This is a genomic window from Sulfuricurvum sp., from assembly GCF_031427015.1.
GTDB lineage: Bacteria > Campylobacterota > Campylobacteria > Campylobacterales > Sulfurimonadaceae > Sulfuricurvum.
The window spans coordinates 1-115,343 of the sequence record NZ_JASJOW010000002.1 but is presented as its reverse complement, the minus strand read 5'-3'; the positions used below and the strand labels follow the sequence as shown (position 1 = coordinate 115,343).

Sequence of the window (115,343 nt, the reverse complement as noted above, 5' to 3'; positions counted from 1 at the left end):
GAGCTCCGTCGCATTGTGGGCTAAAAAAGCAACACTGTTAGCATTGGTTGATTGGATATTGACATGAACGTTATTACCGCGCTGTACGAGGGTTACTTCGACTTCACCGAGTTTTTCAGGATTTAGCTTCATCGTAAGACGTGTAAAAGGGGGTTTATACTCTTGTACCGCTTCTTTAAGGTCACTTGCAAAAAGGCGCATACTTTGCTGCGCTTCTTTCGATTTTACTTCCAAAGAATCGGCTTTAAGCGGATGGGCGGTTTTAGCCCCTTCCCCTTCAACTTTTAAAGAGCTACCGCTCTCCCCTTGTGTCTCTTTATTCTCATTTGTCCCCTGCAATAAAGCGATCAACGTATCTGTTTTTGTCGTTTGTTGTGCAGATGCTGCCGTTTTTACTTCACCCTCCTGAGTAGATGCAGAGGTTTCCGTAACCGCTTCTGAGCTTTCGCGTTTGTCAAGCGTTTGCAGTAATGTTTTCAAAGGCTCTGTTTCAGCTTTTTCAGAAATAACATTTTCTACCGATTCCGATGCACTTGTTTTTGTACTTTTTTGCTCTTTATTTTTTATTTCATTAATAAGCTGTGCCAACGTCTCCATGGAGATATCTTCTTGTGATGCACTCGGAAGCGCGGCAAGAGCTTTTGTCTCCAATAGAGGTTTTGAGAGGAGCTCACTCGGAAACGGTACTTTCTCTTCCGAATCATTTACCAAAGTTGAAAGGCTAATCGATTGGGGTTCTAATCCCATTTTCTTAGCCAGTTCTACAAGCCCTCCCAATGTTTTCGGAAGGGATGCGGAGTCTAGCTTGTACTCAGGTTTTTTAGAGGTAATCTCATTTTTTAGATAATCTTTTGCCCGATTCATAAGGGTACGAACTTGATCTTCAGAAAGACTCCCGAGTAGCTCTTTAGAGACCAGCGCCGATTCTTTCTCTTCACTCCCCGTTAAAAGCGACTGGAGTTCCTTGAAAGAAGAAGATTTTATCTCTAAATTTTTTGTCGAGCTGTTTTTAGGATCGATGATCGCTTTGAAATCGTTGGATTTGACGATTTTACTCTCATCCGTTTTAGATTGCCCGAATGAACCCAAAAGTTTAGAAAACAGGTCACTCGATTTTGTGGAAGAATTTTTTGAATTCCCCCCTAATAGATCGGCCAGCGATGTCTTCGCCTGAGATTCGTTACTTTGAATGATCATGAGTGATCCTTATTTGGGCACATACCGCACCCTTTTGTTAAAGTAGTAAAGCAAAGCAAAAAATATTCCACTTAAGAAAAGTAACCAAACGGTAACTTGCAATAATGTGCTTAACATTTCCTTAACCTTATATGCGATATAATCCGCGAAAATCTTTGCCCTATCAAAGGACAGCAATGCAAAAAATTCGTAACATCGCCGTAATCGCGCACGTTGACCACGGTAAAACGACTTTAGTTGACGGGTTGCTTAAGCAATCTGGAACATATGGAAGCCACGAACAAGTGAATGAAAGAGCAATGGACTCTAACGCCCTTGAAAAAGAGCGCGGAATTACTATTCTCTCTAAAAACACCGCGGTTCGCTACGGCGATCATAAAATTAACATTATCGACACTCCGGGCCATGCCGACTTCGGCGGTGAGGTTGAGCGTGTATTGAAAATGGTTGACGGGGCTTTGATCCTTGTTGATGCGTATGAGGGTGTTATGCCTCAGACGAAATTCGTTGTTAAGAAAATGCTTGCGCTTGGAATCAAGCCAATCGTTGTTATTAACAAAATCGATAAACCATCCGCTGATCCTGAGCGTGTAGTAGATGAAGTATTCGACCTTTTCGTAGCGATGGATGCGACGGAAGATCAACTTGATTTCCCGATCGTTTATGCTGCAGCACGTGACGGTATCGCGAAAATGGACATGTCTGAGCCTGATGGTGATTTCAAATGTTTATTTGACACGATTTTGGAAAAAGTACCTGAGCCTACCGGTGATGCAGAAAATGCAACCCAATTGCAAGTTTTCACCCTCGACTATGATAACTACGTTGGAAAAATCGGTATCGCCCGTATTTTTAACGGACGTATTTCAAAAGGGGATAACATCCTCCTTGCAAAAGCTGACGGTGAAATGGTCAAAGGGAAAATCTCTAAATTGATCGGATTCCTTGGACTTAACCGTATGGAAATCCAAACTGCGGAAGCAGGTGATATCGTTGCCGTTGCCGGTATTGAAACCGTAGACGTTGGTGATACCATTTGTGATCCTGCTAACCCGATGCCGCTTGATCCGATGCACATCGAAGAGCCTACGTTGACCGTTGTTTTCTCGGTTAATGACTCTCCGCTTGCAGGACAAGAGGGGAAACACGTTACGTCAAACAAAATCCGTGAGCGTCTTGATGCTGAGATGAACACGAACGTTGCTATGCGTTACGAAACAATCGGTGAAGGTAAATTCCAGGTTTCAGGACGTGGTGAGCTTCAAATTACGATTTTGGCTGAAAATATGCGTCGTGAAGGTTTCGAGTTCGGTATCGGACGTCCTGAAGTTATCGTACGTGAAATCGAAGGGGTCAAATGTGAGCCGTTCGAGCATCTCGTCGTTGACCTTCCTGCGGACTTCGCAGGTACGATCATCGAGCGTCTTGGTCGCCGTAAAGCAGAAATGACGGCGATGGTACCGATGGGTGAGGGCTTTACTCGCGTAGAGTTCGAAATTCCTGCGCGCGGTTTGATCGGTTTCCGTGGTCAGTTCTTGACTGATACCAAAGGTGAAGGGGTTATGAACCACTCATTCTTGGAATTCCGTCCTTATACCGGTTCTGTTGAGAGCCGCCAATACGGAGCGTTGATCTCTATGGAAGACGGAGTTGCATTAGCATACTCATTGTTCAACCTACAAGATCGCGGTGTATTGTTTGTCAATCCACAAACAAAAGTGTACAAAGGGATGATTATCGGTGAACATAGCCGTACTAACGACCTTGATGTTAATCCGATTAAAGGAAAAGCACAATCAAACGTCCGTTCATCAGGTGCCGATGAAGCGATCAAGCTTGTTCCACCGCGTGACATGAACCTTGAACGTGCATTAGAGTGGATCGAAGACGATGAGCTTCTCGAAGTAACTCCTCTCTCAATCCGCATGCGTAAACGTTGGTTGGATCCGACCGATCGTAAACGTTACGCGAAAAAGTAAGTTTTACTTTTTCGCCATCTCCTTGCCGGCGATCATACCGCTGGCCCACGCAAAGTTAAAATTATAACCGCCACGACGACCTACGATATCAAGTACTTCACCCGCAAAATAAAGACCCTCTACGATTTTTGATTCCATTGTTTTATTATTAACCTGAGCCGTACTTACGCCGCCGCCGCTCACTTCGGCGTGTTTGAAACCGTGGGTATCGATCACTTCAAATTTCCATTCACCGATCAAATGGGCTAGTTTTTTGCTCTCTTTAGGGGTGAGAGAAGATACCGTTGTGTTTTGTGTGATAGCAGCATCTTCGAGGAGATAGGTGACGATTTTTGCAGGGAGTAAACCGCAAAGTGCAGTATGAATATCATGCTTAGGAACGGAAGCAAATACCTTTTCGATGATACTCGCCAACTCTCCTCTATCATAGCGAGGGAGGAGATTAAGGGAAATGCTAACGCGTTGTTTGTGTAGCAGAGCATGAGACGTTCTCTGGCTGATGTCGAGAATTGCTAACCCCGAAATCCCGTATGCAGCAAACAGGATGTCTCCTGTTACCTTTGTGTTACTTTTACCATCAATGATGAGGGTCACTTCGGCAACCGTTTTAACCCCTGCCATTTTGTGGTGATTTTTGGAGTTTAGATGGAGCTGAACGAGACTTGGGTAGGTGGGGAGTATCTCGTGTCCGAAAGAGCGGGCAAAGGCGTATCCATCCGCCGTTGCGCCAAGCTGCGGAGCCGCTTCACTCCCTGTAGCGATTAAAACATTGTTATAACGCTGTTTGTCCTGATCGGTTTGGACGTTGAAATGGGAGTCGTTTTTGGTAATCGCAGTCACTTTGGAATCGGTGATGATTTTAACTCCTGCTTCGTTCACGGCACTTTTAAGGGCAATCAGTACCGATTTTGCTTCATTCGAGAGGGGATAACATCTGCCGTCGTCTTTAATGTCTAATAAGAGTCCGATGGAGTGGCAGAATTTTTCAAAATAGGCAAACGAGAGTTGTTTGAGTGCGTAGGTAACGAACGGTGTATCCATTCCTGCGTAATCATCCGCAGATGCCGCAGTATTAATAATATTGCACCGTCCGTTACCGGAGGCCAATATCTTTTTCCCCACACTGGAGTTATGCTCATAAATGGTGACATTAGCACCACTACGCGCTGCTGCGAGTGCCGCCATTAATCCGCTTGCACCGCCACCGATAATTGCTATTTTTTTCATTGAAGGTATTGTACTATAAAAGAAGAATGAGACAGAGGAAGAGGGGAAGACTCCCCTCTAGAATTTATTTTAGCATGTCCGATCGTGGGAAGGTAAAGGTTGATTGACGGGTGACCGCCACTTTATCTTTTGCATCTACGGCATACGCATTGATGGTAATCGGGATAACGGTATCTTTACGATCATCATTCACTAGCATTTCATCAGTATAGAGAACAACGACTTTTTTCTTAACAACGCCCGGTTTTACTTTGAACGGTTTTTCAGGCTGGTCAATTTTGATTTTACCTTCCATTCCCGCAGGAGCAACAATGTCAAAATAATACTCATGATCTTCGTTAAGGGTATTTTGTAACAAGAACGTATAAGCATTATCAACTTGAATTTTACCCTCATCATTCGTATGGATAGAATAAAGGCGATTCTCTTTGTTGATGTTCAAAAGCATATACTCTTTTTTACTTCCCATCATGCCAAGAATTACACTAACAATGACCAAAATAGCGATATAGCCCAAAATTTTCGGACGGAAATAGTGCGTTTTACCTTTCATGTAAAGAGTCTCTTTCTCACTAGACCACTCCACAAGACTCGGTTTACCGAGTTTACCCATCACTTCCGTACAGGCGTCAACACACTCTAAACAGTTAATACACTCGAGTTGAAGCCCTTTACGGATGTCGATATGGGTTGGACATACCGTCACACAGCTTTCACAGGTGGTACACTCTGCATTGGTATTTACTGCTAGAAGATCATTTTGTTTGGTAAACATTTTCTCTTTATGCTCATTGTAAATGTCTCCGCCGCGATTTGGGTTATAAACCGCCATAACGGTATCATCATCGTACAAAACGGATTGGATACGGGAGTACGGGCAAACGTAGACACAAAAATTCTCTTGTAAGAAAATAACGTCGTACACCAAAAAGGCGACTATCCCTAAAATTGATCCGATTAATACAGGATGCTCCGCAGGATTTTGAATATACGCCAAGAAATCTTCCGGCGGTACAAAATACCACATCAAATCGGCAGCGGCTACAAATGCCAACCCCGTCCAAAGCAAAATAGCAACGAGACGTTTGACTTTGTTTTCAAATTTCGAGTAATCGGGTTCTTGTTGCTTATTTTTGATACGCTTGCGAAGCCCTAAAAGCTTTGTCTCGATCAAATCACGGTAGACAACACGGAAAATGGTTTGTGGACACATCCATCCGCAAAATACGCGTCCCCCAAGTACTGTAATACCGAAAATTCCGATAAATAAAATCATAAGTAAGAACGGCATCAAATAAAGCTCTTGCATATCAAATTGGATAAACATCAAATGAAGTTTCAATTTATCAAAGCTCAATAAGAAAAGATGATTTCCCTCTATCGTAATCCATGGCACCGCCAATGCAAAAAAGGTTACTAATCCATAAAACCAATACCGTTTAATACGCCAAGGTGTCCACCCCGACAAATACTCTTTCCCTTTTGGGGAAACTGTTTCTTCACTCATTTCTACGACCTCCATCATATACTTGATTCATCGATTGGGCATCGAATTGTCCCAATCACCGTTGCTTCCGCATCCGCATCGCTTCCGATACCGATAACACCGCTTACTACCTCTTTGAGCTCACGCGATTCGATATAATCTTTCAACGAGCTACGGCTCACTCCCAAAACGCGAGCGATCTCACTGACACTTTTTCTTTTCTTCAATAACTCAATTATTTGTTCCAAATGTATATCGAATTTTGACGACGATTTGGATCCGCGCGGACGCCCTATCCCTTTTTTTGCATCGTCTTGAAGCACCTGTCGGAGCTGATCGATAAGACCTAGGACGACCATTGTATCACTTTTACGGTCGATTATTACACCCGGCTTGACAAAATGGATTGTATTGTTATTTTTAAGAAGACAGCTAAACATTTGGACAACATCTTCGATGCAGTTGCTCAATGTCCATGTGTCATAAATGATCAACGTGTCACTCTCCAAAGAACGAAAGAATCGTACCACTTCATGACGCTCACTAAGCCGTTTATTTTGAGACGTTTGATCCACCATCTCTTCATGGATCGTAATCTCTTTTTGATCGGCATAGCCGTTAATCAATTTAAGCTGTTCATAGACACCGTCAAAATCTTTATCAGGACGGATATAACTTACTGTCATTGTATGCTTAAATCCTTTACTATATTTAGTTTCATCGTCATTCTAACAAATAATGACGACTAAAGTCAATAGAAATGATTATTTTTACGTCATACATCCTTATTTAATAAGGATAACTTCACATTGTAAATCAATATTGAATTCTCTTTTGACGCGCACTTGAGCCTCATTGATAAGCGTTAACGCATCCTCATACGTTCCGCCTCCCATATTGACGAGAAAATTAGCATGGACTTCACTGAATGCCATTGCCCCTATCCGATGACCCCTCAAGCCTACCGCTTCAATAAGACGACCGGCATAATCACCCTGAGGATTTTTAAAACAGCTTCCCGCACTCGGCTCATGCGGCTGATTGGAACGCATTTGATTAAACATCTCGTATCGCTCTGTCGAATACCCTTTTTCAGCTTCAAAAAGCGCTTCGAAAACCACTTCATTAATAGATGTTTTTCGATACCCGTACTCTATATCCTCTTTTAATATCCAACCGCTCATCGTTCGGATGGCAATAAGATGGTTGAAAATCTCATACTCTTTGAGTCCCGCATTCATTTTCAACATGCCGCCAAGGGTTCCGGGAAGTTTGGAAAGATACTCGAAATGGGCGATATCGTTCTTTTTACAAAACGATACGACGCGCCCCCCTGGAGTTGCTGCACCGATATGGAGGCCATCTTCTTCGAGGCGGATAAAATCATACTCTTTGGAAAGGATCATAAGTGGCGGCGGTGTAGGGGATATGAGGACGTTATTGGCAGCACCGAGGATTGTGCGTTCCTCGGGGATAACATCATTCTCGATCAAAGCGACTTCCACGACAGGACCGATACGGATGGAACTGAATTTTGAAAAATCGATTCTTTTTGTATTCATTGCATAAAGGTCGGAATCATATTAAACATACGGATCGTGAAGTCCTGCATCTCATTCATCATCCACGGCATGGTGAGGATAATAACAACGACGATCCCGATGATTTTCGGGATAAAGCTGAGTGTCATCTCATTGATTTGGGTCGTGGCTTGAAAAATACTCACCGCAAGCCCGAGAAACATCCCGACTAATAATGCGGGCAATGACAATATCAGTGCAATTTTAAAAGTTTCAATACCCAATCCGATCAGTTCAGACTGCATCATATTACGAGTACCTCAATTCAGTGTATTCGAGAGGAATCATGAACTCTCTCGGATCAATTTTAGCATCAAAGAACCCGTGCTTATGCCCAAGGTCAAACAAAAGTTCAATCGCTTTGTATTGCGTTTCATTTAATGTAATCGACTCATCATTGGCGTAAAGTTCCAAATATTTTTCTAAAGTCTCTCCGTCAATACGGACAAGATTACGCTCCATCAACATTTTAGAGAGGTTTTCCTTATGATCTCGTGCAATCTGTACCGCTTTTGTCAAAATATTTTCATACTCAATCGCCGAAGTGAGCGGTAAAGATCGTCGAATCGCCATTCCTCCGAGCGGTAAAGGGAGATTTCCTCCGCTGAGTTCGCACCAAATATCCCACATTTCACGCTCAACTTCCAGAGAATCGTCGTACCCTAAAATAGATTCATGGATCAAAACACCCGCATCAACCACTCCGTCTAAAACGGCTTGTTCAATCTCTAAAAAGTTCATGTAAACAATTTTGGCATCGGGATAAGCAATTCGAAAGAGGAGTGCATTCGTCGTATATTTCCCGCTGAGAGCCACTTTAAACCGTTTTTTCAGAAGGGTCTCTTTTTTACGTATAAGTTTGGGGCCGTACCCTTGACCGAAACTCACCGCCGTACGCAATAGAGCATAATCAGCTCTAATATGGGGATAAAGTCCGAAACTAATCGCACTGATATCATACGTCCCTTTCAATGCTTCGGTGTTAAGCGTTTCAATATCGAGTGCAATATTTTCAAATTGAACATTCTCTTTTCCGACCCATCCGAACTTAATGGCATAATACATAAAGATATCATCAGCATCGGGGGAGTGGGCTATCACCATTTTTTTCACATTAATTTCCTGCTCTGGGTCACAAATCAATTAAATTTTAACCAAATAACGCTAAAATATCTCTATTCCAGAATGCGAATTATTAATATTTCAATTTGTCATATTTTTAAAATATATTTCAATTTGTCATATTATGACGCAATTTTAAAACACTTATAGTCTCAGGAGAGCACCGCATGATGGATCCAAATAAACTCAAATCGCTTGAACTTGCGATGAAACAAATCGATAAAACGTTTGGGAAAGGGACGCTTATGCGTCTCGGAGACAAAGAGATCGAACCGATCAACGCTATCAGTACCGGCTCTATCGGACTGGATTTAGCCCTCGGTATCGGAGGGGTACCCGAAGGGCGTGTTATCGAAATTTACGGGCCTGAGAGCTCAGGGAAAACCACCCTTAGCTTACAGATTACTGCCGAATGTCAAAAAAACGGTGGAATTTGTGCGTTTATCGATGCGGAACACGCTCTTGATATCGGATACGCAAAAAATCTCGGTGTAGATGTCGAGAATCTTCTCGTATCTCAACCCGATTACGGTGAGCAGGCTCTCGATATTGTAGAAACCATCGTTCGCAGCGGCGCGGTTGATTTGATCGTTATCGACTCGGTTGCGGCGTTGACTCCTAAAGTGGAGATCGAAGGGGAGATGAACGATCAGCAAGTGGGCGTTCAGGCGCGTTTAATGTCAAAAGCACTTCGTAAGCTCACCGGTATCATGCACAAAATGAACTGTACGATTATCTTTATCAACCAAATCCGTATGAAAATCGGAACGATGGGATACGGTTCACCGGAAACGACAACGGGGGGAAATGCGTTAAAATTCTACGCATCCGTCCGTATCGATGTCCGAAAAATCGCTACTCTCAAACAAGGGGAGAGCCAAATCGGTAATCGTGTGAAGGCTAAAGTTATTAAAAATAAAGTAGCACCGCCGTTTCGTCAAGCAGAATTTGATATCATGTTCGGAGAGGGTATCTCCAAAGAGGGTGAACTCGTCGATTACGGCGTTAAACTTGATATCATCGATAAAAGCGGTGCATGGTTTAGTTTCGAAGATACAAAGCTCGGACAAGGGCGTGAAAACGTTAAGCAAAAGTTTAAAGACGAGCCGGAATTAGCTCGCAAAGTAGAAGAAAAAATTAAAGCGGCGATGGGTGTCAACGGCATCATCGCAATGGATGAATCTGATATAGGTGAGGTAGATGAATGATTTTTATTGATGAAGTAAGTGCAATCGAAGTGATGGACTCTCGCGGGAATCCAACGGTAAAAGCAACCGTGCAGTTGAGTGACGGAACGCGAGAAAGTGCTATCGTTCCAAGCGGGGCGAGTACCGGTAAACGTGAAGCGTTAGAACTTCGTGACAATGATAGCCGTTATATGGGAAAAGGTGTCCTCAAAGCGGTGGAAAACGTCAACACTCAAATCGCCGATGCCGTTATGGGTCTGAGCCCGTTTAACCAAGCGATGGTGGATGCGGTAATGAAAGAGATAGACGGTACCGAAAATTACGGGAACCTCGGTGCGAATGCTGTTTTAGGTGTCTCTATGGCAGTAGCGCGTGCTGCGGCGAAAAGCTTAGGTATTCCTCTCTATCGTTATTTGGGAGGTGCGAATGCGATGGTACTTCCCGTGCCGATGCTCAACATCATCAACGGCGGAAGTCATGCCGATAACAGCGTTGATTTTCAAGAATATATGATTATGCCGATCGGATTCACAGACTTCAGTGAAGGGCTTCGTGCATCGGCTGAAGTGTATCACAACCTCAAAAAAATCCTCAAAGATCGCGGTGCAAATACCGCACTCGGTGATGAGGGGGGATTTGCACCCGATTTGAGCTCTAATGAAGAACCTATCCAAGTTATTATGGAGGCTATTGCCAAAGCAGGCTATAAAGCAGGTGAGCAAATCGCTATCGCTTTGGATGTTGCGGCATCTGAACTTGTTACAGAGGGGGGGTATCGTCTCGATTCTGAAAATCGTACCGTTACTTCCGCACAATTGGTTGACTATTATGCTGATCTTTGCTCTAAATATCCGATCGTATCGATTGAAGACGGTTTGAGCGAAGATGATTGGGCGGGATGGAAAATTCTCACTGAGCGATTGGGTGAAAAAATCCAATTGGTTGGAGATGATTTGTTCGTAACCAATGCTAATATCTTGGCAGAGGGGATTTCAAAAGGGATCGCCAATGCTATTTTGATCAAACCGAACCAAATCGGGTCTGTCTCTGAAACGATGCTAACCGTGCGCCTTGCTCAACGCAACGGCTATAAATGTGTTATGAGCCATCGTTCAGGAGAGAGCGAAGATGCCTTTATAGCCGATTTTGCGGTTGCTCTCAACTGCGGTGAAATCAAAACCGGTTCAACCGCACGCGGCGAACGTACGGCTAAATACAACCGTTTGCTCGAAATTGAAACGGAAGTAATGTACGGCGAATATCTCGGGAGTTCGCTCTTTAACTGATGTATCAAGACGATCAACACCTATTTGTCCACGAGGAAATAGAGAGCCTGAGCGAGCGTTATTTTGGCTTGCCGACCCCTAAATTTCTTCTTGCGGCCGGTGTTGTTTTAGCGGTAGGTATTTATATGGGTTTTATCTTTTTTGGGGATAATTCTCTCAGTGTCCTCCTTGATCTCGAAGAGCATCAAAATTACCTAAGCGAAGATATTGAACGTCTTAAAGCTGAAAATGCCGCTTTGCAAAAACAGTACTTCGAGCTAAAAGAGCTTGATGCTGATTCACAATAGTGATTGGGGATTTATGAAATACTCTCTTTACCTCTCTTTGTTACTCCTCTCGCCTCTCATGGCTCGAGAAAACCCTTTTTTCGCCGTTGAAGAATCCAAAAAGCAAAAAGTAACCTCTAATCTTTCCGATCCAAGACCAAAAATGGGCACCGTAACCTATACTTTTCCCGATCAAGCACGTGTTTTAAAAGAGGTTACGTTTACGATTCAAAACCTTGATGGCAGTATCGAAGAGAAAAAAGTACAAATTGATCAAGCTATTGATTGGCACCGTCCTATTTCACTCTCACAAACCAAAGGGGGCAGTGCAACCAACACTACTGCGACAAAAAATTCATCAACGGCTAATTTCGGATTTATACAGTTTTATTCTAAAGGACAAAACCTGAGCATTAAAACGCCAGATACCCTTGTACGCCATTTTGTTTTGAGTGATCCTAACCGTATTGTCCTCGACTTTAAACGAGATGCCACTTTCAAGTCAAGTAAAATCTCCCTCAATGCCGCACCTTATCTTGATGTTTCGCTAGGAAATCACGAAAAATTTGCGCGTGCCACAATAACACTTGATGGCCACTATAGCTATTCATTACAAAAAAGTGATGGACTGATTAGTATTACGTGTAAATAACGTTAGGTGAAGTGAAGATTCTCTCCAAGAGGAGAGAAAGAGGATTATTTTACGGCAGCCAATGCAGCTTCGTAATTCGGCTCTTCTGTGATTTCAGGAACGATCTCTTTGTACGTTACGATACCTTCTTCGTTTACTGCAAAAATTGCACGACAGGTTACACCCGCAAGTACTGAACCGCCAAGCAATACACCGTATGCATTTGCAAACTCTTTGTTACGGAAATCTGAACATACCGTCAAGTTGTCAATACCTTCTGCTTGGCAAAAACGCCCTGCTGCGAACGGAAGATCAAGTGATACGATAGTAGTGATAACGTCTTTAAGGCCTGCAGCTTTTGCATTGAAATTACGTGTTTCCGTTGCACATACACCTGTATCGAGTGAAGGGACAACAATAATAAGTTGTTTTTTACCTTGTGCGCCACCTACGGTTACATCTCCGAGTCCCGCTGAGTTTACAACCGTGATTGAAGGTGCTTTATCACCTACGTTTACAGTGTTTCCTAAAAGCTCTACATCAGTACCTTTGAATTTAGTCGTTGCCATTAAAAGCTCCTATTATTTGTGTTGGTACGGAAATTGTACTTAAATCGGATAATTTAACTCTGAATTATAGAAGAGATGTTTGGTTTTAAGCTATTTTAAAGTTTGCAGCGGGGATTGACACTAATATTTTTATAATGACTACCCTGTCCCAACTGATACGCTTCAATCGCTACGCGCCCTATCATAGCGGCATTGTCCGAGCAATATTCAAGCGGTGATAGCAACAGCTCCCCCTTGTGCGGACGAAGAAGTTCTAACATCCTCTCTCGTAGATAGAGATTTGCGCTGGCTCCGCCGACGATTGCTAAACGGGCAGGAGGATGTGATTTAAAATATTTTTTGAGTTTTTGGATCAGATGCTCGGTTGCCGTTTTCTGAAATGCACTAGCGATATCGGGATAGGCGGATGGTTCGTTGGCTTCTACGGCAAGCCGTACTTGGTTTTTAAGCCCTGAGTAACTAAAAGCGATGAGCGGAGATTGCCATAGAGGCACCGTGAAGGTAAATCGAGATGCATCAGCACTCTGGGCCAGTTTCTCGATTAAGGGACCACCCGGGTACCCTAACGCCATCATTTTCGCTACTTTATCGAAGCTCTCTCCATAACTATCATCCATCGTCGTCGCAACCGTTTCCATCTCAGTATATGATTTTACTTCAATCAGCTGTGTATGACCACCTGAAACGAGCAATACGGTAAGGGGAAAGATTGCCTCTTTTTCTATAAAGAGAGAATAGATATGCCCTTTTAAATGGTTGATCGGAAGGATAGGGATTCCAAGTGAAATGCTCAGCGCTTTAGCCATCGTAACCCCTTCGATCAGCGTTACCCCTAGCCCCGGTTCATTGGTGACGGCAATCGCTTTCAGTTGAGAAAACCAAGGCTCACATTCACTCAAAATACGCGGCAATGCCTCCGCGTGAAGACGGCTGGCAAGTTCAGGAACCACGCCGCCGTATTGTGAGTGTTCTAACTCTTGGGAAATTTTCTTATGATAGATAAGTTTTTTCGATTCAATCTCAGTGATTGCGATTGAGCTGTCATCACACGAGCTTTCGATACTAAGGATCATTGTAGCACCCACTCTTTGACCCACGGCCATTCGCCGAATCCCGAAGCAGTGTTGATGTGACCTGCATCCTCAATTACTTTCATCTCTATTCCCAGGGCTTTTTGAAGCGCTGAAGCTTCTTCTGTGCTCATATAAGGATCATTGGTAGAGGTGACCAATAATACCTCTTCGGCGAAAAGGTTTTTGGGGGCTTCGAGAGGGAAAAAAGTTTTGAGGGTTTCAATATCACAGCTCAAATGAGGGGGAGCGACGAGTAAAAGCCGCTTAACCACCGATATTTTCCCCTCATTGCAGAGATGAAACCATGCAATATTCGCCAATGAGTGACAAATAACGACATCGGGCTGAAAATCGCTTAGGATTAATTTGATTTGTTTCATCCATCGATTTTTACTCGGAAAATGGGGATTATCTAACAGCGGGAACGCAACCGTACCGTATTTCTTGGCGATTTCTCCTGCTAACCACGCCTGCCAATGAGGATCATCGCTTCCTCCCCAACCGTGCAGTATCAATACTTTTAGCACGATAAACCTCGAATATAACGGCGCACCTCATCATCCAGAGCAAAAATAGCGTCGATGGATTCCGGTATGCCGCTAAAATGCTCATATGCGCGCAAGATCATGGTGGAGATATCAATAAAGCGGATATCTCCGGCGACAAAACGTTCAATCGCCGCTTCATTCGCGGCATTAACGATAACCCCGCGCTCAGGATGAGAGAGAAGATCCTCTTTAATTTGCCAAATCGGGTAACGCTCTTTCTCGATCTCTCTAAATTCGAGGCCACCGATACGGGTCAAATCGATTCGATCCACAATAGGGGTATCCACTTTCCCCATAAGGGCATAGGCGATGGGGAGTCGCATATCGGCATAGGCAAAATGGGCGGTCGTTGATCCGTCTTTGTAATCAATAAGGGCATGAATCAACGATTTCGTCTCGATGAGGGCGTCGTATTCCCCCTCCCCGAAAAGCCAACGGGCTTCGAGAAGCTCAAAAAGTTTGTTCACCATCGAAGCACTGTCAATAGTGATTTTCTGCCCCATAGACCAGTTTGGGTGTTTGAGTGCATCCTCAAGGGTTGCGGTGGAGAGTTTTTCCAGCGGCCAATCGCGAAAGGCCCCACCGCTGGCGGTAATGACCATACGACTGAGTGGGCGCGGTGTTTGATTAAGATACCACAAGCCAAAATGTTCCGAATCAATAGGGATAATAGCGGAAGTATCGACAAAAGCACCCCCGACTACCAATGACTCTTTATTGGCAAGGGCTAGTTTTTTACCGCATTCAAGTGCTTTGAGCGTAGGCTTAAATCCAGCAAATCCCACCAATGCGTTGACAACATGCTGCGAAGAGGAGTGTTCAATCGCTTCTAGGATCGCCACTTCGCCGCTTTGGACATTTTGGTGATGAACCGAAAGACAATCGGCTTTATCCATCACGACAACACGCTTAGGATTATGACGTTTGATTTGTTCGTTTAATAGAGTGATGTTGCGTCCCGCAACGAGAGTATCGACGCTCAGATTAAATTGTTCAGCGATGTTGAGGGCATTGACCCCGATGGAGCCCGTAGAGCCCAGTAGGATCAAACAAGTCCCCGAAGAAGAACAAGCATGATAACGGAAGCAAAAAGATAACCGTCAATTCGGTCTAATACCCCGCCGTGACCCGGAAGAATAGAGCCGCTGTCTTTGACTCCGGCTTGACGTTTGAGGTAACTCTCAAACAAATCGCCGAATACCGCACCGACCGCCGCCGCCATCGAAATAATAACCGCTTGGGTAATATCCACAATGGTGATACCGATAAAAAATCCGGCACCCGTCGCTACGGCGATACCGCCATAAACACCTTCTCGGGTTTTACTCGGGCTAGAGACGCTAAAAGGGGTTTTGCCGATACTGCGACCTACCACATAGGCTCCCACATCCGCGGAAGCGACGACAACGAGCAACCATAGCATTGCACCCATACCGTACTCTTGATACATGCTGAGCATAAAAAGCATCCCCGCCGTCGGATAGATAAACGGAAGGAAATTTTTAGGGGGGATATTTTGAGTATACGCTACTGCGGCGGCAAAAATAAGTCCCGCAATCACAAACAAATCTTCACCGTAAGGATAAAGTGCCGCCGCAAGCCATAAAATAGCCGCATAAGCATACAAAGAGCTGTTGTTAATCCCGAACAAACGGGTCGCTTCATGAAAAGCAAGAAGGTAAATAACCCCCATTACCGCCCACATAAGCCAAAAGTTGTTGATAAGTCCGACAATAAGGACACCGATAACAAGAAAGACTGCGGTAACAATGCGCTCTTGAATTGAATTTTTTGCAGTTTGCATAGTATGATTAACCAATGGTTTTAAAATTACGCGATTATACCATTTATTTTATTATAAGACAGATGCAACTTAGCGCGCACAGTAAGGGAGTGACTAAACTTTAACATCCAAAATATGGAGCGGCTTTAGCGGGATTTCGTCCTCCTCTTTTTTCTCTTCATGCGAAGGACGTCTCTCTTCCTGTTCCGCTTGCTCTTTGGTATGTTCCCGATCCGGATCAACACCGTGATTTTCCTCCGGCGGGCGTACCTCTTCGATCTCTTGTTTCTCTTCTTGCGCTGCGGTAGCCGCAGCAAGTGCCTGCAATTCAAATCGGTTTAGAATGGCATTTTTCTCACTTGCAACCGTTGCCATTTGTTGATTAACATAGATAGCATTACCGATAGGACCCAGTGCCATAGCTTCACCCTTTTTGGATATTCAGCGTCTTATAATTGGTGTAGAGGACATTTGCACCCTCCTGCACCTTGACTTCTCTGCGTGGAGTATAATCGACCAAATAGCGCCCTTTTTCAAATACCGAAAAATCCACACACAATTTTGCCGCCGCTTCGAGAAGTTTTTCAGGGAGCTGTTGCTTGTCGGTCGAGATAATGACGTGTGCGGAAGGGCGATCTTTAAGATGCATCCAGATATCGCGTGCTTTAGCATTACGGAGGAGTTCAATATTCCCTTTTTCACTTTTGCCGAGGGAGACTTTTATCCCCTCAATCCAAAATTCGGCAATGGAATCACCGTTTTTTTGTTTGTTGCCCTGTGCTTTTGCTGGGAACAAAAGGGCAATTTCTTCGGGAGTTGAAGCCTCGGACACGGTCTGAATAAACAGCTCAAGGTGACGGATTTTAGCCTCAAGATTGCTACGCTCTTGATGGAGTCCGTGTGCCTTTTGTTTCGCTTTTTTGGAACGTTTAAAAAAACTCTCCGCACATCCTGCCGCCGTTGTACACCCCTCAGGAAGTTCCAAAAGAACACTCTCTCCGTCAAAATTAGACAACTCTACCGTTTTGTCGTACGGTTTTATACGATCCAAATTAGCCAGTATCAAATGTCCCGAATTTTGTGCCTTTTTCGCCTCTTGGATCAATTCTGATTCTTCCTCAAGGGCATCAAAATGTTTTTTTAGTTGGGCTAAACGTTTATGCAAAAGGGCTTTTTTCTCGTTTTTAAGTCGCTCAAGCTTCTCATTGCTGCGGCGGAAAAACTCCTCTCTTAAATAATCATAGACACTCTCTAGCGGATACTCTTGAGGCTCGTACGGAGGCTTAGGAAGCTCTCCGAGTTTTTGTCCTACCCGAACGCTTCGAGTGGAAATATCTTCATCAATATGACGCAATGCTTCTAAAACGATCCCCTCTTTGTCCAAAAGGATGACATTGGTGTGTTTTCCCGTAAATTCGAATTGTATAACGGTGGTTTCAGATTTATACGAACCGCTCGTACTTACGCTAATGCGGATAATTTTATCGTTATTATAAAGGGTAATAGAGTGAATAGTAGAACGGTTCAATCTCTTGGCAAGTAAAACATCAAACGGGGCTTGATACATTTTACCGCGGGTTGGAATTTCACCGACCGTAATAGCCGAATTTCCCCGAGCCATTTCGAAATTCCAGCTATTCTCACGGTTAAAAACCAATTTAATAGCAGTATCGTTAATTCGATAGGCCGCGCTAATATGGGTTAACGGCTGCATATACTCAACGATCTGTTTTAGATAAGAAAATCTCATAATTTTACCTTGGCTTTAGAAAAAGAGAACTACAATGACACAATACCCTAAACAGGATCCAAATCAATGAGTTTATTCAATACTATTAAAGCAAAATTTATCGTCAATTTGATCGCCGCCGTAGGTGCTATCTTAATTAGTGTGATTGTAGCATACTTCATTGCCACCGGTTCGATCAAAACGATTATGATCAGCGACCTCAATACGGTTGCCGACGCGTTAGAGAAAAACGTTAACTATATCTCCAAAATAGAGCCTAAAGCATATGAAGAAGAAGGGTTTAAAAGTGAGATAAAAGAGATTAAAATCGGTAAAAGCGGTTACGTCTATTTTATCAATGCCGAAGGGGTAATGACGATTCACCCGAAACCTGCGGATGAGGGAAAAAATAAATCGGGTCATGATTACATCGATCATATCCGTTCAGACAAAGCGGGGGGCATTTATGAATATACTTCAGCAACAACGGGGCAAGAGAAAATTGCCGCATACCGCTACATTCCCGCATGGGACATGTGGGTTATCCCCGGGATCAACAAAGCCGATTATTTCGATGAGCTCCAAGCCAGCTTTTTTAAATGGTTTTTACTTCTGGGCTCTATCCTAACCGGTATGCTTATCGCGATTAACTATTTCTCAGGTACCAGTATCCTTCATCCGATCGAAGAACTTGATAATGTCTCTTCCGATCTTGCACACGGAAACGGCGATTTGACGAAACGTCTTCCGATCCTCAACAAAGATGATGAGATCGGAATGGCCAGTAATTATCTCAATCAATTTATCGCCAAAATTCAAAATACCATTAACGATACCAAACAAATCACCTCTTCGGCGGTCCATTCTACTTCCGCACTTAACAGTGCCGCAGCAAATCTCTCAACCCAGTCTGAAAAAACAAACTCTATTGCTCAAAACACCAATATGACTGCCGCAGAAATCGGTGTAACGTTGGAACAAAGTGTCAATATGGCCAAAATGACACTCGAAAACAGCCGTTCTACTGAAACTGAATTAGGTTATGTTCGTGACATTGCTACCGCCATTACCAATGAAGTTCATAAAACCACTCAAATGAGTAATGAGTTAGGCGAGCGATTTGCACAACTCTCAAGTGATGCGGCAAGTGTCAGCGGAGTGCTTAGTATTATTTCCGATATCGCCGATCAAACCAATCTACTCGCCCTTAATGCCGCAATCGAAGCGGCACGTGCCGGAGAACACGGTCGCGGATTTGCCGTTGTTGCGGATGAGGTGCGAAAACTCGCCGAGCGTACCCAAAAAAGTTTGACAGAAATTAATTCAACAATCTCTATCGTCATCCAATCCATCTCCGATTCTTCCGATATGATGAACTCCAACAGTGAAAACATCGAACGGCTTGCCGAGCGTAGCGAAGAGATCGATGTTAAAATCGATTCTGCTTCGAGTGCCTTGCGCGCCAATGTCGATGCCAGCCATCAAAGTGTTCAGCAAGCTGAAAACATGGCACAAAAAATTCACGATATCATCCAAAAAGTTTCTGAAATGTCGAGCCTTTCTCAAAGCAATCAAGAAGAGATCAAACAAATTTCTAATATTGCCGCAGAACTTTACAATGCCGCAACAAACTTAAATACCCAATTGGGACAATTTAAGTCCTAAACAAAATCTAGCTATAATTCTCAAAACTTTTGGGGAGGATAGCGATGCGTTCACCACGCGGATTCGGTAAAACATACTTTTCTCTTGTCGCTATCCAAGCGTATGCCTCACAAGTGCGCCTCCTTCAAAATATCACCCGCATAGAGTTAGTTGCTCCCGTTTGTCCTATCTATATCTATTCAGCTGTTTCTCCCCCTAAGAGTGTCCTACTCTCATCCATTATTACGATTATTAATCAAGGACACACATGGTCAAACACACTTTATCACTCGTCGCATCCGCGACACTCGTTGCCTCATTAGAGGCTAACACACTTACCCTGAATCCCATCATCGTAAGTGCAACGAAAACAGAACAATCTCTCCAAAATACGACTGCAAATATCGAAATAATCACCGCCAAAGAGATCGAAGACAAACACTACACCACCGTTGCCGAAGCCCTTAATTCACTCTCAGGAGTCAGTGTCACCTCTAATGGGGGATTCGGAAAATCAACTTCCGTTTTTCTACGAGGATTTGATTCAAAAAGAGCTTTGGTTCTCATAGACGGGATACGGTATAACGATGTTTCCAACTCTCAAGACGGAGCATCGTTTGAGCACCTAATGCTAAGCGATGTAGAACAGATCGAAGTAATTAAAGGGGCACAAAGCGGTGTTTGGGGGAGTGAGGCAAGTGCCGGTGTTATCAATATTATCACTAAAAAAGCCCAAACGGGGACAGCCCTAACTGCTTCTTTGGGATATGGAAGTTTTGATACCCGAAAATACGGGGCTTCGCTCGCACACAAAAGCGATTCTTATGATTTCCGACTCGGAGTCAACCGAATTAATACGGACGGATTTACCTCGTATGCCAGACGCTACGCCGATATCAACGATTATGAAGATGACGGATATAAAAATACGACGATCAACCTCAACGGGGGATATCGTTTCGACGATTATAACTCTCTGCGTATCTCCCACACCGATATTAATCTTTACACCGAGTACGACAGTACGACTAAAGATTCAGAGGCAAGTTATGACAAGAAAGAGAGACTCTCTCAAATCTCTTTTGAGAATAAAAACAATATTGCCCTCACCAAATTCTATACAAACCGTTCAACGTTTGAGCGAGACTATTCAACGGGTTCAGAGTTTGACGGTAAAGTAAATGAATACGGGGTAAGTACAGAGCTCCCTTATTCTGAAGATGACTTTCTCCTCATAGGGGGAGATTATAAATCGTTTAAACATCTTAATCAGCTCAATAAAAAATATACGGCAAAAGGTCTGTTTCTTACCAATCACAACCGTTTTTGGCAAAACCTGATACTAACAGAATCGATTCGAACCGATAACTACGATGCTTTTAATGATAAAACTACCGGAAAAATCGGAGTGAGATACAATTTCGGCTCCGATACCTATCTATCGTCCAATTATGGCACCGCGTATAATGTTCCTACCCTCTATCAACTCTATGATGCTACCTATGGCAACGGTACCCTAAAACCTGAAGATACGAAAAGTTATGATGTGACCTTCGGCTATCACGGGGTTATGTTAACCTATTTCTCCAGCCGTGTAAAAGAGATGATCGATTATGATTTTACTACCTCAAAATACAATAATATCGACGGTACTTCAACGTTTAAAGGGTTTGAAATCGGTTATAAAAATGAAGTTTTTGAGGGGGCACTTGTATCATTCGGGTATACCCGTCTCAGCGCTAAAAATAAAAACGGAGAAGATTTGCGTCGTCGTGCAAAAGAGAACCTGAAATTCGGAATCGACTATTACGGGATATCAAAACTCCATTTAGGATTAAACGGTGAATATGTCGGAAGCCGCTACGACAGTGACAATCAACTCGGGGCGCAAACGGGAAGATACACGGTTACGAATGCGGTTGCCAATTATGACCTTACTAAAAATATCAAAATATACGGTAAAATCGATAATATTACCGACAAATATTATCAAAGCGTCACCAATTACGCATCAAGCCCACGAGCGTACTATGCAGGGCTGGAGGTCACCTACTAATGAAATACTTTATTTTAATACTGATTTTCGGGTGGGTAACACTTTGGGCCGATCCTATCGAAGTAACAATTATTTACGCCAATAATACGCCCGATAAAGTTGTCATGACGGAGTATACCGAGGGGACAACCGCCCTCGAATTGCTCAAAAAAGTGAGCCGTGTCGAAACGGCTGAAAAAGGGAAGTTTATTTTTGTAAGATCGGTAGACGGCGTCAAATCCGTCGTCGGGAAGTTCGGTTGGTTTTATCTTATCAACGGAGAATCGGTGCATAAAATGGCGCAAAACTATGTGCTCAAAGATGCCAAAACGATGACATGGGTCTATAAGGTGGAAGCGTGTTATTAAAACTGCTGTTAGTAACGCTGTTAGCACTTCAGCTCAATGCGTATGAGCGAATCGTAGCCCTCAGCCCGGCTATCAATGAGATCATTTTTGCCCTCGACGCGGGAGAGAGAATTGTCGGCAATACCGACTACTGCCGCTATCCGATAGAATCGAATACGATTACTAAAGTGGGGGGATATTTTTCCCCCTCACTGGAGAAAATTTTGGCACTGCAACCCGATATCGTCATTATGCAGGAGAACAATCTAGCCACGGCCGATAAGCTCCAAAAACTCGGGATCAAAACAATGGTGGTTAAAATCGACACCATCGATTCGATCAAAAAAGCGATCAACAATCTGGGTACTCTATTGGGTAAAAAAGAGAAAAGTGCCTTGATCGTGAAAAAGATAGAGTATTCGCTCACAGGACTAAAGGGGATCGTAAAAAACAAAAAGATTCTCATTCCGATCGGATACCATACCGATTTTTCCAAAGAGATCCATGTCGCGGGGCAGAATCTCTATTTTGACGACATCATCGAAGCGAGCGGCAATACCAATGCCCTGCAACGTTCTCAAAAAGGGCAACCGGTTCTCAATCTGGAAAAGATACTTAAGCTCAATCCCGACATCGTGATTATCCTCGCCCCGCTGATGAGGGAGAAACAGTTTACGAAAGAGGCTTTAATCGCACCGTGGATGAAGCTTCCCATCAATGCGGCTGCAACAAAATCGATCTTTGTTGAAGAGGGAGCGTATGCAGGGGTTCCGAGTGAGAGAATCACCTACTTTATCAATGATTTTAGAGGATTTTTAATTGAAACTGCACGTTGATACCGTTACCACCTCCTATTTGAAAAACATCTCGTTTGAGATGGAGAATGAGAACGTCGTCATTTTAGGTTCCAACGGTGCGGGTAAAACAACCCTCTCCAAAATTATCGTCGGGCTGGAGGAAAACACTAATGTCTATTATGAGGGAGAGAAGATCTCTTCGCTGGGGGCAAAACGGCGTTGTGAAATAGTCAACTTTGTCCCCTCGAAACTCGAAGTATTTGACGACTACCTCGATGTGGAAGAGTTCTTACAACTGAGTTTGCTCAACGGAAGTACCCTATGTGAGATGGACACTATTTTGAAACAGTTGGAAATCGAGCATCTCAAAAGCAGCCCCTGTAAATGTATCAGTAGCGGAGAGAGCCAGCTGGTGCTGTTTGCTTCAGGACTTCTGCACAATGCCGAGCTAACCATTTTCGACGAACCGACCGCCAATCTCGACAGCGATAAAAAGATTAAAGTTTACGAGGCATTAAAAAAGTACGCGGGATGGAAAATCGTCATAACACATGATTTGAATATCGCCTATAAACTCGGTTACCGCGTTATCTATTTGGAACACGGAAAACTTATCTTTGATGGATCTAGCGATGCATTTTTCACTGCGGCGAATCTGGAACGGTTATTCGGAAACTCGATCAAACGCTTAGAAGACTATTTTATGGTGAATTATCGATGAAACTCCTAATCTTTCTCATCTCCTTGATCGTTTTGAGTATTGCTCCGTTTATCGGTGAGACCCCGCTAGAGATCGGTAAACTTTTCGATCCTAACGCGATGGAGTATCTCCTCTTTTGGGATCTGAGAGTGCCGCGCGTGCTGGTAGCCTTTTTCAGCGGAGCGATTTTAGCGCTGGGGGGAATGGTGTTTCAAGCGGTGTTTCGTAACTCCCTCACCACCCCCTTTACCCTCGGAGTCTCCAGCGGAGCGACTCTGGCTACCGCTATCGGGATTGTCTTTCTCCCCGCCTCCCTTGCGGCGCTCTCGTATCTATTTAGCTTTGCGGGGGCATTCTCAACGATTCTTCTGCTATTTCTTTTTGCCCGAACCCTGAGTGCGACACAAACCAATTCTCTCCTCCTCATCGGTATCGCATTGTCGTTTTTCTACTCCGCCGCGCTAATGGTGGTCTATTATCTCAGCGATTTGGAGCAAAGCTACTCGATCATCCGCTTTACGATGGGGAGTCTCAACATTGTCGGATTTAAAAGTCTCTATCCCGTTATCGGTGCCGCATTACTCCTCCTCGTCGTGGTCGTTAACTACAAAAAAGAGCTCAGAGCGATCCTCACCTCGCATGAAAACGCTTTTCTCAAAGGGATTGAGATCAAAAAAATCAATCTGATCCTTTTGCTTTTCGTCTCCCTGAGTGTGGGGGTGTGCGTCAGCGTCGTCGGTCCTATCGGATTTATCGGGCTGGTAATTCCTCACATTATCCGACTCGTCTACAAACAAAGCAGTGAAAAACTCATTCTTAGCGTCTTCTACTACGGCGGAATATTTTTGGTATTATGCGATCTCATTGGACGTAATCTTGGAGCCGTTTCGGAAGTACCGATCGGGGTAGTCACTTCGTTTATCGGGGGACCGTTTTTTATCTACATCATTCTACGACGAAAGAGACATCATGGTTAATCTCTGCATTAGCGCCATCTCCTCCAATCAAGGGAAAACGATTCTCACCTCGGCACTGCTCTATTATTTCAAAGATTCCGTCCGCCCTTTCAAAGCGGGACCCGATTTTATCGATCCGCAGTTTCATACAAAAATCTGTGCAACCCAGAGTATCAACCTCGACCCCTTTATGATGAGCTCTGCGCAGGTGAAATGGCTCTACAACCGCTACAGCGACAAAGCGGTCTCCATCATCGAGGGGGTGATGGGGTTTTATGACGGGATGGATAAACGTAGCAGTGCCTATGATATCTCCAAACTCCTCAACGTCCCGACAATCCTCCTCCTCGATGGGAGCGGAAGCTACATCACCGTATCCGCCGTTTTAAAAGGGCTAAAAACCTATAAAAAAGGAAATACGATACGTGGGGTCGTCCTCAACCGTATCGGCTCTCAAAGCCACTATGCGCTGATCAAAGAGCGGATCGAAAAAGATTTCGACGATGTGAGCGTGTTGGGGTGGATACCCGATCGACTTACTGCACTGAGGGATACCCATCTGGGGCTTGATCTGGATGAGATGGATAAACTCGAAGCGATCTCAAAAGCGGTGCTGGAACATATCGATATCGAATCGCTCAAAGCCCTAGGGAAGTGCGAACCCAAGGAGAACACCTCGTATCCGTTTAGAGTGCTCCCAAAAAGCGATAAAAAAATCGCTATCGTGAGCGATGAGAATTTCTCCTTTTTGTACCATGACAACCTCCGATTTTTGCAAGAGGTGTTCGCCGACGTCGTTATCGTCCGCCCTTCGCAGGACGACGTGATCCCCGAGGATTACGACAGCGTTTATATTTGCGGCGGATATGTCGAGACGGACAGGGCATACGGCTCCATCCAAAAAGCCCAAAAGTTTAAAGCCTCCCTGATTCGTCATGCCCAAACGAAAAAAATCTACGCCGAGTGTGCGGGACTTCTCTATCTCGGAAAAGCTGTCGATGAGAAAGCAATGAGCGGAATTTTGGAGGTCTCGTTTAGCCTCGAAAAACGGTTTCAGCGGTTGGGGTACTATACCAACGAAACGGGGGTAAAAGGGCATGCATTCCACTATACGAAACCGCTCAATGATTCGTTAGGCTTTGATATCCTCACCAAAGGAGACGGCGGAAGCGTCGGAAGCTGGCAGAGCGCCAACACCAAAGTATTCGGCACCTATCTGCACACCCTCTTTCGAAGCCATCCTACTCTCGTGAAAAAGAGGCTGATGTGAGGGCGTTTGATCTCCATGCACAGACGCTGTTGCAATCGATCTTCTCATCACGCCGTGACGTAAGAGGTAACCGTTTTATCGATGAACCGATAGAAGAGGAGGTGCTGAGAAAAATTCTGGAAGCGGCGATCTCCGCCCCTTCGGTCGGTTTTTCGCAGCCGTGGAAGTTTATCATCGTCCAAGATGCCGCAAAGCGGGAAGAGATTTATAACGAGTTTGTCTCTGAAAACGCCAAAGCGTCCAAAAAGTTTAAAGACAATTCCCTCTATCCGACCCTCAAACTCGAAGGGATCAAAGAATCCCCCCTCAATATCGCCGTTTTGTACCAAAAACCGACCAAAGCCGTTTTGGGACAAACCACCCAGAAAAAGATGGGAGAGTACAGCGTCGTGTGCGCTATCCAAAATCTCTGGCTAATGGCACGCGCCCATAATATCGGAGTGGGATGGGTGAGTATTTTACGTCCCAAAAAGGTGAAAAAGATTTTGGGAATCGGTGATGAATACAAACTGATCGGCTATTTGACGATGGGGTATGTGAGTGAGTTTTTGGACGAACCCGAACTGCTAAAACTGGGATGGGAAGAGAAAAAAATGGTGGATGAGGTAGTCGAATGGGTGTGAAAACGGTGATTACCCTAGAAGATTTACCGCAATCATTAGAGATCACCTCTCTCGAGGCGAGCAAGGACGGGGTGATGGACAGCGTCTATTTTTTGGACGATGATCGGGTGCTGAAAATATTTGAAAACGCAAACGAGGATATCGTAACCGAGGAGTTAAAGCTTCTCGAACACTGCACAACACTCCCCATCGCTAGACCTGAGGGGGGAGTGTTGCGTATCCGTAACAAACCCGCACTCATTTATCATCGATGCCACGGAAAAAGTCTCAAGAGTGCCAAAATCGATCAAATACGACAGATCGGAGTGTTTTTGAGAGCGTTTCATACCCTCACCGCAACTTTGAAGAGTAGCAATGAGAGACTCTTTGAAAAATCACGGTTGGAGAAGATGATTGAAGAGGCTAAGAGCGAAATTTTCGAGACACTGTTCAAAAAAATCGATCTCACCTTACGTGATGATGGGATCATTCACGGCGATCTTTTTATGGATAACGCCCTCTTTAACGAGGGGAGTCTCTCGTGCGTCATCGATTTTACCCAAGCGTGTAACGGCGATTTTCTCTTCGATCTTGCCGTCGTCGATCTCTCGTGGTGCGACAATGACGAAAAAACAAAAGCTCTACTCAAGAGCTACGGTGCAACGCTTAGTACAGAGGAATTTCAAGCTTACCGTGAGTATGCGACCCTCTTTTACTGCGTCAACCGCTTTTTAAACGGCGGAAACTATCAAGAACTATTGGAGAGGCTACTATGATACATCCTATTACCGGAAAGCGAGATTTCATCGAGAGTTTGCGAGGGAAGCGGGCTAGCTTTCTCCTTTGCATGAGCAACACTAAAACGGCAAACATAGAGGGGATTACCCAAGCGGGGATTCCGGGGCTCCTCCATCTCACCCCGACCCTCGATGCGGAGTTTATAACCATCGGAGAGGTACGGAGTTTGGGCTCTATCGCCGAAACCCCAAAAGGGGTTCCTACACCCGCCCTTATCACCCGAGCCGTCCATCTTCTCCACCCTTTTTGCGAGATTGAGCTGATAGAGTTGGGGCTTGAGATTGCTCCTCAATTAGAACACTTCACAATGCATACGTTTGGAATCACCCCCAGTAACTCTATTAGCGAGGGTGCCTCCATTCCTGCGACGGAGGTGTTTGAAAAAGGGGTTCAATTTGCCCAAGAACTCCTCTGCAAAGGGGAGTATATCATTTTGGGCGAATCGGTTCCCGCAGGAACCACCACAGCGCTCGCAACCGCGTTGGCATTAGGGTACGATGCGAGTGAGAAATTTAGCAGCAGCTTTAAAAACACCCCTAACAACATCCGACAAAGCGTTATAGATCAAGCCCTTGCTCATATTAATGAGGGTGATGACCTTTTCGATATTCTCTCTCATGTGGGGGACAATATGCTGATCTTTAATGCCGGATTGATTCTCGGGCTTCAAAACCGCGACATCAAAGTAGTCCTTGCAGGGGGGACGCAGATGGCATGTGTTTTACTCATTATCAACCGTATCTTGCAGATGATGGAAGGGGAACTCGACAGCTCCAAAATTGCTCTATGTACCACCAAATGGGTGGCTGAAGACACTAACAGCGATATCAAAGCTCTCTTGGAAATGAATGATTTTCAGGTGAATGCGTATTACGCCGATTTCGACTTTTCCTTGACCTCTCACCCCGCCCTCAAACTCTATGACGAAGGGGAAGCAAAAGAGGGGGTCGGCGCAGGAGGTGCGTTGATGTATGCCCTCATTAACGGTATTACAAAAGAAAAAATTACTAAAAAAGTGGAGAGTTTGTTAAAATGAAAATACTTTATTTCGGGGGACAAAAATCGGGGAAAAGCAGCTTGGCCGAAGCAAAAGCCCTCTCGATAGCAACCCAAAAACCTTATTATCTAGCGACCTATGATACCTCTTTCGGTGATGATGAAATGACCAAGAGGATTGATAAACACCGTTTTAGCCGTGGTGAAGATTTCATTACTCTCGAAGAGAGCCATCATTTAGCGGGTGTAATGGAACCAAACCACACCTACCTCATCGATTGCGTCTCCATGTGGATACTCAACCGACTAGAAGAGGAGGAAGAGGTGTTAATCGCGGAGATCGAAGCGCTAAAAGAGATCGATGCTAACATCGTGTTTGTCCTCAACGACGTCGGGACGGGAGTAATACCCAGAGATACGCTCAGCCGTCGTTTTGTCGATTACAGCGGAGTGATCGGTCAAGAGTTGGCAAGCATCTGCGATGAAGTCTATAACGTCAAACTAGGGATGGGAATTCGTCTCAAATGAGTACATACGCACATGGAGGAGATGTCAATGCGTTTGCGGCACACTGCGGATGCACACATGAAGAGGTGATTGATCTCTCCTCTAACATCAACTTCATCACCCCTATCGTCGATTTTAGCGGCGTGAGCCTCAACGCCTATCCGAGCTATGAAACACTAACGGAGACGTTAGCTGAGCATTACGGTGTTACGTCGGAGGAGTTAGCGCTTTTCAACGGAGGCTCTTCGGCGATTTTTGCATTGCTCCGATTTTTTGATAACTCCACCTGCACGATCTACTCCCCCGCCTATCTGGAGTACAAAAAAGCGGCGACTCTCTACGGGAAAAATATTGCCCTTATCGACCGTTTTGAGGCGATGGATGCGGAGGTCGAGGAGAACTCTCTCGTCATCTTCGTCAACCCCTCCACCCCTGACGGACACTACTACGCCACCCAGACGCTGATGGAGAAATGGAGTGCCAAAAACTGCACGATCCTTATCGACGAATCGTTTTTGGAGTTTTGCGGGGGCGAATCGGCAACCCGCTACCTCCAAACCTACGACAAACTCTATGTTTTAAAATCGCAGACCAAATTTTACGGATGCGCGGGGGTGAGGGTCGGAATCGTCCTCTCCTCGCGTGAGAATATCGCCGCACTTAAAACGAAAGAGCCGCTATGGAAAATCTCGGCACTCGATAGCCATTTTCTCATCACGGCTTTGGCTGATGAGCCGTTTCGAATGAATTCACATACGTTGAATGCACAAGCGAAAACCTATCTGAAAAGCCTCCTTGACAACTCGCCCCTTTTTGAAAAAGTATTTGAGAGCGATGCGAATTTTTTCCTCGTCCGTCTCGCGTCGATGAATGCGCGGGAGTTTCAGGAGAAGCTTATTCCATCCCGCATTATGGTGCGGGACTGCTCGAACTTTGATTTTTTGGATGAGCGGACTGTGCGGATCGCGGTGAAAAGTGTTTCGGAATTGAATCGGTTTGAAATTACGATTGACGAGATACTCTTAGGGGAAGAAAATGTACAATAACTTTTTCCTGTTCGTGGTGAGCTTGTCGAACCATGAATATTTTACCCTTCGACAGGCTCAGGGCGAACGGAGACACAAAAAGCAACCGATATAATAATATAAATGTTTTATGGGTTTAGTCAAGATAAAAATAGTAATTGTAAAAGGTGTTTGCATGATTAATGTCGAAGATATAATTAATAAAATTAAACTTTCTAAACAAAGTCAAGTATCAATATTGGTAGCTTGTTTTATTGTAATAGGAATAGCCCAATCTAAATATCTAATTGATTTATTACAAATTGCAGATCTATTAAAAACTTATCTACCATATATTTCCATTTTAACAATCATATTGATAAGCTTTATATTGGGAATACCAGTTTATGATATTTCAAAAAATTATTACATAGGTTACTGCAACAAAAAAAATATTGAATCGTACCTAAAACAATTGACAGAAGACGAAAAAAATATTTTAAGAGTGTACATTAATGAGACAAAAAGAAGTCATCCTTTTCATATGTCAGATGGAATTGTTGCAGGGCTAATAAACAAAAATATTCTTTATCGTGCAACTTTCACTGGTATTCCTGGAAGCCATAATTTTCCATATAATATACAAGATATAGCGTATAATATTTTAAGATCACACCCTGAATATATAGCAAATGAATAATCAAAGCCTTGACTTATCATTTCTACATAGATCGAAACACTAACCATGTATTTTGACATCGCCCTCATCGCCTACATCACCGACCGCATCTTCGGTGAGTTCACATTTATCCGCCATCCCGTTGTCCTCATGGGGGATTTCATCACCGCTTTTGAAAAGCGGTTTTATCGTGACACCATCGTGCGCGGCTTTTGGCTCGTGTTTTGGTTGTTAGCGGCGGTGTTAGCACTCGTCACTCCGATCTCGCTGATCGGTAATCCGTGGATTTTAGGAATCATCGCTTCGACGGGGATTGCGGGGAAGATGCTCTATACCAGCGTGAGCAACGTACTGAATGACCCGCAATCGATCCGCTACCTCGTCAGCCGCGACACCGAAAACCTCAGCGAAAGCGATATCAACAAAGCCGCAATCGAGACCTACGCCGAAAATCTGAGCGACGGGGTAATCGCTCCGCTGTTTTATCTGTTAGTTTTCGGTTTGGTCGGGCTGTTTCTCTATAAGGCGATCAATACCCTCGATTCGATGGTGGGGTATCGGAACGATAAATATGAAAAATTCGGCAAGGCAAGCGCACGGCTGGACGATGTACTCAATTACATCCCCTCCCGCATTACGGCGGTGCTGATAGTGACCCTTTTCGGCAAACTCGGAAAGCTCAGACAGACATGGCGTTACGGTGCGTTGCACGAAAGCCCCAACGCGGGATACCCGATAGCGGCGATGGCATTCTCCCTCGATCTCTCCCTCGGAGGGGTGACATCGTATTTTGGCAAGATGAAAGAGAAACCCTATTTCGGCAAGGGGAGGCGGGAGATCAGTGACGGCGATGTCCGCCGCGCATTGGCTCTTCAGTGGAAACTCGATACCCTTGTGATTATCGTATTAGCGGCGGGAGTTATAGTATGAGATCGATCTCAATTTTTGGCACGTCATCGGATGCGGGGAAATCGACCCTCACGTTTGTGATCGGGCGATTATTGCAAGAGCGGGGGATTAACGTCGGGGTGTTCAAAGCCCAAAACGTCTCCAACAACTCCCGCGTCTGCGACGACGGGAGCGAAATCGCCATCGCCCAGTATTTTCAAGCGGAAGTGCTGGGACTTCCGACGAGCTACCACCTCAATCCGATCCTCCTTAAATCGGGGCACGGAAATAGCGCCTCACTCATCGTCAAAGGGCAAGTGGTAACCGACAAAGAGGTGCGCGACTACTACCGTGAGCTCGATACTCTGAAACCCGCCGTCGATGAGTGTTTCGAATACCTGAACGAGAGGTATGAGTGTCTCGTCTGCGAAGGGGCGGGGAGTCCCGTGGAGCTGAACCTGATGGACAAAGACCTCTCCAATATCTACATCGCCGAAAAATACAATACGAAGATCATCCTCGTCGCCGACATCGAAAAGGGGGGGGTATTTGCCTCGATCTGGGGGGTTTATAACCTTCTTCCCGAAGCGTTACGTGCCAACGTCATCGGGGTGATCGTCAACAAATTTCGCGGAGACAGAAGCCTATTTGATGAGGGGGTGAATATCATCGAAGAGCGTTTCGGCATCCCCGTCCTCGGCGTCCTCCCCTACCTTAGCCTCAACCTTGGATTCGAAGATAGCCAAAGCCTCAAAAACTTCGTCCAGAACAAACCTCATCCTGCGAAAAAAATCGGGATTATCAACTACCCCACGATGAGCAACTACAACGATTTCGAACCCCTCATCGCCGATGAAACCATTTTTGTCGAGTTTATCACCTCTAACATCGCGTTAGAGAGTTTCGATCTGATCATCCTCCCCGGTAGCAAAAGGGTGATCGAGGATTTGCGATGGTTGAAAAAAACGGGGCTATTCGATGCACTCAAAGAGCGACACAAAGAGATACTGGGGATTTGCGGCGGGTATCAGATGATGTTTGAATCCATCCTCGATGAAGAGTGTGTCGAAACCTCAGAACCGAGTCGCGAAGATGCTCTGGGATTTATCGACGATGTCATCGTATTCCAAAAAGAAAAAGTGCTCAAAAAGGGTGAGTATTCGATCTTCGGGAAAACGGTGCAAGGGTTTGAGATCCATCACGGCGTGAGTGGAAAATTTCCCCTCTCCTATGAAAAAAATCATATCAAAGGGACGTTTGTCCACGGACTTTTTGAGGATGAGGCATTTGAAGCGTATAAAAAAACGACCATCGATAGCTTCATTGCGACAATGAGAGAGGAGATCGATATGGAGAGGATTTTGAAATATGTCGTATAAAAAATGGTTCGACGCCCACGCCCAAAAGCATCAAGCGATCATGAACCGCCTCACCCACCTCAGCGATGAGGAGGTGATCGAATACTTTCGGTTTGAAAACATGGTTCAACACGAGAGCGATTTTTGCCCTCTCTATGCCGAAAATAAAAAGTGCCACGATACGCAAGAGCTCAACTGCTACCTCTGCGCCTGTCCAAATTTTCGCTTTAACGAGGGGGGATTCGCGCGTGAGGGGGAACGAACCCTCTTTAGTACCTGCTCTATCGAAAGTCCCGACGGAGATCGCTATGTCAGTGAAAAGGCGATCCACCAAAACTGCGCAGGGTGTATCGTCCCCCACCGTGAGAGCTATATCCGCAAAGTGTTCGACCGTAACTGGCGCACCATCATGAAAGAGGTACCGTGTGAATAAAATATATTTGGGGATCAAATTTGCCCTGAGCTATTTTACAATCCTCCCTATCCGCTTCGATGCCAAGGATGATCTCTCCCATCCGCGCGTCCTCAAAACGATGCTCTTAAGCCTCCCCTCTGTCGGGGTATTGCTCTCTGGGCTCTCTATCGCTCTGTTTATGGGACTGGAATCACTGGGGTGGTTGGGGGCGCTGATCGCCGCCGTGGCGTATATGGTGCTGTATGGATTTATCCACACCGAAGCGGTGATCGATGTTGCCGATGCGCTATATGCCGCCCACAGCGGAAAAGACCCCTATGCTATTATTAAAGATCCCACCGTCGGGGCGATGGGGGTGTTGTATGGAGTGAGTTTTACCCTCCTCAAAATCGCGGCACTCTCAACACTGCTGATGCACCATCTGTTTCTCCCTTTTGTTGCCATTGCTCTCATCAGCCGATTGGGACTTTTGGTGCTTATCCGCACCTATGATTTTCGTTCATCCTTTGTTTCCCAGCTTCGGGTAAATCTTCGACTTTTTCCGCTAATACTCATGATCGCTATATGTGGAGTACTAGGGTTTTATCTCCTTTCATGGCTCTTTTTAGCTCTCTTTATCGTGGGAATATTCACCGCTCTACTCCTCTCATCCCTCGCGAAAAAATCGCTAGGATTTATCAACGGTGACGTTCTGGGGATGTCGCTGGAAGGCTCCGAACTGATTCTAATCATCACGGTATTACTAACATGCCGCTAACACTGTTACGCCATGCGGCTCCCGCTGTTGAGTATCACGGACGCACTATCGGTCACACCGATATCAGTATTGACCTTACTCTGTTTAACGCGATTACACTCCCCCTGCCGTATGATGCCATCTACTCTTCCGACCTGCGCCGATGCACTCAAACACTCGAACATCTGGGGTATACCGATATCATTACCGACCCTCGGTTGCGAGAAGTAGCTTTTAAAAAGCAATTTGAGGGAAAAAGGTTTGATGAAATCGAGCAAATGGAAGCGTATCACCCCTCTTTTTTGGAATCGCAGGAGAGTTGGCACACTTTTCTATGCGAAGAGAGTCGTGAGCATTTTCGCCGACGGATCGAAACATTTTTAGGAGAACTCCCCCTCCATAAAAATATTTTAGTCTGTTCTCACGGAGGGACGATTCGGGAGATTCTATCTCTCTTAAAAAGTGAACCTAAAAGTCTGGGTTACCTAGAGTATACGATTGTTACGGTAAAATAGAGTCCATCATAATAAGGGGGGCACATGCGGTTTGCGGTAGGGATAGTATTCATCGTCGCAACGCTTTTAAGTGCACCTCTTCCGATCTCTTTCAGCGGCAATGAAAAAATCTCGTCCGATCAACTCTACGGCGTATTAGGGCTACGAAAACCCTACGGAATCGAAGTGTGGGAAGATCAACCCGCCATCGAACCCATCGCGATCTCCCAAAGTGTTTCGGCTCTCACCAGCTTTTATCGTTCCAAAGGTTTTTACCATGCCCGTGTCACCTCCGAAGCAACCGAAGAGGCGGTTGTTTTTAAAATCCAAGAAAACAATCCGATCCGTATCGGAGATATTAAAATCAACAGCTTGCTAGATATCGAGCCGGTTATTTCACTCAAAATGGACGCACTTTTTGATCAGGAAGCCTTTTCCGAATCCAAATCGGCGATTAAGAAACGTTACGGGGATGCGGGTTATTGCAATGCCCAGTTCAACACCAAAGCATGGGTCGATATCGAAACCGACCGTGCCTATCTCCTCTTTGAGGCTACTCCGGGAGAGCCGTGTACCTTTGGAGCGATCAGTGCCGAATCCACCCCGAATATCAACGGTCAATTGACGGCATCGATGCTCAAATTTAACGAAGGAGATCCCTACAGCGTCGAATCGATCCGTTTAAGTTATGAGGCTCTTTACGCCCAAGAGGGGATTACGCGTGTTGTTATTAACGACAATGAACGCAACGGCAGTGTGGTTCCGATCAGCCTCAGTATCGAAGAGGCGGAGCGTCCGATCCGATTTAGCGCCGGTTTGGGGTACAGCAGCGATCAAGGTTTCGCGGCACAAACAGGACTCAAGCACCGCAATTTTTTCGGTGATCTCAAAACCCTCTCTCTTGATGCCCGCTATTCTGAGATTAAACAAGAGGCCTCGGGAAACATTGCCCTCCCTCTGCGCAATCGCGGAACATTAGGGGGAGAGATCGGCTACAGTAACGAAATATATGATGGGTATAAAACCGAAAGTATTTACGAGAAATTAACCGCAAAATACCAAGATACCCCCGCTTCTGCGATGGTCGGTATATTATTCGATGAGGTCAATACCTATGAATCAAAAGATCCTGCCACTTTTCCCAACTCCAAACTCTTCATCACTTCACCGCTGGGAGAGATCAACTTTGATACCCGTGACAAACCGCTGGAACCGACCAGAGGGTATTGGCTTAATGCTAAATTGAGCGGATCACTTCAATCGGTTGTTGTTTCAGACGCCACCTATTTTAAAAGCCTCCTCTCCGGAGCGTACATCACCAGTATCGACGAACATGTCTTCGGGGCGAAACTCAAATGGGGAACCCTCCGATTATACAACGGAGAACTCCCCTCTTCGTACCATTTCTATGCAGGGGGGATGAACTCCAACCGTGCCTATACCTATCGTGATTTGGGGCCTAAAAACAGCAGCGGTGACCCTATCGGTTTTTCCTCTCTCACAGAGGGATCGCTAGAATACCGTTTTCCGATCTATCAAGAATTTCGGGGGGTCTTATTCACCGATCTCACTTTCGCTTCGCAAGAGACGTTTCCCGATTATGCAAATGACGGCTATTTAGGGGTAGGGATGGGGCTTCGTTATGTCACTCCCGTCGGTCCGGTCGCCCTTGACGTAGGATTTGATCCCGAAGATATGGGGCAATACGCCATCCATTTTCGGATAGGAGAGCTGTTTTGAAACGATGGCTTTCTCTCCCGTGGCGCAAATGGTTTAAACACCTCTTCGTAACCGCCCATTTTCTCCTCTACAGCGCCGTCCTCATCTTCTCGGCAATACTCTACATCGCCTTTCGTCCCGATGGTTTACACATCGTCAATGCCTACTTTTTAAAACCGCTCGGGATTCACTATTCCCATGCGGAAGGGTCATTACTCGAAGGATTTACCCTCCATAACCTCCGCACTGAGAATACGGAAACAAAAACGTTCATCCTCAAATACAACCTTGTTAAAATGTTGGAGGGGGAGCATACGATCGATTCGGTAAAAATCGACGGTTTACGCCTCCATCTGGATGATTTTCTAAGCGAAGAGGACTCCATCTGGCCGTTTCCCACTTTCAAACTTCGTGAAGTTACGATCACAAACCTTCAGCTTATCAGTTCTTATCCGATTGAACTCGATATCTATGGAAAAAACGGAACCTACGATGGAGATGACCTGAGCTTCACTTCGTTGAACGCAACCCTAAAATCCCGTTATGCCAGCGGTTCCATTCACGGAACCCTGCACAATAATGCCCTGACGGGGATAAGCGATATCTATCCCAACGCTGCCGAACTTGCCCCTTACAGCGGACGTTTCACAACCCTTCCGCGAGTAGTACGGGTAAAAATAAATGAGCTTTCCGATGAAAAAGCACTCTTGCATACCGTTATCACCGAGTTGGACTCCAAACAAGACCCTGCCCTCCACGCCAAAGGGATTAGCCTCGATTTTCGCTATTCCTATGAAAACGGTTATTTCGATATCAATGCCCTCTATCAGCTGATACGCGGGAACGATTCCATGCAGAGTAAACATCATCTTCGTTATGATCTCAGCGGCAAAACAACCACCGAATTTGACGGCTTTATAAACGCATCACAGCCGCTGCCTGCCAACCGACTGCACGGGAAATTCACCGATGATGCCGATGGAATTATCGGTACCCTCACGCTCGATGGAACTATACTCAACCTCTCAAGCCGTGATTACGACCATTTTAGCTGGAAACTCCAAAGCAACCACCAAAATTTGGCCTTCGTTAAAACGCTCCCTAAGACGCTCCGTTCCTCGCCGCTCCGTTTCAACGGAGAAGGGGACTATCTCCTTAGCACGGATACCCTCAACGGAAAAGTTAATGCCGCACATAGCCATGCCCTCTTTAACGGATCGTTTTCTACCCGAAACGGACACCACTCACTGGATGGAAATCTTACCCTCCCGAGCGATGCGGCGATGTGGAAAAACTGGGCACATAAACCGCCGGAGCATCTTAACCTCTCATTGGATGATGAGCATAATGCCACGCATCTTCATCTTTCAGGAGATTCACTCTCCCTTTCCGCTCTTATTTCGGGTACTAAAGTTACCGCATCAGGCAACTATCTCGGTGCCTTTTTTGACATAACCGGTTCCCTCGGAACAACCCAAAACAGTTTCGATATCGAAACCCTGATCCCCTCCGCATTTGCCACCCTCTCGAAAGTACATCCGATGGAGTTGCACGCGGGGGAATACTACGATGGCGAAATTCGTGCCAAAACCCATATCACTCTGGACAGTACTCTGAGGGTTAAAAGTGATATCAAAATTCCGTGGTACGCCGCCGTTCTCGATTCAAAACGGGCATATGGGGGAACGGACGGCGCTATGAGCATGGAGTATCGTGATGGGAACATTACCGTAGCGAACTACCGTTTTGAAATCGCCGATCATATCATTACAACCGATAAAACCTCTTACCTCCATCTAAGCTCTGAGGGAGAGCTTATCATCGATGAGTGGTGGATATTTGACACTCTCCACCTCAGCGGAATTATTGCCCCCGATCTTCGTACTTCGCTGAGGCTGCGTTCGGATCGTTTTAGTTATAAAGGGCCCGAAGGGGATGCCCATGCCTCTGCCGATATTACTTTCGAGCGTGATGCCGAGGCAAACCAATACCTTAGAGGTGTGTTAAATATTCTTGACGCGACGATCACCTACCTGCCGCTTCAAGAGTTCAAAGTCATGGACGATGACATTATCATCATCCAAGACGTTCGTCCGCCAAGCAACGCAAAACTCTCCGTGAACCTCCGCATTACCGCCAGTGAACCGATCCGTTTTAAAACCAAAGAGCTTAGCCTACAGCTTATTCCCGATATCACGCTCTGGAAAGAGCCTACCGAGGCGATGGAGATTTTGGGGATGGTCACTATCCCCTCAGGCAGTGCGACAACGGCAGGAAAAGCGTTTACGATCAAGCCCTCAGAGATCTATTTCGGCGGCGATGTCCCCATCAACCCTTATCTCAATCTCACCATCGGACATGAAGTCGACTATAAAAAGATTCTCATCTACGTCACCCATACGCTCGATTCCCCGATTTTCCTCTTTAGTTCCGATCCGGTCATGAGCCAAAACGACATCATGAGCTATATCCTCTTCGGCTCTCCTGCAAACACCACCTCGGGAGGAGACAGTTCTACCTCAACCGTACGTGCCGATGCTACCAATTTTATGCTGGGTGCGGGGCTAAAAGGGCTGATTAGCGGAGCAACCAAACTTCAAATCGATACTATGAACATTCTCACCACCGCAGAGGGGGGGATGGGGTTTGAGGTGGGGGCTCGGTTGAACAAAGATTTGAGAGTTCTGTATAAAAACGATACCGTCTCTAGCGTCCTTATCCAATACTCACTCAACCGATGGCTGAGATTGGATGCCGATATTCATGAGTTGGGTCAGGGGATTAATGCCATCTATATCAAAGACTTTCGCGATTTTCTCCCCCATAACCTGCCGAAAAAGAGATAAATCTTGATTTTGGTCAAGAAATATCCCCTTTGAACTTTTTATACTGTCACATTTAAAAAACCAAAGGAACTGCCATGATTTTAGAATTTATGCGAGACGATCATCGTGCATGCGACCATTTTTATACGGATGCTGAAAATGCGTTAGCGGCAAAAAAAACAGAAGAAGCGAAAGAACTTTTCGATATCTTTTATCAAGCTACCAATCACCATTTTGATATGGAAGAGCGTGAGCTCTTTATTACGTTTGAAAAACGGACGGGGATGATGGGAGGGCCGACGCAAATGATGCGTTATGAGCATCAACAGCTCCGAAGTCTCCTCGAATCGATGCGTTTAGCTTTGAGTGAAAATCGTACCGACGATTTTTTCGGTATCGGCGAATCGATGATGATCATGCTCCAGCAACACAACATGAAAGAGGAACAAATGCTCTATCCGATGATCGATAGAGCGTTAGGTGATGACGCTGAGTTGATGATTCAGACCCTGAAGGATATGGTAAAATGATTCTCCTCGATACTCGGGAATTTGATCACCCTCTGCCGCTTGAGATGGCGGTTGAGCGCTTCAAAAACCTCTCAGAGGATGAGGTAATCCATATGATTCACCGACGTGAACCGCTCCCGCTGTTTGAAATCATTTCCAAAAACGGCGGTCGGTACCTGAGTATTAGGGAAGATGAAAATCTCTGGCATATTTACATCACGCGAAGTCAAAACGTGAAACTGGAGCACCCTTATGTTTAACGGACTCTCTTTGGATCAAGCGCCTCCTCTATCGGTGGTTATCCGTTTTTTTATCACGGTACCCGTATTCGGAATACTCCTCTCGTTAATAATTTTTTTTAATCCCCATGAAGTTTTAATCCCTACCCATCCGATCTCTCTTGCATCGATTCATCTGATGTTTTTAGGGGTTATCACGATGAGTATGTTCGGTGCGCTGTTTCAGATGCAAAGCGTTTTGGGAGGACGTCCTATCCCCTCGGCACTCGGAAATGCGTTTTTAATCCATCTGTTTTTAGTTATCGGTATCTTGTCCCTTTGCGGAGCGTTTATCTTTTCCACTCCTGAGCTGTTTATCATCGCTTCAATCTTTTTAGGTGCTTCGATTCTCTATTGTGCCAATCTCATTCTCCCTTTGCTTTTCGGCGGTATTAGCCATGATACTCTGAGGGGAATGCGTCTAGCCCTTATTGCTCTTGCACTCACGGCTGTTTTAGGTATTGTTATGGCAAGCGAATACGCGAACAGCGCATTCAGTTCTGTACATGAGGCCGTTCGTACCTCACACTATTCGTTTGGATTGATAGGGTGGATTGCCGCATTAATCATCGCCGTAGCTTTTCAAGTTATTGAGATGTTTTACGTTACCACCCCTTACAGCCTATGGTGCAAACGCAATGCTTTCCGAATTATCGCGGCTTCCTTGCTGCTTAAAGTGCTTTGGATTTTTACGCACCTCCCTTATAGTTGGATCTTCGACCTGATTATGGGGGCGTTATTGTTCGGATTTATTTTCACCACCTTAAAACGGCTAAATCAGCGCAAACGGCGTGTTAGTGACGTGAGTATTTGGTTTTGGCAATCAGGGATGGCATTGTTGTCTTTGGCAATTCTTACCTACGGCGCGTTTATAGGCAGCGGTTATGACGCGTTGCAAAGTGTCGCACTCATTGCATTCGCCCTCTTTGCCTTGGCCGTCATTCTAGGGATGATGGGAAAAATCGTCCCCTTTTTAGTCTGGTTTCATCTGAGTTCCGCAGGGTATATGGATACTCCGATTATGTCCAATATTATTCCCGCGACGCGTGCAAAAGGGGTATTTGCCCTTTTTGCTATTACTTCCGTCACAATGATTGGAGGGGTATTTTGTCTCGAATCGCTTCTTGTCGGTGCGATTGTAGGGGGGGGAATGTTTGGATTATTGTTACTTAATCTCATCCATGCGCTTCGCCTTTATCGCGATACCCTTATACACGGCAAACGCTTCGAACAATCGACTTTTTAAGCCATCAACTCGACCATTTGATCAATCGATTCTTGATAGCCGGAGATACTCATCGCCTCTTGAGAGAGAAAGGATTCCATTTTCTCTTTTTTCGCGATCGCTTCATCCAACTCTTTATCACTTCCTCGTACATACGCGCCGATACGAATCAACATCTCATTCTCTTTGAGCAGCGTATAAAGGCGGCGGAACCGTCTCACTGCCGTAAGATGCTCAGGGGTAATAATGTCATTCATCACCCGTGATGCAGAGTTTAGGATATGGATCGGAGGATAAATCCCGAAATCGGTCAATTCGCGGGAGAGGACGATATGCCCATCGAGAATCGAGCGGGACTGATCGGCAATCGGATCGCTCAAATCATCCCCTTCGACCAAAACGGTAAAAAAAGCGGTAATCGAACCGTTCCCCTCCTCTTTCCCCGCACGCTCCATCAGCTGAGGCAACAGGGTTAGCGACGAAGGGGGATACCCTTTTGAAGTCGGCGGCTCTCCAAGTGCAAGTCCGATCTCCCTCTGTGCCATTGCGAAACGGGTCACCGAGTCCATCATAAAAAGGACGTCGTGCCCTTGAGCTTTAAAATACTCCGCCACACTCATCGCACTGAATGCCCCGTATTTACGCATCAGGGGAGAATCATCACTGGTAGCGACGACAAGGACGGTATTTTCGAGATTTCCGCCGAGCGATTTTTCGATAAATTCGGGAACCTCACGTCCCCGTTCACCGATTAGAGCGACCACCTTAATCGGGGCATCCGCTCCGCGGACAATCATCCCCATCAACGTCGATTTTCCGACACCGCTTCCTGCGAATATTCCGAGTTTTTGCCCTTTTCCGCAGGTGAGTAATCCGTCAATCGTTTTGACTCCGACACTGAAAGGCTCATCAATCATCCCCCGCTTCATCGCGGCAATCGGTGCTTTTATGATCGATTCGAGATGGGTACCGCTAATAGGGCCTTTTCCGTCAATGGGATTCATAAATGGATCGACTACCCGTCCAAGCAATGCCTCACCCACTTCAATCATCATTCCGCTTTGATTCGGATAGACTTTATCTCCGGCACGAAACCCTTCCACAAAACGAAAGGGGGTGATAAAAAAGCGGTTCCGCTCTACTTCGCTCACCATCCCCAGCGCCTCCGCGCCGTTTACCTCGGAAACCATCAGTACGGTATCGCCGATACTGACATGCAACCCTTCGGCCATAATCACGGTAGGGCTAATTTTACTCACCGTACCGAATACGGTAGTGAGCTTTTCAACCCCCAAACGACTGCGTAATGCTTTAAGCGGCATGATTTAGTAACGATTCCCGGTTGAAGAGTTAATCAGGCTAAAAAATTCCATCCGCGTCTTTTCATCACGTTTGAATAGCCCTCGCAATGCGCTTGACGTGGTTGTCGAGCTGATTTTCTCTACACCGCGCATCTCCATACACATGTGACGCGCTTGGATAACGACCGCGACCCCTTTTGGGCTGATCGCTTCCATCAATGCGTCGGCAATCTGTTCGGTGAGCTGTTCTTGAATCTGCATTCGACGGGAAAAAACATCGACGACACGGGGGATTTTAGAGAGCCCCACCACTTTACCATCAGGAATATAGGCGACATGCGCTCGACCGATAATCGGGAGAAGATGATGCTCGCACGTGGAATAAAACTCGATATCTTTGATCAGTACCATCTCATCGTTAGAGCTTTGAAACATGGCCGAATTCAAAATGGATTGAGGGTCTTCTTTGTACCCGCCGAAAATGAACTCATACGCCTTTAAAACACGCTCAGGAGTTTTAAGCAATCCTTCCCGTTCCACATCTTCACCGACGTGGGAAATCATCGTTTTGACCGCTTTTATAAATTGTTCGCTGTTATCCAATTCCATACTCACTCATCCGTATTAAATATTGCTATTACTCTATCACGTCTTTGCTTTTATTTTAATTCAGCGTAGCATTAACCCTTTTTGGATATTATTGCCACCATTTAGTCTACTAAGACATGTCACAAAAGGGATTTTAATGCAAATAACCACGAAAAAAATCGACTCAGCTAATGCCAAAATCAACGCAGCCATCACCCGTGCTACGATCGATACCAACGTCGAAAAAATCGCTAATCAGCTCTCTAAAGAGGCAAAAATTGCCGGTTTCCGTAAAGGGAAAGTACCTCTTAGCGCCGTAAAAAAACAATACGGAGACCGTTTGGTTCAAGATGCTGAAGCACAAGCATTGCGTGATCTTTTAAGTGCCGGTCTTAAAGAGATGGCAATCGCGGCAGACACCCTAATCGGTGAACCTCAAATCGTTAAATTTGAGAAAAACGATAACGGTATCGATGTTGAAGTGGTTATCGCAACCCGTCCTGCAATCGAGCTTGGCGATTACGCGGCAATGGTTCCGGATGTTGCTAAACCCGCAATCGATGACGCGGCTATCACCGCACGTATCGAAGAACTCGCCTCAGCACAAGCCCCTTTGGTGAATGTTGAAGAAGATCGCGCGTTAGTAAGCGGCGATACGGCGCTTCTTGATTTCGAAGGATTTGTAGACGGCGAACCGTTCGAGGGGGGAAAAGCGGAAGGTTTTTCACTTCGTTTGGGAAGCGGTCAATTTATCCCGGGATTTGAAGATCAAGTAATCGGGATGAAAAAAGGGGATGAAAAAACCATCGCGGTAACGTTCCCTGAAAACTACGGCGGAGCAAAACTTGCCGGAAAACCTGCCGAATTTAAAGTAAAAATCCACGCGATCCAAGAAAAAGCACCGGTTAGCATCGATGAAGAACTGGCTAAAAAAATGCTTCCGGGCTACGAAGATGCCAGCGTCGATATGCTCAAAGAAAAAGTAAAAGAGCAACTGGAAAGTGAGGCGATGAGCGTTCTCTACAACGATGAACTCAAACCGAATCTCATGGAAACGTTTGTAACTTCTTTCACTATCGATCTTCCTGACTTTATCGTAGAGCAAGAGATGGATATGGCGCTCAACAAAAAAGCCCGCGATTTGAGCGAAGCACAACTCGAAGAGCTCCGTAATGATGCGGAACAAGTAAAAGCAATGCGTGAAACCTTCCGTGAAGATGCTTGCCGCGCCGTAAAAGCAACCTTTATTGTGGATGCATTGGCAAAAGCGGAAAACATCATCGTCAACGAACAAGAGTTGATGCAAACCATCTACTACGAAGCGATGCAAATGGGTCAAGATCCTGCAGCCGTCTACAAACATTACCAAGAATCAGGTTACTTGCCTGCGATTCAAATGGCAATGATTGAAGATCGCGTGTTGAGTAAATTACTTAACGATAAAATCAAGTAATCACGATGAGCTATATCCCTTACGTTATTGAAAAAACGGGACGCGGTGAGAGATCGTATGATATCTATTCACGTCTTCTAAAAGATCGTATCATTATGCTCAGCGGCGAAGTCAACGATCCCGTTGCCTCTTCTATCGTAGCGCAGCTTTTGTTTTTGGAAGCGGAAGATCCGGCTAAAGATATCTATTTCTATATCAACTCTCCCGGCGGTGTTATCACCTCCGGGATGGCAATTTACGATACGATGAACTATATCCGCCCCGATGTCTGCACTATCTGTATCGGTCAAGCGGCATCTATGGGTGCATTCTTGCTCAGTTCAGGGGCAAAAGGGAAACGCTATGCCCTCCCGCATGCTCGAATCATGATCCATCAACCCCTCGGCGGAGCACAAGGACAGGCTACCGACATCGAGATTCAAGCAAAAGAAATTTTGCGTATGAAAGCCGAGCTCAATGAAATTTTGGCTAAAAACTGCGGCCAAAGTGTCAAAAAGCTCGAAAAAGATACCGATCGTGATAACTTTATGTCAGCCGCCGAAGCGGTAACTTATGGTATCATTGACGAAGTATTGGTTCAAAAAGAAAAAGAAGAGAAGTAAGAGGTAACCCATGGCAGCTCTCAGTGATCTCAAACGTGCTCAACGACAATCTTCCCAAAAAAGTAATGAAGAGGCTATGTTCAACCCTGCCGCTTCACTAAATGATCCCACCAGTGATCTTGAGATTTTTGCCAAAGAGGTTCTTAGCGCCCTTATTTCAGACAATCTTCCCCCTACCCCCAACAATTTTGCCCTCTATTTTGATCGTATTCTCGAAGATAAAAGCGAGAGTCTTCGCCGTCAAATCGGCTCTATCTTGGAGCTTGAAGAGGACAATCACGATGAGACCAGCATTGAGCTTGAAAAAACCCTCAAACAAGGGTTCTCATCCGTAAAAAGTATCTTACAAGTAAGTGCCACACTCTATAAAAATATCTCTTTAATGGAGAAAATTTTGGAGAAACGGAAGGAGGAGATGAAAAACATCCCTTCTATGAACGGAGCTAACGATCTCATCACCTCCCTCGAAACAGACATCGGAAAATTAGGCTCAATTTTGAATAAACAGGTCACGCACATGAAAGTGATCTATGATGAGACGGCGACCATTGTCAAACAAGTTGAAAATGAAACGATCTTCGACAACCAATTCGGTGTCTACAACAAACGTTTCCTTATCACCAAACTTGAGCAAGAACGCCATCTCATCGATGAGTTTAAACACAAAAGCTCTCTTATCACCGTTCGCCTCTCTAAATCAACCGGTGAAAAAATCCAAAGCGAAAAAGCACAGCATCTTATGGCACGTACCGTCGCAAGATTGTTGCTTAAAACCTCAAGACGGAGTGATATCGTCGCCCATTACGGAGAGGGTGTTTTTGCTATGGTATTAAAACATACCGATATTGAGAGTGCAAAACGGGCATCGGAACGGCTCTTTGATCTTGTCTCCTCCAGTAACTTTTTCCTTGCCGAACAAGAGATTCAATTGCGAATCGCCATCGGCGTTGTTGAATTAAACTCAACGCTCAGTGTAGAAAAAACCCTCGTATGCACCCTCAGCGCAATGGATGCTGCCGATAATAATCCTAAGCTTCGATACATGGTTTGCAACGGAAACGACGAATAATATCCCTATGATTCTCCCAGTTATTACCTATCCGAATAAACAGCTCAAGATACGTTCAAAAGAGGTCGTCAATTTCGACGAGCTACTCCACCGTTTTTTAGACGATATGTACGAGACGATGATCACCTCCAACGGTATAGGTCTCGCCGCAATTCAAGTCGCCAATCCTATCCGCGCCCTAATACTCTGTATACCGGATGATGAGGGAAACCAAACCCAAGAGAATCTTTTAGAAATCATGAATCCCGTTATACATGCTCCGCAAGGGAATGTACTCTATCAGGAGGGGTGTCTAAGCGTACCCGGATTTTACGAAGATGTAGAGCGCTATGAAAAGCTTACCCTCCATTATCAAAACCGTCACGGTGAAGCCTGCATGCTTGAGGCTGATGAACTCTTAGCGATTGCGATTCAACATGAAATCGACCATCTTGAAGGTAAACTTTTTATCGAAAAACTTACCTATAACCGTCGTAAAAAATTCGAAAAAGAGTACAAAAAAGCACTCAAAGAGAAAAAGTAATCTTCTTTTTAATATTGCAGTTTGCAATATTAACCCCTTGTTAAAATCATTTTGATACTATAACTGTTAAATAATATTTTGGATATTCCTATGAAACAGTTACTCTGTGCTACCTTTGAAGGGATCGATGCCGCATCGGTCGAAGTGCAATTCACCGCGACCAAAGGGCTACCCGCCTTTACCATCGTCGGAATGGCCAATACCGCCATCACCGAATCCAAAGAGCGTGTTAAATCAGCCCTCTTAAGTAACGGCTTTACGTTTCCTCCCAAACGGCTTACCGTTAACCTTGCTCCGAGTGATTTGCGCAAAGAGGGGAGCCATTTTGATCTGCCCATTGCCGCCCTGATCGCACTGGGGAATTATGAGGGAGATATAGGCGATTGGTATGTATTCGGAGAGCTAGGGTTGGATGGAAGCGTCACCGAAAATATTCTCCTCTACCCGATTATCCTCTCACTTGCCAATCAAGGGGCTATTTCTCGTGCCATAGTACCTAATGTAAGCCTCTCCAAGCTCTCTAAAATCCCTAATATCACTTTTTACGGCGTAGACTCTCTCTCCGAAGCACTTGAGCTCTTACGCGCTCAAAAACTGCCTGAGGAGAAAGCACATCTCAGTACGTTTGATTTCAATCATATCATTCATAACGAAAAAAGCTACTATTACCATGAACACTATCCCCTCGATTTTATCGATATAAAAGGGCAAGAGCACGCCAAACGCTCCGCATTGATTGCCGCTGCCGGAATGCATAATTTATTGCTTGAGGGTTCTCCGGGATCGGGGAAATCGATGATAGCCAAACGCTTAGTTCACATTATGCCGCCGCTTTATAATGATGAGATGCTCGAGTGTGCCAAACTCGAAATTTTAGAGGGAAAAGAGCCGTCATTTGCACCGCTTCGCCCTTTTCGCTCCCCGCACCACTCCAGCACGGGGGCGAGTATCTTCGGTGGCGGAACTCATAAAGCACAAATCGGGGAAGTTGGATTGGCGCACGGAGGGATACTTTTTTTCGATGAGCTCCCCCACTTTTCAAAAACGGTACTCGAAGCACTCAGAGAACCGTTAGAAGATCGTCATATCCGGATCTCGAGGGTGAATACCAAAGTCACCTATAATGCCAATTTTCTTTTTGTAGCGGCAATGAACCCCTGCCCTTGCGGGAATTTATTCAGCACTACCATAGCGTGCCGATGCAGTGATTTGGAGATAAATCGTTACAAATCACGCCTCTCTGATCCGTTTTTGGATCGAATCGATCTCTATGTCCAAATGCATGCCGTCAGTGCGGAAGATAAACCGAGTATCAGTTCCCGTCAGCTTCATGCAAAAGTGAGAGAAGCCTTTTTACGCCAAAAGATGCGGGGACAAGAACGGTTAAACGGAGCATTAAGCGATGCCGAAATCGCACATTATTGCCCCTTGACCCCTGAAACACAGCACGTTATCGATCAGGCGATAGGGAGATTCGGATTATCGTTTCGGGCAGTGAGTCGTGTCCTCAAAGTGGCTCGAACGATTGCCGATATCGAAGGAGAAAGCGATATAGGCAAAGCCCATCTGCTAGAAGCGCTGAGTTATCGGAAACGCTAATGTACTCAACTAAATATCTGTTTTAAAAATTAAATCAATCCGAAAATGCTGCTCATTGCTTTGGATAGTGTAATTAAACCCTAATTCGTTACTTAGCCGTCTTAACATCTTCTCTCCAATCTTTGAACTGAACAAGTATTTTTCAGCGCCAATCGTATTGATGATCATTACTGTTCGGCCTATCGGATCGCAACCAATTTCTACAGTAGTATTTTCTTGTGCATACGTAATAGCATTTTCGAGCAGAGCACTTAAAACTTTAAGCAAAAGTTTTTTAGGAGCTATAACTGAAAAAGAGTCCTTCGGCAATTGAAGTGTTAATTGTTTGCGTTGAATCAATATTTCCATTTTAGTTTTTAGCATCTGAAATGTGTTAACAATATCAACCCTTCTCGCTTCTTCGAAATCCGAACTCTCTAAAAAAAGTACATTTTTAAGTTCACTGGTCAGCCGCTCGATATCATGACCTAAATCATCCACAAATTTATCTTTACTATAGTCATTATTGCTTTGATACACATCGAGTCTAGACTGCATCAGGGCTAAAGGAGTTTTTAGCTCATGGGCTGCTTCTTTAAACAATTCTGTTTCTTTCAGCCGATACCCTTCTATTCGTCGTACCAATGTTGCAAATGCTACAGAGACTTCTTTGATCTCAGATGAAGCATCATTAATAGTTAAATCAAATGGATTTTCTCGTTTCCATTCACGAGTTTTGAGTGCTAACAATACCAAAGGTTTCATATAAAAATCTAGTATAAAAATCACAATAATTAAAATGCTCACCAACGAAATAATATAACGCAAGAGTAACTTTTCACCATATTTACGGGTAGACTTGTCAATTTTAAGATGATCACTAGTGGCATTGAGATAATACCCGTTAGAGAGTTTTACAGAAGCTGCAATCTGTTTTGCATGAGTCCTATACGGATTAACAGAAACAATAAAGTTCAATCCACTTACTTCTGAGTCAGATAGAATCATCTCATTATGGGGAATTGTATAAAGGAAACTCATATTACTAGAAGGAAACAAAGGTGAAGTGATATATTCATCAATGCTTTCAATGAGAAGATGTTGAAGTATTTTTTCGGCATCTTCTGTTTTTTCCGTGTGAATTGTTTTGATAGCGATAACCCAATTGACACTGAATGCAATTGCAATCCCTATCGAAAAAATAAGGGTGATTTTAAATTTTAGTGAATGGCTCCATTTAAAATTCAATGAGATATCCTCGTGTTTTGATCGTTTTTATTATTGAAGGATGAAGTTTTTTACGGAGTCGTGCAACCAGTTCATCGATTGCGTTAGGGGTAATATTTTGGGGATTGTCATAAAGTGCATCCATAATTTCATCACGTGAAGCAACGGAACCTCTATTCAGCAAATAAAATAAAAGGGCGTGTTCATTTTTGGAAAGGATGACTTCTATCTCCTCTTTATAGATGGTTTCTTTCGTCGTATTAACAGTAAACCCGTGCAGTTGAAGTAACTTAGGTGCAAAGCGGCGTACAAGAGCAATAAGACGGGCACGTAATTCTTTGATATCGAACGGTTTTTCGAGATAATCGTCAGCACCATATTCGAGTCCTTGCACTTTTTCATCGATACTTCCCAATGCACTAAGAACTAAAATACCCATGTGAGGATTTTTATTTTTACCGTAGTGTATTAGCTCCCGTACCCGATCTTTTCCATGAAATGTTCGATCCACCAAAAACACTTGATAGTGATACGCATCGAGATGGCTTTTGGCCTCTTCTACGTTTGAGACCGTATCAATTATCCACTCATTATTGCTCAATGAAAGCTTTAACAGTTCAAGCAATTCCGGTTCATCATCCGCGATTAACAGTCGCACTTACAGCTCGCTGACCCCATAGGTATACATTCGAATCGTTTTACCCATAAGTTGGTTTTTTATTGACTCCGCCAGTACTATCACTTGTTCTCGCTCTAAAAAGAGCCTAAACATGCCAAACTCTGCTCTAGCACTCACTTGTTCCTGTGCACTGACCAAAAATGCTCCTGCACCATAGCGTTTACAGGGAAAATAATAAAAATCATTATACCCCTCTGCCAACAAAAAATCGACTAAGATGTCTTTATTACTTATTTCAAAATAGATATCCATGCCATCCAAATTCATTTTTGCCCCCGAGTATAGATCATTTTAAAGGCCGGTGGCAAAATAAGAAGCGTTAAAATAGTGGATGTCACCAATCCTCCTAATACAACAATCGCCAGTGGCTTTTGGATTTCACTCCCAATGCCTGAGGCAAATAACAATGGCAAAAGACCTAAAGCGGCAATAAATGCCGTCATAAGGACTGGTCGAAGCCGTCTACGCGCCCCTTCAGAAACTGCATCATCAATCGAATAACCATTTCCTAAAAGTGTATTGAAGTAGCTGACCATCACAACTCCGTTAAGTACGGCAATTCCAAAAAGAGCGATAAATCCGACGGATGCCGGAACAGAAAGATACTCTCCACTAAAATACAATGAGATAATACCTCCCGTTACTGCAAACGGAATATTAAGCAAAATAAGTACAGTGGCACTTACAGAGCGGAAGGTAAAGAAAAGAATTAGAAAAATGACCCCTATACTGATCGGAATAACGGTCATTAACTTAGCGGCTGCACGCTGCTGATTCTCAAATTGTCCGCCGTATACAATACTATACCCTTGAGGAAGTTTGATATTGACATTGATTTTTTGTTTGGCTTCTTCTACGAAACCAACCAAATCACGCCCTTCAACATTGGCACGTATCGTACTGTATCTTTGTCCGTTTTCACGATCTACTTTCAAAGCGCCTTCACTCGTTTCAATTTGCGCAACACTCGAGATAGGAACCGAAAAACCGTCACTTAGCGGAATTTCTAGAGATTTAAAAAGTTCCATATCCTGTGAAACTTCACTGTCAAATCGCATTAATACCGGAATTCTTGTATTGTCGACTGAAAGCTCATCAATAGTGACTCCTTCCAAGGCTGTTTTCAAAAAGAGTTCAAGCTCAGCGGTATCGACACCTGTTCTGGCCGATTCCGTTCGATTCGGCTTTACACTAAGATAATTTACCCCTTCATTCAGTGTCGTAAACACTTCAGATGAGCCTTTGATTTCACCAAGAGTATCCGCAATATTTTGACTGAGTTCGTTCAGCTTATCAATATCACTTCCATAAATCTTGACAGCTAAATCACCTCGAGAGCCCGTTAACATCTCGGATATCCTCATTTCAATCGGTTGCGTAAAACTGAAACTAATACCAGGGAAATTTTTAAGTGATTCTTTAATTTTGCTTTTTATTTCTTCTTTATTTTTAGCTTCCCACTCTTCTTGGGGTTTTAAAGTAATAAACGTATCCGTTTGATTTAATCCCATAGGGTCAAGCCCGAGTTCATCTGAACCGGTTCTTGCAACAATTGTTTGAATCTCTTGGACATGTTCTAATATAGTACGTTGTATTGCAAGATTAAGTTCTTTGGATTTTTCAAGTGAAATGGAAGGAGGGGTTTCAATTCCTAAAATAATATCACCTTCATCCAAAGTCGGCATAAAGCTTTTCCCCACAAAGGCAAATAATGTAAAACTCAGAATTAAAAACACAATAGCACCAGTAAAAAGTACTTTTGTGCGTGTCATTGCAAAATTCAACATTGGTGCATAAAGACGAGTAAAAAAACTCCCAATGAAAGTCTCTTTATGCGGGGTACTTTTTAAAATTATAGAGCATACAACCGGAATGAGTGTTAAAGAGAGGAAAAGTGAACCGAAAAGTGCAAAAACAATGGTCATTGCAACCGGTGCAAATAATTTTCCCTCCAGCCCTTCTAGTGTCAATAACGGCAAAAACACAACCGCAATAATCAAGATACCGCTAAAAACTGCGGTACTTACTTCTTTGGTAGCACGATAAACCTGATGTAGTTTTGGAAGTGACGTATCATTCTCACTCAGTTTTGCAAAGGAATTTTCAACGACAACGACAGCTGAATCGACCAACATCCCAATGGCTATAGCCAACCCTCCCAAACTCATGAGATTTGCACTTAACCCAAAATATTTCATTAGTAAAAAAGCAATTGCAATGGAAAAAGGCAAAATTACACTCACGGCAATCGCTGCACGTACATCACCTAAAAATACCATCAAAAGAATAATCACTAAGACGATAGCTTCAATCAAGGCTTTAGAGACAGTCCCTACAGCCTTCTCGATCAAATTACTACGGTCATAAAAAGGGACAATAGTTACACCTGAGGGAAGCATTGGTTTTAGTTGCTCAAGTCTTTCTTTAATTTGTGTAATAGTTTCTTGAGCATTTGCCCCTTTAAGCGTTAGAATAAGCCCCTCCGTTGCTTCACCCACACCATCTTTCGTCACAAATCCCAGCCGTGTTCGCGAATCATCTCTGACTTCACAAAAATCACCTACACGAATCGGTCCGTTATGGGAATGAATCGTGATATTGGCAATTTCACTCGCATCTTTAACACCACTTTGAACTTTAACTAAATAGCTCTCTTCGTTTGCATCGACCCGTCCCGCACCGTCGTTCTTAAGATTTTTTTCCAATGTCTCTTGAAGCACGCTCAGCGGTATCCCCAAATTTTGCATTGCCGTATAATCGGGCTGAACTACGATGGCACGTGATTCACCACCAAGCGCATTTACATCAGCAACACCCTTTGCTCCTCGTAATACTGGACGAATAACAAAATCAAGAAGTTCACGTTTCTCTTTTTGACTCAAACTCCCTTCAATGGTAAACATAAAAGCTTCGCCTAAAGGCGTAGTAATAGGTGCCATACCACCATTAACCCCTTTAGGGAGTGTAGGCAAAAGTGATGCAAGTTTTTCAGAGACCTGTGCACGTGCACGGTAAATATCGGTACCATCATTAAAGTCAATTGTGATATCTGCAATGGCATATTTTGAAGTACTTTTAAGAAGCTTTTGATTTTCAAGTCCTAATAACTCGGCTTCAAGTAGCTTAACAACACGATTTTCAACCTCTTCAGGTGTCATCCCCGGCGCTTTTAAAATGATTTTGACCTGAGTCGATGAAATATCAGGAAACGCATCAATCGGTATTTTATAAAAAGAGTAAACCCCATACCCGAATAACGCAAAAGAGAGGAGAATAACAATGAGTCGTTGTTTGAGTGAAAATTCAATAATAGAATTAAGCATTATTCAAATCCCAGTCCGCTTAATGCGCCTTTGAGAGTAATGATTCCATCGCTTGCAACTTCTGATGTTACGCTAAAGCCCTCCGGTTTGACAGCTATGTGTTCTTTGTAAATTTTCTGAACCTGAATTACTTGAGCCTTAAAACCGCCTGCTGTTTTGACAAAACAGATATCATTTTTCTTATATTTTGTAACAGAAGATCGGGGCAATAACATCCATTTGTCTGTTTGGGTTGAAGCGATATAAAATTCTCCCGATGTTCCCGCCCGATAAGTATTGTTTGAATGTAAAACGGCTATTGCGATAGCTGAATTGTTCATCACGTCAACAGCAGAGGATATTGCCATGATTTTCCCCGCTTGTGAGCCTGTTTTATCGGTTACCAATGCTCCTTTATGAATACTTCCTATCATTTTAGGTGGAATTTTAATGTATGCACTAAGTGCATTTCCACTGACTGTCTTTAGATAAGGAACAAAAGGTTCAATCTTTTCTCCGGCTTTGAGCGGAGCGTGCGCCAAAATTCCATTTTGACGCGAGCGTATTGTAAACATCATTCCATTTTTTGGACGAATATCTGCACCTGAAAAGATAAAGCGGTTCTCGATTTCAGCTACTTTATATTTTAAGCTCATTACTTCTAGAGTACTCTTTTGTGATTCTCGCAATGATATTACTCCGTCTTTGTAAAGAGCATGATCTTTTTGTGCATATTCTTGAGCTAATTTTAGACGATTCCTAAGGTCGTTGAGTTCGTAACTGCTCGCAAGTAGCTCAGAAGAAGCTATCGTACAAATTACCTCCCCTTTTTTGACACTATCACCCGTTTGTTTCATTAGTTCAGACACAGTGGCTTCAGAACTTAAACTATAATTTTTTGCTCCCTTGTCACTATAATCAAACGTTCCAATAAAAGGTCCCATCGCTTCAGACTGTATCATTCGTACTGGTTCAACCACAACACCCATTTTTTTCATTTGTGCTTCGCTAATCGTAATTTGCGCCATTACTGCTGTTGCTGCCATAAGCAGTAGTAAACTTCGCTTCATTACCAAATTCTCCCTATTTTTTCTTCGATTTCAGCCATCTCTTGAATGTAGCTTTGTTTCAACTCAAGGGTGTGCAAACGTGCATCATAATACGCATTTTTGGTGGCTAAGTATTCAAACTGCCCCATTACTCCCCCTTCATACCCTTTTTGTGCCATTGCAAAGAGAGTCTCATACTGTTTTTCATTTTCACGTAACACTTTGATTCTCTCTTCACGCTCGCCTAAGTGCTCTACTAATCCAGCGACACTAAGTTGAAGCTTTTGTTTACTTACTTCCCGCAAATGGACTAAAGCACTGCGTTCACTCATTAAAGCAGCAATTTTGTTCTCATTTTTGCTACCAAATGCCAAGGGAATCGTGAGACGAAAATCAACACTGTTTTGTGTTGGTTCTTGCGTTACTCCAACCCCGATAGATACTGATTCTACGGTTGAATGTCTTAGCGTTGCGATTGCTCCATCCAACGCTTCAAGGCGGTTATCCAGTGATTTCAACAACGGAGTTTCCCTGAGACGATCATCTAAAGCGCTCGATTGTATAAATGTGAACTCCATATCATCGATGATTATTTCATCCTTCATCATTGCCGCTTCTCTCAAACGGTATTGAGCGTGTTCAGCTTCCATGAGAGCTGCCGCTACTTCTTGAAGTGTAGTACGATATTCGCTTTCCAGACGTAACAATTCCATCTGTGACAATCGTCCGGCTTTGAATTTTTTCTCCCCAGTTAGGTAAGCTTTATGGGAAAAATCGCGTTTTTGGATAAGGATCGAACCGCGTTCTTGTTCCAATTCGTACAAAAGCCAATTACGCTTCAAACTAATTTGTATTTGTCCCTTTTGGGTGGCTATTTCATGCTCTATCCCTTTTTTTAACAGTTCAAATTCATGTTCCTGTGCCGAACGAACTAATGGATTTTTGAGCGAATAATCCACCATAACTCCATATTCTCTACCGCTATCAGCACTATCATCGGCACGAATTTTTCGCGCCGATGTTTCGATATTTATAGGTTCAGACGCCATGGCGGAAGCTTTTTCAAAACCTATAGCATTAATGCGTCCATTGGACTGAATCATTTCCTCTGAAACAGAGTAAGCATGTTCTGAAAGGTCGTTAAAACTGATTCCATATCCCAAAAATGGTATCACAATGAAACTGTATCCCCATCCATATTTCATTGAAGCGGTTCCGTTTTCAAAATTGAACCGTTAGTAGGATCAACAGAAAGACGTAACGATTTTGCACTCGTGTCCGTAGCATATACTTGATACACTAATTCCGAAGCAACATCACGAAGTTTGATAGTACTAATGACATAGCCTTGTGAAGAGAGCTTATTTTTAATTTGCATCTCGTCCATAGGGGCAAGTGAGCGTAAATATTGACGTTCTTGGAGTTTTTGCACAGGATGATTTTTATGATTACCAAAAGTGTATTTAAGATGTTCTTGCGTCGGTACGTTGACAGAGGAATCTATTGATGTACCATAGAGTGAAAGAGAGACGAGTGCTAGTGAGATAAGCGGAAGTGCTTTCATGATGTGACCCCATAATTTAAATATTATGTTGACATCTTATGCATCCTACATGAGAAAATCATGAGAATGAAATACCTCTCAAGCAGAGAGGTTGAAGTCCGATTCTCTTAAAACGCTAATCAGAACGTTGCCACTACCCATGTAGTAATAAAATATCCGCCGATGAGGAGCCAAGCGAACATTGCACCCGCCGTATAAAGCGGAGCCATACCCAACCCTTTGAATTTCGCGAAACGCGTCCCCATCCCTAGAGCCGTCATCGCCATCGTGAGTAAAAAAGTATCGATGAGATTGATATTCTCAACTGCCGAAGCAATCAAAACAGCAATGCTCTCACCCGCATGGTGTGCACCGTACTGTTGCAATAGCGAGTTCACCCCGGCCATACCGATAAAATAAACGGCAAACCACGGGATAACCAATTTCACCCCGCCTCCGGTAGTCCCATGTTTGTTTGCCAAATAAGATAAATACATCCCTAAAACGATCAACATCGGCGCAATCATAATAACGCGGGTCATTTTAACGATAACCGCGGCATCGGCCGCCTCTTTACCGTAGGCTCCACCGACGGCAACCACTTGCGCAACCTCATGAATCGTTCCGCCGACAAAAATACCGAAAGTTTTATCATCCATTCCGACGAATACTCCCGCACTGTAAAGAGCAGGGTATAAAAACATGGCGATCGTTCCGAATAAAACAACCATAGATACGGCGATCGCCGCTTTATGCTCTTCAGATTTTAGTACCGGTTCGGTTGCCAAAACCGCTGCCGCACCGCACACCGCTGCACCGGAGGCGGTAAGCATTGAGGTGTCGCGATCCATTTTAAATATTTTTTGCCCCAAATAAGTACCGAGGATAAACGTCGTAAAGAGCATGATCAAAGAGACCATAAATCCCTCCATTCCCACTTCGGCAATCTGTTGGAAAGTAATACGAAAACCGTAAAAGACGATGGCGAATCGGAGAATTTTCTTACCCGAGAAAGTAATCCCGCTCTCCCATACCGAAGGAAATTTATTATGAAGCGTATTGGCATAAAAAATCCCCAGAACGATCCCCACGACAAGCGGTGAAATGCCTAGATTTTTAATAAAAGATAGATCGGCAATCATGGTTGCGGCTGCGGCGAATATAGCAACAAAAAGGATACCGTTTAAAGTTCCCGCGCGCTTTTGAGGTGAAAATGGCATATAAACGCCCCCTATATTTTGAAAAATGAAAGTGTAATTATAGGCTGTTTTAATCAATAGAGTTCTTGCTAGAGCAAATTAATAGTAAATTACTCAAGAAACAAAACCCTTTTACCTATCAGAAATTTCCTCTTTGAACGACAAAAAGATACTATTTTTATAAACGCAATAGACTCTTTCGACACATTTTGTACTATTTTAGAACAATTATTATGTCAATAAACAAACAATTTTCTGTATTAATTTTAAACTACTCGTTATAATATAAATATTTCAATTTCACATTTGAATCCATCTATCACTAGGAGTGTATACATGTTAAACTCTCTATCCATTAAGAACAAATTACTCTATAGCTCTTTATTTGTTGCCGCTGTCATGTCCGCCATATTAGTAACCTCCTATTTTGTCACCAACGGTATCAAAATAAAAGGGGGAAAATACGACGCAATAATCCTCTCAAAAGATTTAATAGCCGATATATTACCCCCTCCCGAATATATTATTGAGGCAAAGCTTGTGACCCATTTGATGATAGAGGCCACGCCTGCCGAACTCCCTGCACTCAAAGAGAAGCTAAAAGTATTACAGAAAGACTATGATGCACGGCAAGAGTATTGGCTAAAGAGCCCTTTGGAAAAAAAGGCAAAAGAGTTGTTGCTACGAAGCTCCAAAGAGCCTGCCGAACAATTTTTTAGTGTAACCAACGGCGAGTTTTTGGCAGCGATTGATGCGGGTGACAAGCAAAAAGCAACCGAAATATCGATACAGAAATTAAAGCCGCTGTATGAGGCACATAGAAAAGCTATTGACGACCTTGTTGTAATTGCCAATGATTACGTTGTAGTAGATGAGAAAGAAGCCAACACAATGTTGCAAAACGGAACGGTTACTATGACGCTCGTCGGAATGGGCGGCTTGTCCATCACCATTATTCTTTTACTTTTAGTCTCAAAAGGGATCGTAGGAAAACTAAAACGCATTGAAAATTCCGTAAAAGATCTCGAAAGCGGCGACGGTGACCTTACCAAACGCCTTAATATTGACGGGCAAGACGAAATTAAATGTGTAGGGGATTTGATTGATAAATTTACGGACAAAACAAGAGAAATAATTTCTAAAGCTCAATCTCTTGCCATAGATGGAGCATCCACCTCTGAAGAACTCCTCACAACAAGCCATGCAATAGGAGTTAGGGTTGAAGAAACCTCTCAAGCCGTCATTCAAACTTCAAGTGATATCACTCCCATAAAACAAACGGCGCAAGAGAGTGCAAATGAGCTCGAACATGCTAGCATCGAAATTCAGCAAGCGGCAGACACCCTAAGCTCAGCACAAATATCCATTACGAAGACACTGGGCAAAGTCCAACAAAACTCACAAGCGGAATTGGAATTTACAGCCAAGCTTCTAAGACTTAATGCGGAGGCATCCCAAGTACAAAATATTTTAGGGACAATCAACGATATCGCCAATCAAACCAATCTTCTTGCTCTGAATGCTGCTATTGAAGCGGCACGGGCAGGTGAGCACGGCAGAGGCTTCGCGGTCGTTGCCGATGAAGTGAGAAAACTTGCGGAAAGAACACAAACCAGTCTTACCGAGACAAATGCCACTATTAATATCATTACCCAATCGATCAATGAATTGTGTGATGAAATGCAAAAAAATACCGAATCGGAACAAGAGGTACTTAACGAAGCCCCTATTACCGAAAAAGCTATTAAGGACGTAGGATTAGCCATCGCCCGTAGTGTAAGTACGTCTAAAACTGTTGCGGAAAAGGCTCTCTTTATCTCGTCTCAAATCGGCGAAGTGGCACACAAAATACAGCGGGTTGAGGAGGTCTCCCTCTTAAATTCTAAAAGTGTAGAGGAAATTGTGGAGGCAATCATTCATTTAAACAGTATCAATGCAAATATTTTAGGTGAAATGAGAACCTTTAAAGTGTAGTCCGCTAAGGGACTACAATCTCAAGCCGTGTCGAAATCGCTTCATTTTTTATATCTTTATCCGCTTCGACCCCTTTAATCATCACCCGTTTATCGTATCCCGGAGTTTTAAGCAGATACTTTTGCACCATCTCCGCACGCTGCTGTGCCAATGTTGCTAACTCTTGCGGCTCAAGCGGTTGAAGAGGGATCAGTTTATCGATCAGGGCGGTAGAATAATGGCGGACGAATGCCGCTTCTTCCGAATATTTCTCTTCGAGCGGTACTTTGATCGCTTTAAGCTCTTTTCGCGATAAAGACTCATCTGCCATCTCTTCCAAAAGCTCTACACTCATAGCCTGCGGCGAATCGATTTTTAAATTTTTATTCCGTTTCAGTGCAGCTTGAACGAGCTTAGCCCCTTTGAGCGCATAAGTATCTCTCGCGTCATCCCATCCGCCGTAGATATTCAATGCAAGCTTCGGACGCTTTATTAACATTTTTGTTATCAAATCTAACTTTTCAATCTGAGGCGGTAAAAGGGTTGAAGAACCTCCCTCAAAATCGACGGATGAGAGCTCATCGCTTTCAATCCCCATCATCGAACCAAGGAGACGAAACGGGGAGGTAACCGCTTTGCTAAAGAGGTTCCCGATCACCTGCCACACCACTTTTCCGTATTTGAAATCCGGTTTATTTACATCTCCCACTATCGGAAGATCAATGTCAATCACCCCATCGCTGTCTTCAAGCAGTGCGATGACAAAATTCAGCGGCCACGGCGATCCCCCCTCTTTTTCAGCACCCAGCTCGATTTGTTTAATCACCACTTGATTCGCTCCGTTGAGCTGACCTTGATCGATCTTATACCCCAGATTCAAAAAGAGTTTCCCGCCCTCAATCTTATATCCCAAGAATTGGAGAGAATAAGGGGTATAGTGTTTTAGCTCAAGATTCTCAAATGCCACCTTCATGTCGGTGAATTTTTTAGGATCTTTCGTATTGAGTGATCCGTCAATCTTTGCCAATCCGTACTGATCGACACCTCCGCGCAACTTCACGAATGTTTTTACATCTTTTGTCGTTGAAATACCTAATACCGAACCTTCCAAATCATGAATGTAGCTCTTAAACGGTAACGGAAGAGATAAATCGCTAAAGGTGGCACTGCTACCGCGCAAGAGGAGTTTAACAATCTCCAGTCCAAAAGGGTTGCCGCTTGATTTCGTCGTATTGGAATCACCTTTTTGGCTTTTACTTAACGTCGAATAATTCAAAACTTTTTTGGCATCAATAAGGGCATTCGTGTACAGCCCGTCAATCGCCAATTGGTTGATTTTGAGCCGATTATCGGGATAGGCATACACAAAAGGGGTCACCCCGATCTTATCCCATCCAAGCAATACGGAATTGTCCCGCGTATCGTTGACAACCCAATCGCTAAGAGCCACTCTCCCTTTTAATGCCGTTCTTGAGGGTTTATAATCATATTCGGCCGACAATGAGAGATTACCGCGACGCAATGATGCATACGTACTCGGTTCGATGTACGGATCGACAAGCGAAATATCCAACCCTTGAATCGTTAACATCCCTTTGCTGCTCAGCGGAGCGCGAACAATATCGCTCATAAGCTCGATACGGCTTCCGGTGTTGAGTCGTGAAGAGAAAATGAGATGATTTTTAACCGACGGATTACTCTCTAAACCTTTAAGATTGAGATTTAACTGATCAAGATTGATTGCTACCTTTCGTTTAGGAACCTCATCGTTAAAGGCTACGGCACCGTTACTCACGTCCAGTTCTTGGAAAGAGTATCCCCACGGTGTTTCAGAAGTATTCTCCGCTTTTTTCGCAGAAGCGTAAGCATATCGAGAGAGGTCGATCGAACCGTCATTTAATCGCTTGAGCGCTATCCTCGGTTGAAGCAATGAGAGTTTTTGTACTTGTGCGAATTTTCCTGCACGGTCAATCTCAACTCCCTCAACGCTGATCCCCTCCAATCCTGTAACAAAACCGTTATCACGTTGACGTGCCACATGGAAATTACCGGTTTGCAAGGTGAGGGTTAGCGGCAATTGCTCATCACTCGAAACACTTCCCGTATGAAGACGGAGATTACTAAGACTTGCCCGATACGGCTCATGGGGGGCATTATCCCTCCACTCAATACCGACATTCTCCACCCCTACACTTCCTAGTGTAAAAGTCCAAGGCTCTTTCGTCTCATTTTCATCTTCCGGAAATGCTTTTTGGATCTCTTCAATATAGGTGATCCAATCAATTTTTCCCTCTTTAGAGCGCTCTGCCGCAAGGGTGACTCCATTTACGCTGAGCGATTTTGCATTAAAAACTTTTCGCATAGGCTGAACGTTGCCCTCTTTAAGACGAAGGGTATTTAACGTCAATAAATTACGCTCTTCCCCTTTGGGGATAATTCGTAATCTATCCATCTCAAAATGGAGATTCGAAAGTTCCGTCGCATTCACGTCATTGCTGTTAAAACGATACTTAAACCCGAATGCCGCGGAACCGTCCGCCACTTCAATCGGAAATTTATCTTTGAAATAACGCCACGGAGTGTACAGTTTACCCGAATCAAATGCGATACCACCCTCCATAATAAGCGGAGAAAGCGCACCTATCTTTGCGTTGAGATCGATAAAACCTCCCTCATTGATCGTTGCGTAAAGACGCATTTTCCCTTTGGACGTAGAGAGGTCTCGCAAATCAATGTTGTCAAAGTTAAATCCGACGGGACCTAAATTCAACGTATACACTTTCCCCTCGGAATAATCGCTGTACCCCATTTTCCCGTTTTTAAGGGCAAAACGGTTAATAATGAGATTGAGCGGTTCGGAAGATTTCTCCTCGGGGCTTTCGCTTCCGAGTTCAGTGAGCCATTTAAAGTTAAAATTTCCCTCTGTATCCCGTTTTATCGTAAGATTCGGCTCACTTAACGTGATCTCTGAAATTACCAATCCTCCCCGCCACATGTACGCAAGCGGATCGATATTGATTGAAAAACGGTGCAATGCGACAAAATCAGCGTTTTGCGGTGTTTTAAACGATGCATTTTTAAGGATTAGCTGAAATGTGAAGGGGTTAAAAGAGGCTTTCTCTACTAAAAACTGCCCCCCCTTCGTAGCCTCGAAAACTTTTCCGGGGAGAATATTTTGAATGAGATACGGGACACCGAAAAAGCCTGCTATGGCGTATAGGACGACAGCTGCCGCCAATGATTTGAGGATTATACTTCTCTTCATGTTATTCCCCTGTCAAAAACTCTTTTCATTTTATCATACTTAAATCTAGTTTTCGACATAATCATCTACTTTATCTGCACACAGGGATAGCCGAAATGAAGCGTAAACAAATTTACAATCCAACCTCCAATGAACATGTAAACGACCGTCAGATTTTCGGCGGTAATCCTACCGGTATTTTTGAACTCAATAACATTAAATATCAATGGGCCTATAACCTCTGGGAGATGATGCTTAACAACACATGGTTTCCCAAAGAGGTCGATATGACCCGTGACGCGGTTGACTATAAATACCTCACCGAGATGGAAAAAACGGCGTACGACAAAGCACTCTCCCAGCTCATTTTCATGGACTCGCTCCAAACCAATAACCTCATGGATAACGTCAACCCTTACGTCACTGCCCCTGAGGTGAATCTCATTTTGGTACGCCAAAGTTTCGAAGAGGCGCTCCACTCCCAAAGCTACGCCGTTATGGTTGACTCGATCAGTCAAAACTCTGAAGAGATTTACGATCTCTGGCGTCGCGACATGATGCTCAAAACCAAAAATGACTCGATTGCGGCACGCTATAACGATCTCGCCAACGATCCGAGCGAAAGCGCTTTCGTCAAAGCGTGTTTTGCTAACCAAATTTTGGAGGGAATCTATTTTTACAGCGGATTTACCTACATCTACACCCTTGCCCGTTCAGGGAAAATGCTCGGTTCCGCACAAATGATTCGCTTTATTCAGCGTGATGAAGTGACCCACCTCGTGTTGTTCCAAAATATCATCAACACCCTCCGCCGCGAGCGAAGCGACCTCTTTACCGAAGAGTTGCTCGAAGAGGTGTACGATATGTTCCGCAAAGCGGTTGAACTCGAAGTAGCATGGGGTCAGTACATCACCCAAGGGCAAATTTTGGGACTTACCAACGAAATTGTGGAACAATACATCCAACATCTCGCCGACAACCGCCTTAGCGCCGTCGGTATGAAACCGCTCTATAACGTCTCAAACCCGATCAAGTGGGTCGATGATTTCAGCAAATTCAACGACCAAAAAACTAACTTCTTTGAAGGAACCGTCACCAACTATTCCAAAGGAAGCCTCAGCTTTGACGACTTCTAAAAATCGCCCCCTTGTCTCGCTGTGCTTTGAGACCGATTCTGATTTTACGAAAAATCTTGATCGTCTTATAGCCCTTATCGATCAAGCGCCCGAGGATGCCATCATCGTCGCCCCTGAAGTTGCTTTAAGCGGCTTTGCCTATGATCGATTTGAAGAAGCGGCGGCATTTACCCCTATCGCTCTTGAAAAACTCCTTGGATCTGTTAACAATCGTCTCTTGATCTTCACCGCGATTACGGAAAAAAACGGGCATATCTATAACATCGCGTACGCGCTTCATGAGGGTTCTATTCTTCACACCCAAGCCAAAACAAAACTTTTTACCCTCGGCTCGGAACACGAGCACTTTAATGCGGGAGAAGAGGGGGAGATCAAATCTTTTAACTTCGAGGGGATTAAAATCGGCATTTTAATCTGTTTTGAACTTCGTTTTAAACACCTCTGGCAGGTGCTAGAAGGGTGTGACATCATCGCCGTTCCGGCACAATGGGGAAAACTTCGTGCCGATCACTTCCAAACGCTTACGTCCGCATTAGCGATTATGAATCAGTGCTACGTTATCGCCTCTGACGCCGATAATACCGATACCACGGCTCTAAGCGGTATTATTACCCCTTTCGGCGGCGAAATACGCAACAGCGGAATCGATACCTTAACCTCCCACTATGAAAAGCGCACGGTAGAGTCTATGCGCCGATACCTCAACGTAGGAATAGAATGAACATCGATAAAATCACCATTATTAAAACCACTCGGATGGCGGATGAAATTGCCAAAAAATTTCCCCTTCGCCCACTCGTTAAAAATGCGATCATCCATACCAATCGTGAGGCATTCGTCCCCCTTGCGATGCGTCACAACGCCTATCGGCTCGATGCTCTCCCTATCGGCGCACAGCAGTACATCTCCTCACCGCTAACGGTAGCCAAAATGACGCAATATCTAAGTCCGGAGGGGTGCGACAGCGTATTGGAGGTTGGTTGCGGAAGCGGTTATCAAGCCGCCGTCCTCTCAAAAATCTTCCGTCGTGTCTTTACGATTGAGAGGATCGAATCGTTGCTCCTAGAAGCAAAAGAGCGCTTTCGCCACCTCCATCTGGGCAATATCCATACCCGCACCGATGATGGTCAAAACGGCTGGGAGCAATACGCCCCGTTTGACCGTATTCTGTTCTCCGCTTCGGCACGCGCTGTCCCCCAAAAACTGTTCGATCAGCTCCGAGAAGGGGGGATATTGCTCGCTCCCGTCGAAAAAGGGCGAGAACAGATTATTACCCGCTACACAAAACAGGGGGGAAAAATTCATGAGGATGCCCTTGAAGTGTGCGACTTCGTCCCTGTACTTGACGGTGTAGTACGATGAGCCTCCCCGAAGCGTTTGTTGAGCGCTTAGAGAAAATTGTTCCGCGTGAACAGCTCGAATCGATCCTCAAAACCTTTGATGCCCCGAAACAAGTAACGTTTCGCGTCAATACTCTCAAATCAACACCCGCAGAACTCGAAGCCGAACTCAAATCTGCCGCCATTGCCTTTGAGAAAGTAGAGTGGATGGAGGGGGTCTATCGTATTGCCCCCGAAGCGAAACTTCATCTCACCCAAAGCGACCCGTTCTACGGCGGACGTCTCTACATCCAAAATCTCGCCTCTATGGTCGCACCTATGCTCCTTGCACCACAGCCGGAGGAGACGGTACTTGATCTCGCTGCCGCTCCCGGAGGGAAAACACTAATGCTGGCAGGAATGATGCAAAACAGCGGGTGGCTCTCCGCCGTGGAGCCTTCACGAGAACGTTTCTTCCGTCTCAAAGCCAATCTCGACGCTCAGGGAGTCACAAACGCCCATACCTATATGGCGGACGGTCGAAGCATCGGTAAAAAGTGTCCTGAGATGTTTGATCGTATCTTACTCGATGCACCCTGTTCCTCTGAAGCACGCTTTAAAACACATGAACCCAAATCCATGTCATTTTGGTCGATTCACAAAGTCAAAGAGACCTCGAAAATCCAACGCCGTTTACTCCTCTCCGCATACGATGCCCTCAAACCGGGGGGTAAACTCCTCTATTGCACCTGTTCTTTTTCACCCGAGGAGAATGAAATACCCCTTCAGCATCTTTTAGAGCGGCATGGAGAGCATTTAAATACATTACCCCTTACGTTGCCCTTCGATAACCTTCAAAAGCCTCTAAAGCAGTGGGGAAAAGAGATATTTGATCCGCGTATCCAAAACGGTGTACGCATTTTGCCGACCGATACGATTGATGGCTTCTTTTTATGCTTGCTGGAAAAAAAATAGCTATTACTTAAAATTATCTATTATTACTCAACCTATTTATGCTAAAATAATGTATCCACTAAAAATGAGTGTAAATTATGTTAAATCGAAAGATGGTTCTAGCATTTTTGTCAATCCTCATTACCCTCTCACCTCTTTACGCCTTATCTGTCGAACAGTTGGCCAAAGAGGGGGAAATCGCTTTTTATCACGAAAATTATATTGAAGCGCGAAAATACCTTATCCCCGCATCCGAGCAGGGGAACCTCCAATCTCTCTATTATCTCGGCGTAATGAGTCTTCACGGATTCGGAACCCCCGCAAACTACAAAGAGGCTATCCGTATTTTTAAAAGCGGTGCGCAAAAAAACCATTCCGATTCACAGGTTGCCTTAGGGGTCTTGATGATTGACGGGATCGGCATTCCGCAAAATCACAAAGAGGCCTCCCGTATATTTAAAAAAGCGGCAAAAAACGGAAACCGCGATGCCCAGCTTATCCTCGGTTGGCTCTACAAAAATGGAGTAGGGGTGAAATCGGATAACACTCTCGCCTATGCCCTATGGAATTACGTCGCGGCGCAAGGGAATGAATGGGCTCGCGTTAATCGTGATGCCATGTATTATGAACTCACCGAACCCGAACTCTATCGTGGACAAGATTTATCGTCCAATCTCCCGAAATTATGGAAAATTGTTGCCCTTGAAAATAGCGACTCAAATAGATATTTCCGCAAGAAACGAAGCTAACTTCTTATGAGGTCGATTCTCTTTGTCTGCCTTGGCAATATTTGCCGCTCACCTATTGCGGAAGGAGTTGCGAGAAAAATCATAGAGGAGGGGTCGTATAACATCTCTGTCGATTCTGCGGGAACCGGTCATTGGCACATCGGAGAAGCACCGTGCAAACACTCCGTAACCGTTGCTCGTAACCACGATATCGATATCTCCTATCTTCGTGCCCGCCAAATAAAAAAAGATGATTTTAGAGCCTTTGATCTGATCGTAGCCCTAGATCAGAGTAACTATCACGATCTCCAAACCTTGGGTTGTCAGAATTTGGTGAAATTAGGAGATTACGGTCATGGCGGGGCAGATGTTCCCGATCCGTACTTTTTCGATGGTTTTGAGGGATTTGAGCACGTTTACACGATGATCGAATCGTGTGTAAAAGAGTTGCTTAAGCGCTGAAGGGGAGTTCTTCGTAGCCGATCGAGGTACCGAGGATATAAAACGGTGCTTCATTAGTACGCCCGCTGTAGCTCCCGATCGCTAACGCTGTACTACTAGATGTTAGCTCCACGGTTATCCCCTCGCTCATATCCAAACCACGTAGAACATTATCACTCACGAGTTTGGCATCACTCACCCCATCCACACGAAAGAGTATATCAATCCAGTCGTATCCGCGCGCGATGTCCTGAACACTGAAACGAATTTCGATGGAAGTGCTAGAGAGAGGGGTTAGAGAGCGAATTTCGCCCTGAGAAGCGTAATCAATACGCTCCAGTAGGTTTTTGAGCGTAGAATCGCTCAGGGGCTTTATTGGCACCCTTCACACTCCATCGAGCGATCCGCCGTATCTTGTTTTTGCTCCGGGGATTGAGAGCGGAGATAATAGGTCGATTTAAGACCCAGTTTCCACGCGAGCATATAGATATCGTTGAGATATTTACCGCTGGCACGGTCTAAGGTGATAAAGATATTGAGACTTTGACCCTGATCGATCCATTTTTGACGGATAGCCGCCGCTTTGACAAGGATCGTTTGATCAAGATCATACGCCGGAGTATAATAACTCCACGTCTCGAGGCTGAGCTGCGGTGCCACTACCGGAATCAATCCTGAGAGATTCTCTTCAAACCATTTGCGTTTGTAGATCGGTTCAATCGTTTGTGTCGTCCCCGTGAGGATCGAAATCGAACTCGTCGGTGCAATCGCCATCAAATAGCCGTTACGCATCCCTTGTTTTTTGATCGTTTCACGTAACTCGTCCCACTCATAGTTCGGAGCGAACAATCCGCCGCGATCCACGAGGTTCTGTACTTCTGCCGTCGCATGATCCATCGGAAGGACACCACGGCTCCATTTAGAACCCTGATACTCTGCATAAGACCCTTTTTCAACGGCAAGGTCACTAGAGGCTTTAATCGCGTTATAACTCACCGATTCCATCACTTCATCGATCTTATCAAAATGTTCTTGGCTACCCCAGACGATTTTGTTCTCCGCAAGCATCTGCGCTTCACCCATGACACCCAAACCGATTGCACGACTGCGCAGGTTAGTCCGTTTTACTTTTTCTAACGGGTAGAAGTTCAAATCGATAACGTTATCGAGCGCACGAATCGCAACCGGAACGATACGATCGATATCCTCTTTGGTATTTACGCGCGACAAGTTGACCGAAGCGAGATTACATACGGCTGTCGCACCGTCTACTTTCTCTTTTTCGACGATGTAAATCGGACGTCCGCCGAGGGAATCGAGTGCCGTAACTTTGTTCGCCGGTTTTTCGATTCCGCTGTCTACTTTAACGATCTCATCTTCTTCGTAAGTGACAAACGATCCGTCTTCGTATTTGATTTTGATCAAATAGTGGTTTGGCTGCGTGTTTTGGAAAATCTCGGTACACAGATTTGAGCTGCGGATAATACCGAAATGATCATTCGGGTTGGCACGATTAGCACTGTCTTTAAAGCACAAGAACGGGCTCCCCGTCTCAAAATACGACGTGAGGATTTTTTTCCATAAATCTTTTGCTTTCGTGTGCTCTTTGATGATATTCGGATCTTGCTCAAGTTCACTGTAGCGAGCTTCAAATTCCGCTCCGTACAGCTCACTAAGCTCTTTGACGTCAAACGGATCGAACATCGTCCAGATTCCGTCTTCAACGACACGCTTCATAAACATATCATTGATCCACAAAGCAGGGAACAAGTCATGGGCACGTCGACGCTCTTCTCCCGAGTTTTTCTTCACATCGAGGAAATCTTTGACATCCATGTGCCACGGCTCTAAATAAACCGCAATAGCTCCCTTACGGGTTCCAAGTTGATCTACCGCGATCGCGATATCGTTGGTGATTTTCAAAAACGGTACCGTACCGCCGGCGGCATTTTTATGTCCATCGATGAAAGATCCCATCGCACGTACCTGCGTCCAATCCCAACCGATTCCGCCGCCGAATTTAGAGAGGAGTGCCATCTCTTTATACGCGTCAAAAATCCCTTCGATATTATCCGGTGCAGAGCCGATATAACACGAGCTGAGTTGGTGACGGTTTGTACGGGCGTTAGAGAGGGTAGGGGTCGCCATCATCACTTCGAATTTGGACATCATGTCGTAGAACTTTTTCGCCCAACCCTGACGATCGGTCTCGTTTTGCGCCAAAAACATCGCTACGGCCATAAACATATGCTGAGGAAGCTCGATCGGGTCACCTTGACGATCTTTGATTAAATAACGGTCATACAACGTCTTAACGCCGAGGTAATTAAACTCTAAATCGCGATCAGGGACGATGTAAGCATCCAAATCCGCTAGATTGTATTTATCTCTCAGACCGAGGAGAATTCGCCCTTCCGCCTCACCACGTTCAAAATAACTCTCAAGGCTTCCGTATCCGGTAAAGCCGTTTACACGGTGATAAAGGTCATACAGAAAAAGTCGTGATGCAACAAACGTCCAGTTAGGAGAATCGATATCGATCTTATCCACCGCTGTCTTGATGAGGGTTTGTTGAATCTCATTGCTGTTAATACCGTCTCGAAACTGTATTTGTGCATCCACTTCTAACTCGCTCTGCGACACATTAATCAACCCTTTAACGGCTGCAGACGTATATTTTTGAATCTTGGTAATATCTAACGGCTCACGGCGTCCGTTACGTTTAACAATAGTTAACATCTCTCTCCCTCAAACTCTCTAAAAGCTGTATTATAATCACTCAATATTGTATTGTTTCTTATACCAAAAGAAACTATTTTAATGATAATTATTTGAACACCCGTGCAAAAATTTTATCCACATTTTTAGTGTAATAACCGTAATCGAAACAATCACGGATTGCCTCTTCACTCAAACTTTGACGAAGTTCTTCATCATCCAATAGATATTGAAGATAAAGACTCTCCCCTTTTTCATTGATTGCACTTTTACCCTGCTGCAGCCCTTCCCACACTTTCATCGCATTACGTTGAACGATACGGTACGCATCTTCACGGCTTACCCCTTTGAGCGGAAGTTCAAGCAATACACGCTGCGAGAACACCAAACCGCCGGTAAGGTTGAGATTACGCATCATATTCTCAGGATAAACCACGAGGTTAGCGATAACACTGTTAAAACGGTGAAGCATGAAATCAGAGGTGACAAAACTGTCCGGTAACCAGAAACGCTCAGTCGAGCTGTGAGAGATATCACGCTCATGCCATAACGCCACGTTTTCCATCGCTGGGATAACATAGGCACGAACCATGCGAGCTAACCCTGTTATGTTTTCGGTCAAAATCGGATTACGTTTATGCGGCATTGCGCTAGAGCCCTTCTGCCCTTTAGAGAAAAATTCTTCACACTCATAGACCTCGGTACGCTGCCAATGACGAACCTGAACCGCAAATTTTTCGATCGAGCTGGCCATCAAAGCAAGCGCCGAAGCAAGGCGGGCATAACGGTCACGTTGAATAACTTGGTTAGATGCAGGAGCCGATTTAAGCCCTAACGCTTCACACGTATACTCTTCGAGTTCTAACGGTGCGTGAGCAAAGTTACCCATCGCTCCCGAAACTTGACCCACACAAATCACTTCCATCGTTTGTTCCAAGTTTGTCAAATGACGTGCCATTTCATCGTACCAAACCGCTAACACTAAGCCAAACGTAATCGGTTCGCCATGAATACCGTGTGAGCGTCCCACCATTAATGTAGTTTTATGCTCTTCGGCTCTGCTCTTAATCGAGGCCATAACCATTTTTACATCGTCGATGATGAGTGCCAATGAATCACGCATTTGTAATGCGACAGCCGTATCAACCGTATCCGAAGAGGTCATACCGTAATGGAACCATCGGCTCTCTTCTCCGAGGGTTTCCGAAACCGAGGTTGTAAACGCAATCAAATCATGTTTAGTAATCGCTTCGATCTCATCAATCCGCTCAACAGAGAACCCTGCATTCTTAACGATTTTATCTGCATCTTCATCAGGGATAAGACCCAGTTTGTTCCAAGCAACCACTACCGCCTTTTCAACATCGAGCCATGCTTGATATTTTGCTTGAATACTCCATTTGGATTTCATCTCTTCTCTGGCGTAACGATCTACCATATCTGCTTCCTTAGTATGCTAAAATGCGCATTATATTTATATTACACATGAAAGCGAATACATCCTCTTTCATGGCAGGGACAAATGTCCCTACAACCCCCTAAAAGCTACAAAAAACAAGTTTTTGAGAATTTAATGGGTCAAATACTTAATTATATAGTCTATCCAACCCTCCCTAAAAAGGAATTAAATTGCCCTTCGTCACTAAACAACTTCACGCTCCTATTCGTCAAAAAGCATTTCGCTTTTTGATGCAGGAGTTGGGGATAACCCAAAGCGAAGCACAACGTCTCATCGCTAAAGGACGCCTTTCTCAAAACGGTGAAGTGATGGCAAACAACGCTGGGTTTATCGAAGAGGGGGATTTTGATTTTATCACGTTTGAACCTTTGACCTTGGGGTTGGAACCGACATTTGTGGAAGAGGAGTTTGCCATTTATGATAAACCCAGTGGTCTTCTCGTCCATCCACAGAATCGTCATACTCCGTACTCTCTCAACGATGAGATCAAACACCGTTTTGGTCATGAAGCCAATATCACCCATCGTATCGATCAAGAGACAAGCGGGTTGGTTTTGGCGGCACGCAACAAGATAAGTGAACGTGCTTTAAAGATGCTGTTTGAAGAGCGTCAAATCACCAAGAAATACATAGCAATGGTTAAGGGACATCTCAAAGAGCCTCTCGATATAGAGGAGCCTCTATTGCGTCGTGAAGATGCTAGCTCTATTATTCGTATGATTGTACGTGTTCATCCCGAGGGAAAACCCTCTCGTACCTTTATCAAGCCGTTGGAATATTTCCCCGATACCGATACCACTCTGATCGAGGCTTCACCCTATACGGGACGTCAACATCAAATACGGGTTCATTTGTTCCACGTGAAACATCCAATTATCGGTGATCCGATTTATGGGCAAGATGAAAAAGATGCGGTTCGATTTTTAGATCGAGAGATGTCTGCGGAAGAACGATTTATCAATACAGGGTCATCACGCCTTTTGCTTCATGCTTATTCACTTGAATTCACTTACAATGAAATGGCCTACCATGTTGTCTCCAAAGAAGATTTCGTCCAACAATGTTTCGATGCTATGAAAGCGAAATAAACTTATGCCGTTCATCACCAAAAAATTGTATTCACCTGTACGGCAAATGGCACTAACCTTTTTAATGGATGAATTAAGAATCACTCGAAGTGAAGGACAACGTCTAATCGCCAGAGGAAGATTGAGCCAAAACGGTATTGTTATGGATGATCAATTCGGGTATATTGAAGGCTCTTGTGAGTTCATTTGTTTTGAGCCGTTATCGCTCGGGTTCAAACCGATGTTTGCGACTAACGATTTTGCTGTTTATGACAAACCCAGCGGTTTGAGTGTTCATCCTCATAGCCGACTCTCGCCTTATACACTGAATGATGAGATCAAACATCAGTTTGGTGAAGATGCTAACGCGACACACCGAATTGATCAAGAGACGAGCGGTCTGGTTTTAGTTTCCCTCAATAAAAATAGTGAACGTGTTTTAAAAAAGTTATTCTCCGAACGGCTTATTACGAAACGATATCTTGCTATGGTAAAAGGTCACCTAGAACATCCTCTTGATATTCAGGAACCTTTACTGCGAATCGACCACCCTAACCTTTTGATAAGCATGGTAGTGAAAGTTCATCCGGAGGGTAAGAAAGCGCATACGCTTATTAAGCCGCTTCGTTACTTTCCTGAACACGATATGACCCTTATAGAGGCATCACCGCTTACCGGTCGAACTCATCAAATTCGGGTCCATTTGTTCCACGTGGAACATCCAATCATCGGCGACCCCGTGTACGGCCCCAATGAAGACGATGTCCATCGGTTTATAAAAAAAGAGTTGAGTAAAGAAGAGAGATTTGAGAGGGGGGGATCAACACGGTTGTTGCTTCACGCCCACTCTCTTGAATTTGATTATGAAGAAGAGCACTATCGCATCGTCTCCGAAAAAGATTTTCTCAAAGAGTGCTTTGAGGCCATGGGGATTACTCCCCGCCTCGAATGTAGCGTTGACGCTTTGCCTCTTTAATCTTACGAATATCAACGAGAATGTAACCGTCGATACAGTTGTTAAACTCGGTATCGATTCCGAAATCCATAAACTGTACTCCACCCTCTTCACACAATTCACTGTATTGTTTATAGAGGGTGGGAACGGATACATCTAAAGCTTTTAAATAATCTTTGAGAATTTTAAAATCCTCAGCATAGTTTTCACCGCTGAACAATGTTTTAAACTCCTCCTGAACATAATCCGATAAACGAAACGGTGATTTGGCTTTCACCATCGTGTGCTCACTCCCAAAATAAAGGGTATAGAAATAGACCAATGCCTCTTGTGCATGTTTGGGAAAACTTCCCGAAATACTTACCGGACCCATCATGTATTTAACCTGTGGATTATGACTCAGATAGGCACCGATCCCTTGCCATAAATAATCCAAAGCACGGCTCCCCCAATATTTCGGTTGAACAAAACTTCGCCCTAACTCAATCCCATCTTCCAACACCGCATCGAACGGTTCACTCATGCTGCACAAGTCACTCATGTACAAGCCCTCTTTCCCCAGCCACGAAAGAATCCACTCACATTCACCGATACGATACGCTCCCGCGATTTCTAAGGCTTCATCATCCCATAATACTAAATGGTGGTAATAACGATCATATGCATCGATATCGCGTGCGTGGCCGCTACCTTCTCCTACTTTACGAAATGAATACTCTCTAAGTCTACCAATCTCATTAATAATATTCGGAGCATTTTCATGCTCAATAAGATAAATCTGTTTTTGATCACTGGTTAAACCTAACAGTTCTCCTTTACGCAATTCATTACGGAGTTCCTGTCGCGATACCGGATGGGCAATCGAACACTCCGTCGGATAGATCCCTTTTTTACCATTGGCGATACGAAGAAGATGTTTACGAAATAATTTTGCATGTCGCTTTTCGGTAAGGTTAAAATCACTAAGTGCTTTTTCACTTACTATCTCTCCGATCGTAAAATCAAATACTCTATTGCGTGCCGCAAAAACTTCATGACTTAACAATAAAGCACCTAAGGGCTTATAGATCCAAGAGAGAGCATAAAACAACGGACTGTTTTTTCCTTTAATATGAATAGGAAGAATCGGAGTCGTATTGCGTTTGGCAAATTTAATAAATCCCCCTTTCCAAGTCCCCTCTTTTATTCCAAACAATCCGGCGCGAGAAACTTCACCTGATGGAAAGAAGATCACAACCTCTTCAGCCTGTAACGCTTTATCAATTTGTTGCAAAGCGTGTTTAGAAACTCTATCGTTAAAATTATCTACACCGATCATATACTCTTTGAGTTGTGTAATTTCACTCAGCATACGATTGGCAACAATTTTCACTTTTTTGTCTTGACGCACCGAACATACCATTTGTATTAGACAAAGAGCATCCAATGCTCCCAATGGATGATTTGCAACAATAATGACTTTACCCATCGTAGGAATATTTTCAATTTGTTTATGAACCGTTTTATACGAAACATTTAAATATTCCAAAACGGCATCGATAAATTCCAAACCGGTTTTTTCCTGATGAGTCTCCATAAATCGATTAATCGATTTTTCATGCAAAAGTAATCGCGTTAATCCCACAATCGTTTTATTCACAAATGGAGGATATTGAAATACTTTCGGGTGTTCTTTTCGTAAAATGAATTCTGCGCTAACCATTGGATAACCTTTTTAAAAGGAACAAAGAATCTTTTGTCCCTTATTTTTTGAAACGGTAGATCATGTTAGTTTCAGCGCGATTACGTTTTGATTACCGGGGGATTACCCCCAAACAAAAAGAAAAAGTCATCATAAAATGTGAATAACTTTTTATAACATTAGCTTAATTGATTATTAAAGTAGAAAATTTCGTTTAAACCCCTAAAAACAGGGGTTTAATGCTATTCAAAGGTAGGTGATTTCAGGGTAGATTTATATAAAAATATTCTGAATAAGAGAATGATTCTATACCGATTCCCCTAAATAAGGGGCTTACTTATTCACAATACACTCACAGTGTGAATATTACACACTTAGGAAAAAAATTAACTATTTTATTGAAATTCAGAAATCTTTTAGGGGGGAAACAGAGAGTAACACTTAAGTCGTTCATCAATCGAAAATTATTAAGGGAGTCTAAGACTCTTTAGATAAACTTCTGACTTAGCGACCCTCCTGGTGTGTTGGTCGCTTATCCTTTTTCTATCCTATTATTTTAGGACCGCTTTTTCGTATTTCTTGAGCTTTTTTATTCAAATCCAATTTTACCCTTTGTGCATGTGTAATTGCTACTGCCATAGCATCGGTAATATCGAGCGGCTTTATCTCTTTCGTAATCCCTAAAATTTGTTTTACCATAAATGCCACTTGCTCTTTTGCCGCTTTCGCTTTTCCCGTCAACGCTTTTTTAACCTGCAACGGTGTGTATTCGGCAAACATTCCATACTCTTGCAAAAGCTTCAACGTAATAGCTCCCCGAAACTGCGCAAGCTTTAATACGGTCTTCGGATTATGCGCATAAAAAATATCTTCCATTGCCACTTCATCAATAGTATGAATTTTAAAAAGTTGTTCAATCGCTTCTGCCACTTGAGGAATTTGGTATTGAAGCTCTTCCGCTTTTATTTTGATTAACCCCGCTTCTACCAATCGCAGTTTTTGTCCATCGATCGCTACGATCGCATATCCGCAATTTCGAGTTCCCGGATCAATCCCCAAAATATTCATGATTTTCCTTATTCACATGAGTGAATATCTTCTATTCACCTCTTATTTGATCCTAATTATAGGCAAATATCGGTATTATTACTCACACTATTCACATGCAAGGCAAAAGATGAATTCGATCGGTAAACAGGTTTTAAATGCCCTCAAAGGGGAGATCAATGAGATCGACTACCAACGTTACATTAAACAGCTCACCTACGATGAGAGCGAATCCAAAAGTAATTTAGCCGTTTTTCGTGTCCCCAATGCCCTAATTGCTAATTGGGTACGAACTAAATTTGCCGATAAAATCGCCCATCTTTTTGAAATTAAAACCAATATCAAACCTACGGTATCTATTTTAATTCAAGCTTCGTCTGCTCCGACATCAGCACAAAATACTGCTCCTCTCAATATGGAACGTCCAAGCGGATCTTTACTCAACCCATCCTACACCTTCCAAAACTTTGTTGTGGGAGATTCCAATAATTTTGCGTTTATCGCCGCTAAAAATGTGAGTGAAAAACCGGGTGTTGTTTATAATCCCCTTTTTATCTACGGCGGTGTCGGTTTGGGTAAAACCCATTTGATGCAATCGGTCGGAAACGTAATGCTTTCTCAGGGGAAAACAGTTATCTATACTTCCGTAGAGCAGTTTCTTAACGATTTTACCCGCCATCTCAGTAATCGGACCATGGATCGCTTCAAAGACAAATACCGCAAATGTGATTTGCTTCTCATCGACGATATCCAGTTTTTAAGCAATAAAAATCAAATCCAAGAAGAGTTCTTTCACACGTTTGATGCTCTACGCAATGAAAACAAACAAATCATTATCACCTCGGATAAACCCCCTAAAAAAATCGGCGGGCTCGAAGAGCGTCTCAAAAGCCGTTTTGAATCGGGTCTTGTTGCCGATATCCAACCTCCTGAACTCGAAACGAAGATTGAAATTATTAAGAAAAAATGTGAAATTAACCGCGTTAAACTCGATCGCGAAGTGATCAACTACGTCGCCACGATTATCGAAAATAATACCCGTGAAATCGAAGGTATTCTCTCCAAACTCAATGCCTATTCACAACTCATGGGGGTTGATATCACGATCGAATTTGCCCGAAACGTCCTCAAAGAACAAATGGCTGAAAAACGGAGTAACATTACCACCGACCTTATTATGGAGACCGTTGCCAAAGAGCTTAATATCAAACCGAGTGAAATCCGCTCAAAAAGCCGTAACAGCAACATCGTTTACGCTCGCCGCATTGCTATTTATCTTTCACGTTCACTTACTCCCAATTCAATGCCGCAACTCGCTCAATATTTCGGAATGAAAGATCATACCGCCGTCAGTCATACCATGAAAAAAATTCAGGAACTGATGAAAAATGATGAAGATTTCCGAGTTAAAATCGAAGAACTCTCTAATAAAGTTTCCGTCGCTACACCTGAATAATGTTTTGTGTTTGTAAAGCCCTTTTAAAAAAGCTATAATTCGTACACAAGTGAATAGATGTGAATGAAAGCCAATCGCTTCATCACATCACCAAAGCAGGAGAGATGGGAGTAAATGGTGTGTTTTCACCCATTCACACCCCCTTATTACTAACTATTACAATTAATGCTTATATATAATAAAAGGAGTCTTTTATGAAAATCACCGTTGATAAATCGGTTTTGGAAAATATCCTTCTTCATCTCCAACCCTTTTTAGAAAAAAAAGATACGTCTCAAATTACCTCACATATTTTACTCTCAACAGACGGTAGAACACTAACCGCTAAAGCTACTGATTATGAAATTGGTCTCTCAATTCAAACCAATTCACTCAGTGTTGAAGAACCCGGTTCTCTTACGGCTAACGGTAAAAAATTACTTGATATTATCCGTATCTTAAAAGATGAAGAAGTTGAACTTTCTCTAGATAAAGACACCCTTCATATTCGTCAAAAACGATCAAACTTTAAACTTCCGACTTATAAAAGTTCAGAATTCCCCTCTTTTCCTACAACAGAAGGAAAACCTAATATTGTAATTAATTCTCATACTTTAATCGAGTCTTTGAAAAAAATTACTCCGGCAGCCGATACTAATAACCCAAAATTTGAACTCAACGGTGCTCTCATCGATATCAAAAGCAATCAAATCAACTTTGTTGCTACCGATACCCGTCGTCTTGCTTTGGTTCATATCGAAAGCCAAAATGATGCTGAACTCTCAATCATTGTCCCTAAAAAAGCAATTATTGAAATTCAAAAACTTTTTACCGATAACATCGAAATTTATTACGACAATACCCATCTCATCATAAAATCAGAAGATTCTCTTTTTTATACAAAACTGATTAACGGTAAATTTCCTGATTACAGCCGAATCATTCCTAAAGAAGCACAACGGATAATTACATTGCCTAAAGGGATAATCGTTACTGCGATTAAGCAGATCACGACAATTTCCAATGATCTTAAACTCACTTTCCAAAATGACTCTATTTTGTTTGAAAGTTTAAGTGATGACAACATCGAAGCAAAAACTACCGTTGAGATTGAAAACGGGTTTGACTCTCCTTTTATTCTAGCAATTAACAGCCGTTATATTTTAGATTTTTTATCTCAAGTTAACGGAACTGAATTTACCCTCGAAGCTAATGAATCAAATCAACCGTTCGTTTTAAAAGATCAAAATTTTAAAACGATCGTAATGCCCATTGTAATTTAATCTTTATACTTACCACTCCACTCTTAAACCCTCTATGAGGGTTATATCTTCATAAAACCTTCTTTTTAGTTTTACTACGGTAAAATAAAGCATTAAACACGCTTAAAAGCTGGAGCAACTATGGAAAATTACGGTGCTAGTAATATTAAAGTCCTTAAAGGCCTCGAAGCCGTTCGAAAACGACCGGGTATGTATATCGGTGATACCGGTCATCGCGGCCTTCACCATCTAATCTACGAAGTTGTTGATAACTCGATCGATGAAGCGATGGCAGGTCATTGTGATACGATTACCGTAACCTTAACTAAAAACGGTACGGCAATGGTGAGCGATAACGGCCGTGGTATTCCGACTGATATGCATCCGACTGAGGGTATTTCTGCGGCAACGGTTGTTTTAACCGTACTCCATGCAGGGGGAAAATTTGATAAAGATACCTATAAAGTCTCGGGCGGTTTGCACGGGGTAGGGGTATCGGTTGTTAATGCTCTTTCAAGTGATCTTAAAATGACCATTTTCCGTGAAGGTCAAAGTTTTGAGCAAGATTTTAAATGCGGTATCCCTCAAGAACCGTTAGCGGTTACCGGAACAACACGAAAACGTGGAACAACCATCGAGTTTTTCCCGGATCCTTCTATCTTTACCGAAACCATTATTTTCGATTACGATTATTTAGCAAAACGTTTCCGCGAACTCGCTTACCTCAATCCACGCATTACCATTATTTTTAAAGATGAGCGTAACGGAGCGAGTAATACTTACCATTTCGAAGGGGGTATCAGCCAATTTGTTACCGATGTGAATAAAAAAGTGGTTGTGGCTACGCCGTTTGCATTCAGTGAAAAAATCGAAGATATCGAGATGGATATTGCCGTGATGTATAACGACAGTTACGACGAAAAAATGTTTACGTTCGTCAATAACATTAATACCCCTAACGGTGGTACTCACGAAGCGGGTTTCCGTGCGGGACTCACCCGTGTTATCTCCAACTACAACAAACAAAACGGTAACGCTAAAGAGAAAGATATCCCCCTCTCGGGTGAAGATGTCTCTGAGGGACTTATTTGTGTTGTCTCCGTTCGTGTACCGGAACCTCAGTTTGAGGGTCAAACGAAAGGGAAACTCGGAAATACCTATGTTCGACCGTTGGTTCAAAAAGTAACCTACGAAAAACTGACCAAATATTTCGAAGAGAATCCGATCCAAGCTAAAGCTATCATCCAAAAAGCCCTTATGGCGGCACGCGGACGTGAAGCGGCAAAAAAAGCGCGTGAACTAACACGTCGTAAAGATGCGATGACGGTGGGTACATTACCGGGTAAATTGGCAGATTGTCAAAGTAAAGACCCTGCAATCAGCGAACTTTATCTGGTGGAAGGGGATTCTGCGGGCGGTTCGGCGAAACAAGGACGTGACCGTGTATTCCAAGCGATTTTACCGCTCAAAGGTAAAATTCTTAACGTTGAAAAAGCTCGCTTGGACAAAATTCTAAAATCCGAAGAGATCACGAATATGATTACCGCGCTTGGATGCGGAATCGGTGAAGAGTTTAACGAAGATAAACTCCGCTACCACAAAATCATTATTATGACCGATGCCGACGTCGACGGAAGCCATATTCAAACGTTGTTATTAACCTTCTTTTTCCGATATTTGCCGAAAATCGTCGAAAACGGCTATCTTTATTTAGCACAGCCTCCGTTGTACCGCTATAAAAAAGGGAAAAAAGAGATCTACTTTAAAGATGATCGCGTGATGAATGCCTTTTTGATCGAAAACGGGATTGAAGCGTTAGAGTTGGAAAATCTTAATGTCGGCGCAAATGATCTTGTCTCATTTTTCAAAATGGTGGATCACTACCGCAGTACACTCGATGCGCTTGAGCGCCGTTATGCCCTCGTTGAACTGATCCGTTATTTTATTGAAAATCCGGATTTGATAGCATTGCCGCTCAAAGAGATGTATCCGAAAGTTGAAGCGTTTCTAACAGCTCAGGGAAATAATATCCTCTCTAAAAGTGTAAGTGATGAAGACATGCATCTATTTGTTCAGACCAAAGAGGGATTGGAAGAGTTGCATATCAATGATGAACTTTTTGCTTCTCCTCATTTTGCTGAAGCCAATTATATTTACCAAAAAATTCAAGAGTGGAATTTACCGCTAGAGGGAGATTTACTCGATCTCTTGACGCAAATTACCGATTTTGCGAAGAAAGGTTCTTACATCCAACGCTATAAAGGTCTTGGGGAGATGAATCCTGAGCAGCTTTGGGAGACAACAATGACACCTGAAAATCGTGTTTTACTCCGTATTACCATCGAAGATTCCGAATCTGCGGGAGATTCATTTAATCTCTTTATGGGTGATGATGTTGAACCGCGTCGTAATTACATTGAAACACATGCTAAAGATGTTAAACATTTGGATATCTAGTCTTTTATGACCTATACTGAACAAAAAGAGAGAGAACACCGCTTTGCTTTAGCATTGCGGATGGGATTACCTATCTTTTTTTTAAGTTCGGTAACCCTCTTTGCCCTCTTTTCCCAACCTTATGCGTCTGTATCCTCGCTAATTATTCTCTCTATCGTTTTGTTAGGGATAACCGTCTATTTTATTTTTTTCCTTATTTATCAAAGCACTCGTGAAAATATTACCGATTCGATTACCCATACCTTTACAACCGATTATTTTTATAATTTGGTAAAAAAAGGACTTTCTAAAAACACCCAAACCATCATAATGATCAGTGTCGAAAACTTGTGGTCGATTAATGAGCGCTACGGGATAAAAAACGGAGACAAATCATTACAAAGCACCGTCAAAAAAATAGATCGGTTTTTTCGTGAAAAAGGGTTTGATAAACTGCCGATAGGACGTTATAAAGGGGGAGAGTTTTTACTTTTTCTACCGGGTGAAAAAGAGCAGTATCTACCGTTGATAGAACTGTTTTTGAGCAAATATCAAAATCATCTCAACCATGAAATCGAAATTCGTCTCGAAGCCGTTATTATTGATTCGCGATTGTCCAATGAGGTCGATTTACTCATTAGCCGTTTGTATGAATTGCGCAATGACCGCAAAAGTGTAGAGAAAGAAGAATATTATTCGATCAACGAACTCGAAGATGAGATCGTTGAAGCATTGAATAAAAAACGATTCTCAATCGGATTTCGACCGGTATACGGTGATGAGAGTGAAATTTACGACACATCGGTTAAATTAATCGATTCTCAAGGGAGATTTATCCATCAAAGCCGATACGTACCCGTTCTAAACCGATTGAACAAAATGCGTATCCTTGAGCATGCGGCTTTAGAAAAAATTGGAACGCTATGCGATGAGGAAAATCGAAACTTTGTGTTGACCGTTTCGCCGGTTACATTGCGGAGTCCCCATTTTTTTGAAAATGCGGTAACGTTATTCGAACGTTATCCGAATGCACAGCACAAAATAACATTACTTTTTGAAGAGAAAGAGTATTGCCATCAACTCGAACGTTTTGAACATCAAATACATCATTATCGCCAAGCAGGATACAAAATAGGACTGGATCGTTTGGGAGGGTATCACACAACTCTTTTGTACTTAAAAGAGTTAGAAGTGGACATTGTCCGTTTTGATCCCCTCTACAGTCGTAATATCAAACACACAGGATATCAGAATATTATCCAAGGGCTTAACCTAAGTGCCCATTTATGCGGAGCAAAAACATGGATGTCGATGATTGAAGAGAGTGAGGCGGATCAGCTAGCCCTCTCTTTTAATATTAATTATCGTCAGGGAAATTATCTGGGTAAAATTTTATCTGAAGAACAACTACAAGGAAAAGTATGAAATACGGGGAACAAATCGTAGAAAATTTTGATATTGAGAAAGATTTTGAAATCTGGCCGAATGCACATGAACGCGATTATGTCATTAAAGTGACATTGCCGGAATTTACATGCCTCTGTCCTCGTAGCGGGTATCCCGATTTTGCAACGATTTATGTCGAGTACACGCCGGATAAATGGGTGGCTGAACTCAAAGCTATCAAACTGTACATTAATTCGTTCAGAAACCGCCATATATCACACGAAAACAGTGCAAACGAGATCTACAGCACTTTCGAGAAAAAAATCGCTCCTAAGCGCTTAAAAGTGGTTGCTGATTATTATCCGAGAGGGAATGTTCATACGGTGGTTGAAATCGATAGTGAGAAAATGGTAAAAGAGAAGTAAGAGAGATACAAAGGGGCAAAGCCCTTCTTGTATCAACCGAATTTTCCCGTAATATACTCTTGGGTGAGTTTTTCTTTCGGGGTAACGAAGAGCTCTTCGGTATGACCGAGTTCAACCAAATCCCCTAAATACATAAATCCGGTGTAGTCGCTTACCCGCGCCGCTTGCTGCATATTGTGGGTAACGATGATGATCGATACACGCTCTTTAAGCTCGATAACCAGTTTTTCGATCCCTTGAGTCGAGATCGGATCGAGTGCCGAGGTAGGTTCGTCAAAGAGCAATACCTCCGGTTCTACGGCAATCGCTCGGGCAATACAAAGACGTTGTTGTTGACCTCCTGAAAGGCCGTTAGCGTCATGTTTAAGGCGATCACTTACCTCTTTCCAGATAGCGGCGTCTTGAAGCGCTTTCTCAACCCGTCCATCCAATTCGCTTTTATTTTTAATCCCTTGAAGACGCATTCCGTAAGCGACATTGTCGTAAATGGACATCGGGAATGCGGTCGGTTTTTGGAAAATCATCCCGATTTTGGTACGAAGATGGATCAAATCCTCTTTCGGATCAAGGATATTACGCCCTTCAAATTCGATTTCACCTTCGTATTTATTACCCGGATAAAGGTCATGCATGCGGTTGAATGCACGAAGCAGAGTGGTTTTTCCGCATCCCGATGGCCCGATTAACGCGGTAACCGCATTTTTGGCGATAGGCATGGTCACTTTTTTCAAGCTCGGTGCACTCGCACCTTTGTAGGTAAAGTCAAAATTGCGAACTTGAAGCGCGCATTCTTCTTTAATATCGATAATACTTGCCATATTGTTATTTCCTTTTCCCGGCTAATAAAATAAGTCGTCCCAGGATATTGAGACCTAAAATAAACATTGAGAGGATGAAAGCCGCTGCCCATCCGAGTTGCTGCCAATCATCGTAGGGACTGATCGCATAGTTAAACATCGTTACCGTTAATGAAGGCATTGCTTCATTCAGATCGGTTGTGAAAAAGTTGTCGTTAAAAGAGGTAAAGAGCAAGGGTGCCGTCTCCCCTGCTACGCGGGCAATTCCGAGAAGTACACCGGTTAAAATCCCTGCTTTTGCACCACGATAGACGACATCAATGATCACTTTGTACTTGGGTGCACCGAGGGCAAAGGCCGCTTCGCGGAGCGTTCCTGGGACCAGTTGAAGCATATCGTCGGTCGTGCGTAAAATAATCGGAATCATCATGATGGCTAAAGCAATTGCCCCTGCCCATGCGCTGAAATGACCCATTGGCATAACGACAACCGCGTAAACGAATGCCCCGATGACGATGGAGGGAGCCGACATCATAATATCGGAAATATCACGGATTGTATGGGCAAGCTTGGAGTTTTTGCCGTATTCGCTTAGGTAAGTTCCCGCCATAATACCTAGGGGAACTCCGATAACCGTCGCCAATCCGACAAGGATGAGTTGACCGACAAGGGCATGTCTGAGACCGCTGTCCTCATAACCCGGAGGTGAACCTTCATAGATAAAGATATTCCAGCTTAGGGCATCAACCCCTTTCATCACCAGTACACCGAGAATCCAAAACAAAAAACTTAACGCGATAACAGCACTCAATGTTGAGAAAGCGAGTGCAATTTTGTTGACAATAATCCGTTTTTGTACAGCGGTCATAGTCCTTTCCTCACTTTACGCAAAAAGTAAAACTTCGCAATAGCGATGACCACAAAGCTCATGACGAGCAAGGTGAGCGCTAATCCAAAAAGACTAGAGAAATAAAGCGAACTGTCTGCTTCGGTAAACTCATTTGCAAGCGTTACGGGGATCGAGGTGGTTGGATCCATAATCGAATTTGGGGTGTGGTGGACATTTCCCATAACAAACGTTACCGCCATCGTCTCACCGATAGCCCGTCCGAGTGCGAGGATGAGTGAACCGATGATACCCGCCTTTGCGTAAGGGATAATGACATCTTTAATAACATCCCACTGTGTCCCTCCCAGTGCATAGGCCGATTCTTTGAGGATATCGGGAGTCGTATTCATCGCATCGCGGGTTACGGCCGCCATAAACGGCAAAATCATGATCGCCAAAACGATTCCCGCCGCCAAAAGACCGATTCCCATGCCGCCGAAAATGTCACGCAAGATGGGGACAAAGAAAAACAGACCCCACATACCGTAAATAACCGAAGGGATTGCGGCAAGAAGTTCAATACTGACGCCGAAGAATCCTTTGATTTTATCGTGGGCGATTTCACTGAGGAAAATGGCAACACCGATGGCAATAGGGATCGCTAAAAGCATCGCCAAAAAGGTGGATGCGACTGAACCGAAAATCGCCGCATACGCACCGAATTTATCGAGATTCGGTGCCCATTCATCTTTAGTGATGAAATCGAGTCCAAACGTCTGCATCGCTTCGGTGGACTCATTAAAGAGTACCACAAATATCCAAGCTACGATGAAAAGAATCAGCAGAGCGCTGGTACGGGTCATGTTTAAGAAGATTTTATCAATCATGCCAAGCCTTGCCTTAAAATAGTGGGGCAATTTTATTACACGATCATTACAGATGAGTTACGAGCCACTTTCGTCCCTCTTCATACGTCGTAAACTGTTGATCGAGCTGGGCGTTATACGCTTTTTCCAAGATAACTTTAAACGACTCGGAGGGGGTTAATCCCAATGCGATCAAATCTCTACCCTGTACTAAGGGTGGAGGCGGCTCAAACAGTACTTCTAAAGAAGCGGCACGTTCATAAAGCCACTCTCCCGCTTCAAAAACTTCAGGGGAAGATACGTTAAATTGACGTCCGAAAAAATCGGCTTTTGCCAGAGCAATAAGATCATGGAGGCAGACACGGGTGCTCAAGTGTAAAATTTCACTATCCCTAGCATGTGAACGGTACAGTTTTCGAGGCCAGCCATGGTAACGGATTAGGGGGAGAATACGCTCGATTAGATCTTTATCTTCCGTTATTTGCTCTAGCCAATGTCGGGCAATCTCAAATCCTCTTTCACCATGTTTCGGAGCATTTAAAATACCATCTACGGTAACCGTGGTATCGGGTTTACCGATGTCATGTAATAACGTCGCGAGCATCAATACCATATCATCCCGCCATTTGCCGCGACGCATTGAGGCCATCGTATCCAGCGCGATCAGGGTATGGTTCCAAACTGATCCTTCCGGATGGGATGAACTCTCTTGCGGAGTGGTTTCAAGTTTATCGAGCGGAGTGAAAAAAGAAAGTCCTCCCATCTCTCGCAATAACGCCATCCCTATCGAGGGGAATTCGCTCAGCAAAAGGAGTTTTTTAAGCTCCTCGAAAATCCGCTCTTTGGGGAGTTCGCTAAGTGCCCCTTTTGCAATCATATCGCGGCAAAGGGCTAAGAGCGTATTATCGCATGTTAGTTCAAATCGGGCAGCAAATTGTATGGCACGCAATACCCTAAGGGGATCATCGATAAAGGTAAGCGGATCGACACACGCCAGCCGTTTGGCTTCTAAATCTTCGATGCCGTGATACGGGTCTAAGATTTTTTTTTCGATAGGGTCATAACCGATAGCGTTGATTGTAAAATCTCGACGGCGTGCAGCGGTAGCAAAATCAAGCGAACTGAGCCATAGGGTTTCAAACCCTTTATGTCCTGCACCCGATTTGGATTCACTGCGCGGAGGGGCAAAATCGATCGAATATCCTGCATAAGAGAGTTTGAAAACACCGAAACTTTTTCCGTAAAGTCCCAGTTTTCCGAAAGGGCGGAGAAGAGCTTCAAGGGTCTCCAAAGAGGTGACGCCGTAGAGTTCAATGTCGATATCGTGAGTATCGTGAGGGGTGAAACTATCGCGTACAAATCCCCCTACGAGTATGGGTTTGATACCGTGATGAGAAAGATGTTCTATCAGGTGCATCAAAGAAGAAGGGAGGGTGATCATTTTTTTCCGGTACCCTTTTTTTCGATAAGGCTATCAAGGGTAAAGCTAAATGTCGAACCGACCCCCGGCGTACTTTCAATTTGCAGCAAAGTGTCATGAAGTTTGAGAATATAACTGACGATGGAGAGCCCGAGTCCCATCGAATTGTCCCAGCGATTTTTTTGGACGCGGTAAAATTTAGAGGTGATCTTATCGAGTTCGGTCGGGGCGATTCCGATCCCTTTATCACTAACACGCAAACTATGCTCGGTTAGGGTAACGCTCACCTCTTCTTCTGAGTATTTAAGGGCATTATCGATGAGATTGGTGAGGATAAGTTCGATCATTGTTTTATCGGCAAATACGGTTCTAGAAGTGCCGTTATAACGAATCGAGCGTTCAGGGTATTTTGCCTGTAAAATAGAGATAGAATCGTGACACACTTCAGAGAGATCAAAGGAGGAGGGTTTAATAGAGAGATCATTATTTTCCAGTTTTACCGAAAGGGCGAGACGATCGAGCATCATAGTAACGCGATGGGTATTCGAGAGGATTTTGTCTAAAAATTTTTCACGAATTTTCGGGTTTAGATTTAGATCATCATGGAGGGTTTCGGCATACCCCATGATCGCAGCAATCGGATTTTTAAATTCGTGGCTGATGGCGGAGAGAATATCGTTTTGTTGCTTGTTGATGAGGCGGAGTTTTGCGGTATGTTTGCGTTTTTGTTTGTCGCGGTTATGGAGTTTTTTGACGAGATTTTTCAGCATGATCGAGATTTGCAAAAATTCGCGAAAGTATTCGGGTTTGAGAACGGCGCGGTAATTTTTTGCGGATACTTGATCGAGATAATGGGTGATTTGGAGAATATCGTAACGTGCTTTTTTAGAGATAGTGTAAGCAATGGCGAGTGCAATAACGATCAAGACGCTAAAAGCCCCGACCAGCTGAATCCATAAGATATAAAAATGATCCATTACGCTATCAAGACTCATCGCCAGACGGATAAAAAATACCCGCTCCGGAGTAGTGACTTTATGCGCTACGTAGATAAAATCGGTTTTTACGGTATTGGAATAGCGGACGGCTACTCCGTAGGGTTCCGTCAAAGCATGCATCACTTCAATACGTCCGGAATGGTTCTCCATCGTCTCTTTATCGGCGTCACTTTCGGCGATAACTTCTCCGTTTTCAGCGATGATAGTGACGCGAAGAAAAGTTTTGCCGGATGCCTGAGCGACGAAACGGTCAAAATCGTTGGTCGAGGTGATGAGTGGTTCCAGTAGGTTGATATTCTCTATGAGCCGTTCTTCACTGTCGTGAATAATCATCGATTTGAGGGTGAAGTAACTCATCAAAGACGCGATTAAAAGTGCGGCGATAAAGAGCCCTAAAACATTGAGGAAGAAAAGCTGATGGATCCTTAGCACAGTGTGTAACCGACTCCCCGTACCGTTTTTATATACTCTTTATCTTTATCGGGGTCGATTTTTTCTTTGAGGCGGTTGATAGCGACGTTGACGGTGCGATCTTGATAAACTTCATCGCTTCCCCAGACGTTTTCGAGGAGATAATCACGCTCTAACACGACGTTTTCATTGACGATGAGGGCATGGAGGAGATCAAATTCGAGTTTGGTTAGTTCAATGGGATTTCCATCGATGGTAACAGTTCGTGCGGCAAGGTTAAGTGCAATATCGCGGTAGGTCAAATTCCCTTCCGAAGAGAGTTTTTTAGTACGGCGCAATACGGCTTTTACCCGTAAAATCAGCTCTTTCATACTGAAAGGTTTGGTGATATAATCGTCACCTCCGCGCTCGAATCCTTGTTCAATCTCTTCATCTTTATGTTTTGCACTGACGAAAATAACGGGAGTCTGAATCCCCCGCTTGCGAAGAGAATCGACAAATTCGCTCCCCTCGGCACCGGGAAGGTTGCGATCCATGAGGATAAGGTCTACTTTCTCTTCTTCAAGGGCATCGACGACGTGTTTGGTATTGAGAAATCCGATGGTTTCAAATCCCTCTTTAGAGAGGTGATACTCCATCAGTTCTAAAATATCCTGTTCATCTTCGACAATCAGTATCAACGACTCCACGTTTGATTCCTTTTTCCGTAGTTCTAAGTACGTTCTTCGCACTAATTGTGTAAATTTAACTCTCCGCCTTTTTGAGCGTAAAGCATTAAAGAGGCGATATTGACCGTGCGATCACCGATACGCTCTAATTTGCGTAACGTACCTAAAACTCTGACGTATTCGACTGCGAGTTCATTGGCATCAATGATCAAATTTAAGAGCTCTTTTTCCATGATTGAAAAAAGGTCGTCATTTTTAGACTCTTCGACCATTACTTTTCGGTAAACATCGTCCGCATCACACGAGTCGATATTTTTCAAACACTCTGCAATGTATTGTAACGCATTGATCGTCGTTTTATGCAATTGAACGATCGCATTGGTCAAAACAGACATATCGCATCCCCCCATGCAGTGATCATGAAGACGTTTGCTGTATTTTTTGAGACCGTCTCCGATGCGGTCGATCTCATTGGTCATTTTGAGGTACGCTACTAACAAACGCAGTTCATCCGCTTCGGGGCCGAAGAGGGCGAATGTTTTGATAATCTCGTTATCGATTCTATTGGCATCGACTTGGATGTTTTTAATATGGATACGAGAGGTCTCGTACAATTCATGATTGTCCGTTTCAAATGCTCTGAGCGTCTCTTCGCTGGAGTGGATAATCTGAGAGAGCATAAGCGAGATCATGTCACGGATTTCGTTGAGTTTGTTTTCATAGCGTGGTAGCATGGATGTGCCTTTGATATAAATGATGGTGCGCGATTATAACAATGGTTTATAACCGTGAGATTACAAAGCGATACCTTGGCTTTGTAATCGTTTCGTTACCCGGCGATTCTACAATACCGCCATCAAAAATTCCAAAAGGATTCCATTATGCTAAAGAAAGCTACAAAAGGTTTGGTGATCGCGGCAATCGCGGCAACCTCTATGATCGCTGCGGATAAAATTAACGGTGCGGGGGCAACATTCCCGGCTCCTTGTTATTATGACTGGGCATATAACTACCAAAAAGCGACACAAACACGTGTTAACTATCAAGCTATCGGTTCAGGCGGCGGTATTAAACAAATCTCTGAGCGTGTTGTAAACTTTGGTGCAACGGATGCTCCGATGACTCCGAAAGAGTTGGATAAAGCAAAATTAACTCAGTTTCCTGCCGTTATCGGGTCTATCGTTGTAGCACACAACCTTCCGGGTATTGCGGATGAAAAACTAAAACTTAAAAATAGTGTTGTTGCGGACATTTTTGCTGGGCGTATTACAATGTGGAATGATCCGGCTATCGTAGCGGATAATGCAGGTCTCAATCTTCCGGCACAAAAAATCATCGTAGCGCACCGTTCAGACGGATCTGGTACGACCTATGTATTTACAGACTTTTTGAGTGACTCTTCTAAAGAGTGGAAAAGTAAATTCGGTATCGGTAAAGCGATCGGTTGGGCTGTCGGTGTCGGCGGAAAAGGGAATGAGGGGGTAACCAATCTCATCAAACAAACTCCTTATTCTATCGGATACATCGAAAACGCTTACAAAGAGAAAAATAATCTCTCTGCGGCAACATTGCAAACGGCTAGCGGTAAATGGGTGAGTGCAACTAAAGCAAATTTTATGTCAGCGGTTAAACAAGCATCATGGAAAAAGTCTGAACACTTCTACGGTTCATTGGTCTCACAAAAAGGGGATACTGCTTACCCGATCGTAGCGGCTACGTATATCCTTTTACCGAAAGAGACGGCTGAAACTAACGCACAAGTTATCAAATTCTTTGATTACGCGTTCAAAAACGGTGACAAAGCGGCTGAAAAACTCGGCTACATCCCTCTTCCGGTTGAAACAACAAACCTTGTTCGCGAATACTGGGCTGAGAATAAATAACTTTCTCTTTCCACCCTTTTTGGGTGGGTACCTTTAAGCATATACGGTATGTTTAAAGGTGCCCTTGTGGCACGTATTCTCTCTTCTCCTTCAATTCCTTAAGTTTTACGGGTTCGTCCTTGCGTATGCGTTCGGGCTCGTGTTTAATCACCCTGATTTACCTCTGTTAACCCTCTCGTAACCCCTGTGTAATGTAACAATCACGTAATCAAACTTCTCTACAATGACACCATTAAAAAACAGGAGTGATTCTTATGAAAAAAGTTGCATTATCTGCCCTTGCTGCGGCGATGATCAGTGGCGTTGCATCAGCCGATGCGTTGACCCTCTATAGTGATCCTAAAACAGGACAGGTTTATACGACTCCGGGCGAAGGCCGTGTGGAGATGGGTGACTTCGTAAGTGCAAAAGAAGTTGATATGCAGCTTCGTGATATCGAATCAAAAGGTTCTGAATATCAAGATAAAATGTCTAAATACGTAAACGTGAAATCTAAAGCAAAAAGCCTTGAATTCAGCGGTACGCACTACCTCGGATTTACAACAGCTGAGCCGGAAACCAAAAGTTCTACAAAAGGGCGTTCATCCGGTTTTGAAATGCGCCGTAACTACGTTCAAGTTAAAGCGTATTTCAACGATAAAGACTATGCACGTGTAACATTGGATACGACAAAAGAATTGGCAAGTAGCCCGGGTGTTGATGCCGGTGAAGAACAAAAAACTTCACAAGGGGGCGGTTATGCGGATGTTTTCGTAAAATACGCGTACCTCTATTTGGATAAAGTTCTTCCGTATACCGGTGTTGAGATGGGTATCGTTCACCGCCCATGGATCGATTACGAAGAGCACAATGCATGGCATTATCGCTCGTTTAATAAAGTTGCGTTAGAAGAAAAAGCAACGGCTACGGAAGCGGGTGTTGACCTTGTGAACTCTGCGGATTTCGGGGTAAATTTCAAAACCAAAACGGATATGTTCAGTTCTGAAATCGGTATTTTCAACGGTGAAGGGTACCATGCCGATAAAGTTGCGGCAAACCAAGAGAACGATTCACGTCTCTCTGTTGAATGGCGTTTGACGGGTCACTTGATCGGCAGCGGTGAGAAAATCGGTAAAAACGACCGTACAAAAGATACGTATTTGAATATCTCAACGATGGGATTGGTCTCACATAACCATAAAGATAACAATGCGTCAATCGGTGATTCATCAGAATACGATCGTACATTTTACGGGGTACATGCCGTTTATAACCAACCTGCATTCTTGATTGCGGCACAATACGTAAAAGCGGAAGATGATGTTCGTCTTGCCACAGGTACCGATTCTGAGTACGATTTGTTCTCAATCAATGCTGAGATTCGTCCGTTTACGGATTGGACTATCATCGGACGTTATGATGATTACAAAAAAGAGAGCAAAACAGCTGCTGGCGTAAAAACAGTTTCGTATGAAGGGACTAAAAAAATCGCGGCACTTGCGTACAAATATAACAAAAACGTAAGTTTCATCGGAACTGCTAAATTTGTTGATGAAGAAAACTCAGTCGGTATTGATAACGGTAACTCAAAAGATGTTTACATGTTGACTACCGAATTGAAATGGTAATTTTTTAACCCATTGCACTTCTCCTTCCTCCTCCCGCGTTGCGGGAGATATTCTCTCTTTTACCCCCCTTTTATCTCTTTTTCTCTATTATTTGAAACAATACTTATTTTTATGGATATGCTTAGCGTCAGCGAGAGGGTATTTTCTATCATCAGCTTAAGAGTTTCTAAACATAAAAAATACTTAAGGTTACTATAACATCGTTTGCACTATTATCCCAAAAGTTAAACAAGACTAAATTAGTCTTTTATTAGAAACCTATGACAGGAGCTTACAATGCAAGTCTATTTGGACAACAACGCAACAACGATGGTTGATCCTGCCGTTACCGAAGCGATGATTCCGTTTTTTAGTGAGATTTACGGTAACCCGAACTCTCTGCACCGTTTCGGAACCGCTTCCCATCCCGCGATCACGAAAGCGATTAATCAAATGTATAAAGCGATTAATGCAAGCGACAAAGATGACATCATCTTCACCTCATGTGCTACGGAGTCGAACAACTGGGTACTTAAATCGGTGTGGGTAGATAAAATTCTTAACGGCGATAAAAACCATATTGTTACGACCGAAATCGAACACCCCTCTGTCCTCTCAACCTGTAAATTTCTCGAAGAGCAAGGGGTCAAGGTAACTTACCTTCCGGTCAACGATCAGGGGATTGTTGAAGCGCATACGTTACGCAGTTTTATCACTGAAAAAACGGCACTTGTTTCCGTAATGTGGGCGAACAACGAAACGGGAATGATTTTCCCGATCAAAGAGATCGGTGAAATCTGTAAAGAAAAAGGGGTTCTTTTCCACAGCGATGGTGTTCAGGCGGTCGGCAAGATTCCTGTGAATATGCAAGAGGTTCATGTTGATTTCTTATCAATGTCCGCCCATAAATTCCACGGCCCTAAAGGGATTGGAGCCTTATATATCCGTAACTCCGAAGAGCTTACGCCGCTATTGCACGGGGGAGAACATATGGGGGGGCGCCGATCCGGTACCCTCAATGTCCCTTACATTGTAGGGATGGGAAAAGCAATTGAGCTCGCAACCGAGAATATCGCTGAAAAAATGGCCTCTATCCGAGCTAAACGTGATCGATTGGAAGATGCGCTTCTTTCTCAGCTAGAGGATGTAATGGTGGTCGGAAATCGTGAGAACCGTACGCCGAATACCATTTTGATCTCCATTCGCGGGGTTGAGGGTGAGGGGATGTTATGGGATTTAAATAATGCCCTTATCGGTGCCTCTACCGGTTCAGCCTGTGCGTCGGAAGATCTCGAAGCAAATACGGTTATGCTAGCCATCGGTGCCGACAATGAGTTAGCTCATACGGGAATTCGTTTGAGCCTCAGCCGTTTTACGACAGATGAAGAGGTTGATTACGTCATTGAACGTTTCAGCAGCGCTGTTTCAAGATTACGTGCTATCTCAAGCTCGTACGCAATTGTCCAACCCACTCCCGGCGGCGAAGCTGCTGAGTGTGGAATACATCACTAAAGGATTCTATTATGGCAAAAAATGATTTATTGGGCGGATCTCTTTGGGATCAGTATTCCAACAAAGTAACGACATTGATGAACAACCCTAACAATCAAGGGGAGATCACTCAAGAGGAGTGCGATGCGGCAGGACACAAACTGATCGTTGCCGATTTCGGGGCGGAGAGCTGTGGAGACGCAGTTCGTTTGTATTGGGAAGTCGATCCCGCAAGCGATACGATCGTCAAATCAAAATTTAAAAGTTTCGGATGCGGTACGGCGATCGCGAGTTCGGATATGATGGCGGAGCTTTGTATCGGTAAAACGGTTCAAGAAGCGGTTAAGATCACCAATATCGATGTTGAAAAATCACTCCGTGATGATCCTGAAACGCCGGCCGTTCCGCCGCAAAAAATGCACTGTTCGGTTATGGCGTACGACGTTATTAAAAAAGCGGCGGGTCTTTATCTCGGTGTTGATGAATCGAGCTTTGAAGATGAGATTATCGTGTGCGAATGTGCCCGCGTTAGCCTCGGGACACTTCGTGAAGTGATCAAGCTCAATGATCTTAAAACCATCGAACAAGTGACCGATTACACCAAAGCGGGCGGTTTCTGTAAATCCTGTATCAAGCCCGGCGGGCATGAAGCGCGTGAGTACTATCTTGTCGATATTTTGGCGGATGTTCGTGCGGAGATGGATCAAGAGAAAATGCGTAATGCGGCAGATGCGGGAAGTCACGGTGATTTCGAAGCGATGACGTTGGTACAGAAAATCAAAGCGATTGACAGCGTTGTGGATGAATCGATTCGTCAGTTTTTGATTATGGACGGCGGAAATATGGAAGTTATCGATATCAAGGACTCTCCTGATTATATCGATGTCTATATCCGTTATTTAGGCGCGTGTAACGGCTGTGCGAGTTCAAGTACGGGGACGTTGTACGCTATTGAAGCGACACTCAAAGAAAAACTTTCACAGAAAATCCGCGTATTACCGATTTAAATATCTTTCCGTTCGTGCGAGCTCACACACCCTTTGGGTATGTCGAGCCATGAACAGATTTTTTGAATTAGAATTTGTAGTTTATACCTGCAAAAAAGCCTTGAAAGTATGTTGTTTCATCTATAGATGTTTTAGCATCAGAGAAGAGATAGCGATACCCGGCATCCAATGAGACATTTGGATTGATTTTATAATTAACCCCCATTCGCCCTCCATATGCAAGTCCATCTTGTGTATAGTCTCCGTCTTTATAAACAGAATACGCGACAATTGCACCCACAAACGGCTTGAATGAAGAATTACCAAAAAGATAATCACATCCTACGCCATAAGCATCGGTCGATTGATCAAAATCGCCTTTACCGATGTATTGATAAAATGTATAAGCACGAGTATTTGCATCGAAATAGTAGCCTAAATTAAGGGCATAAGCCGTACTCTTATTGGTAGAAGTTTCAGTTGAGGTTTTGTATTCCTCTTTTACTTTACTGATATCGCCTCCGACATAAACGCCACTTTCATTTGCCATCAATACGGCACTAAATAGTCCAGCAAGAACCAATTTTTTCATACGATACTCCATTTTAAATAACCAATTGCGTTGGTTTTCGTAATGGTAATAAAATAAACTTAAAATAATTATAAAGTAGTATTATTTATTATATTTTATGATTAAAATATTTTTTTTAACGTCATTTTTTGAATAGCTATGAAAAAAAGAAAGAGTAGGGAGAAAGTTATATGAAAAAGTGAAGAGAAGCAGTATCGAAGTGGATACTGCTAAAAATTTTTATCAAACCAATCCGCAACTTGAGAGCGAATCGTATGGCGCAGTTGAATCCCCGCAATAAAGTTATTATGCTGTGCTTTGTTGAGCAAGCTTACAAGAGCATTGCGCCGTTTGGAGAGGAACGGATGGTCGATTTGTCCCGGATCTCCCATAACGACGAGGCGTGTCTCATCCCCCATACGGGTTCCGATGAGCTTTAGGGTGGCATTGGTCATATTTTGGGCTTCATCAATAATGACAAATTTGCGTGAAATCGTTGTTCCGCGCATATGGGCGATGTCCATTACTTCGATATTGTATTTTTTCATAAACACTTCAGTGGCATTTTCTCTTTTGACGGAGTTGGTATTGCCCGTAAACTCTACCCGTGCATCAATGGAGCGTTTGCTTTGGTGTTCAATCGTAAAGTTGACGGCCGAGTAGAGCGGATACATAAAAAAGCCGAGCTTTTGTTCCTCATCCCCTTTTCGAAATCCGAGTTCAGCCTGTTGATCATTAGAGGTGACGGTATTACGGGCATAAACAATCCCCTCAACAATCCCCTCATCCACCAGTTCCAATCCCGCTTGGAGTGCAACGAGGGTTTTCCCTGATCCGGTGGAACCTGAGACGACAGTAACGTAGTTCTGAGGATGGGTCATCATGGCATAATAGAATTTTTGCTCCACATTGAGAGGCCGTACGAGTTCTTCGTTAAAATGTTCTCCGAAACGGCGGTCAAAGTCACACCATTCGATTTGATTATTAAAGCAAAATGCATGACGCTGTATACCCGTCTCATACATCTCCGATGAGGTACTGAGTGCTTTTTGGATAAAAGTGATTTGATCGAAATTGTGATGTTGTGCTTCGGTAGGAATCGAAGGGGTCTCTTCGTACTCATAGCTGTAAGAGAAATCGATTTGTTCCGGTGCCTCAACACTGCTGTTGCGAATGCTTTGGGTTTGAATCCCCCGAATCTCTGCGGCGATACGAAACGACATATCGTTACTGAGGAGCGTTAGATCATAGTCATCGGCAATTTCAGCGATTTTGGCGTCATTGATCCCTTTGGGTTCGGAGAAATTGTGAGAAACCCGATAGTTTTCACGATGAACGATAAAGAGATCAATAAGATTTGCCTCTCCTCCATGCAAGGAGCGATCATAATTGAGGGCTAATCGGTAGTAACGGTCATTTTTACACGCATCTACATCAACATGTTTTCGGACACATTCGGGAAGTTCTATAAAGCTGATAGGTTCCCCCCACGCCGCATCGGCGAGACGAAAAAACTCACGTGCCTGAAATCCTGCTTCAGAGCGCATATCATCTTTTTTGCTATTAAGCTCGGCTAAAACGATATTAGTGATAACGATACCGTTTTGGTTCTCGTCACTGATTCGTAAAATGTTGGTGGGATCATCTAGGATAACGGAAGTATCGAGGAGGTAGCAGTTTTGAGCTGGACTCATCACAAAGAACCCTTTTTATAGGAATTCTCTATGGTAGCAAAAGTAATCTTAAGTGTAGTAGTTCTTAATGCCGTTCATCGTACTTCCCATATTAAGGAGCACCATATCGGCAATAACGAGTGCCGCCATCGATTCAGCAACAACCGAACCGCGTATAGCGACGCATGGATCATGTCTCCCTTTAAGTGAGACATGGACGCTCTCATTATCCGTGTTGACACTCTCCTGATCGATAAAGATCGAAGGGGTCGGTTTGAAATGGATACGTAACACTACGTCATCTCCGTTGCTCATTCCGCCGAGGATTCCTCCGGCATGATTGGTCTTAAATCCTTTAGGGGTGATGGAATCGTTGTTTTGGCTGGCGAGCAGTGCGGCGCTATGAACGCCCTCTCCGATTTCGACCGCTTTAACGGCATTGATCCCCATCATCGCTTCAGCGAGTACCGCATCGAGTTTGTAATAGAGCCCTTCACCCAATCCGACAGGGAGACCGTTTATTTTGAGTGTTGCGACACCGCCGACGGAATCATGAGCATTTTTAGCGTCCAATATAGCCGCTTTTTGAGCCTCTTCAACGTTTTTATCGAGAGCATAAATGGGGCTGCTTTTCGGATAATTAAAATCGAGCGTTTGGGCTTCGATACCGTGAATAGCACTGATGCCGCTTTGAACACTAATGCCGAGTTGGGCTAGCATCAGTTTCGCTACCGCGCCCCCTGCGACACGTGCCGCCGTTTCACGTGCACTTGATCTCCCGCCCCCGCGATAGTCGCGAAGACCGTATTTGTGAAAATAGGTAAAATCGGCATGACCCGGTCGGAAGATATCTTTGACATTAGAGTAATCGCCGCTTTTTTGGTCAGTATTGTAAATGACTAGGGTTATCGGAGTTCCGGTGCTAAGTCCCTCGAAGGTACCGCTGAGAATTTCGACTTTGTCTTCCTCTTTTCGGGCGGTGGCAAATTCGTTTTGTCCCGGTTTTCGGCGATCCAGTTCGCTTTGGATATACGCTTCATCGATCACCAGTCCCGCAGGGACACCGTCGAGAACACAACCGATTGCTCTACCGTGGGATTCACCGAAGGTTGTTATACTAAAACGCTCTCCAAATCGGTTCATTTAAGTTCCTTTGATAGCATTCCAAGTGCAATTTGTGCCGCTTCTTGCTGCGCTTGTTTTTTACTTTTTCCCTGAGCGGAGGCATACCGTTTGCCGTCGATGATGACGGCGACTTCAAACTCTTTTTTATGATCCGGCCCATGTGCGGCGATGAGTTGATATTCGGGGGTTGTGCCGTAGTGGGCTTGGGTCAGCTCTTGGAGAGAGGTTTTATAGTCTTTAAAGAGGGAGTCGAGAGAAATATCGGGATGAACATGTTCAAGTAGAGAGATTGTAATCCCTTGTACTTTACCCAAGCCGGTTTCGAGATACATTGCCCCCATCAGGGCCTCAAAAGCATTGGAGAGGAGCGAGCTTTTAGTACGGCCGCTGTTGTTCTCTTCCGCATTGGAGAGATAGATATATTCCCCCAAGTTCAGATAGGTGGCTAAAGAGGTAAATCCCCCTTCATTGACGAGTGAGGCACGCATTTTAGAGAGTTTTCCCTCATCAAAGCCGCGAAATTTTTTATAAAGGTATTCTCCGACGATCAAATCGAGTACCGCATCTCCCAAAAACTCAAGTCGCTCATTATTGTAGGGCTGTTTGTAGCTTTTATGCGTCAGCGCTTCAATAAGGAGCTCTTTGTTTTGAAAGGTGTACCCTAAACGTTCTTGCAGGGCTTCTAAGTCATTCATTTGTTATTTAGTCCTTCTTTAAATTTTTCTGCTTTCATTATTTTAACACGGATCGAGAGCAAAGCCCCCAATCCTACGCTAACGCTGAGTTTTCCTCGGCGGAAAGCCCACGCGCAGTTACCGCGCTATTTTCTTAACCATTTTTTTGTTTTTCTGCCTCTTCGCGGGCGATTTGGTCACATTGTTCATTTTCGATGTGACCGTTATGTCCCCGTACCCAAACCCCCTCAATACGGTGGGGTGCGGATACCCGGATATATTCTTGCCAGAGGTCGGGATTTTTGACTTTGGCGAAGTTGCGTTTAATCCACCCCTCCAACCATTCGTTGATCCCTCGAATCACATAGCTCGAATCGGAGATAACGGTTACTTCGCACGGCTCTTTGATCGCTCTTAGCCCTTCGATCACTCCGAGAAGTTCCATCCGATTGTTGGTCGTATGCGCTTCCCCGCCGCGGATGATTCGCTCTTTATCTCCGTAGCGTAGAATCGCTCCGAATCCTCCGGGTCCCGGATTTCCGAGAGCCGAGCCGTCACTGAAGAGAGTTATTTTCTTCAAACCGTTCCTTTGAAAGATTCATAATACTGTGCACCGAATCAATCGCATGGCATTGAGGGCAGCGGTGAAACGGCAAAAACGAGATCACGTTACACTCTTCACACGTGTATTCAAACTGCAATGTGGCTTTATTCGCACCGCAGCGTCGCAGAGCTATCAGGGTATCGAGTTCGAAAACCGAACTCCCCTCTGCCAACTCTATTGACCCTTTTGCGCTAAAGAGTTCGCGCAGGTAGGTGTTACTTGAAATTATAGCCAAATCGAGATTTTCATCTCTGAGTCGCCATAAAATATCACTTAGGCGCGTACTTAGAGATTGATCGTAATGTTTCCATGCAAGCATCGGGCGGTAAGTGAAAAGCCACTCATAAATCATGTATCCGAGGCGACGCTGGGTCTGATAAATTTTTATCAATCGATCGGCTTTTTCATCTAGGTCGATTTGATGGTCTCCTATGAGGATACGACATTCGAGATAGAGTTTTTCGCTGAGCGTATCGGGGGAGAGTTCTTGGAGCGATTCCATCACTTCAAGTGCTTTATCGTATTGCTGAAGTTGCTCATATATAAGCACTAAAAAGTGTAGTGCCTGAGGCGTTCGGGGTGCATTGTGCAAAATCTGTAGGAATGTTTGGCGGGAACGCTCTAAAAAGCCGGCTTTGAAAAAACTTTTCCCGAGCAGTAATAGAGCATCCTTTTGAAAAATAGGATCACGGTTTTTGGCGAGGAGGGCGTGATAAATCTCCACACTCTTTTCGTAATTTCCCTGATGCTCGAAACTTTGTGCTAATAACAGCCACGATTCGCTGCTTAGGGAATTCGTTTGTACCTGCTCGGTCAGTTTTTCACCCTCACCGATCGATTCGAATTTTCCTAAAAAAGATTCGAGATCGCGATGTTCACGTGCACTTTTATACCGCCCCCACCAATAACTTAAAAAAGAGAGGATGAAAAGGAGGATAAAAAAGACGACGATACCGAAAAGGGGATCGCGAAATTCAATAAAAAATGTGTCCATGTCGTATTATAGCTTTTGATACGTGATTTCGCGAATTGTTCGTTGATTTGGATCGATTCGGTAGTTAAGAGAGGGCTCATTTTGGCGGTGACACAGATCTTCAGTACAAATAGTCGTTTCATTTGAAGGGAGGCAATCGCCGAGTCCCAGCCTCTCTTTGTTTTTAATAAGAGGTGAAAGTATGTGGATGGAGGCTATTTTTTTACCGGAAGAATCGGAGACGATGTGCGCCAATATATGTTTCCCCCGTTTCATTTGAAAAATCATTTCGGGTTTGTCGGGAGAAACTTGGCTCAATTTCTCAAACTCAAATCCGCTAAGCGTTGTATTTACCTGATTAAATGGGGTGTCGGCATGGAGTGCACCGAGACCTTCTTCACTAATGGTTAGCGGATAGGGTAACGGTTTGTTCGGAACATCACACCCGACAAAGAGGAGAGGGAGGAGACTAAAGAAAAGACGGCAGTTCAAAAGAGACGCTCTATCATAAGCTGGAGGGAGACACGACCGTTCCACTCATTTTTATTAACGGTATAGCTACACGAGATTTTTTTATCCTCGGGACACTCTAATACCCGCCGAAACGCGATGAGCTCCAACGTTTTTTGGCTGATGTGTGAAGGTCGCAGTTCAATACGGCTATGCGATTGGTCGCTTCCGAAAAGTTTCACCGTTATTACATCGGCATTGCGGATTAAAAATCTCGGACGGGGGTTCCCTTCACCGTAAGGCTCGAATCTCTCTAAAAGTTCAAGGAGTTGAAAGTTGATCATCTCATGCTCTAACTCTCCGACAATATCATTAAGGGGGATAAAGTCAGTAGGATTGACATTTTTTGCGATTTTGTTAATTTCCCTACGAAATATTTCCACATTCTCCGCATTCATGGATAAACCCGCTGCCATTTTATGTCCGCCGAATTTGGCTAAGAGGTGCTCTTGGGATTTGATAAGGGTGTAGAGATCAACGTTCCCGATACTTCGACCGGACCCTTTGGCAATACCGTTATGGAGACTCAGAACAATGGCGGGTTTTTGAAAATGGCTCACAAGACGTGAAGCGACAATCCCGACAACCCCTTCATTCCAGTGCTCGCCGGCGACAACGATGATTGTATCTTCGGTATGGACGCGAATCATCGCTTCTGCCGTTGTTTGCGCCTCAGTCTCTTTACGCAACGTATTTAGGGAGGTAAGAAGCTCAAACTGATGGTATGCCTTCTCGGAGGTATCGGCCAGTAAAAAATCGAGGGCAATGGAGGCGTCTTCGAGCCGACCTGCGGAGTTGATGCGAGGGGCGATTTGAAAAGCGACATCTTCGGAGGAGATAGCGGAGCGGTTTAGAAAATCGCGAATCATCACAAACGGAGAGAGAGATGAGCGGCTCATCATCTCCAGTCCCGTTTTAACTATAGCACGGTTGATCCCCACCAGAGGCATCACATCGGCGATAACCGCAAGCGCCAAAAAGGGGAAAAATTGGCGCATATCGATGGTGAGACCAAGTTCTTGTTTAAGCAGTCCCATAAGGAGCCATCCGACCTGTGCGCCGCAAATATCTTTGAACGGATAGGGGCAGTCGAGTTGTTTGGGGTTGATGATCGCATAGGCATCGGGCAGTATATCTGCAGGGGTATGGTGATCGGTGATGATCAGATCAATCCCTCTGCTCTTACACACCTCTGCGGCTTCAATCGCGTTGATCCCGTTATCGACGGTAAAGATGACGTCCGCATCGAGTCTTTCCAAAACATTTTTAGAGACGCCGTAGCCGTCGGTAAATCGGTTCGGGATAGTAGTGATGAGGGGATAGGGGATGAGGTCGAAAAACCGTTTGACGATGGCGGTGGAGGTGACCCCGTCTACATCATAATCTCCTACGAGAGCAATACGTTCATTGTTGCGAATAGCTCGGGCAAGCCTTTCGGAACCTTTTTTAGCATCTTTGAGTAGGGTTGGATGGGGAATATCGGAGAGTTTTTCACTTTGCGCCTCAAATCGGCGCGCTAAAAAATCTCCCAGTGTATTATGGTCGAGAAGAGGTACCTCAGGCAGGGTTGGCATGGGTAAAGGTTGCTTTTACAAAGCCGAGGATTGAAGCATTCGGGCTTTGGAGGCGTGAAGTGAATTCAGGATGGAACTGTACCCCTAAAAACCACGGATGAGTTGGAATCTCCACCGCTTCGATAAGTCCGTGCGACTCTCCCGTTACGAGCATCCCTGCAGCTTCAAGTGCCGCGCGGTAAGTAGGATTGGCTTCATAGCGGTGACGATGACGCTCATGGATAAGCGGTTCGTTGTTGTAGGCCGCACGGAGGTTTGAGCCTTCTTTCGTCTCGCACGGGTATTCACCCAAGCGGAGCGTTCCCCCCATAGGTGAGTGATGGGTACGCAACTGCGTTTCACCTGATTGGTCGATAAAATTATCGATCAAATAGATCATTGGATGGGTTGTCGTCGGGTTAAACTCGATCGAGTTGGCATCCTCATAACCGAGGACATTACGGGCATACTCGACGATGGAGAGCTGCATTCCCAAACAAATTCCCAAATACGGAATTTTGTTTTCACGGGCATAGCGGATTGCCTGAATTTTCCCCTCAACGCCGCGATTACCGAATCCGCCTGCAACAAGAACCGAATCACAGTCACGTAAAAGTACTTCCGCCCCTTGCGTTTCGATCTTCTCAGAGTCAACCCAGTGGATAGCGACACGGGTATCGAGATGTGCCCCCGAGTGGATGAGCGCTTCGATCAGTGATTTGTACGACTCTTTAAGTTCTAGATATTTACCGACAAAACCGATGGTGACATGGTATTTTGGAGAGACGATTTTTTTGACCAAGGAATCCCATTGTTCCATATCGGGTTTGAGTTCACCCAACCCCAGCTCTTTGCTGATTGGAGCAAGAATATTTTGCTGTAAAAAGCTGAGCGGTACGGCGTAAATGGTCTGTTCATCCATCGCCTCGATGATACTGTCGGAGCTGACGTCACACGCTAACGCGAGTTTCTTTTTAAAGGTTTTCGGGAGTTTTTCTTCACTACGGGCGATAATCATTTGTGGAGTGATACCGATACGGCGAAGCTCTTGAACCGAGTGCTGGGTCGGTTTGCTTTTGTGCTCACCGGCGGCTTTGATGAACGGGATGAGGGTTACGTGGATAAAAAATGTCCCCTCAACCTCGTCATCGTGTTTCATTGTCCGGATCGCCTCCATAAATGGAAGCCCTTCGATATCTCCGACGGTACCGCCAAGCTCGACCACGAGGATCTCATGCCCTTCACCCGCTTTTTTGATACGATCGACGATTTCGCCGACGATGTGAGGAACGACTTGAATCGTTTGACCCAAATAACCGCCGCTGCGTTCACGTTCAATGACCGAACTGTAAACTTGACCGGTTGTAAAGTTGCTGGTACGTAAAAAAGATGTGTCGAGAAAACGCTCGTAGTTTCCGATGTCGAGATCGGTCTCCGCGCCGTCTTTGGTAACGAAAACTTCACCGTGTTCCAGTGGGCTCATAGTTCCCGGATCGACGTTGATGTAGGGATCGATTTTGAGCATACCGACTTGTTTGCCGGAGTGTTTGAGGAGTGCGCCGATGCTGGCTGCCGTAATCCCTTTTCCGAGTGAACTCAGAACTCCGCCGGTTACAAAAATATATTTTGTCATTGAATCATTCCTTAGCTCTTAGCGTTTTTACGATGGGGTTAAATGGGTCGTGATGATCCAAAACGTCGGACAAATTGCCGCTCTTCTTAAGGAACGTATTATATACTTTTAAGACTTATAAAAACGTTTGAAAAATGGAAATTAATGGAATCTGCTCTATATTACGTCACGATAGCTCTAGGATTCTCTATCGTTGTTAATCTAATTTTAAAGCGATTCGGGATTTCCCAAATTATCGGATACATCCTCACCGGCGTCACGGTAGCGTATGCTTTCGATTTACGTCACATGGCCGATTCGCATACATTAGAGATGATTGCCGAATTCGGAGTCGTATTTTTAATGTTCACAATAGGGCTTGAAGTCTCGCTGCAACGCCTCTCAACGATGAAAACCGATGTCTTTTTCAACGGCTCGCTTCAAGTTCTCCTATCTGCGGTTATCTTTTTTTACATTGCGTACGGAGTCCTTGCGATTTCATTAGAAACGGCTTTGATTATTGCTATGGCGTTATCGCTCTCTTCGACTGCGGTCGTTTTGAGCTTTCTTAAATCGACCAAAGAGATTGCCCGCCCTTACGGTCAAAAATCAACCGGCATTTTGATTTTCCAAGATATCGCCGTCATTCCGATTTTACTTTTGATCGGATTTTTGAGCTCCGATGGTGAAAATATCAGTGAAGTTCTCGCCCAAACCGCGATAAGTGCCGTGGTCATTATCGGTCTTTTATTTATTATCGGTAAGCGGGTAATGACGTGGATGCTCCATTTCTCCTCTTCGAGTGAAGTAGACGAGCTCTTTATGGGTTCGGTTTTGGTCATCGTCGTTGCGTCGTCACTGCTCGCGTCCTATGCAGGCTTTACTTATTCGCTTGGGGCATTTGTCGCGGGGATGATCATTGCCGAGACCCGTTATCATCATAAAGTCGAATCGGATATCGCACCGTTTAAAGATTTGTTGTTGGGGACATTTTTTGTCACCGTCGGTATGAAAATCGATTTGGGGCTTTTTGTCACCCATTTTTTCGATATTCTGGCAATCCTTAGTGCTGTTTTAGTAGTTAAAGCTATCGTCATTTTCGGCGTGATCCGAATCTACTCACAGGCTAAAATCGCTTTTAAAACGGCTATTGCATTGGCACAGGTGGGGGAATTTTCATTTGCTATTTTTGCTTTAGCCGGAAATCATAATCTGATCCCTGAACAGATTTCCAAACTTTTGGTGTTAGTCGTGGTTCTTTCCATTGTGATAACGCCGTTTATTCTGAGCTCCTTGACGAAAATCAGCAGCTATTTTTTCAAAGATGTCAGTGTGACCGAGACGTTTGCGATGCTTCCGGGGCGTAAAAATCATATCATTGTGTGCGGATACGGTGTTGTCGGTAAGTTTGTGGCGAAAGCTTTGCGCGCCGAGGGGGTGGACTATGTTGTCGCGGATAACAGCTATAAGCACGTCGAAGAGGCATTAAAAGATGGGCAAGAGATCTACTTCGGGGATATGTCGAAAACAGCCATTTTGGATAAGCTTTGCGCGAAAGATTCAGTGAGCGTCATCATTACTCTGGACAACCTAGAGAAAAAGAGATTAATCTGCGAAACGATACTCCGCTACGCTCCGGAGGTCAAATTGGTCGTCAAAGTAGTAAGTTTGGAAGAAAAACGGGAATTGCGCGGACTCCCTATCTCCATTACGATTGATGGGAAAAAAGAGGTCGCATCACGCCTCGTTTCCGAAGCGCTTACCTGTGAGTTATGATTTTTTAGGTTGTTCGGTTACTAGCCACTGAAGATAGCGGATTGACCACTCTAAATCTTCGAGTGCCATATCGACCGCTTCAAGAGGCTGTGAAAGATTGTTTTTCAGCTCTTTAAGACGCTGTTTGAGATACTGCGCCATATGGTAGTAAGTATTAAGTGCCGTATCGTCTTGGGCTTTGATAATCAAATCTTCCAGTGTTGCGACGAGCTCTTTTTCGTTCGGGAAAATATTCCCCGCTTTACGAAGGGTTCGTTGCACCCTCTGGAGGTGCTCCATAGAGAGTTTGAAATTATCAGGATTTGCGGACATTAATTTCCTCGTGAACCCGGTTTAATAGCCTCAGATCCGTCGGCACATAACGGACAGTTCTCCGGTGCATACATCTCGAAGTCGAAATCAGCGAGGGCAAAAAGAGGTTTATCGCTCGGAAGCGCACAGTTGGCTTTACGCTCCAACGCACTCTCCTCACGTTTACAAAAACCGCGGTTAGCGAGTGCGGCGAAACCGACGACGATACCGCCGAGTGCTTCAATGGCACGTGCAGCTTCCATTGCTGAACCGCCGGTAGTGATGATGTCTTCACAAATGAGGACTTTCTCTCCCGGAGTGATCTCAAATCCCCGACGAATCTGCATCTCACCGTTGACACGCTCTGCAAAAATCGAACGCTTATCGAGTGCAGTCGCGAGGGCGAATCCTGCAATCAAACCACCCAGCGCCGGAGCACATACGGTATCGATTTTGATACCGTTTTCTTGGATTTTAAGCGCTAACGCATCGGCAAGGAGTTTTGCCGTTTTAGGATCTTCGAGCACTTTCGCCGATTGGAGATAGTACTGAGAGTGGTTTCCTGAACTGAGTTTGAAATGCCCTTCTAACATGGCATTGGCGTTCATATAGATTGATTTAATATCCATGGTTATACCGTTAGGATATCTTGCTCTTTGCTTTTGAGCAACTCTTCGACTTTTGAAATATATTTATCGGTAATTTTTTGAACTTTCTCTTGGGCAATTTTCGATTCATCGGCCGTTACCAATTTATCTTTTTCGAGCACTTTGATTTTATCATTTGCTTTTTTACGGTCATTGCGGACGCCGACTTTCGCATCTTCGGCCATCCCCTTTGCTTTCTTTGCCGTTTCTTGACGCTGTTCTACCGTCATCGGAGGGAAGAAAAGTTTGATATCGGTTCCGTTATTATTCGGATTGACGCCGATATCGGCTTTTTGGATCGCTTTTTCGATGAGAGAGAGCATCGATTTATCCCATGGAGAGATGGTGATGGTGGTTGCATCGGTAGCAAGAACGCTGGCCGCTTGATCGAGTGGAACCATTGAACCGTAGCTGTCTACACGAACATTATCTAAAATTTTAGTGGTAACACGTCCGGTGCGGAGTGTGCGGAAGTTGCTTTGCAGATGGTCACAGCTTCCTTGCATTTTTTCTTCACAAAATTGGTACACTTCGTTTAGCATGAAATTCCCCTTCGTCTTATTTTGTAGTGTTGGTATCGTTTACGATATTGATCGTCGGTGCCGCAACTTCGGTCGTTTCAACCATAGAATCGACAACCGATGCATTTTTTTGCTGTGCATAGAAATAGCCTAATGCAATTGTGTTAACAACAAAAACGAATCCGAGGAAAAAAGTTACTTTAGCCAAAAAGGTTCCCGGCCCTTTTGCCCCGAAAACCGATTCATTTGAACCGCTGTAGGCTCCCAAGCCGATGCTTGAGCTTTTTTGGAGCAGTACCGCAATGGTGATCATAACGACCAAAACGATCTGCACGATGAGCAGTATACCTGTCATGTTAATCCTTGATTTTTAAAAAAGTTCGCGATTATAGCATAGTGTAGTTAAGAGGCGAATGAAGCCGGCTTTTAAAGAGATTAAGGTTAAAATACGCCATTCAAAAATAGAGGGAGAGCGTGTGTGTTCTAAATGTACCCAAAAAAGAAAAATTGCTTTTGTCTTTGCTATCGTTGTTTCGTCGGTAGCGTATTATTATCTTTTTTCGTGAGGGATATTTAAGCCGCTAGGAGTAAGAGTATACCGACTGAAAACATTATCGCTACCCCTAGAATATCGATAATTTTGAGAGCTTTTTCGCCATAGGCAGTGCTCTTTTTCCGTAAAGCCGTCCCCAATGCCGCAGTAAGAGCAATCGTAAATCCCATCCCCAAACTCATAATAAGTGCGCTGAGTGCACCGAGTGTTAACATCCCCATCGAGATGGCAAATAAAAAGACGATGATTGTCCCGGGGCAAGGGACGATTCCCGCTCCGAGAATCAATAAGAGATCAGTAGAATTGGCGGTAGTTTTACAACTATGACATCCGCAGCTGCTTACATGAGGTGATGTTATGCTGAATGTCATCGTTTTAGGTTTAAGGCGGTAGTAGAGCCATTTTTGGCGGATTAAATAAAGGGCGATGAAGAGGATAATAGCTCCACTGGCTTTAGTGGCATAAAGCGATACGTCACTGATGGTTTGCGAGAACATCGTGTGAATAAACCAATAGAGGATGAGGGTCAGCGTGAATGCACTGATAACATGGGTTAACGCTATCAGCAGCGCGATAGCAATACCGCGTGAATAGCTCCGCTCATTGGTAGTGAAATAACTTGCGACTAACGTTTTGCCATGACCCGGCCCCGCTGCGTGAAGAATTCCATAGAGGAGGGAAAAGAATAAAATTGCACCGACGGTATGGAGACTGGGGTGTTCTTGAGTCGCGAGCAGGGCACCGTGTATTTTTTCGGTGAGGGTACGGAGGCTTTGGCTGAAATCTTTGTTTTCGTCATTTTGGTTCATCCCTCCGAGTGCAGAGCCGAGGGCTAGGGTACGGGGAGAGAGATAAATATCCAAAAGAGCGTCAGAGCCTTTGGATGGTTTCGGTACGGTTAGCTTTGTACTCAAACGTACCGATTTTTCCGGCGTTACATAAACATTTTTATTATTTAAATGATAAATGATTCCGTTGTTGTAAGCTGCTTTGGCATCGTAGGCGATCCGCAGATGCAACGATTGCTTGATCGGTTCATTGAGAGGGATATTGAATCGGTAGATGATTAGCCCTTTTTCCAGTCTAACGGTAAAGTCCTTGAGCTCTTTGAGCCAAACTTTACGGTTATTGAGAGTCGGACGGATAAAAAAGCCTACTTCCTTCATTTGTTCTATGGCTTTATAAACTTCATACCTTTCTGAGTTTTCAAACTTTCGATTACGATTCAGATCGAAATCACCCAGCACCATCTGTGAAAACATCGGGTCAAGGGTCCATTCCACATCGACTGAGGTTAGCGTATTTTTTTCGACATTAAGATAGAGATGGGTGAGGACTTTGATATCTCCGTAACTGCAGGCTAAACATCCGTAACTGAGGGAGAACCATGTAGAAAGAAGGATTAAGAATCGGAGCATACAGGGCATTTTCCTTTGAAAATGATCGATTCGACGTGATAGCCTTCCAGTGAAATAAGCGGTAATGGATTAAGACACGTAATAGCGTGGCAGTGTTGGCAGATAAAATGGGGATGAATGGTTTCATTCAACTCAAAATACCGTTTTCCCTCATCGGACTCAATGCCGTTAATGATATGAGCTTGCTCAAATGACTGCATCGTTCGGTAAAAGGTACTTTTGTCGATAAGCGGATCAAGTGCACTGTATTCTTCAAAACTGATCGGCTGTTTTTGGTTTGTAAGGATAGAGAGAATTTTTTTTCGCGGAGCCGTTAGACGAAATCCGTTAAGGGTAATTTTTTCTTCAAAGGTCATTTTGATAAGACTTCTTAAAATTTTAAGGTTTATTGCAACTTAGTTGCATTAGAATGGTATCCAAACTTTATATAAGGAAGCTGAATTATGGATACAAAGCGGTTATTACTTTTCGGAACTATTATTATAGCGGTGATTGCGGTGATTGCCTTTTTTGCACCTCAGTCTGGGGATAATGAAAACAAAGCAGAAGTGAAACCAATCGTTTCCGTAAGTACTTTTGCCCTTTTGGAATCGGCTAATGCCGTTGGCGGAAACGAGATTGATGTCCGTTCAATCGTCCCGCTAGGAAGCGATGCCCATATGTTTTCACCTAATCCGACTAAGGTTGCAGAGATTTCAAGTGCGGCATTGTTTATCTATAACGGTGCAGGATTCGAGACATGGGCCGAAAATTTGAAAAATGTCCTCCCAAAAACGACACAGATTATAGATATGAGCCGGTATGTAGCTTTGCAAAAAAGCGAAGAAGATCATCATGACGAAGAAGAACACGCAGATGTGCACGAAACAGAGCATCACGAAGCGGATGATTCTCATCATCATGGGGCCTATGATCCTCATTATTGGTTGGATATCGATAATATGATCAAAATAACCCAAACGATGGATACGGAGTTCTCAAAACTTCTCCCGGGTAAAGCAGAGCAATTTCATAAGAATAGTTCGGCTTATATTGCTGAGCTGCAAAAACTCAAGTCCGAATACGTTTCCGGACTTGGCGAATGTAAAAACCGTACACTCGTCTCCAATCACGATGCTTTCGGATATTTGGCACATTCGAACAAACTTGAAAATGTTTCGGTTATCGGTCTCTCAAGCGATGAGCAGCCGAGCGCACAAACGGTCGCTCATGTGGTCGAAGTGGTGAAAGAGCACGGGATGAAAACGATTTTCTTTGAAGAGTTGGTCAACGATAACGTTTCTCAAACGATTGCCCGTGAGACAGGGGCGAGGGCAGTATCGCTTCAACCGCTGGAAAATATCAGTGAAGATGAGTTAAAATCACATCAAACCTATCTCTCACTTATGCGAGAGAATCTGAAAAAATTACGAGAAGCGATGGAGTGCCGTTGAAGTTTTTCCCCAGCCTTTTTGAAGTGAACTCTCTCAACTTTGAGCGGCAGGGGAACTTGGTTCTCAAAAACGCAACGTTTAAAATTTTACCGGGTGAGTATTGTGCCATTATTGGTCCCAACGGCGGGGGGAAAACGACCCTTGTTCGTCTTTTGCTCGGTCTTGAAAAACCGACTTCAGGTACAATCAAACTTTTCGGTGTCCCTCAACAGCGATTTCGTGATTGGAACCGTATCGGTTACGTCCCTCAACGCTCCGCCCTTGTAGATGGTTCATTTCCCGCTACGGTGCGTGAAGTGGTCGGGATGGGATGTTACGCTAAACGGGGTGTTTTAAAATTTGAATCTAACGAAGATAAAACTGCGATCAATGAAGCGATGGAGTTGATGGGGGTCTCTGATTTATCCGACCGTTTGATCGGGAATCTTTCGGGGGGTCAGCGTCAGAGGGTGATGATCGCCCGCGCACTTGCTTCCAACCCCGATATTTTGATTGTTGATGAGCCCAATACGGGGGTTGATGTTGAATCCCAACACCGTTTTTATGAGTTACTTCGTACCCTCAACCGTACTAAAAAAATGTCTATCCTTTTTATTACCCATGATATCGGGGTGATTGCGGAGGATATTACCCGTGTCTTGTTTGTGAATCAAACGCTGCTGGTTTCTCAAAATCCTGCCGAAATGACTCGATGTGACGAGATGAGCCGACTCTACGGCACACCGGCGCACGTCGTGTGTCATAACCATTGAAAGGGGGTCTGTTATGCTAGAGATATTTGATTACCCCTTTATGCAGCGTGCCTTTGCCGCAGGATTGATGATTGCTATTCTTGCTTCTTTGAGCGGTTCATTTATCGTTCTTCGCCGGTACTCATTATTGAGTGAAACTCTTGCTCACGTCTCTTTAGTCGGGGTTTCAGTGGGACTTTTGTTTGGAATGAGCCCTTTGTGGATGGCGGTCTTGGCTTCATTATTAGCTTCATGGATGATTGAATATTTGCGCAGTGTTCACGGAATGTATTCGGATTCGGTACTCGCTATTTTTCTCTCAGGCTCCCTCGCACTGGCGATTGTTATTGTCTCTATGGCGGGATCGTTTAATGCCTCTCTTTTTAGCTATCTTTTCGGCTCGATCCTCTCGGTAAGTGTTCAGGATTTATGGGTGATGGGGATTTTCGGCTCGTTAGCGATGGCATTATTGCTCGCGTTTTTCAAAGAACTCTATTTCATAGCGTTTGATGAGGATGTCGCTCGTGCCGGTGGAATCCGTGTTACGATTCTCAACTATATGCTCGTCAGTGTCATCGCCGTTATTATCGCCCTCTCTATTCGGGTGGTTGGGACACTTCTTATCGGGGCACTGATGGTGATCCCTCCCGTTGCCGCAATCCGATTCGGAATGGGATTTTATCCGACAACGCTTCTCTCCATCGCTATCGCCCTTATCTCTGTGGTGATCGGACTGAGCGCTTCGTATCTTTTCTCTCTTCCTAGCGGTGCGGCAATCGTCTTGTGCCTCTTGGTTATCTTTATTATCGCATTGGTCATTAACCGCCGATGAGCAATGCGTGCCATGAGTTTTCCCGCTATGCGGCGGAGTACGGCAGTCGTAATGTCATTCAGCGGCTCGTTGCTAAAAAACTGATTACTTCCACCGAGACTCATCCACGCCGTATTTTGGATTTGGGGTGCGGAAACGGAACCCTCTTCTCGTTGATCGATTGGAAGATTGAACGTTTCGTCGGTGTCGATTTTTCAGAGCAAATGTTAGAACATCACCCTAAAGATTCCAATGTCGAATTATTATTGGGAAATTTCAACGATCCGTTATTATTTGAGGGATTGAAAGAGGAGCGATTTGATCGCATCTACTCTGCGTCGGCATTACAGTGGGCGGAGGATTTGGATCGCGTTATAGAGTCTCTCGCCTCGCTCAACACCCCGATGTCATTGGCGATCTTCACTGCAGGTACCTTTAAAACCTTACACGAGTGCGCAGGGGTTACTCCGCTGTTACGTTCCAGTGATGAAGTGATAGCTATTGCAGAGAAATATGTTGATGCCCATTTTGAAGTTCTTCATACTACGTTAGAGTTTGATTCGGTACGGGAAATGTTCCGCTATATCAAACGGAGCGGGGTAAGCGGCGGAAGACGGGTTCTCGATTTTTCGCAGACGAAACGGCTGATGGAAACCTATCCACTGGATTATCTTGAATTTGAGGTGGTGTTTATTACTTCGTAACTTATTCATAAAAAGTATTTTTGATCACAAAGCGGTATACTATCCATAATAGTAGAATTCCAAATGAGGAGCGTCTTATGTTAGGGATCGAAAAGTATGATAATCTAAAAGAGGTTATGCCGAACCTTATGCCGGTACTTCGCGATGCGATTCAGTCAGAGTTTCTGGAAATCAAAAAAATAGATAAAAAATGTCAAAAGTTTATTGCTACATGTGAACATTTCCCTGAACTCAAAAAAGCGGACTACGTTATTTTTTCGCAGCATATTAAAAAGAATGAGCATAAATACGAAATGTTTGTTTTTATCGATGCAGAAGGGAATGTAGTTCGTCATGTTACCGGAGCGGAAATGGAACTCTACGGACTCCTTGGATCGTGTACCAATCTTCATCTTTCACATGATTACGTTGAACATGAGCATCATTGTGTCGGTGACGAATGTCGGCATTGATCTAGTCCGTTCTACTTGCTCTAACTTTTTTCAAGACCCCGTTTGCCGCAAATACTCCGCTTGCAAAAGAGGCGGTTAATAAATATCCCCCCGTTGGCGCATCCCAATCGAGCATCTCCCCTGCACAAAATACATTTGGCAGGGCGTGCAGCATAAGATCCTCATCCATTGCTTCACGCATTACTCCGCCGGAAGTACTGATCGCTTCATCGATTGGCTGCATGGCGGTAAGTAAGATAGGGTAGCTCTTCACGTATCGAGCAACAGCAATGGGATCATCCCATTTCTCTTTCGGCAATGTCTCACGAATGAGTGCGGATTTAACACCTTCTAAACCCGCTTTACGCCATAGGTTGTCACGCGATTGTTTTCCTGATGAGGTAAGCCGTGGTATTAAGGTATTTTCATGGATATGGGGCAAAAGGTCTAAATAAAGTGTTGCCGACCCCTGTGTTATGATCTCCTCTCGAAGCGGACGGGAGAGGGCATAAACCAATCCCCCCTCGATCCCATACGTTGTTAAAACGGCTTCGGAGGAGCTGATGTGATCTTTGTGATTTCCCACCCAGCCCGATATATTTTTTAACGGTTTCCCTAAATGGGGTTGTATAAACGCAGACCATGTCGCTTTAAATCCGCAGTTTGAGGGTAGTAAAGGGTTTATTTTCACTTTCTTCTCCGCCAAAACGCTCACCCACGCACCGTCTGAGCCGAGACTTGCCCAGCTTCCCCCCCCTAGAGCTAAAATCGTGGCGTCAAAAGCCACGTTCTTTTCACCCTCTGCCGTTGCAAAGCGTAAATCTCCCTCATCACTAAAACCCTTCCAATAATGGCGGCAATGGACGCGAACCCCCCGCTTTTTCAAAGAAGAGAGCCAGCGGCGTAGCAGCGGAGCCGCTTTCATCTCGGTAGGGAAAACTCTTCCCGATGTCCCGATGAACGAATCCACCCCTAAACTTTCCATCCACACCCGAATGGCATTAGGATCAAAGGCCTCTATCATGGGCTTCAGCCACTCGCTATGATCATAGCGGCGTATAAAATCATCCATAGGCTCACTGTGGGTAATGTTTAATCCCCCTTTGCCTGCCGTGAGAAATTTTCGACCTACGGAAGGTTTCGCTTCGAAAACATCGACATCTATTCCTGCTGCCGATAAAACATCCGCGGCTATTAATCCGGCAGGGCCTGCTCCGACAATAGCGATCTTTTGAAATTTCAACGACTCTCGTTGGAGTCTAAAAGGTTTTTCTTCTCTAATGTATAGAGTTCGTAACGAATGTGTTTGAATTGCTCACTCAATGCGGGATCTACTATCTTATAGAGTTCTTCCAATACTCTGGAAGACTCCTGAGCTCTTTTGTAATTTGCTATTAAGATGGAACGCAGATCCGTACGGTTCATTTCACTTTGCATACTCGGACGGAGTACATCATTCACACTGTCGCGGGAGGCAAGGAGTGCTTCGATCGGTTCAATGCGGCAAAGATGGCGGAGATTTTTAAGTGAAGTGGCGAGTTCCTTGTCATTGTGAACATAGCGCGCTATATCCTCAATCACACGGATACCCTCTTTAAGACGGTTAAGATTGGCATCGACCACCCGAAAGAGTTCGGGAGGAAGAGAATTATTCGTCATTGTTTCCAAAAATACCGAAGAGTTGAAGCATCGTAACGAAAAGATTAAAGAAATCGAGATACAAAGCGATTGCGCCGTCCATCGGTGTTTCATAGGCACCGTTGATAACGTTTTGCGTATCGATCAAAACCATTACACTGATAACGAGCAAGAAAATTGCTTGAATCGCTACATAAAGGATCGGGCTTTTCAAGAAAAATACGTTGATCAGTGAGACTGCCAAAATAATAAAGAAAGCGATCATAATCGGTTTCGTCCACGTTGTAAAGTCTTTAGAACTTTTAATCGCAAAGAAACTAAGACCGCCGAACAACGCTGCCGTCATGAAAAACGCATTTCCGACGATGGTTGCTCCGCCTGCCATTCCGAGGATATGACTAAGCAACGGAGTGATGATAACACCGCTTGCAAACGTAAACGCAAACAATCCGATCATATTAACACCCGGTTTGTTTTTGATCATTTGAAGACCAAACATTCCAAAGAGCATCCAAGGGATAGCGATCCACCAGTAATTTGCTGCAACGATACCGGCGAACGGCATACCGACATAAGCACCTACCCCGCCTGCCAACATTGAAGCGGCAAACAATTTATAGGTATCTTTAACAAACGAAACGATCTGCGCTTCACTTTTGTGCGCGCTTTCGTAACCAAAAGCACCTTCTCGTGCGTATTCGCGATCATATAAAGCCATAGCTTTTTCCTTATAAGGGATTTTATGAAAGTGATTATACAAGAGTTTGATTAACCGTTCATTTGAAATTAGATATAAAAAAAGCTTTTTAGAGAGAAAAAATGGGTAGAAATGTTACAATTTTAGAAGAGTGAAATAAAAACGAAAAACTTTTTGCTATATTTTGCCACTTTGCCTAAAATCCTCTTGACTTCTTTCATCTTTTCCCCTATAATTCCCGTCCACAAACGCTGATGA

113 protein-coding genes (1 of these 113 running past the window's edge) are annotated in these 115,343 nt (G+C 44.1%); 58 read left to right on the top strand and 55 right to left on the bottom strand.

Annotated features, from left to right (window positions below; all coding sequences use genetic code 11):
• A protein-coding gene (locus tag RMO68_RS02895; protein ID WP_310439217.1) for a flagellar hook-length control protein FliK crosses the window boundary here: on the bottom strand, window positions 1-1,197 show its 5' portion. It extends 201 nt beyond the left edge of the window; the window shows 1,197 of its 1,398 coding nt (coding positions 1-1,197); it begins with the start codon at window positions 1,195-1,197; its stop codon lies beyond the left edge, outside the window.
• A gap of 176 nt (window positions 1,198-1,373) precedes the next feature.
• Between RMO68_RS02895 and typA the strand changes: the two genes are divergently transcribed.
• A complete protein-coding gene (typA, locus tag RMO68_RS02890; RefSeq protein ID WP_310439216.1) occupies window positions 1,374-3,176 on the top strand; it encodes a translational GTPase TypA in 1,803 nt (600 codons plus the stop codon).
• 3 nt (window positions 3,177-3,179) lie between these two features.
• On the opposite strand, the gene RMO68_RS02885 is transcribed toward typA, so the two are convergent.
• The 6 genes from RMO68_RS02885 to RMO68_RS02860 all read right to left on the bottom strand — a co-directional run bounded on the left by RMO68_RS02885 (window position 3,180) and on the right by RMO68_RS02860 (window position 8,573).
• Complete coding sequence (locus RMO68_RS02885; RefSeq protein ID WP_310439662.1) at window positions 3,180-4,412, bottom strand: NAD(P)/FAD-dependent oxidoreductase; 1,233 nt, start codon at window positions 4,410-4,412, stop codon at window positions 3,180-3,182.
• Window positions 4,413-4,467: 55 nt separating this feature from the next.
• Window positions 4,468-5,910, bottom strand: a complete 1,443-nt coding sequence (gene ccoG / locus RMO68_RS02880; RefSeq protein ID WP_310439215.1) for a cytochrome c oxidase accessory protein CcoG — start codon at window positions 5,908-5,910, stop codon at window positions 4,468-4,470.
• A gap of 14 nt (window positions 5,911-5,924) precedes the next feature.
• Window positions 5,925-6,575, bottom strand: coding sequence for a recombinase family protein (locus tag RMO68_RS02875; RefSeq protein WP_310439214.1), 651 nt, complete (start codon window positions 6,573-6,575; stop codon window positions 5,925-5,927).
• 99 nt (window positions 6,576-6,674) lie between these two features.
• Complete coding sequence (locus tag RMO68_RS02870) at window positions 6,675-7,451, bottom strand: UDP-N-acetylmuramate dehydrogenase (RefSeq protein WP_310439213.1); 777 nt, start codon at window positions 7,449-7,451, stop codon at window positions 6,675-6,677.
• Window positions 7,448-7,714 carry a flagellar biosynthesis protein FliQ gene (gene fliQ / locus RMO68_RS02865; protein ID WP_310439661.1) on the bottom strand — a complete coding sequence of 89 codons (267 nt, stop codon included), beginning with the start codon at window positions 7,712-7,714 and terminating at the stop codon, window positions 7,448-7,450. The genes RMO68_RS02870 and fliQ overlap by 4 nt, the downstream gene beginning before the upstream one ends.
• A 4-nt stretch (window positions 7,715-7,718) precedes the next feature.
• Window positions 7,719-8,573, bottom strand: a complete 855-nt coding sequence (locus tag RMO68_RS02860) for a menaquinone biosynthesis family protein (protein ID WP_409574821.1) — start codon at window positions 8,571-8,573, stop codon at window positions 7,719-7,721.
• A 188-nt stretch (window positions 8,574-8,761) separates the two neighbouring features.
• Between RMO68_RS02860 and recA the strand changes: the two genes are divergently transcribed.
• Genes recA through RMO68_RS02840 form a run of 4 tightly spaced genes read left to right on the top strand, consistent with a single transcriptional unit; the run spans window position 8,762 to window position 11,982 of the window.
• Window positions 8,762-9,799, top strand: coding sequence for a recombinase RecA (gene recA / locus RMO68_RS02855; RefSeq protein ID WP_310439660.1), 1,038 nt, complete (start codon window positions 8,762-8,764; stop codon window positions 9,797-9,799).
• A complete protein-coding gene (gene eno, locus RMO68_RS02850; RefSeq protein ID WP_310439211.1) occupies window positions 9,796-11,064 on the top strand; it encodes a phosphopyruvate hydratase in 1,269 nt (422 codons plus the stop codon). Before recA ends, eno begins: the two co-directional genes overlap by 4 nt.
• A complete protein-coding gene (locus tag RMO68_RS02845; RefSeq protein WP_310439210.1) occupies window positions 11,064-11,351 on the top strand; it encodes a hypothetical protein in 288 nt (95 codons plus the stop codon). Before eno ends, RMO68_RS02845 begins: the two co-directional genes overlap by 1 nt.
• Window positions 11,335-11,982, top strand: a complete 648-nt coding sequence (locus RMO68_RS02840) for an AMIN domain-containing protein (protein WP_310439209.1) — start codon at window positions 11,335-11,337, stop codon at window positions 11,980-11,982. Before RMO68_RS02845 ends, RMO68_RS02840 begins: the two co-directional genes overlap by 17 nt.
• Before the next feature lie 44 nt (window positions 11,983-12,026).
• On the opposite strand, the gene tpx is transcribed toward RMO68_RS02840, so the two are convergent.
• The 7 genes from tpx to RMO68_RS02805 all read right to left on the bottom strand — a co-directional run bounded on the left by tpx (window position 12,027) and on the right by RMO68_RS02805 (window position 17,684).
• Window positions 12,027-12,530, bottom strand: coding sequence for a thiol peroxidase (gene tpx / locus RMO68_RS02835; RefSeq protein WP_310439208.1), 504 nt, complete (start codon window positions 12,528-12,530; stop codon window positions 12,027-12,029).
• Between the two features lie 95 nt (window positions 12,531-12,625).
• Window positions 12,626-13,603, bottom strand: a complete 978-nt coding sequence (tsaD, locus tag RMO68_RS02830) for a tRNA (adenosine(37)-N6)-threonylcarbamoyltransferase complex transferase subunit TsaD (RefSeq protein ID WP_310439659.1) — start codon at window positions 13,601-13,603, stop codon at window positions 12,626-12,628.
• Window positions 13,600-14,130 carry an RBBP9/YdeN family alpha/beta hydrolase gene (locus RMO68_RS02825; protein ID WP_310439207.1) on the bottom strand — a complete coding sequence of 177 codons (531 nt, stop codon included), beginning with the start codon at window positions 14,128-14,130 and terminating at the stop codon, window positions 13,600-13,602. The genes tsaD and RMO68_RS02825 overlap by 4 nt, the downstream gene beginning before the upstream one ends.
• Complete coding sequence (dxr, locus tag RMO68_RS02820; RefSeq protein ID WP_310439206.1) at window positions 14,124-15,200, bottom strand: 1-deoxy-D-xylulose-5-phosphate reductoisomerase; 1,077 nt, start codon at window positions 15,198-15,200, stop codon at window positions 14,124-14,126. Before dxr ends, RMO68_RS02825 begins: the two co-directional genes overlap by 7 nt.
• Complete coding sequence (locus RMO68_RS02815) at window positions 15,197-15,955, bottom strand: phosphatidate cytidylyltransferase (RefSeq protein ID WP_310439205.1); 759 nt, start codon at window positions 15,953-15,955, stop codon at window positions 15,197-15,199. The genes dxr and RMO68_RS02815 overlap by 4 nt, the downstream gene beginning before the upstream one ends.
• A 93-nt stretch (window positions 15,956-16,048) precedes the next feature.
• Entirely contained in the window at window positions 16,049-16,354 is a 306-nt protein-coding gene (locus RMO68_RS02810) for a hypothetical protein (protein WP_310439204.1), read from the bottom strand.
• Window positions 16,355-16,358: 4 nt separating this feature from the next.
• Complete coding sequence (locus RMO68_RS02805; protein WP_310439203.1) at window positions 16,359-17,684, bottom strand: NFACT family protein; 1,326 nt, start codon at window positions 17,682-17,684, stop codon at window positions 16,359-16,361.
• A 66-nt stretch (window positions 17,685-17,750) separates the two neighbouring features.
• Between RMO68_RS02805 and RMO68_RS02800 the strand changes: the two genes are divergently transcribed.
• The 24 genes from RMO68_RS02800 to RMO68_RS02685 all read left to right on the top strand — a co-directional run bounded on the left by RMO68_RS02800 (window position 17,751) and on the right by RMO68_RS02685 (window position 40,466).
• Complete coding sequence (locus RMO68_RS02800) at window positions 17,751-19,328, top strand: methyl-accepting chemotaxis protein (protein ID WP_310439202.1); 1,578 nt, start codon at window positions 17,751-17,753, stop codon at window positions 19,326-19,328.
• 44 nt (window positions 19,329-19,372) lie between these two features.
• Window positions 19,373-19,630 (top strand): hypothetical protein, encoded by a 258-nt coding sequence (locus RMO68_RS02795; protein ID WP_310439201.1) that lies wholly within the window; start codon window positions 19,373-19,375, stop codon window positions 19,628-19,630.
• Window positions 19,576-21,363, top strand: a complete 1,788-nt coding sequence (locus RMO68_RS02790) for a TonB-dependent receptor domain-containing protein (RefSeq protein ID WP_310439199.1) — start codon at window positions 19,576-19,578, stop codon at window positions 21,361-21,363. The genes RMO68_RS02795 and RMO68_RS02790 overlap by 55 nt, the downstream gene beginning before the upstream one ends.
• A complete protein-coding gene (locus tag RMO68_RS02785) occupies window positions 21,363-21,710 on the top strand; it encodes a DUF4430 domain-containing protein (protein ID WP_310439198.1) in 348 nt (115 codons plus the stop codon). The genes RMO68_RS02790 and RMO68_RS02785 overlap by 1 nt, the downstream gene beginning before the upstream one ends.
• On the top strand, window positions 21,701-22,525 hold the full coding sequence (locus RMO68_RS02780; protein WP_310439197.1) for a helical backbone metal receptor: 825 nt from the start codon (window positions 21,701-21,703) through the stop codon (window positions 22,523-22,525). The genes RMO68_RS02785 and RMO68_RS02780 overlap by 10 nt, the downstream gene beginning before the upstream one ends.
• Window positions 22,509-23,207, top strand: coding sequence for an ABC transporter ATP-binding protein (locus RMO68_RS02775; RefSeq protein WP_310439196.1), 699 nt, complete (start codon window positions 22,509-22,511; stop codon window positions 23,205-23,207). Before RMO68_RS02780 ends, RMO68_RS02775 begins: the two co-directional genes overlap by 17 nt.
• Window positions 23,204-24,163 (top strand): iron ABC transporter permease, encoded by a 960-nt coding sequence (locus RMO68_RS02770; RefSeq protein WP_310439195.1) that lies wholly within the window; start codon window positions 23,204-23,206, stop codon window positions 24,161-24,163. The genes RMO68_RS02775 and RMO68_RS02770 overlap by 4 nt, the downstream gene beginning before the upstream one ends.
• Window positions 24,156-25,412, top strand: coding sequence for a cobyrinate a,c-diamide synthase (locus RMO68_RS02765; protein ID WP_310439194.1), 1,257 nt, complete (start codon window positions 24,156-24,158; stop codon window positions 25,410-25,412). Before RMO68_RS02770 ends, RMO68_RS02765 begins: the two co-directional genes overlap by 8 nt.
• Entirely contained in the window at window positions 25,409-26,035 is a 627-nt protein-coding gene (gene bluB / locus RMO68_RS02760) for a 5,6-dimethylbenzimidazole synthase (RefSeq protein ID WP_310439193.1), read from the top strand. Before RMO68_RS02765 ends, bluB begins: the two co-directional genes overlap by 4 nt.
• Window positions 26,026-26,790 carry a phosphotransferase gene (locus RMO68_RS02755; RefSeq protein WP_310439192.1) on the top strand — a complete coding sequence of 255 codons (765 nt, stop codon included), beginning with the start codon at window positions 26,026-26,028 and terminating at the stop codon, window positions 26,788-26,790. The genes bluB and RMO68_RS02755 overlap by 10 nt, the downstream gene beginning before the upstream one ends.
• Entirely contained in the window at window positions 26,787-27,848 is a 1,062-nt protein-coding gene (cobT, locus tag RMO68_RS02750) for a nicotinate mononucleotide-dependent phosphoribosyltransferase CobT (protein WP_310439191.1), read from the top strand. Before RMO68_RS02755 ends, cobT begins: the two co-directional genes overlap by 4 nt.
• Entirely contained in the window at window positions 27,845-28,336 is a 492-nt protein-coding gene (locus tag RMO68_RS02745; protein ID WP_310439190.1) for a bifunctional adenosylcobinamide kinase/adenosylcobinamide-phosphate guanylyltransferase, read from the top strand. The genes cobT and RMO68_RS02745 overlap by 4 nt, the downstream gene beginning before the upstream one ends.
• Window positions 28,333-29,361, top strand: coding sequence for an aminotransferase class I/II-fold pyridoxal phosphate-dependent enzyme (locus RMO68_RS02740; protein WP_310439189.1), 1,029 nt, complete (start codon window positions 28,333-28,335; stop codon window positions 29,359-29,361). The genes RMO68_RS02745 and RMO68_RS02740 overlap by 4 nt, the downstream gene beginning before the upstream one ends.
• Before the next feature lie 154 nt (window positions 29,362-29,515).
• On the top strand, window positions 29,516-30,019 hold the full coding sequence (locus RMO68_RS02735) for a super-infection exclusion protein B (protein ID WP_310439188.1): 504 nt from the start codon (window positions 29,516-29,518) through the stop codon (window positions 30,017-30,019).
• A 45-nt stretch (window positions 30,020-30,064) separates the two neighbouring features.
• Entirely contained in the window at window positions 30,065-30,928 is an 864-nt protein-coding gene (gene cbiB / locus RMO68_RS02730) for an adenosylcobinamide-phosphate synthase CbiB (protein WP_310439187.1), read from the top strand.
• Window positions 30,925-32,265: a cobyric acid synthase gene (locus RMO68_RS02725; RefSeq protein ID WP_310439186.1), complete on the top strand. Its 1,341-nt coding sequence runs from the start codon at window positions 30,925-30,927 to the stop codon at window positions 32,263-32,265. The genes cbiB and RMO68_RS02725 overlap by 4 nt, the downstream gene beginning before the upstream one ends.
• Entirely contained in the window at window positions 32,255-32,677 is a 423-nt protein-coding gene (locus RMO68_RS02720; protein WP_310439185.1) for a hypothetical protein, read from the top strand. Before RMO68_RS02725 ends, RMO68_RS02720 begins: the two co-directional genes overlap by 11 nt.
• Complete coding sequence (locus RMO68_RS02715) at window positions 32,670-33,416, top strand: adenosylcobinamide-GDP ribazoletransferase (RefSeq protein WP_310439183.1); 747 nt, start codon at window positions 32,670-32,672, stop codon at window positions 33,414-33,416. Before RMO68_RS02720 ends, RMO68_RS02715 begins: the two co-directional genes overlap by 8 nt.
• Window positions 33,407-33,910, top strand: coding sequence for a histidine phosphatase family protein (locus tag RMO68_RS02710; RefSeq protein WP_310439182.1), 504 nt, complete (start codon window positions 33,407-33,409; stop codon window positions 33,908-33,910). Before RMO68_RS02715 ends, RMO68_RS02710 begins: the two co-directional genes overlap by 10 nt.
• Before the next feature lie 24 nt (window positions 33,911-33,934).
• A complete protein-coding gene (locus RMO68_RS02705) occupies window positions 33,935-35,629 on the top strand; it encodes an autotransporter assembly complex protein TamA (RefSeq protein WP_310439181.1) in 1,695 nt (564 codons plus the stop codon).
• A complete protein-coding gene (locus tag RMO68_RS02700) occupies window positions 35,626-38,454 on the top strand; it encodes a translocation/assembly module TamB domain-containing protein (RefSeq protein ID WP_310439180.1) in 2,829 nt (942 codons plus the stop codon). The genes RMO68_RS02705 and RMO68_RS02700 overlap by 4 nt, the downstream gene beginning before the upstream one ends.
• A gap of 74 nt (window positions 38,455-38,528) precedes the next feature.
• Window positions 38,529-38,963, top strand: a complete 435-nt coding sequence (locus tag RMO68_RS02695; protein WP_310439179.1) for a hemerythrin domain-containing protein — start codon at window positions 38,529-38,531, stop codon at window positions 38,961-38,963.
• The gene (locus RMO68_RS02690) at window positions 38,960-39,202 is read left to right on the top strand and encodes a DUF2249 domain-containing protein (protein WP_310439178.1); all 243 of its coding nucleotides are present in this window, start codon (window positions 38,960-38,962) and stop codon (window positions 39,200-39,202) included. Before RMO68_RS02695 ends, RMO68_RS02690 begins: the two co-directional genes overlap by 4 nt.
• Entirely contained in the window at window positions 39,195-40,466 is a 1,272-nt protein-coding gene (locus tag RMO68_RS02685; protein ID WP_310439177.1) for a hypothetical protein, read from the top strand. The genes RMO68_RS02690 and RMO68_RS02685 overlap by 8 nt, the downstream gene beginning before the upstream one ends.
• On the opposite strand, the gene fliI is transcribed toward RMO68_RS02685, so the two are convergent.
• Both fliI and folE read right to left on the bottom strand, forming a co-directional pair.
• A complete protein-coding gene (gene fliI, locus RMO68_RS02680) occupies window positions 40,463-41,767 on the bottom strand; it encodes a flagellar protein export ATPase FliI (protein ID WP_310439176.1) in 1,305 nt (434 codons plus the stop codon). The genes RMO68_RS02685 and fliI overlap by 4 nt on opposite strands.
• Before the next feature lie 3 nt (window positions 41,768-41,770).
• Window positions 41,771-42,355: a GTP cyclohydrolase I FolE gene (gene folE / locus RMO68_RS02675; RefSeq protein WP_310439175.1), complete on the bottom strand. Its 585-nt coding sequence runs from the start codon at window positions 42,353-42,355 to the stop codon at window positions 41,771-41,773.
• A 136-nt stretch (window positions 42,356-42,491) separates the two neighbouring features.
• Here folE and tig point away from each other — a divergent pair, with 136 nt between their 5' ends.
• From tig to RMO68_RS02650, 5 genes are all read left to right on the top strand, one after another.
• Window positions 42,492-43,787: a trigger factor gene (tig, locus tag RMO68_RS02670; protein ID WP_310439174.1), complete on the top strand. Its 1,296-nt coding sequence runs from the start codon at window positions 42,492-42,494 to the stop codon at window positions 43,785-43,787.
• A 5-nt stretch (window positions 43,788-43,792) separates the two neighbouring features.
• Window positions 43,793-44,389, top strand: a complete 597-nt coding sequence (clpP, locus tag RMO68_RS02665) for an ATP-dependent Clp endopeptidase proteolytic subunit ClpP (protein ID WP_310439173.1) — start codon at window positions 43,793-43,795, stop codon at window positions 44,387-44,389.
• 10 nt (window positions 44,390-44,399) lie between these two features.
• The gene (locus RMO68_RS02660) at window positions 44,400-45,458 is read left to right on the top strand and encodes a diguanylate cyclase (protein WP_310439172.1); all 1,059 of its coding nucleotides are present in this window, start codon (window positions 44,400-44,402) and stop codon (window positions 45,456-45,458) included.
• Between the two features lie 7 nt (window positions 45,459-45,465).
• Window positions 45,466-45,981 (top strand): peptide deformylase, encoded by a 516-nt coding sequence (gene def / locus RMO68_RS02655; RefSeq protein WP_310439171.1) that lies wholly within the window; start codon window positions 45,466-45,468, stop codon window positions 45,979-45,981.
• A gap of 90 nt (window positions 45,982-46,071) precedes the next feature.
• On the top strand, window positions 46,072-47,580 hold the full coding sequence (locus RMO68_RS02650; RefSeq protein ID WP_310439170.1) for a YifB family Mg chelatase-like AAA ATPase: 1,509 nt from the start codon (window positions 46,072-46,074) through the stop codon (window positions 47,578-47,580).
• Between the two features lie 9 nt (window positions 47,581-47,589).
• On the opposite strand, the gene RMO68_RS02645 is transcribed toward RMO68_RS02650, so the two are convergent.
• The 8 genes from RMO68_RS02645 to RMO68_RS02610 all read right to left on the bottom strand — a co-directional run bounded on the left by RMO68_RS02645 (window position 47,590) and on the right by RMO68_RS02610 (window position 56,579).
• Window positions 47,590-48,807 (bottom strand): hypothetical protein, encoded by a 1,218-nt coding sequence (locus RMO68_RS02645; RefSeq protein ID WP_310439169.1) that lies wholly within the window; start codon window positions 48,805-48,807, stop codon window positions 47,590-47,592.
• Window positions 48,797-49,444 (bottom strand): response regulator transcription factor, encoded by a 648-nt coding sequence (locus tag RMO68_RS02640; protein ID WP_310439168.1) that lies wholly within the window; start codon window positions 49,442-49,444, stop codon window positions 48,797-48,799. Before RMO68_RS02640 ends, RMO68_RS02645 begins: the two co-directional genes overlap by 11 nt.
• Window positions 49,445-49,732 (bottom strand): DUF3240 family protein, encoded by a 288-nt coding sequence (locus RMO68_RS02635; RefSeq protein WP_310439167.1) that lies wholly within the window; start codon window positions 49,730-49,732, stop codon window positions 49,445-49,447.
• On the bottom strand, window positions 49,729-52,788 hold the full coding sequence (locus RMO68_RS02630; protein ID WP_310439166.1) for an efflux RND transporter permease subunit: 3,060 nt from the start codon (window positions 52,786-52,788) through the stop codon (window positions 49,729-49,731). The genes RMO68_RS02635 and RMO68_RS02630 overlap by 4 nt, the downstream gene beginning before the upstream one ends.
• On the bottom strand, window positions 52,788-53,813 hold the full coding sequence (locus tag RMO68_RS02625) for a hypothetical protein (protein WP_310439165.1): 1,026 nt from the start codon (window positions 53,811-53,813) through the stop codon (window positions 52,788-52,790). Before RMO68_RS02625 ends, RMO68_RS02630 begins: the two co-directional genes overlap by 1 nt.
• Before the next feature lie 23 nt (window positions 53,814-53,836).
• On the bottom strand, window positions 53,837-54,991 hold the full coding sequence (locus RMO68_RS02620) for a TolC family protein (RefSeq protein ID WP_310439163.1): 1,155 nt from the start codon (window positions 54,989-54,991) through the stop codon (window positions 53,837-53,839).
• 26 nt (window positions 54,992-55,017) lie between these two features.
• Window positions 55,018-55,380, bottom strand: coding sequence for a PepSY domain-containing protein (locus tag RMO68_RS02615; protein WP_310439162.1), 363 nt, complete (start codon window positions 55,378-55,380; stop codon window positions 55,018-55,020).
• A 119-nt stretch (window positions 55,381-55,499) separates the two neighbouring features.
• Window positions 55,500-56,579, bottom strand: a complete 1,080-nt coding sequence (locus RMO68_RS02610; RefSeq protein WP_310439161.1) for a YeiH family protein — start codon at window positions 56,577-56,579, stop codon at window positions 55,500-55,502.
• A 315-nt stretch (window positions 56,580-56,894) separates the two neighbouring features.
• Here RMO68_RS02610 and RMO68_RS02605 point away from each other — a divergent pair, with 315 nt between their 5' ends.
• Entirely contained in the window at window positions 56,895-58,532 is a 1,638-nt protein-coding gene (locus tag RMO68_RS02605) for a methyl-accepting chemotaxis protein (protein WP_310439160.1), read from the top strand.
• 4 nt (window positions 58,533-58,536) lie between these two features.
• On the opposite strand, the gene RMO68_RS02600 is transcribed toward RMO68_RS02605, so the two are convergent.
• Window positions 58,537-61,776: a DUF748 domain-containing protein gene (locus RMO68_RS02600; protein ID WP_310439159.1), complete on the bottom strand. Its 3,240-nt coding sequence runs from the start codon at window positions 61,774-61,776 to the stop codon at window positions 58,537-58,539.
• A gap of 95 nt (window positions 61,777-61,871) precedes the next feature.
• Here RMO68_RS02600 and RMO68_RS02595 point away from each other — a divergent pair, with 95 nt between their 5' ends.
• The 6 genes from RMO68_RS02595 (at window position 61,872) to RMO68_RS02570 (ending at window position 66,354) form a co-directional block, all read left to right on the top strand.
• On the top strand, window positions 61,872-62,891 hold the full coding sequence (locus RMO68_RS02595; RefSeq protein WP_310439158.1) for a ribonucleotide-diphosphate reductase subunit beta: 1,020 nt from the start codon (window positions 61,872-61,874) through the stop codon (window positions 62,889-62,891).
• Window positions 62,878-63,612, top strand: a complete 735-nt coding sequence (locus RMO68_RS02590; protein WP_310439157.1) for a carbon-nitrogen hydrolase family protein — start codon at window positions 62,878-62,880, stop codon at window positions 63,610-63,612. Before RMO68_RS02595 ends, RMO68_RS02590 begins: the two co-directional genes overlap by 14 nt.
• On the top strand, window positions 63,609-64,253 hold the full coding sequence (locus RMO68_RS02585; RefSeq protein WP_310439156.1) for a protein-L-isoaspartate(D-aspartate) O-methyltransferase: 645 nt from the start codon (window positions 63,609-63,611) through the stop codon (window positions 64,251-64,253). The genes RMO68_RS02590 and RMO68_RS02585 overlap by 4 nt, the downstream gene beginning before the upstream one ends.
• Window positions 64,250-65,185: an RsmB/NOP family class I SAM-dependent RNA methyltransferase gene (locus RMO68_RS02580; protein ID WP_310439155.1), complete on the top strand. Its 936-nt coding sequence runs from the start codon at window positions 64,250-64,252 to the stop codon at window positions 65,183-65,185. The genes RMO68_RS02585 and RMO68_RS02580 overlap by 4 nt, the downstream gene beginning before the upstream one ends.
• Window positions 65,186-65,262: 77 nt before the next feature.
• Window positions 65,263-65,913 (top strand): tetratricopeptide repeat protein, encoded by a 651-nt coding sequence (locus RMO68_RS02575; protein ID WP_310439154.1) that lies wholly within the window; start codon window positions 65,263-65,265, stop codon window positions 65,911-65,913.
• 6 nt (window positions 65,914-65,919) lie between these two features.
• Complete coding sequence (locus tag RMO68_RS02570; RefSeq protein WP_310439153.1) at window positions 65,920-66,354, top strand: low molecular weight protein-tyrosine-phosphatase; 435 nt, start codon at window positions 65,920-65,922, stop codon at window positions 66,352-66,354.
• Here RMO68_RS02570 and RMO68_RS02565 read toward each other — a convergent pair.
• From RMO68_RS02565 to purB, 3 genes are all read right to left on the bottom strand, one after another.
• Window positions 66,344-66,715, bottom strand: a complete 372-nt coding sequence (locus tag RMO68_RS02565) for a hypothetical protein (RefSeq protein ID WP_310439151.1) — start codon at window positions 66,713-66,715, stop codon at window positions 66,344-66,346. The genes RMO68_RS02570 and RMO68_RS02565 overlap by 11 nt on opposite strands.
• A complete protein-coding gene (locus RMO68_RS02560) occupies window positions 66,706-69,072 on the bottom strand; it encodes a ribonucleoside-diphosphate reductase subunit alpha (RefSeq protein ID WP_310439150.1) in 2,367 nt (788 codons plus the stop codon). The genes RMO68_RS02565 and RMO68_RS02560 overlap by 10 nt, the downstream gene beginning before the upstream one ends.
• An 88-nt stretch (window positions 69,073-69,160) precedes the next feature.
• Window positions 69,161-70,489 (bottom strand): adenylosuccinate lyase, encoded by a 1,329-nt coding sequence (purB, locus tag RMO68_RS02555; protein ID WP_310439149.1) that lies wholly within the window; start codon window positions 70,487-70,489, stop codon window positions 69,161-69,163.
• Window positions 70,490-70,680: 191 nt separating this feature from the next.
• Between purB and RMO68_RS02550 the strand changes: the two genes are divergently transcribed.
• Window positions 70,681-71,598 (top strand): RluA family pseudouridine synthase, encoded by a 918-nt coding sequence (locus RMO68_RS02550; RefSeq protein ID WP_310439148.1) that lies wholly within the window; start codon window positions 70,681-70,683, stop codon window positions 71,596-71,598.
• Between the two features lie 4 nt (window positions 71,599-71,602).
• Window positions 71,603-72,553, top strand: coding sequence for an RluA family pseudouridine synthase (locus RMO68_RS02545; protein ID WP_310439147.1), 951 nt, complete (start codon window positions 71,603-71,605; stop codon window positions 72,551-72,553).
• On the opposite strand, the gene RMO68_RS02540 is transcribed toward RMO68_RS02545, so the two are convergent.
• Together RMO68_RS02540 and ruvC are read right to left on the bottom strand one after the other, a co-directional pair.
• Window positions 72,510-74,234, bottom strand: coding sequence for a lysophospholipid acyltransferase family protein (locus RMO68_RS02540; RefSeq protein WP_310439146.1), 1,725 nt, complete (start codon window positions 74,232-74,234; stop codon window positions 72,510-72,512). The two genes, RMO68_RS02545 and RMO68_RS02540, sit on opposite strands and share 44 nt — an antisense overlap.
• Before the next feature lie 522 nt (window positions 74,235-74,756).
• Complete coding sequence (gene ruvC, locus RMO68_RS02535; protein WP_310439145.1) at window positions 74,757-75,281, bottom strand: crossover junction endodeoxyribonuclease RuvC; 525 nt, start codon at window positions 75,279-75,281, stop codon at window positions 74,757-74,759.
• Window positions 75,282-75,390: 109 nt separating this feature from the next.
• On the opposite strand from ruvC, the gene dnaA reads away from it, so the two are divergent.
• The 5 genes from dnaA to queF all read left to right on the top strand — a co-directional run bounded on the left by dnaA (window position 75,391) and on the right by queF (window position 82,204).
• Window positions 75,391-76,716 carry a chromosomal replication initiator protein DnaA gene (dnaA, locus tag RMO68_RS02530; protein WP_310439144.1) on the top strand — a complete coding sequence of 442 codons (1,326 nt, stop codon included), beginning with the start codon at window positions 75,391-75,393 and terminating at the stop codon, window positions 76,714-76,716.
• Between the two features lie 194 nt (window positions 76,717-76,910).
• Window positions 76,911-77,978, top strand: coding sequence for a DNA polymerase III subunit beta (dnaN, locus tag RMO68_RS02525; RefSeq protein WP_310439143.1), 1,068 nt, complete (start codon window positions 76,911-76,913; stop codon window positions 77,976-77,978).
• A gap of 120 nt (window positions 77,979-78,098) precedes the next feature.
• Window positions 78,099-80,414: a DNA topoisomerase (ATP-hydrolyzing) subunit B gene (gene gyrB, locus RMO68_RS02520; RefSeq protein WP_310439142.1), complete on the top strand. Its 2,316-nt coding sequence runs from the start codon at window positions 78,099-78,101 to the stop codon at window positions 80,412-80,414.
• Between the two features lie 6 nt (window positions 80,415-80,420).
• Complete coding sequence (locus RMO68_RS02515) at window positions 80,421-81,818, top strand: EAL domain-containing protein (RefSeq protein WP_310439141.1); 1,398 nt, start codon at window positions 80,421-80,423, stop codon at window positions 81,816-81,818.
• Window positions 81,815-82,204 carry a preQ(1) synthase gene (gene queF, locus RMO68_RS02510; RefSeq protein WP_310439140.1) on the top strand — a complete coding sequence of 130 codons (390 nt, stop codon included), beginning with the start codon at window positions 81,815-81,817 and terminating at the stop codon, window positions 82,202-82,204. The genes RMO68_RS02515 and queF overlap by 4 nt, the downstream gene beginning before the upstream one ends.
• A 32-nt stretch (window positions 82,205-82,236) precedes the next feature.
• On the opposite strand, the gene pstB is transcribed toward queF, so the two are convergent.
• The 7 genes from pstB to RMO68_RS02475 are packed head-to-tail and all read right to left on the bottom strand — an operon-like array spanning window position 82,237 to window position 88,927.
• Complete coding sequence (gene pstB, locus RMO68_RS02505; protein WP_310439139.1) at window positions 82,237-83,022, bottom strand: phosphate ABC transporter ATP-binding protein PstB; 786 nt, start codon at window positions 83,020-83,022, stop codon at window positions 82,237-82,239.
• A gap of 4 nt (window positions 83,023-83,026) precedes the next feature.
• Entirely contained in the window at window positions 83,027-83,869 is an 843-nt protein-coding gene (gene pstA / locus RMO68_RS02500; RefSeq protein ID WP_310439138.1) for a phosphate ABC transporter permease PstA, read from the bottom strand.
• Window positions 83,866-84,717 carry a phosphate ABC transporter permease subunit PstC gene (gene pstC / locus RMO68_RS02495; RefSeq protein ID WP_310439137.1) on the bottom strand — a complete coding sequence of 284 codons (852 nt, stop codon included), beginning with the start codon at window positions 84,715-84,717 and terminating at the stop codon, window positions 83,866-83,868. Before pstC ends, pstA begins: the two co-directional genes overlap by 4 nt.
• A 46-nt stretch (window positions 84,718-84,763) precedes the next feature.
• Window positions 84,764-86,137, bottom strand: coding sequence for a CCA tRNA nucleotidyltransferase (locus RMO68_RS02490; protein ID WP_310439136.1), 1,374 nt, complete (start codon window positions 86,135-86,137; stop codon window positions 84,764-84,766).
• Window positions 86,134-87,546 carry a HAMP domain-containing sensor histidine kinase gene (locus RMO68_RS02485; protein ID WP_310439135.1) on the bottom strand — a complete coding sequence of 471 codons (1,413 nt, stop codon included), beginning with the start codon at window positions 87,544-87,546 and terminating at the stop codon, window positions 86,134-86,136. The genes RMO68_RS02490 and RMO68_RS02485 overlap by 4 nt, the downstream gene beginning before the upstream one ends.
• A complete protein-coding gene (locus RMO68_RS02480) occupies window positions 87,540-88,214 on the bottom strand; it encodes a response regulator transcription factor (RefSeq protein WP_310439134.1) in 675 nt (224 codons plus the stop codon). Before RMO68_RS02480 ends, RMO68_RS02485 begins: the two co-directional genes overlap by 7 nt.
• 41 nt (window positions 88,215-88,255) lie before the next feature.
• On the bottom strand, window positions 88,256-88,927 hold the full coding sequence (locus tag RMO68_RS02475; protein ID WP_310439133.1) for a PhoU domain-containing protein: 672 nt from the start codon (window positions 88,925-88,927) through the stop codon (window positions 88,256-88,258).
• A 147-nt stretch (window positions 88,928-89,074) separates the two neighbouring features.
• Between RMO68_RS02475 and pstS the strand changes: the two genes are divergently transcribed.
• From pstS to RMO68_RS02455, 4 genes are all read left to right on the top strand, one after another.
• Entirely contained in the window at window positions 89,075-90,076 is a 1,002-nt protein-coding gene (pstS, locus tag RMO68_RS02470) for a phosphate ABC transporter substrate-binding protein PstS (protein ID WP_310439132.1), read from the top strand.
• Window positions 90,077-90,330: 254 nt separating this feature from the next.
• Window positions 90,331-91,683, top strand: coding sequence for a hypothetical protein (locus RMO68_RS02465; protein WP_310439131.1), 1,353 nt, complete (start codon window positions 90,331-90,333; stop codon window positions 91,681-91,683).
• Window positions 91,684-91,959: 276 nt separating this feature from the next.
• Window positions 91,960-93,174, top strand: a complete 1,215-nt coding sequence (locus tag RMO68_RS02460) for a NifS family cysteine desulfurase (protein ID WP_310439130.1) — start codon at window positions 91,960-91,962, stop codon at window positions 93,172-93,174.
• Window positions 93,175-93,185: 11 nt separating this feature from the next.
• On the top strand, window positions 93,186-94,160 hold the full coding sequence (locus RMO68_RS02455; protein ID WP_310439129.1) for an iron-sulfur cluster assembly scaffold protein: 975 nt from the start codon (window positions 93,186-93,188) through the stop codon (window positions 94,158-94,160).
• Window positions 94,161-94,227: 67 nt separating this feature from the next.
• On the opposite strand, the gene RMO68_RS02450 is transcribed toward RMO68_RS02455, so the two are convergent.
• From RMO68_RS02450 to RMO68_RS02410, 9 genes are all read right to left on the bottom strand, one after another.
• A complete protein-coding gene (locus tag RMO68_RS02450) occupies window positions 94,228-94,731 on the bottom strand; it encodes an outer membrane beta-barrel protein (protein WP_310439128.1) in 504 nt (167 codons plus the stop codon).
• Window positions 94,732-94,940: 209 nt separating this feature from the next.
• The gene (locus RMO68_RS02445) at window positions 94,941-96,404 is read right to left on the bottom strand and encodes a PhoH family protein (protein WP_310439658.1); all 1,464 of its coding nucleotides are present in this window, start codon (window positions 96,402-96,404) and stop codon (window positions 94,941-94,943) included.
• A gap of 48 nt (window positions 96,405-96,452) precedes the next feature.
• Window positions 96,453-97,526, bottom strand: coding sequence for a chorismate synthase (gene aroC / locus RMO68_RS02440; RefSeq protein ID WP_310439127.1), 1,074 nt, complete (start codon window positions 97,524-97,526; stop codon window positions 96,453-96,455).
• Window positions 97,523-98,203: a ribonuclease III gene (gene rnc / locus RMO68_RS02435; RefSeq protein ID WP_310439126.1), complete on the bottom strand. Its 681-nt coding sequence runs from the start codon at window positions 98,201-98,203 to the stop codon at window positions 97,523-97,525. The genes aroC and rnc overlap by 4 nt, the downstream gene beginning before the upstream one ends.
• Before the next feature lie 133 nt (window positions 98,204-98,336).
• A complete protein-coding gene (rnhA, locus tag RMO68_RS02430; protein WP_310439125.1) occupies window positions 98,337-98,762 on the bottom strand; it encodes a ribonuclease HI in 426 nt (141 codons plus the stop codon).
• Window positions 98,737-99,780, bottom strand: coding sequence for a tetratricopeptide repeat protein (locus tag RMO68_RS02425; RefSeq protein WP_310439124.1), 1,044 nt, complete (start codon window positions 99,778-99,780; stop codon window positions 98,737-98,739). Before RMO68_RS02425 ends, rnhA begins: the two co-directional genes overlap by 26 nt.
• A 6-nt stretch (window positions 99,781-99,786) precedes the next feature.
• Entirely contained in the window at window positions 99,787-100,251 is a 465-nt protein-coding gene (locus tag RMO68_RS02420; RefSeq protein WP_310439123.1) for a hypothetical protein, read from the bottom strand.
• Window positions 100,248-101,843 carry a single-stranded-DNA-specific exonuclease RecJ gene (gene recJ, locus RMO68_RS02415; RefSeq protein ID WP_310439122.1) on the bottom strand — a complete coding sequence of 532 codons (1,596 nt, stop codon included), beginning with the start codon at window positions 101,841-101,843 and terminating at the stop codon, window positions 100,248-100,250. The genes RMO68_RS02420 and recJ overlap by 4 nt, the downstream gene beginning before the upstream one ends.
• The gene (locus RMO68_RS02410) at window positions 101,827-103,455 is read right to left on the bottom strand and encodes a CTP synthase (RefSeq protein ID WP_310439121.1); all 1,629 of its coding nucleotides are present in this window, start codon (window positions 103,453-103,455) and stop codon (window positions 101,827-101,829) included. The genes recJ and RMO68_RS02410 overlap by 17 nt, the downstream gene beginning before the upstream one ends.
• A 144-nt stretch (window positions 103,456-103,599) precedes the next feature.
• Between RMO68_RS02410 and RMO68_RS02405 the strand changes: the two genes are divergently transcribed.
• On the top strand, window positions 103,600-105,210 hold the full coding sequence (locus RMO68_RS02405; protein ID WP_310439120.1) for a cation:proton antiporter: 1,611 nt from the start codon (window positions 103,600-103,602) through the stop codon (window positions 105,208-105,210).
• Here RMO68_RS02405 and RMO68_RS02400 read toward each other — a convergent pair.
• The 6 genes from RMO68_RS02400 to RMO68_RS02375 all read right to left on the bottom strand — a co-directional run bounded on the left by RMO68_RS02400 (window position 105,205) and on the right by RMO68_RS02375 (window position 108,996).
• A complete protein-coding gene (locus RMO68_RS02400) occupies window positions 105,205-105,522 on the bottom strand; it encodes a hypothetical protein (RefSeq protein ID WP_310439119.1) in 318 nt (105 codons plus the stop codon). The two genes, RMO68_RS02405 and RMO68_RS02400, sit on opposite strands and share 6 nt — an antisense overlap.
• A complete protein-coding gene (gene pyrE, locus RMO68_RS02395) occupies window positions 105,522-106,130 on the bottom strand; it encodes an orotate phosphoribosyltransferase (protein ID WP_310439118.1) in 609 nt (202 codons plus the stop codon). The genes RMO68_RS02400 and pyrE overlap by 1 nt, the downstream gene beginning before the upstream one ends.
• A 2-nt stretch (window positions 106,131-106,132) precedes the next feature.
• Window positions 106,133-106,690 carry a ribosome recycling factor gene (gene frr / locus RMO68_RS02390; RefSeq protein WP_310439117.1) on the bottom strand — a complete coding sequence of 186 codons (558 nt, stop codon included), beginning with the start codon at window positions 106,688-106,690 and terminating at the stop codon, window positions 106,133-106,135.
• Window positions 106,691-106,706: 16 nt separating this feature from the next.
• Complete coding sequence (secG, locus tag RMO68_RS02385) at window positions 106,707-107,024, bottom strand: preprotein translocase subunit SecG (protein WP_310439116.1); 318 nt, start codon at window positions 107,022-107,024, stop codon at window positions 106,707-106,709.
• Window positions 107,025-107,242: 218 nt separating this feature from the next.
• Complete coding sequence (locus tag RMO68_RS02380) at window positions 107,243-108,640, bottom strand: DUF1007 family protein (RefSeq protein WP_310439115.1); 1,398 nt, start codon at window positions 108,638-108,640, stop codon at window positions 107,243-107,245.
• Window positions 108,625-108,996, bottom strand: coding sequence for a Fur family transcriptional regulator (locus tag RMO68_RS02375; protein ID WP_310439114.1), 372 nt, complete (start codon window positions 108,994-108,996; stop codon window positions 108,625-108,627). Before RMO68_RS02375 ends, RMO68_RS02380 begins: the two co-directional genes overlap by 16 nt.
• A gap of 87 nt (window positions 108,997-109,083) precedes the next feature.
• On the opposite strand from RMO68_RS02375, the gene RMO68_RS02370 reads away from it, so the two are divergent.
• From RMO68_RS02370 to RMO68_RS02350, 5 genes are all read left to right on the top strand, one after another.
• A complete protein-coding gene (locus RMO68_RS02370; protein ID WP_310439113.1) occupies window positions 109,084-110,073 on the top strand; it encodes a metal ABC transporter solute-binding protein, Zn/Mn family in 990 nt (329 codons plus the stop codon).
• Window positions 110,064-110,825, top strand: a complete 762-nt coding sequence (locus RMO68_RS02365; protein ID WP_310439112.1) for a metal ABC transporter ATP-binding protein — start codon at window positions 110,064-110,066, stop codon at window positions 110,823-110,825. Before RMO68_RS02370 ends, RMO68_RS02365 begins: the two co-directional genes overlap by 10 nt.
• Before the next feature lie 13 nt (window positions 110,826-110,838).
• Entirely contained in the window at window positions 110,839-111,636 is a 798-nt protein-coding gene (locus RMO68_RS02360) for a metal ABC transporter permease (protein ID WP_310439111.1), read from the top strand.
• Entirely contained in the window at window positions 111,633-112,319 is a 687-nt protein-coding gene (locus RMO68_RS02355) for a methyltransferase domain-containing protein (RefSeq protein ID WP_310439110.1), read from the top strand. The genes RMO68_RS02360 and RMO68_RS02355 overlap by 4 nt, the downstream gene beginning before the upstream one ends.
• A gap of 77 nt (window positions 112,320-112,396) precedes the next feature.
• A complete protein-coding gene (locus RMO68_RS02350) occupies window positions 112,397-112,771 on the top strand; it encodes a hypothetical protein (protein WP_310439109.1) in 375 nt (124 codons plus the stop codon).
• Between the two features lies 1 nt (window position 112,772).
• On the opposite strand, the gene RMO68_RS02345 is transcribed toward RMO68_RS02350, so the two are convergent.
• The 3 genes from RMO68_RS02345 to RMO68_RS02335 are packed head-to-tail and all read right to left on the bottom strand — an operon-like array spanning window position 112,773 to window position 115,106.
• Window positions 112,773-113,993, bottom strand: coding sequence for a TIGR03862 family flavoprotein (locus RMO68_RS02345; RefSeq protein WP_310439108.1), 1,221 nt, complete (start codon window positions 113,991-113,993; stop codon window positions 112,773-112,775).
• Window positions 113,990-114,409, bottom strand: a complete 420-nt coding sequence (locus RMO68_RS02340) for a thiamine-phosphate pyrophosphorylase (RefSeq protein WP_310439107.1) — start codon at window positions 114,407-114,409, stop codon at window positions 113,990-113,992. Before RMO68_RS02340 ends, RMO68_RS02345 begins: the two co-directional genes overlap by 4 nt.
• Window positions 114,399-115,106 carry a Bax inhibitor-1/YccA family protein gene (locus tag RMO68_RS02335; protein ID WP_310439106.1) on the bottom strand — a complete coding sequence of 236 codons (708 nt, stop codon included), beginning with the start codon at window positions 115,104-115,106 and terminating at the stop codon, window positions 114,399-114,401. Before RMO68_RS02335 ends, RMO68_RS02340 begins: the two co-directional genes overlap by 11 nt.
• Window positions 115,107-115,343: the final 237 nt, after the last annotated feature.

Bases quoted from the DNA above. Each gene is read 5' to 3' on its own strand.
- RMO68_RS02755 (WP_310439192.1), top strand. From the start codon at position 26,026: ATGGGTGTGAAAACGGTGATTACCCTAGAAGATTTACCGCAATCATTA.
- RMO68_RS02790 (WP_310439199.1), top strand. From the start codon at position 19,576: ATGGTCAAACACACTTTATCACTCGTCGCATCCGCGACACTCGTTGCC.
- RMO68_RS02660 (WP_310439172.1), top strand. From the start codon at position 44,400: ATGGCAGCTCTCAGTGATCTCAAACGTGCTCAACGACAATCTTCCCAA.
- RMO68_RS02695 (WP_310439179.1), top strand. From the start codon at position 38,529: ATGATTTTAGAATTTATGCGAGACGATCATCGTGCATGCGACCATTTT.
- pstC (WP_310439137.1), bottom strand. From the start codon at position 84,717: ATGATTGATAAAATCTTCTTAAACATGACCCGTACCAGCGCTCTGCTG.
- RMO68_RS02410 (WP_310439121.1), bottom strand. From the start codon at position 103,455: ATGACAAAATATATTTTTGTAACCGGCGGAGTTCTGAGTTCACTCGGA.
- RMO68_RS02425 (WP_310439124.1), bottom strand. From the start codon at position 99,780: ATGGACACATTTTTTATTGAATTTCGCGATCCCCTTTTCGGTATCGTC.
- RMO68_RS02690 (WP_310439178.1), top strand. From the start codon at position 38,960: ATGATTCTCCTCGATACTCGGGAATTTGATCACCCTCTGCCGCTTGAG.
- RMO68_RS02800 (WP_310439202.1), top strand. From the start codon at position 17,751: ATGAGTTTATTCAATACTATTAAAGCAAAATTTATCGTCAATTTGATC.
- RMO68_RS02650 (WP_310439170.1), top strand. From the start codon at position 46,072: ATGAAACAGTTACTCTGTGCTACCTTTGAAGGGATCGATGCCGCATCG.
- cobT (WP_310439191.1), top strand. From the start codon at position 26,787: ATGATACATCCTATTACCGGAAAGCGAGATTTCATCGAGAGTTTGCGA.
- tig (WP_310439174.1), top strand. From the start codon at position 42,492: ATGCAAATAACCACGAAAAAAATCGACTCAGCTAATGCCAAAATCAAC.
- fliQ (WP_310439661.1), bottom strand. From the start codon at position 7,714: ATGCAGTCTGAACTGATCGGATTGGGTATTGAAACTTTTAAAATTGCA.
- RMO68_RS02540 (WP_310439146.1), bottom strand. From the start codon at position 74,234: ATGGTTAGCGCAGAATTCATTTTACGAAAAGAACACCCGAAAGTATTT.
- frr (WP_310439117.1), bottom strand. From the start codon at position 106,690: ATGCTAAACGAAGTGTACCAATTTTGTGAAGAAAAAATGCAAGGAAGC.
- RMO68_RS02585 (WP_310439156.1), top strand. From the start codon at position 63,609: ATGAACATCGATAAAATCACCATTATTAAAACCACTCGGATGGCGGAT.
- secG (WP_310439116.1), bottom strand. From the start codon at position 107,024: ATGACAGGTATACTGCTCATCGTGCAGATCGTTTTGGTCGTTATGATC.
- eno (WP_310439211.1), top strand. From the start codon at position 9,796: ATGATTTTTATTGATGAAGTAAGTGCAATCGAAGTGATGGACTCTCGC.
- RMO68_RS02720 (WP_310439185.1), top strand. From the start codon at position 32,255: ATGTCGTATAAAAAATGGTTCGACGCCCACGCCCAAAAGCATCAAGCG.
- RMO68_RS02465 (WP_310439131.1), top strand. From the start codon at position 90,331: ATGAAAAAAGTTGCATTATCTGCCCTTGCTGCGGCGATGATCAGTGGC.
- RMO68_RS02340 (WP_310439107.1), bottom strand. From the start codon at position 114,409: ATGACGAATAATTCTCTTCCTCCCGAACTCTTTCGGGTGGTCGATGCC.
- RMO68_RS02335 (WP_310439106.1), bottom strand. From the start codon at position 115,106: ATGGCTTTATATGATCGCGAATACGCACGAGAAGGTGCTTTTGGTTAC.
- typA (WP_310439216.1), top strand. From the start codon at position 1,374: ATGCAAAAAATTCGTAACATCGCCGTAATCGCGCACGTTGACCACGGT.
- purB (WP_310439149.1), bottom strand. From the start codon at position 70,489: ATGGTAGATCGTTACGCCAGAGAAGAGATGAAATCCAAATGGAGTATT.
- RMO68_RS02725 (WP_310439186.1), top strand. From the start codon at position 30,925: ATGAGATCGATCTCAATTTTTGGCACGTCATCGGATGCGGGGAAATCG.
- RMO68_RS02735 (WP_310439188.1), top strand. From the start codon at position 29,516: ATGATTAATGTCGAAGATATAATTAATAAAATTAAACTTTCTAAACAA.
- RMO68_RS02545 (WP_310439147.1), top strand. From the start codon at position 71,603: ATGCCGTTCATCACCAAAAAATTGTATTCACCTGTACGGCAAATGGCA.
- RMO68_RS02450 (WP_310439128.1), bottom strand. From the start codon at position 94,731: ATGAAAAAATTGGTTCTTGCTGGACTATTTAGTGCCGTATTGATGGCA.
- RMO68_RS02560 (WP_310439150.1), bottom strand. From the start codon at position 69,072: ATGTTAACTATTGTTAAACGTAACGGACGCCGTGAGCCGTTAGATATT.
- tsaD (WP_310439659.1), bottom strand. From the start codon at position 13,603: ATGATCCTTAGTATCGAAAGCTCGTGTGATGACAGCTCAATCGCAATC.
- dnaA (WP_310439144.1), top strand. From the start codon at position 75,391: ATGAATTCGATCGGTAAACAGGTTTTAAATGCCCTCAAAGGGGAGATC.
- dnaN (WP_310439143.1), top strand. From the start codon at position 76,911: ATGAAAATCACCGTTGATAAATCGGTTTTGGAAAATATCCTTCTTCAT.
- RMO68_RS02455 (WP_310439129.1), top strand. From the start codon at position 93,186: ATGGCAAAAAATGATTTATTGGGCGGATCTCTTTGGGATCAGTATTCC.
- RMO68_RS02635 (WP_310439167.1), bottom strand. From the start codon at position 49,732: ATGAATTTGGATGGCATGGATATCTATTTTGAAATAAGTAATAAAGAC.
- pyrE (WP_310439118.1), bottom strand. From the start codon at position 106,130: ATGGATATTAAATCAATCTATATGAACGCCAATGCCATGTTAGAAGGG.
- fliI (WP_310439176.1), bottom strand. From the start codon at position 41,767: ATGCCGCTTAAAGCATTACGCAGTCGTTTGGGGGTTGAAAAGCTCACT.
- RMO68_RS02765 (WP_310439194.1), top strand. From the start codon at position 24,156: ATGGTTAATCTCTGCATTAGCGCCATCTCCTCCAATCAAGGGAAAACG.
- pstB (WP_310439139.1), bottom strand. From the start codon at position 83,022: ATGGCAAGTATTATCGATATTAAAGAAGAATGCGCGCTTCAAGTTCGC.
- cbiB (WP_310439187.1), top strand. From the start codon at position 30,065: ATGTATTTTGACATCGCCCTCATCGCCTACATCACCGACCGCATCTTC.
- RMO68_RS02575 (WP_310439154.1), top strand. From the start codon at position 65,263: ATGTTAAATCGAAAGATGGTTCTAGCATTTTTGTCAATCCTCATTACC.
- ruvC (WP_310439145.1), bottom strand. From the start codon at position 75,281: ATGAATATTTTGGGGATTGATCCGGGAACTCGAAATTGCGGATATGCG.
- RMO68_RS02785 (WP_310439198.1), top strand. From the start codon at position 21,363: ATGAAATACTTTATTTTAATACTGATTTTCGGGTGGGTAACACTTTGG.
- RMO68_RS02840 (WP_310439209.1), top strand. From the start codon at position 11,335: ATGCTGATTCACAATAGTGATTGGGGATTTATGAAATACTCTCTTTAC.
- RMO68_RS02370 (WP_310439113.1), top strand. From the start codon at position 109,084: ATGGATACAAAGCGGTTATTACTTTTCGGAACTATTATTATAGCGGTG.
- RMO68_RS02445 (WP_310439658.1), bottom strand. From the start codon at position 96,404: ATGAGTCCAGCTCAAAACTGCTACCTCCTCGATACTTCCGTTATCCTA.
- RMO68_RS02630 (WP_310439166.1), bottom strand. From the start codon at position 52,788: ATGCTTAATTCTATTATTGAATTTTCACTCAAACAACGACTCATTGTT.
- def (WP_310439171.1), top strand. From the start codon at position 45,466: ATGATTCTCCCAGTTATTACCTATCCGAATAAACAGCTCAAGATACGT.
- RMO68_RS02460 (WP_310439130.1), top strand. From the start codon at position 91,960: ATGCAAGTCTATTTGGACAACAACGCAACAACGATGGTTGATCCTGCC.
- RMO68_RS02745 (WP_310439190.1), top strand. From the start codon at position 27,845: ATGAAAATACTTTATTTCGGGGGACAAAAATCGGGGAAAAGCAGCTTG.
- RMO68_RS02380 (WP_310439115.1), bottom strand. From the start codon at position 108,640: ATGCTCCGATTCTTAATCCTTCTTTCTACATGGTTCTCCCTCAGTTAC.
- RMO68_RS02580 (WP_310439155.1), top strand. From the start codon at position 64,250: ATGAGCCTCCCCGAAGCGTTTGTTGAGCGCTTAGAGAAAATTGTTCCG.
- RMO68_RS02355 (WP_310439110.1), top strand. From the start codon at position 111,633: ATGAGCAATGCGTGCCATGAGTTTTCCCGCTATGCGGCGGAGTACGGC.
- RMO68_RS02360 (WP_310439111.1), top strand. From the start codon at position 110,839: ATGCTAGAGATATTTGATTACCCCTTTATGCAGCGTGCCTTTGCCGCA.
- RMO68_RS02375 (WP_310439114.1), bottom strand. From the start codon at position 108,996: ATGACCTTTGAAGAAAAAATTACCCTTAACGGATTTCGTCTAACGGCT.
- RMO68_RS02515 (WP_310439141.1), top strand. From the start codon at position 80,421: ATGACCTATACTGAACAAAAAGAGAGAGAACACCGCTTTGCTTTAGCA.
- RMO68_RS02615 (WP_310439162.1), bottom strand. From the start codon at position 55,380: ATGAAAGCACTTCCGCTTATCTCACTAGCACTCGTCTCTCTTTCACTC.
- RMO68_RS02770 (WP_310439195.1), top strand. From the start codon at position 23,204: ATGAAACTCCTAATCTTTCTCATCTCCTTGATCGTTTTGAGTATTGCT.
- tpx (WP_310439208.1), bottom strand. From the start codon at position 12,530: ATGGCAACGACTAAATTCAAAGGTACTGATGTAGAGCTTTTAGGAAAC.
- RMO68_RS02845 (WP_310439210.1), top strand. From the start codon at position 11,064: ATGTATCAAGACGATCAACACCTATTTGTCCACGAGGAAATAGAGAGC.
- RMO68_RS02795 (WP_310439201.1), top strand. From the start codon at position 19,373: ATGCGTTCACCACGCGGATTCGGTAAAACATACTTTTCTCTTGTCGCT.
- RMO68_RS02810 (WP_310439204.1), bottom strand. From the start codon at position 16,354: ATGGCACTGGGTCCTATCGGTAATGCTATCTATGTTAATCAACAAATG.
- RMO68_RS02605 (WP_310439160.1), top strand. From the start codon at position 56,895: ATGTTAAACTCTCTATCCATTAAGAACAAATTACTCTATAGCTCTTTA.
- RMO68_RS02710 (WP_310439182.1), top strand. From the start codon at position 33,407: ATGCCGCTAACACTGTTACGCCATGCGGCTCCCGCTGTTGAGTATCAC.
- RMO68_RS02405 (WP_310439120.1), top strand. From the start codon at position 103,600: ATGGAATCTGCTCTATATTACGTCACGATAGCTCTAGGATTCTCTATC.
- RMO68_RS02610 (WP_310439161.1), bottom strand. From the start codon at position 56,579: ATGCCATTTTCACCTCAAAAGCGCGCGGGAACTTTAAACGGTATCCTT.
- queF (WP_310439140.1), top strand. From the start codon at position 81,815: ATGAAATACGGGGAACAAATCGTAGAAAATTTTGATATTGAGAAAGAT.
- aroC (WP_310439127.1), bottom strand. From the start codon at position 97,526: ATGAACCGATTTGGAGAGCGTTTTAGTATAACAACCTTCGGTGAATCC.
- recA (WP_310439660.1), top strand. From the start codon at position 8,762: ATGGATCCAAATAAACTCAAATCGCTTGAACTTGCGATGAAACAAATC.
- RMO68_RS02705 (WP_310439181.1), top strand. From the start codon at position 33,935: ATGCGGTTTGCGGTAGGGATAGTATTCATCGTCGCAACGCTTTTAAGT.
- gyrB (WP_310439142.1), top strand. From the start codon at position 78,099: ATGGAAAATTACGGTGCTAGTAATATTAAAGTCCTTAAAGGCCTCGAA.
- pstS (WP_310439132.1), top strand. From the start codon at position 89,075: ATGCTAAAGAAAGCTACAAAAGGTTTGGTGATCGCGGCAATCGCGGCA.
- RMO68_RS02600 (WP_310439159.1), bottom strand. From the start codon at position 61,776: ATGAAGAGAAGTATAATCCTCAAATCATTGGCGGCAGCTGTCGTCCTA.
- RMO68_RS02805 (WP_310439203.1), bottom strand. From the start codon at position 17,684: ATGAGATTTTCTTATCTAAAACAGATCGTTGAGTATATGCAGCCGTTA.
- RMO68_RS02815 (WP_310439205.1), bottom strand. From the start codon at position 15,955: ATGCAAACTGCAAAAAATTCAATTCAAGAGCGCATTGTTACCGCAGTC.
- RMO68_RS02875 (WP_310439214.1), bottom strand. From the start codon at position 6,575: ATGACAGTAAGTTATATCCGTCCTGATAAAGATTTTGACGGTGTCTAT.
- RMO68_RS02490 (WP_310439136.1), bottom strand. From the start codon at position 86,137: ATGATCACCCTCCCTTCTTCTTTGATGCACCTGATAGAACATCTTTCT.
- RMO68_RS02625 (WP_310439165.1), bottom strand. From the start codon at position 53,813: ATGGCAGCAACAGCAGTAATGGCGCAAATTACGATTAGCGAAGCACAA.
- RMO68_RS02400 (WP_310439119.1), bottom strand. From the start codon at position 105,522: ATGTCCGCAAATCCTGATAATTTCAAACTCTCTATGGAGCACCTCCAG.
- RMO68_RS02870 (WP_310439213.1), bottom strand. From the start codon at position 7,451: ATGAATACAAAAAGAATCGATTTTTCAAAATTCAGTTCCATCCGTATC.
- RMO68_RS02740 (WP_310439189.1), top strand. From the start codon at position 28,333: ATGAGTACATACGCACATGGAGGAGATGTCAATGCGTTTGCGGCACAC.
- RMO68_RS02350 (WP_310439109.1), top strand. From the start codon at position 112,397: ATGTTAGGGATCGAAAAGTATGATAATCTAAAAGAGGTTATGCCGAAC.
- pstA (WP_310439138.1), bottom strand. From the start codon at position 83,869: ATGACCGCTGTACAAAAACGGATTATTGTCAACAAAATTGCACTCGCT.
- ccoG (WP_310439215.1), bottom strand. From the start codon at position 5,910: ATGAGTGAAGAAACAGTTTCCCCAAAAGGGAAAGAGTATTTGTCGGGG.
- RMO68_RS02595 (WP_310439158.1), top strand. From the start codon at position 61,872: ATGAAGCGTAAACAAATTTACAATCCAACCTCCAATGAACATGTAAAC.
- rnc (WP_310439126.1), bottom strand. From the start codon at position 98,203: ATGAATGACTTAGAAGCCCTGCAAGAACGTTTAGGGTACACCTTTCAA.
- RMO68_RS02685 (WP_310439177.1), top strand. From the start codon at position 39,195: ATGTTTAACGGACTCTCTTTGGATCAAGCGCCTCCTCTATCGGTGGTT.
- clpP (WP_310439173.1), top strand. From the start codon at position 43,793: ATGAGCTATATCCCTTACGTTATTGAAAAAACGGGACGCGGTGAGAGA.
- RMO68_RS02860 (WP_409574821.1), bottom strand. From the start codon at position 8,573: ATGGTGATAGCCCACTCCCCCGATGCTGATGATATCTTTATGTATTAT.
- RMO68_RS02475 (WP_310439133.1), bottom strand. From the start codon at position 88,927: ATGCTACCACGCTATGAAAACAAACTCAACGAAATCCGTGACATGATC.
- folE (WP_310439175.1), bottom strand. From the start codon at position 42,355: ATGGAATTGGATAACAGCGAACAATTTATAAAAGCGGTCAAAACGATG.
- RMO68_RS02570 (WP_310439153.1), top strand. From the start codon at position 65,920: ATGAGGTCGATTCTCTTTGTCTGCCTTGGCAATATTTGCCGCTCACCT.
- recJ (WP_310439122.1), bottom strand. From the start codon at position 101,843: ATGCCAACCCTGCCTGAGGTACCTCTTCTCGACCATAATACACTGGGA.